The following is a 115,343-nucleotide window of genomic DNA, read 5'->3' on the forward strand; positions in this document are numbered from 1 at the left end:
TGGGTGCTGCCGCCGCCGGCGTTGGAGACGAGCGCGCGGACGATGCCCTTCACGTCCACGGCGCCGTGGCTGTAGAACCGGTCGTCCTCGATGGAGACGATCGCGTCCCGCATGACGGGGGCGATCTGGTCGTAGGAGATCACCGAGCGGTTCTGGTCGTAGACCTTGGCCATCGGCGTGCCGTCGGCGTAGGTGATCGTCGACGCCTCGGACAGCGTCTTGTCGCCCAGGTCCGCGGGGAGCTCGTTGAAGATGTCGACGCCCTCGCTCGTCAGGCTCCCCGTCGCGGCGACGGCGGGGACGACGAGCCCGGCGCTGAGCACGCCACCGGCCGCGCTGACCGCGGCGAACGCGGCGAGCAGGCGGAAGACCGGGCGCCGGGTGTGCTGGGTGGAGCGAGGGGCCATGCGGCCAGGGTAAGCGGAGTCCGCCGGGGCCCGGGAGCGTCCACACGTCCTCCGCGGCTTGCACGCAGGATCGTGACCGCGCCGCGACCCACGCTCGGCTCCGCCACCCGGAGGAGGGGGGACTAGCCCGAAGTGACTACGCCAGTTCCTCACAAGAGGCTCTAGGAGTGGCCGCGAGGCCGACCATACGCTGCGGGTGTGCCCACTCGTGGGCACTCACGGAGATTCACAGGGATCGTTCCGAACCGGGGGGAACCGGGGCCACCAGGCTCCAGGCCGGCGAGGACGCTGACGGGAGGGGCCGTCGATGGCTTGGACGTTGGAATGGGCGAGTCGTGGGGCGTGCAAGGCGACCACGGCGGACGACCTGTTCGTGCAGGGCTCGGCGCAGAACCGCGCGAAGCAGATCTGCGGCGGGTGCCCCGTGCGCACCGAGTGCCTCGCGGACGCGCTGGACAGCCGGATCGAGTTCGGCGTCTGGGGCGGCATGACCGAGCGCGAGCGGCGGGCGCTGCTCAAGCGCCGGCCGAACGTGCAGTCCTGGCGCCGCCTGCTGGAGACCGCCCGCGACGCCGCGCTCAGCGCCGCCGCCGGTGAGGTCACCGGCTCGGGCACGACGGCACCGGAGCAGGCCGAGGTCGCGGCCGTCGTCTGACGGCGCCCCTGGGTCGTGTCGTGGGCGGCCACTACGGTGGCCGCCATGACCACCTGGGAGTACGCCACCGTCCCGCTGATCGTCCACGCGACGAAGCAGATCCTCGACCAGTGGGGCAGTGACGGCTGGGAACTCGTCCAAGTCGTCACCGGCCCCGACGGCAACGGCCTCGTCGCCTACCTCAAGCGGCCCAAGCCGTGAGCGCCTCGCAGCGCCTCGCCGAGCTGGGGCTGACGCTGCCGGAGGTGGCCGCCCCGGTGGCCTCCTACGTCCCGGCGACGCGTGACGGCGACCTCGTCCTGACGTCCGGCCAGCTGCCGTTCGTCGACGGGAAGCTCGCCGTCACGGGCAAGGTCGGCGCCGACGTCGACCCGGAGACCGCGCAGCAGCTCGCCGCGACGTGCGCCCTCAACGCCATCGCGGCCGCCGCGAGCGTCGCGGGCGGGGTCGACGCCATCGAGCGCGTCGTCAAGGTCGTCGGCTTCGTCGCCAGCGACCCGTCCTTCACGGGCCAGCCCGCCGTCGTCAACGGCGCCTCCAACCTCCTGCGCGACGTCTTCGGCGACGCCGGCCAGCACGCGCGCAGCGCCGTCGGGGTGGCGGTCCTGCCGCTGGACTCCCCCGTCGAGGTCGAGATCACGGTGCGTGTCCGCTCCTGACCCCGTGCCGTCCCGGTGGACGGGTGGCCCGGTCACCGACCGGGCCACCTGCGTCCTGGAGGACAACGCCGGCCCGATGACCCTGGACGGCACGAACACCTGGGTGCTGTCCGCGCCCGGGTCGGACGAGGCCGTAGTCGTCGACCCCGGCGAGGACGACCCCGCGCACCGGGCCGCGATCGCTGCCGTCCTGGCGGGGCGCCGGGTGGTGCTGGTCGTCGGCACGCACCGGCACCACGACCACGTCGGCGGGCTCGACGCGTTCCTCGCCGAGCACCCCGGCCCCGTGGTCCGGTCGGCGGGCGAGCACGAGGTCGCCGGACTGCGCCTGGAGGTCCTGGCCACCCCCGGCCACACGTCGGACTCCGTCTGCGTGCTCCTGGACTCCGGGGAGCTCCTCACGGGTGACACGCTGCTCGGCCGGGGCAGCACCGTCATCGCCACGGGCCACCAGCAGGGCGTCGAGCAGGGCGGTTCCCTCGCCGACCACCTCCGGTCCCTGGACCTCCTGCTGTCCCTCGACGCTTCGGTGGTCCTGCCCGGGCACGGCCCGGTGCTGCGCGACCCGCGGACGGCCCTCACGGCGCAGCGCGCGCACCGGCTGGCGCGCCTCGAGCAGGTGCGGGCCGCCCTCGCGGCCGGGCACCGGGGCGTCGACGAAGTCGTCACCGCCGTCCACGGCGAGCTCGAGGGGAACCTGAAGTGGGCTGCGGCGCAGTCGATCAGGGCCCAGCTGGACTTCCTCGCCCAGCACCCCTGACGGCCGGCTCAACGGGCGCGCTTGGCCAGCCGCTCGACGTCGTGCAGGACGACGGCCCGCGCCTCCAGGCGCAACCAGCCGCGGGAGGCGAAGTCGGCCAGGGCCTTGTTCACCGTCTCGCGGGAGGCGCCGACCAGCTGGGCCAGCTCCTCCTGCGTGAGGTCGTGCGCGACGAGCAGGCCGTCGGCGATGGGGCGGCCGAACCGGCGCGACAGGTCGAGGAGGGCCTTGGCCACGCGACCGGGCACGTCGGTGAAGACGAGGTCGGCCAGGGCCACGTTCGTGCGCCGCAACCGCTGGGCCAGGGCCCGCAGCAGGTGGCGCGCGACCTCCGGGCGGCGGGCGAGCCAGCGCAGCATGTCGTCGTGGCCGAGGGCGATGAGCTCGGACTCGGAGACCGCGCGGGCCGAGCTGGTGCGCGGTCCGGGGTCGAAGAGGGACAGCTCGCCGAACATCTCCCCCGGCCCGAGGACCGCGAGGAGGTTCTCCCGCCCGTCCGGCCAACTGCGGACGAGCTTGATCTTGCCGGTGCGGACGACGTAGACGCGGTCTCCCGCCTCCCCCTCGCCGAAGAGCTGCTGACCCCGGTCGACGTGGACGGACTCCATCGACTCCAGCAGCTCACCGGCGGCCTCGTCGTCGAGGGCGGCGAACAACGGCGCGCGACGGACGACGTCCCCGAGGCGGTCACCGGAGCGGTCGGTGCCACGCTCGAGGGCACGGTCGACGTCCGTCCCGCGCTCGACCTCGTGCTCCACCGACGACCTCCCGTGACGCGTCCTGCAGTCCAGTGACGCGCGTCACTGGGGACACGCGCGGTGGACAGTCTGCCCCACGCGGCCCGGATGCGACCGTCGAGCCCGTCCCCCGTCAGGGGGCCGTGGGTCGGAACAGCGTGCGGCAGCGCTCGGCCAGCACGTCCGTGGCGACGGCCAGCTCGGCGAGGAGGGCGTTCTCGTACTCGGTCAACCTGATCTGGGCGTCGGCCAGCTCGTGCAGCTGCTCGGGCAGTCCCCCACCGCGGATCGGACGGTCGAGCAGCAGCAGGCCGCGCAGACCCTGGCCCGGGTCGAGGGCGTCCTCGACGGGGTCGAGGTGGTGCTCCAGCGGCCCGCCGTGGGTGGCCGCCTCGACGGGGACGTGCAGCTCCTCCGGTCCGCAGGCCGTCGCGACGAGCAGGTCCCGGCGCGCCCGCACGAGGCGGTACCAGTGCTGGACCCGCCGGACCTCCTCCTGCAGCAGCCCCCGTCGACGGCGCAACGCGGGCAGCGGGAGCTCGGCCAGCTCGACGCGGACCCCCTGCCGGCAGCTCAGCTCGTCCGCCGCCGCGAGCACACACGACAGGACGGGCTCCAGCCGGCTCTCGAGGACGGCCTCCAGGACGTCCCGGGACGGGACGGGAGGGAGCTCGGTGGGGTCGGAGTCGCGCGGTGCCATGACAGCCGTGTCGTCGCAGGTCCGGGACCGCTTGACGGACCTTCACCCTCCCGGTGGTGTGCCGTCACCCGTCGGGAGTCCCCGGTCACGGCGCAGCCCGCGGACCGCCCGTAGTCTCGCCACGGTGAGCACGCAGGTGGAGACGCAGCTGGCCCGCACCCGCCGGGCCCGGCGCGTCCACCGGCTCCTCGCCGACCGCTACCCCGACGCGCACTGCGAGCTCGACTTCACGACGCCCTTCGAGCTGCTCGTGGCGACCGTCCTGTCCGCCCAGTGCACCGACGCGCGCGTCAACCAGGTCACGCCCGCGCTCTTCGCGCGCTTCCCGACGGCGACCGCCCTGGCCGGCGCGGACCGCGACGAGCTCGAGCGGTTGATCCAGCCGACGGGGTTCTTCCGGGCCAAGGCCGACAACCTCCTCAAGCTCGCCGCGCAGCTCGTGGCCGAGCACGACGGGCTCGTCCCGCCGCGTCAGCGGGACCTCGTCCGGCTCGCCGGGGTGGGGCGCAAGACGGCCAACGTCGTGCTGGGGGACGCGTTCGGGGTGCCCGGGCTGACCGTCGACACCCACGTGGGACGGCTGTCGAGGCGGCTGCGGTTCACGACCCACGAGGACCCGGTGAAGGTCGAGGCGGACCTGGCCGAGCTCATCCAGCGCAAGGACTGGACGATGTTCAACCACCGGATGATCTTCCACGGCCGGCGCACGTGCCACAGCCGTCGCCCGGCCTGTGGGGCGTGCCCGGTGCTGCGGCTGTGCCCCTCGGCCGGCATCGGGGAGATGGACCCCGTCAAGGCCGCGGCCCTCGTCAAGCAGCCGGCGCTCGCGTGAGCGCACCGCTGCCGGACTGGCTGGTCCCCCTCGCCGCCCGCCTCCCGGACGTCACGACCGTGGAACTGCACTGGCGCGAGGACCGGGGGCTGGCCGGGAACTCCACCCCGGCGGCCGTCCTCGTGCTCCTCGGGGACGGCGCGGGTGGACCGGAGGTCCTGCTCACCGAACGCGCCGGCACGCTGCGCCAGCACTCCGGCCAGGTCGCCTTCCCCGGCGGCCGCGCCGACCCCGGGGACGCGGACGCGGCCGCCACTGCCCTGCGCGAGGCGGTCGAGGAGACCGGGCTCGACCCGGCCGGCGTCGACGTCCTCGGGGACCTGCCCCCGCTGGGCCTGGCCCACTCCGGGCACCGCGTCACGCCCGTCGTCGCGCACTGGCGGCAGCGCGGCCCCGTCGGCGTCGTCGACCCGTCGGAGGTGGCGCGGGTCGAGAGCATCCCGCTGGCCGAGCTGTTCGCCGCCGAACGACGCCTGCGCGGACCCGGCGGCTACACCGGCCCGGCCTTCGCCGTCCGCGGCCTGCTCGTGTGGGGGTTCACCGCGGAGGTGCTCGTGCGGGTCCTCGCCCTCGGCGGTCTGCGTCCCCCGTCACCGGTGGACCCCGCCACGATCACGCTCGACGAGGCGCTGCGGTGGGCGGGGGCGAGCGCGTGACCAGCTCGACCGTCCTCGACCTCGTCCTGCTCCTGCTGCTGCTCGCGCAGGTCGTCGCCGGCTACCGCGAGGGGTTCGTCGTCGGCGTCGCGAACCTCGTCGGACTCGTCGGGGGTGCCGCGATCGGCGTCGCCGTGCTGCCGCGCGTCGTCACCGGCTGGGACACCGGACTGCAGCGCACGCTCGCCGTGGTGCTGGGGACGGTCGCGCTCGCGGTCGTCGGGCGGGTCGTGCTGGGACTCGTCGCGTCACGCCTGCGTTCGGTCGTCCGCTGGAAGCCCGCGCGCCTGCTCGACGCGCTGCTCGGGGCGGTCGCGGCGGCCGTCGCGACCCTGCTCGTCGTCTGGGTCGTCGCCGGGGCCGCCCGGCAGGCCCCGATCCCCTCGGTGGTGCAGGCCGTGACGGGTTCGCGCGTCGTGGCCGCCGCCGACCGGGCCGTGCCGCCCGTGGCCGACGACCTGCTCACCCGGTTCTGGTCCGCGGCGCAGGCCAGCGGCTTCCCACGCGTCTTCACGGGGCTCGACCCCGAACCCATCGCGCCCGCCGAAGCGCCCGCCGGTCAGGCGCCGCAGGCCCTGCAGGAACCACTGCCGGCCGTCGTGAAGATCACCGGAGTCGCCGAGAGCTGCCAGCGCGGGCTGGAGGGCAGCGGGTTCGTCGCCGCCCGCCTCGGCGACGACGCCCGGGTCGTGACGAACGCGCACGTCGTCGCGGGGGTCACCGAACCGCTCGTGCAGCCGGGCGGGTCCTCCCGTCGGTACCGGGCCACCGTCGTCGCCTTCGACGCGGGCCGCGACCTCGCCGTCCTCGACGTGCCGGGCCTCGACGTCGCCCCCCTGCCGAGGACGGACGAGCTGGCCGCGGGGGACGCGGCCGTCGTCGCCGGGTACCCCCTCGACGGCCCGTACCGCGCCGAACCGGCCCGGATCCGGCAGGTCCTGCAGGCGCAGGGCCGCGACATCTTCGACACGACCGACGTGCTGCGCGAGGTCTACTCCCTCTACGCGACCGTGCAGCCCGGGAACTCCGGCGGGCCGCTGCTCACCGAGGACGGCCGCGTCGCCGGGGTCGTGTTCGCCAAGTCCCTCGACGACGCGCAGACCGGGTACGCGCTCACGCCGAAGGAGCTGGACGCCGTGCTGGCGCAGGCGGGGTCGCGCACCGCCGCCGTGGGGACCGGGGGCTGCGCGCGGGAGTGACCGCCCGCCATGGTGGGCTCGTTGACGCATCCGGCTCATTGGTCGAGCCGGGAGCGTCAGCGAGCTCACCTCGAGGTCGCCGACCCGACGGGGTCGTAGCGTCGACGGGCTCACCAGTTGAGCCGGATGCGTCAACGAGCCCACCGCCGGTGGCGCGGGCGTCACCAGCGGGCGAGCCACCCGGCGAGCAGGGTGGCCAGGCGCGCGGGGGCCTCCTCGGGCACGTAGTGGCCGACGCCGGGCACCTCCTCGATGCGGTGGGGGCCGCGGGCGAAGCGGGCGCCGGCCTCGAGCGTCGCGCGGGACACCGTGGGGTCGAGCCCACCGCGCACCTGCAGGACGGGCACGTCGACACCGTCGCGCAGGGCGGCGGCGAAGCGGCGGCCGTCGGCGCGCACGGACGAGCGGGCGATCCAGCGGTGGTACTCCAGCGCCGAGTGCGCGACGAACGGCACGCGGACGGCCTCGCGGTAGCGGGCGACGTCCTCCTCGCCCGGCCAGCCGGGGCCGGACCGCTCCCGCAGCACGCGGGCGACGCCGTCGCCGTGGACGAGGGAGCGTTCGGGCAGCGCGGGCAGCTGCCGGGCCAGGGCGGTGCGGGTGGTGGTCAGGCCGGTGCGCTCACCGAGGCGGTCGCGCAGCACGTGCCGGGTCAGGAGGGGGTGGCCGGCGCCGACGGCGACGACACCGCGGACCTGGTCGGGGTGCAGGGAGGGCAGCGCCCAGGCGGTGCGACCGCCGATCCCGAGGCCCACGACGACGGCGTCGCGTTCCCCGAGGGCCCGGACGACGGCGGCCACGTCGGCCGCCGACGTCGGGGTGTCGTACCCGCGCGGCGGCTTGTCGGAGGCCCCGTAGCCGCGCAGGTCCATCGCGACGGTGCGGTAGCCGGCCGCGGCGAGCGCGACCAGCTGGGCCCGCCAGGCCCACCAGAACTGCGGGAAGTCGTGCAGCAGCAGGACGAGCGGCCCGTCACCGAGTTCGGCGACGTGGAAGCGCGCCCCGTGGGCCGCCACGAGGCGGTGCCGCCACGGACCCTCGACCAGGACGGCCGAGACGTCGGTGGCGGCCGCTCGCGTGGCGGGCCGGTCGCTCAGTGCCCGATGCCGCGGGCGCTCGAGGAGCCGGTGATCGTCTTGGAGACGGGCTTGCCGGTCGCCGCGGCCTTGATGGCGGCGATGCTCTCCTTCGACGTGCGGATGGTGCGCTCGGGCGGGCCGACCTTCTTGATGCGGCCGAAGCCGATGCCCGCGGCGATGCCGGCGACGACGAGCATCGCGGCGGCCACGACGAGGAAGCTCAGCCACACGTCCCAGCCGGCGCCCTCGTGCAGCGCGAAGGCGACGGTGATGCCGAGGAAGACGAAGGCGACGAACCCGAAGAGGCCGGCGACGGCGAACAGGGCGCCACCGAAGGCGCCGTTCTTCACGTCGGTCGTGATCTCGGCCTTCGCGAGGGCGATCTCGTACCGGACGAGCTCGGTCATGTCCTTCGTCGCGTCGGCGACGAGCTGACCGATCGTGCGCTCGGGTGCGCCGACACCGCGGTCGTTCAGGGTGGTCATCGAGATCCTCCTAGGCCCGGTCGCGCTACCCGCGCGGGAGACGGGGCGCCGGGGAGAACCCTAGGAGCACCGGCCGTGCGGTGCACCGCCAGGGTGAGCGCGCCGCCGTCGGCGGGGGGACCGACGGCGGCGCAGGGGTCGCTCTCGTACAGGGGGACGAGCGACGACCAGGACGACCCTACGGCTCTCAACCTTGTGGTGGAGCGGTTCGCACGAGAACGACGCGACCGCAGCGCGGATTCGCCCGTTCGGCCCAACGGGGGCACCTCTCAGGCGACCGGTCGCCACCGGGAGAGGAGGGCGCGGTGGTCGCTGCCGGGGATCGGCTCGACCCGCGATCCCACCACCCGCCAACGGTTCCCGTCGGCCAGGGCGTGGTCGATCGTGGCCCCCAGCAACGCGGAGTGGCCCGCGGGCCACGTGCCCCGCGCGCCGGTGCCCGTCTCCTCGCCCGCGTCGACGCACGAGCCCCTCAGGTGCAGGCCGGGGTGGTCCAGGGTCGCGTTGAGGTCACCCGCGAGCAGGGCGCCGGGGGTGCGGGCGCACCAGTCGGCGACGGCCTGCACCTCGGTGGCCCACGGTCCGAGCAGCTCGGGGACCGGTGCCGCGGTGTGGGCGGCGGCGAGGACCGGCCCGGTGCCCGTGACGGGTTCGGCGGTGACGACGGCCTTGACCCCGTCGGTCAGCTCGCCCGTCCCGCGGTACTCCCCCAGGCGGTCGGAGACGAGCAGCGCCGTCCCGAAGCGGCCGTCGCGGTCGTCGCGGAAGAAGATCTGCACCCCGGTGCCCGTCGCGGCCTCGATGCGGGCGGCCACGTCGTCGGCGTACTCCCGGGTCGACTCCGGCAGCGACACGACGTCGGCCCGGCCGTCGACGGCGATCCGGGCCACGCCCTCCCGGTCGGCGCGGGCGAGGAAGACGTTGGCGGCCAGCACGGTGACGTCCCCGGCGCGAACGGCGGGCAGCTCCCCGGCCGACAGGCCCCGGGCGGCGGTCGTCCCCAGCGATCCGGCCGCGGCCAGCGCGAGCGCCGTCGCGGCGGGCAGGGCGCGTCGCCACCGCAGCCCGACCAGACCGGTCAGCACCGCGACCCCCGCGAGGGCGGACCCGACGGGCACCCGGAACGGGACGGTCCACACGAAGGGGCGCTGCCCGGCCAGGCCGAACCAGTCCGGGGCCGCCACGACGGCCGCTCCCACGGCCACGACCCCCGTCACCGCGACGGTCCCGGCGAGCGCGGCGGTGCTGCGGGGGCGGTGGTCGCGGGGCACCCCTCCACCCTGCCGCACCCCCTCGCCCGGCGCGTCGGCCGGAGGAGGGGGTGCGGTGGAGGTGTCGAACCGGTCCTGCGCGTCAGTCCGCAGGCGTGGCGGTCATCCCCGCCGAGATGGCGTCCATGACCGAGGAGTCCGTCAGCGTCGTGACGTCGCCGGGCTTGCGGTGCTCGGCCACGTCGCGCAGCAGGCGGCGCATGATCTTGCCGGACCGCGTCTTCGGAAGCTCCGCGACGACCATGATCGACTTCGGCTTGGCGATGGGCCCGATCTCCTTGGCCACGTGGTTGCGCAGGTCCGCGACGGTGTCCGGGCCCTGCTCGTGCCCGCCGCGGAGGATGACGAACGCGACGACGGCCTGCCCGGTCGTCTCATCGGTGGCCCCGACGACGGCGGCCTCCGCGACGTCGGGGTGGGAGACGAGCGCGGACTCGATCTCGGCGGTGGACAGCCGGTGCCCGGAGACGTTCATGACGTCGTCGACGCGGCCGAGCAGCCAGATGTCGCCGTCCTCGTCGCGCTTGGCGCCGTCACCGGCGAAGTAGCGGCCGGGGAAGCGTGCCCAGTAGGTGTCCTTGAAGCGCTGCTCGTCGCCCCAGATGCCGCGCAGCATCGCCGGCCACGGTTCGGTGAGGACGAGGTACCCGGTCTGGCCGGGCCCCACGGGCTCGCCCGCGTCGTCGACGACCTCGGCCACGATCCCGGGCAGCGGGACCTGCGCCGACCCGGCCTTGAGCGCGGTGACCCCCGGCAGCGGGGCGATCATCTGCGCGCCCGTCTCGGTCTGCCACCAGGTGTCGGCGATGGGTGTGCGGTCGGAACCGATGACCCGGCGGTACCAGTTCCACGCCTCGGGGTTGATGTTCTCCCCGACGCTGCCCAGGACGCGCAGCGAGGACAGGTCGTGGCGGGCGGGGTACTCCTCGCCCCACTTCATGCAGGTGCGGATCGCGGTGGGGGCGGTGTAGAGGACCGTCACGCCGTACTTCTCGACGATGGACCACCAGCGGTCCTTGTCGGGGGTGTCCGGGGTTCCCTCGTAGACGACCTGCGTGAGGCCGTTGGCGAGGGGGCCGTAGACGATGTAGCTGTGCCCGGTGACCCAGCCGATGTCGGCGGTGCACCAGTACACGTCGCGCTCGGGCTTCACGTCGAACACGTTCTTCGTCGTGTACGCGGTCTGGACGAGGTACCCGCCGGAGGTGTGCAGGATGCCCTTGGGCTTGCCCGTCGTCCCGGAGGTGTAGAGCACGAACAGCGGGTTCTCGGCGTCGAACGCCTCCGCCTCGTGCTGCGGCGCAGCGGCTTCCAGCGCCTCGTGCCACCAGACGTCCCGGCCCTCGACCCAGTCGACGGCCTCGCCGTTGCGGCGGACGACGAGCACGTTCGTGACGCTCGGCGCCCCCTTGGCCAGGGCGGCGTCGACGGCGGGCTTCAACGTCGTGGGCTTGCCGCGGCGGTAGGACCCGTCGCACGTGATGACGAGCTTGGCCTCGGCGTCGTTGATGCGGGAGTTCAGGGCGTCGGCGGAGAAACCCCCGAACACCACCGAGTGCGCCGCACCGAGCCGGGCGCAGGCGAGCATCGCGACGATCGACTCGACGAGCATCGGCAGGTAGATCGCGACGCGGTCGCCGGCCTGCACCCCGAGGCCCTGCAGCGCGTTCGCGGCGCGCTGGACCTGCTCGTGCAGTTCGGCGTAGGTGACGGTGGCGGTGTCACCGGGTTCGCCCTCGAAGTGCAGCGCGACGCGGTCGCCGTTCCCGGCCGCCACGTGCCGGTCGACGCAGTTCACGGCGACGTTGAGCTTGCCGCCCACGAACCACTTCGCGAACGGTGCCCCCGACCAGTCCAGGACGTCGGTGAAGTCGGTGTCCCACGTGACGTTCTCGCGGGCCTGCTCGCCCCAGAAACCCAGCCGGTCGGCCGCGGCCCGGTCGTAGAGGTCGGCCTGCGCCACGGCCTGCGCGGCGAACTCGGGGCTCGGCGGCACGGGCCGTTGCGCGGTGGGCTGGGTCGTCGACGGGTCCTGCTGCGTGGTCACGGTCGTCCTCCTCGACAGCCTGCTCTCGCGGTACGCGACGAGGTTAGCCGTCGGTGGTTGCGGGCGCGTTGCGGGTCGCCCGCCGCAGGATCCGCGCCACGGTGAACGTGGGAGCCGCGGGGCGCGTACACACCCCCGACCCGGCACCCGCCGGGCACCGGAACCCTGGAGGAACCCCGTGCGACCTCGTACCGCGATCACCGCCGCCGCCACCGCCGCCGTCGTCGGCCTCGTCGGCCTGGGCTCCGCCACCGCCGCGTCCGCCGGCTCGGGCGGGTCCGGCCACGGGCGCGGTGACGCGCCCCGCGCCGTGGGCCTCGTCGACGGCACCCGCCTCGTGACGTTCTCCACCGCCACCGCCGGGTCCGTGAAGACGACGGGCGCCCTCAAGGGCCTGGCCGGCGACACCAAGCTCGTCGGCATCGACGCCCGCGTCCAGGACGGTCAGGTCTACGGCGTCGGCGACCGCGGCGGCGTGTACCGCCTCGACGTCCACGCCGCGCAGGCCACGAAGGTCCTGCAGCTGACCGTCGCGTTGCAGGGCACCGCGTTCGGCGTCGACTTCAACCCCGTCGCCAACGCGCTGCGCATCGTCTCCGACAGCGGCCAGAACCTGCGGCAGTCCTTCGCCCGCACCGACGCCGGCTACCCCGCCACCGTCGCCGACACGGCGCTGACGACGCCGCCGGCAGCCGGCACCACGACCGGCGTCACGGCCGCGGCCTACACGAACAACGACACCGACCCGGCCACGGCGACGACGCTGTTCGTCGTCGGCACGAAGGACGACGTCGTCGCGGTGCAGTCCCCGGCGAACTCGGGCACGCTCGCCCCCACCGGCAAGCTCGGCGTCGACGTCTCCGGCAGCGTCGGCTTCGACATCACCGGCACCACCGGGTACCTCGCGGTCCCCGGCGCCAAGGGCTCGAAGCTGTACCGGGTCTCGCTCCTCACGGGGGCGGCGACGCCGATCGGGACGCTCGACGCCAAGGTCACCGACCTGGCGCTGCGCCTGTCCTGACCCGGAGGAACGCCGGGTCCGGCGGGCTGAGGGGGTCTGCCGGACCCGGCCCCGGGTGAGGTGGGCAGCAGGACGGACGGAGGAGCATGGGACGGCGCCAAGGACGGCGCGGAGGCTCGGCGGTACAGGACGCGACACCGCAGGCGACCCCGCGCGACGGGTTGCGGGACGAGGCCGACGTCGCGCGCGCCTACGCCGCGCACGGGGCGGAGCTCTACCGGTTCGCGCTGCGCGGGCTGGGTGACGCCACGGCCGCGCAGGACGTCGTGCAGGAGACGTTCCTGCGGGCCTGGCGGGCGGCCGACCGCTACGACCCGGCGCTCGCGAGCCTGCGGGTCTGGCTCTTCGCGATCGCCCGCAACACCCTGCTCGACCACGTGCGGGCGGCGGGGGCGCGACCCTGGCAGGGTGCCCTCGTGGCGGACGTCACCGACGTGACCCCGGGGGCCGTCGGCGGGGACCCCGGCGAGGAGGTCCTGCGCGGCTGGGTCGTCGAGGAGGCGTTGCGGCGGCTGTCCCCGGAGCACCGGACGGCGGTCGTCGAGACGTACTTGCGGGACCGCGCGCCGGCCGAGGTCGCCGCGGAGCTGGGGGTGCCGGTGGGGACGGTCCGCAGCCGGGTCTTCTACGGGCTCAAGGCGTTGCGGGTGGCGATGGACGAGATGGGGGTGGAACCGTGAGCGATCCCGACCGGGAGCACCGTGAGCTGCGGGAGCTCCTCGGCCTGCACGCCCTCGGGCTGACGTCCCCGGCCGACGCCGCGCGCGTCCAGGCCCACCTCGACGGCTGCCCCTCCTGCCGCGCCGAGCTCGCCGAGCTCGCCCCGCTGCGCGAGGACCTGCAGCTCGTCGACCTCGACCGGATGCCGGGGCGGAGCGCCCCGCCGCGCGACCTCGGCGAGCGCGTCGTGGCCGCCGTGCGCGAGGAGTCCGTGCTGCGCGACCGGCGCGAACGCCGTGCCGCCCGGTCCCGCCGGGTGCGCATCCTCCTCGTCCCGGCTGCGGCCGCCGTCGTCGCGGCCGCGGTGGCGACGGGCGTCACGTGGCAGGTCGCGGGCCGGGAGCCGGCTCCGGTGGTCGCCGTGGAGCGGCTGCCGGTGACGGTCGTCGCGGGTGGGGTGCGCGCGGACGCCCCCGCGGTCGTCGTCCCGCACACGTGGGGCGTCGAGGTGACCTTCGAGGCGTCCGGGTTCGCCGCGGGCCGGACCTACCGGGCCGTCGTCCTCACGGCCGACGGCGCGACCCGGCCCGCCGGGGAGTTCCTCGGGGTGGGCGCGAAGGCGCTGACGTGCGACATGCAGGCCGCCGTCCTGCGCTCGGACGCCACGGGGTTCGAGGTGCTCGACGAGGCCGGAGCGACCGTCCTGACCCTCCCGCTCCCCCGCGCCTGAACCGTCCCGCGCAGCCGCCCGGGGGACGAATCGTTGGCACCTCGCTTCCGGTGAACGGGAGCCAGGTGCCAACGATCCAAAACCCCGCGGCCGTTGGGACCGGCGAGCGGGGAGGAGTCAGGGCGTCACTTGCGCCCGGTCCGCCACTTCATGCCCCATCCGAAGGCCTCGTCGAGGGCCTGCTGGCCGCCCTGCACGTACCGCACCTCGCGCTGGACGGACACCTCGCGGCCGTCGGAGGTGATCTGGGCGATCGCGCACATGGGCGAGCGGTCGTCGTGCTCGTCGAGGCGCACCTCGATCTCCGGACCCGAGGCGGGGTGCAGCGTCACGAGGCCGTCGGCGGCGGCCCAGTTCGGCACGCCCTCGTAGATGAAGGCGAAGACGAGGATCCGCTTGATGCGGGCCGCCTGGCCGAGGTCGACGAAGAGGTTCTCCCCGCCGCCACCGGTCCGGTCGTCGCCGTCGAGCCACACGATCGGGTCGCCGGCGCCGCGGTCGCGGAAGGCGTTGCCGAGGGCCTGCACGACACCCTTGGACCCGTCGGTGAACTCGTACAGCGCGCCGATGTCGAGGTCGATCCCCGACTGCGGGGCCGCGGCGGCCTTGAGCTTGGAGAAGAACCCGCCACCCGAGGCGGGGGCGGCGGCGGCCGGACGCGCGTTCCAGGCCAGGTGCACGCGCAGCGTCCCGCCGGTCGCGCCGGACTTCGACAGCGACACCTTCGGTGCGGACTTGGTCAGCGTCACCTTCGAGAGCGAGACGCCCCCACCTCCACCGCCCGCGGGCGGTTCGGGGGTGTTCGCGTTCTTCGAGTAGTCGATGGCCACGGGTCCGACGCCTTTCGTCCGGGAGCAGTCTCTCGACCGCCCAACGAACGACCTGTGAGGAGAGTGCCGTCAGGTCCAGGGACCGGCGAGCAGCGCCCCCGTCAGCGGCGCGGACGGGTCCGCCCCGAGGTCCAGCCCGGACGCGGGCGCGCCCGCGCGGACGAGCAGGTCCCCGACGGCCGCGATCATCGCGCCGTTGTCCGTGCACAGCCGGATGGGCGGCACCCGCAGCTCGACACCGGCTGCGGCGCAGCGCTCCTCGGCCAGTGACCGGACGCGGGAGTTCGCGGCCACCCCGCCGACGAGCAGCAGCGTGCCCACCCGGTGCTCACGGCAGGCGGCGAGCGCCTTGCGGGTCAGGACGTCCGCGACGGCCTCCTGGAAGCTCGCGGCGACGTCGGCCACGGGCACCTCCCCACCGGCGTCGACGCGGGCCTCGACCCAGCGCGCGACGGCCGTCTTGACCCCCGAGAAGGAGAACCCGTAGGGGGGGTCGGAGGGCCGGGACAGCGCGCGGGGGAAGGCGATGGCGTGCGGGTCACCGTCACGCGCGACGCGGTCCACGATCGGGCCGCCCGGGTAGCCGAGCCCGAGGACGCGGGCGATCTTGTCGAAGGCCTCCCCGGCGGCGTCGTCGACCGTGTCGCCGAGGTGGACGATCGGGTCGCGGCCGAGGTCGCCGAGCAGCAGCAGCGACGTGTGGCCGCCGCTGACGACGAGGGCGACGCACCGCGACGGCAGCGGGCCGTGCTCCAGCACGTCGACGGCCGCGTGGCCGGCGAGGTGGTGCACGCCGTAGAGCGGCTTGTCGAGGGCGAACGCGAGCGCCTTGGCGGAGGCGAGGCCGACCTGCACGGCCGTCGACAGGCCCGGTCCGGCCGTGACGGCGACCGCGTCGACGTCGGACAGCTGCAACGACGCCTTCTCCAGCGCCTCGTGCAGGACGGGGACGATGGCCTCGAGGTGGGCGCGCGCCGCGACCTCGGGCACGACACCGCCGAAGCGGGCGTGGGCGTCCATGCTCGAGGCGAGCGCGTCGCCGAGCAGGACGCCCTCGCTGACGAGGCCGACCCCGGTCTCGTCGCAGCTGGACTCGACGCCGAGGACGATCACGCCGGCGCCCGCAGTCCCGCGGCCTCGAGGATCTCCGCGCGCTCCTCGGCCGGGAGGCGGTCGACGTAGACAACGCCGTCGAGGTGGTCGCTCTCGTGCTGCAGGCAGCGGGCCAGCAGCCCGGTGCCGACGATCCGGACGGGGTCGCCGTGGACGTCGACGCCGCGGACCTCGGCGGTGTCGGGGCGGGCCAGGTCGGCGTACTCCCCCGGCACCGACAGGCAGCCCTCGCCGTCGAGGTCGAGGCGGCGCTTGCGGCCCGTCGGCAGGTGCAGCACGGGGTTCACGACGTGGGCGACGACGTTCTCGCCCGTGCTCTCGGTCTCGGCGTCGGGGCAGTCGACGACGAAGACGCGGGCGTCGACGCCGATCTGGTTGGCGGCCAGCCCGACCCCGTCGGCGGCGTCCATCGAGGCGAACATGTCCGCCACGAGCTGGACGAGGTCGTCGTCGAACGTCGTCACCGGGGTGCACGGGCGGTGCAGCACCGGCGTGAAGTACCGGGTGATGGGGTGCACGACGCCCGTGCGGCCCTCGAAGACGACGGGTTCGCGGTCCGCCGGTTCGGCGGGGGTCGACGCGGGGTCTTCAGGGGAGCTCACGACACGTGATCGTAGGTCAGGGCTGCGCGTGGAAGCGGACCGCGAGCAGCGCGACGTCGTCGCCGCCCGCGTCGGCGCCCGTGGCGGACAGCTCGGCGAGCAGGCCGTCGAGGGCGGTGGGCAGGTCCGGTCCGGCCAGCCCGGAGGCCTTGCTGCGCAACCACTCGATGCCCGCGTCGAGGTCCTCGGCGCGGCGTTCGACGAGACCGTCGGTGTAGAGCAGGAGCGTGGCCCCGAGGGGGACGTCGACGACGTGGTCGGTGCGGTGGCCGCCCCCGACGCCGAGGAGGAGGTCGGGGTCGGCGTCCAGGACGCGGGCGGTGCCGTCGTCGAGCACGAGGACGGGGGGCGGGTGACCGGCGTTGGCCCACCGCACGGTCCGCACGCCGGCAGCGCGGGCGTCGGCGTCCTGCTCGACGCGGGCCACGAGGCAGCTGGCGAGGATCGCGTCGGTCCGGAAGGAGTCGACGACGGCCTCGAGCCGGTCCAGGAGCAGGGCCGGCGGGTCGTCGCGGTCGACCGCCAGGGCGCGCAGGGCGATCCGCAGTTGGCCCATCTCGGCGGCCGCGGTGATGTCGTGCCCGGCGACGTCGCCGATGACGAGCAGCGTCGTGCCGTCGGGCAGCAGCACGCCGTCGTACCAGTCGCCGCCGACCTGCTCCTCGGTGTGGGCCGGGACGTACCGGGCGACGAGTTCGAGACCGCCGGCCTGGGGCAGGTCCGTCGTCAGCATGGAGTTCTGCAGCGTCCGGGCGGTGGCGGTCCGCTCGGCCAGGAGCAGCGCGCGCTGCAGCGCCTGCGTCGTGTAGGAGGCGAGGGCGATGAGCATGGCGCGCTGGCTCTCGGGCAGGTCGACGTCCTCGCGCCAGACGACGGTGAGCAGCCCCACGGACCGGCCCCCCGCCAGCAGCGGCACGGTGGCGACGAAGCGCGCCTGCGAGACGTCCCACCGCTGGGCCAGTTCGGGGAACCGCGTCCGCAGGCTCGTCTCGTCGTCGAAGCGCGGCTGCCCGTCGCGCAGGGCGAGCAGCCCGGGCCCCACACCGTCCAGCGGGAGGTCCTGCCAGTACTCCTGCGCCCCCGGCGCGTAGCGGCCGGTGAAGGGGGTGCGCAGCAGGCGGCGCTCGTGGTCGACGATCGACAGGGCGGCGTAGGCGGCGGCGAACCCGTCCCGCGCGGCCTCGGCCACGACGGCGGCGACGTCGGAGACCGTGCGAGTCGTGGTGAGCGCCTCGGACAGCCGCAGCAGCCGGGTCGTGTGCTCCAGGGACCGTTGCAGCGACTGCAGGAGGGCGTCGCGTTCGATCCCCAGCGCCCGCTCGGCGGTGACGTCGCGGAAGGAGCACAGGACGGTGCGCCGGTCGTCCGTGCCGTCGACGCGCTGGGCCCGGACGGCGATCCAGCGGTCGGTGCCGGGGACGGGGCCGGTCCAGGTGACGAGCCCGCCCTCGGCCCGCGTCCGGCGCAGTTCGGCGTGGAAGTCGCTGCCGACCGCCGCGGGGAACACGTCGGACAGCAGCAGGCCGACCATCTCCGAGGGGGTCAGGCCGTAGATCGCGGCGCCGACGGCGTTGACGTGCTCGACGCGCCACTGCTGCGCGTCGAGCACGATGGTTCCCTCGGAGACCTCTTGCCACGCACGCAGGAGCAGCGGGTCCACCGCTCCCGCGGACGACATGCCTGCAGGTTAGGGACCAGCAGGCCTGTCCCGCAGGCGATCCGGCGGATCCGCCGGTTCGCCCGGGACACTTCCGCGGACCGGGGTCAGGCGGGGACGGCGGGCACCGAGAACTCGATCGTCCCCGCGTCCTGGACGGAGACGAACCCGAGGTTCGGCGCCTGGACCCCGTAGTCGGACCACGTCACCGGCAGCGAGCCCGTCACGGTGACGGCCTTCTGCGCGGTCCGTTCGACGGTGGCGGGGAGGGTGACGTCGCGCGTCGTGCCCTTGAGGGTCATGGTCCCCGTCAGCTGCACCGCGATGGTCGAGCCGACGTCGAGGCCGCCGAGCGGGACGGGGGACGTGAGGGCGAAGTCGGCGGTCGGGAAGCGGTCGACGTCCATGATGTCGCTGCCGCGGAACTGCCCGTCGCGGGCGCTGGAGTCCGTCTCGACGCTCGCGAGGTCGACGGCGACCGTCCCCGCGGTGAGCTGCCCACCGTCGACGGTGAGCGATCCGGTGACCTTGCTCGTGCGGCCGGTGACGGTGACGTCCTGCCCGTTGAGGACCTCCGCGACGCGGTAGCCCGCGGTGCCGCCGGTCGCGACCGCCCACGACCCGTCGAGCGTGGCGTCGGTGGAGGCCGCCGTGGCGGTCGCGCTCGGCGTCGCGCCCGCGCTGACGAGGGGCGCCGCGGCCTTGCCGCCCTCGACCTCCGCGTAGATCCGCGGTCCGACGACGGCGGCGAGGACGAGGAGGACGACGAGGACCGCCAGCCCGATCCACAGCCGGCGGCGGCGCGGACGCGAGCCGCTCGCGGGCGGCGGACGGTCGGTCGTGCGGGTGCTGCTCATCGGGGACCCCTCGGGCCGGGGACACCGCCGGTCGCGGCGTCCGTGTCACAGGACACACGGGGCGAGGGGACGCGGGGTTCACCAGGCCCTGCTCGGTTCACCCGGACGCCGACGACGGCCGCGTGACGGGCGGGTGGACTCCCGGTGGACGGGGAGTGTCGTGGTCCACCTCTCAACTACGACGATGCGTCGTTGCAATCGTTGCGGCGCAGACCGTGCGGACCCCCAGCACGTGGTGCTGAGCACCCTCTGGGAGGGCCTACCCTCGACGCGTGCCGTTCCAGCGACTTGAGCGATTGCGCCTCATGAGCGACTACCTGGCCCCGACGCCCGTGTGGGCGCCGGCCGATCTCGGGGGCTTCGTCCTCAGCCCCGCACACCTGGACCACCTGGGCCTGGACGAGCACCTGCGCACGGGTCTGCTGTCCTGGCAGGCCTACTTCGACGAGCACCACCCCGTCGACCTGTGCGGCTGGGACTCCCCCTCCTCCTGCACGCGGTACGCGAGCGAGGGGTTCCGGCTGCAGTCCGAGCTGAACGACGCGCTGCCCGGGGTGCACTTCGACCTCGACCTGTGGCCCGTGCGCGCCGTCGACCTGGACGTCCTGGCCCTCTGAGGGCCGCTCTGAGGGCCCCGCCCAGCACCGGTCAGGACCCCTTGGCCGCCTTCGCGGCCCGCTTGGCCTCCTGCTTCGTCGCGCGCACCTTCTGCAGCGACTCGGCGTCGACGATGTCCGCGACCGAGCGGTAGGACCCCTCCTCGCCGTAGTCGCCGGCGGCCCCGCGCCAGCCCTGCGGCTGCACCTCGTAGCGCTTGCCGAGCAGCGCGACGAAGATCTTGGCCTTCTGCGCACCGAACCCGGGCAGCGCGGACAGCCGTGTGAACAGCTCGCGACCGTCGGCGACGCCCGTCCACAGGTCCTCGGTGCGCCCGTCGTAGGTGTCGACGAGCGCCTGGGCGAGGGCCTGGGCCCGCTTGGCCATCGACCCCGGGTAGCGGTGCAGCGCCGGCGGTCCCTTGAACCACGCCTCGACGGTCCCGGGGTCGGCCGCGGCGAGGTCGTGCGCCGACAGCGTCGAGGCCCCCATCCGCTCGGCCAGCAGCTTCGGCGCCGAGAACGCCCACTCCATCGGCACCTGCTGGTCCAGCAGCATGCCGAGCAGCAGGGCCAGCGGGTCCCGCGAGAGCAGGTCGTCGGCGGCGTCGTCCTGGGTCAGGTGAACCGTGGGCACGGCACGATCGTGCCCTACGACGGGGGCTGCTGCGCCGGGGTCTGGACAGGAGCCGTGGGCGCGGGGGTGCTGGGCCGCACGGTCGCGGGGTCGGGTCCGCAGACGACCCGGTTCTCGGGGTTGTAGACCGTCGTCCACGTCTCGCGCTGCGGCGCACCGCCCCCGACGGGCGTCATGACCCGCGTGACGTCGACGGTGAAGCCCGTGGCCGTGGCGGAACTGGCCTTGCACCCGCTGGAGGTGTCGTAGATCGTCCGCGGCGGCCTGACGTTGCGCCGCGCGGACTTCTCGGCCGTGACGTCCATGAACTTCGTCCCGTACATCGAGACGACGACCTGGTTGCCGACGATCCCGGCCTGGACGTACACGCCGTGGCCGGAGTCGTTGCGGAAGCGGTTGTCGATGCTGCGCCAGTCGATCGTGGCCTCCCGACCCTCGGGGTAGCGGGAGATGTAGAACGAGTGCGGTTTGTGCTCGATCTCGTCCAGACCGGCGAAGAACACGGCGTTGAAGAGCGTCGTCGACAGCTGCGAGACCCCGCCGCCGTAGTCGTCGACGAGCCGTCCCCCCGAGATCACGGGGGCGCGGTTGAACCCGCGCTCGGGGGTGCGCTCGCCGACGGTGTCGTTGAGGGAGAACTCCTGGCCCGGCTGCAGCAGCGTGCCGTCGACGTGGGAGGCGGCGATGCGGATGTTCTCCGTCCGACCCTTGTTGGCCGTCAGGGTCGTGGCGAAGGTCGAGATCCGTTCGACGATCCCCAGCTGCTGCAACGCCTCCGTGGTCACCGCGGGCTGGGACTGGGTGAGCTCGACCTCGGCGCGCCGGGTCGGCTGGGCACCGGTGAGCGCCCCGGTCACGGCCTTCGCGAGGTCCTCGGGCGGAGCGGCCCGGCCGGCCACGGCGGGCACGACCTGGGGCCGGTCGCCGACGACCTCGATGCGGGCGTCCTGCGGGGCGGTCTCGAACTGCGGGTCCGCGGCCACGAGCGCCGCCTGCAGCCCGGCCCCGTCGGCGACGAGGACGGCCTTGCCGTCGACGGGCCGGACGGCGAGCGAGCGGGCGAAGGCGGCGGGCGGCAACGTCGCCTCGCGACCGCCACCGGCCACGACGAGGTCCCCGGCCACCGCCGGACGGGCGACGTCGTCGACGGCGGCCTGGATGCCGGCGGCGTCGACGGCGGGCTCGGCGGCGGCGGCCCGCAGCGTCACGGGGCCACCCCCGAGCCAACCGGCCGTGACCGCGCCGACGGCGGCGTCGAGGTCGAGGCTGCGGCCCGCCGCGGGGGCGGTGACGGCGGGTTCGACGGAGCCGTCGTCGCGCACGTCGAACGTCACGGCGCCCTCGACGGGCGCGACGCCCACCGAGTCCGCGAGCGGCTGCAGGGCGGAGCGCACCGCGCCGGTGTCGACGTCGACCTCGGGGGTCACGGCACGACCCCCGGTGAGGTGGTGCCACAGGTCGGCCGGCGCCCAGGCGGGGCCGGTGAGGCGCTGCGCGGTGCCGGCGACGTCGACGCGCAGACCCGCGTCCTGCGGGACGAGCTCCCCGGTCGCCGAGGCGCCGGCGCCGGTGACCTGCAGGCCCAGGGGTGTCGTCTGCCGCTGCTGGGCACGTTCGCCGAGGGTGCGTTCGACGCCCGCGCGGTCCTGGCCGCCGACGTCGGTCCCGAGCACGGTGGTCCCCCGCGGCGCCTGTCCGCCGAGGGCGAGGGCCGCGGCGCAGTAGCCGCCCGCGACGACGACGACGCCGACCCCGACCCACGTGGTCGGTCGCCGCGTCCAGGGCCGTCGTGGCCGGCCCGCGTTCGGCCGTCCGGTCTCCTGCTGGGCCGGTTGGTCGCTGTTCGGCACTGCGTCGTTCCCCCGCTCGATCCCCCGTGCGCGGATCACGGGACGTGTCCGCGCGCGCACAGCCTAGGAGTTCCGGGGCTCCGGTCGGGCCCGTCGCGGGACCTGGTCGGGCACGACTGGATCACGATGCAGTCCGCATTCGATACAGGGTGCACTTGATGCACTCCGTATCGACGTCCTACTCTGGTCGCGTGACCACCACGACCGACGCGCGCACCACGCGGCGCCGCGCCGAGACCAGGGCCCGCCTGCTGGCCGCCGCCCTCGAGGTCCTCGGCGAGCAGGGACTGGCCCGCAGCAGCGTCGAGAACGTCTGCGAGCGGGCCGGCTACACGCGCGGCGCCTTCTACTCCAACTTCGCGACGATGGACGACGTCGTCGCCGCCCTCTACACCGACCAGGCCGGCGCCCTCGTCGAGCGCGTCGAGGAACGGCTCGCGGGCGGCCTGCCCGGCACCGACCTCGACCAGCTCGTCGCGCACGTCCTGGAGGTCCTGCCGGTGGACCGGCAGTGGCACGCCGTCCGCACCGAGTTCACCGCCCAGGCCCTGCGCAACACCGAGGCCGCCGCGACGCTGACGCAGCAGCGGTCCGAACTGCGCGCCCGCCTCGCCCCCGTCCTCGTCGAGGCCCTGCAGCGCATCGGCCGCCGCCCGACCGTCCCGGCCGACGACCTCGTCCGCGCCCTCGTCACGGCGCACGAGGGCCTCGTCGCCGCCCACCTGCTGGGCGAACCCGCCGGGATCGGCCCGCGGCTGCTGGCCGTCGCGCTGCAGACGTTCACCGAGGAGGTGCCGGCGTGAGCGACCCCACCGGAACCCCCGTCGTGCAGGCGCAGGGCCTCACCCTCGAGGCCGGTGGCCGCACCGTGTTCTCGGGCGTCGACCTCGACGTCCCCGCCGGCACGACCCTCGTCGTCCGCGGCCAGGCCTCGGCCGGCAAGACGTCCCTGCTGCTGACGCTGGCCGGGCGCATGAGACCCACGAGCGGCTCCCTCACCGTCCTCGGCGAACCCCTGCCGGAGAAGGCGGCCAAGGTCCGCCGCCGCGTCGCGCTCGCCGAGGTCCGCGGCGTCAACGAGCTCGAGGACGCCCTCACCGTCGAGCAGCACATCGCCGAACGCCTCGTCCTGCACCGGCCCTGGCACCGGCCGTGGGTCTCCGGCGACCAGGTCGCCCAGCAGCTCGAACGGGTGCAGGACGTCCTGGACCGCACCGCCCGCCACGGGGTGCAGGCCCCGCCCCTGCGGCCGCGGGAGTTCGTCAGCGACCTGCAACCCCTCGAACGCATGACGCTCGGCGTCGTGCTCGCCCTCATCGGCCGCCCCGACGTGCTCGTCGTCGACGACGTGGACTCGTTGCGCCGCAGCGAGGACCGTCGGCGGGCCTGGTCCTCCCTGACCGCGCTGCAGGAGACGGGCCTCACCGTCCTCGCCAGCTGCTCCGACTCCTCCGACATCCCGTGGCACGCCGCCGACGGCCGCACCCTCCTCGACCTCCAGGACGAACAGTGAAACTGCCGCGTTTCTCCCTCCCCGGCCTGGAACTCGCGCGGTTCCGGCGGGCCACCATCACCAAGCTCGCGATCCTGGCCGTCGTCATCGTGCCGCTCATCTACGGCGGGCTGTACCTGTGGTCGAACACCGACCCGGTGAGCCGGCTCTCGAACCTGCAGGCCGTCGTCGTGAACTCCGACGTCCCCGCGACCGTCACGGGTGTCGACGGTTCCCCGCGGACGGTGGACGCCGGCAAGGAACTCGTCGCCGAGCTCACCGGCCCCGACGCCGCCGCCGGTTTCCACTGGCGCACCGCCACCGAGGCCCAGGCCGCGGACGGTCTGCGCGACGGCGACTACGCCGCCGTCCTGCGCATCCCGTCCGGGTTCTCCGCCGCCCTGGCCTCCACCGGCGGGGCGGACCCCCAGCAGGCCAAGCTGTCCGTGACGACCGACGACGCCGAGAACTACATCCTCGGCCAGGTGACGAACACCATCGCCACGACCATCCGCACCAAGGTCGCCACCGGAGCCACGACGAACTACCTCGAGAACGTCTACGTCGCGTTCTCCTCGATCCACGACTCCCTCGGCAAGGCCGCCGACGGCGCCGGGCAGCTCGCCGACGGCGCCCGCAAGGCCGACGAGGGCGCGGGATCGCTCGTCGTCGGCCTCGGCCAGCTCGACCAGGGCGCCGCCCAGCTCGTCGACGGCACCGGCCAGCTGCGGTCGGGGTCGGCCCAGCTCGCCACCGGCACCGCGAAGGTCGCGACCGGCGCCGACGGGGCCGCCAGCGGCGCCGGGCAGCTCGCCACGGGCCTGGACCAGCTGCGCACGGCGACGAAGGACCTGCCCGCCCAGACGGCGCAGCTCTCCGCCGGCGCCTCCCAGGTCGCGACCGGCGCCGGTCAGGTCGCCGACGGGGCCGATGCCGTCGCCGGTGCCGCCAACCGCGTCCTGCCCGCCCTGGAGCAGGCCGGGAAGCTGTCCCCCCTCGTCGACCAGCTGCTGGCCCAGGCCCGGCAGCTGTCCGCCGCCAACCCCGACGACGCGAACCTCGCCGCGACGGTCCGCAGCCTCGAACAGGCCCAGCAGGCGCTCGCGGACGGCTCCATGGCCGGGGTGGGCCAGCAGGTCCAGCAGCAGGTCGGCGCCCTCGCGACCGGAGCCCGCCAGCTGTCCACCGGCGCCTCCGCCGTCTCCACCGGGGCGGGCAAGCTCGCCGCCGCGGCGCCCGCGCTGCAGCAGGGCGTCGCGAAGGCCGCCGACGGGGCCGACGCCCTCGCCACCGGCACCCGCCAGCTCGCCACCGGCGCGCACAGCGCCGCTGACGGGGCCTCCGCGCTCTCGACCGGCGCCGCCCGCGTCGACGACGGCGCCACCGCGCTGCTCAACGGGACCGGCAAGGCCAAGGACGGGGCGAGCCAGCTCGCCGGCGGCACCCAGCAGCTCGCCGACGGCGCGGGCTCCCTGCAGAGCCAGCTCGCGCAGGGTCAGGGCAAGGTGCCCGTCTACACCGGCGACGCGGCCACCGACCGTGCGGGCGTCGTCGCGGCCCCCGTCACCGCCGACCGGGTCAAGGACCACGCGGTCTCCCGGTACAGCGACGGCCTCGCCCCGCTGTTCGTGCCGGTCGCGCTGTGGGTCGGCGGGATGGTGACCTACATGGTGCTGCGCGCCGTCTCCCCGCGGGCGCTCGCCTCGACGGCGTCGTCCTACCGGGCCGCCGTCGCCGGCTGGGTCCCCGGGGCCCTGCTCGGCGTCGCCCAGGCCGTCGTCCTGTGGCTCGTGCTGCTGCTCGCCGTCGGGATCGCTTCGCCGAACCCCGTCGCGACCGTGGCGTTCGCGGCGCTCATCGCGGTGGTGTTCACCGCGATCCACCAGTGCCTCAACGCCCTGCTCGGCGGGGTGGGCCGCCTCGTGGCCCTCGTCCTGCTCGTGCTGCAGCTGACGTCGGCCGGCGGGACCTACCCCGTGGGCACGTCGCCGTCGTTCTTCGAGACGCTGCACCCGCTCCTGCCGATGTCCTACGCGGCGGACGGCCTGCGCCACCTCATCACGGGCGCCGCCGCCGGCCCCGTCCTCCTCGACGCGGGTGTGCTCGCCGCCTTCGGGGTGCTGGCGATGGCCGTCACGGTGCTCGCCTGCCACCGCCGCCGCACCTGGACCGTCGGCAAGCTCCACCCCTCCCTCACCCTCTGACACCCGCCCCCACCCCACCCCGACCCCGCGCGGAAAACACTCTTTCCGCCCTCGAAGAGCACTTTCGAGGGCGGAGGGAGTGTTTTCCGCCCGGTCTCAGGAGGGGTCAGACGGTGAGGTGGTCGGTGGCCGCGAGCCGGACGAGGCGCCACACCCCGTCGACCAGCGCGAGCGCGGTCAGCGCCCCCGGCGGGACGCCGTCCGCGTCGAGGTGCACCGGGACCGCGCCGTCGCCGAACGTGGTGCGGAGGAAGTCGACCGTGACGCCCCCGTGGGTCACCGCGACCACGGGCGCCGTCGTCGCCAGCCGCCGAAGCGCCGCGTCGAGCCGGTCCCCCGCCGCGCGTGAGGAGTCGCCCGAGCGCGGGCGGTGGTCCCGGTCTGCGGTGGCGCGGCCCCAGTCGGCGAGGAACTCCTCGACGGTCTGCGTCCCCGGCACCCACTCCATCCGCTCGGCGAGATCGGCCTCCACGACCGTCGCCAGCCCCAGCGCCCGGGCCAGCGGCGCGGCGGTCTGCCGGGTGCGACGGCGGGGACTCGCGTGGACGGCCCGGACGCCGTGGTCCGCGAGCGCCGCGGCGACGTCGTGGGCCTGCCGCACCCCGCGCCGGGTGAGGCCGGGGTCGGCGCCCCGGCCCTTCTCGGCGTGCTGGACGACGACGACCGTCCCCGGAGGGTGCGGAGGGGTCACCGGTCCCTGCCCACGAACGCGTGCATCAGCCGCTGCAGCTCCGGCAGCAGGCGCACGACCTCGTACCTGACGGGCGGGACGGCCTGCACGCAGTCGACGACCCGGTACCAGGCGTCCTCCTCCGGGCCGAGCCACGCGCCGGCCCCGGTCACCAGCAGGTGGGGGTCGGCGACCCGAGCCACCCCGCCCTGCCACCACAACCGCACCTGACGGTGCGCCGCCCGGTAGACGGTCGGTGGCAGCCAGTCGACGAACGACAGGGCGGACAGCGTCAGGAGGTGGTGGACGGCGAGGACCTCGGGGGCACCGAGAGCGCGCGCGAGCTCCTCCAGCAGCTCGATCCGCAGGCCGACCACACGCCACGCCTCGGACGGGGGGACGCGCAGCGCGTCGAGCCTCCCCCGCACGGACGGCGTCGACTCGAGCGTCGCTGTCCGCTCCTCCGCCCTCGAGCCCCCGTCGTCCGCCAGGCACCGCGGCCAGGGGCAGGGGTCGTGCGGGGCGAGGCGGCGGACGAAGGGCGGACGCGTCAGGGCGGGGTCGGCTCCGGGGAAGGCGCGGTCGAGGAAGGCCCGCGTGAACGGCTCCCGTCCGGGGTCCAGGACGGTGGGAGCCGCCGGTGGCCAGTCCAGCAGGTCGGAGGTGTCGGCGACCCGGAGCAGCTCCTCCCACCGTCCCAAGTGCCGTTCGGCCACCGTCGGCCACAGCTCGGACAGCTGCTGCTCGAGCCGGAGCAGGTCGTCCCGGTCCTCGACGACCCAGCCGTGGTGGTGCGGCTGCGGGAGCAGCTCCCCCAGCGGCGCCTTCAGCGCGTACGGGCGGTTGTCCGCCTCGTCGACCGCGGGCGTACCCGGGCCGAGGAGTTCCGCGGACCGGACGGCGTCCTGGGTCCGGAACATCGCCACGGAGAGCCACACGCCCCGCCCCCACCGGCACGTCTCGCCCCTCGCGCTGACGTGCGTGGCGAACTCACCGTCCTCGCGGACGACGACGCCGCGTCCCCGGCGGAACCCGTGGGGCGCTAGAGCTCGGGCGGAGGCACGGCGGACGGCGTCGAGCGTCGGACGGGCCACGGAGCTCCTCCCTCGGGTGCGTTCCCGTCCATCGTGGCCCGGGCGGGTCGGGTCGCCACGCCTCCACTCGCGACGGAGACCGTCCGACGGGGGGCCGACACGGTCACCGGACACCCCACCTCCTCGACGGGTCGAGCACGCCGCCTGCTGCCACAGTGCGCTCGTGACCCACCGACGAGGCCTTCGGCTCGCCGTCCTGCGGGAGACCGCACGCACCCGGTTGTGGCCGGTCCCCGTCGCGGGTGTCGTCCTGGCGGTGCTGGCCGGGCTCGTGCTGCCCGAGCTCGACGCCCGTCTCGACGACCACCTGCCCGGTCCCCTGGCGGACGCCGTCTTCGGCGGTGGTGCAGGCGCCGCCCGGACGGTGCTGGACGCCGTCGCCAGCTCCCTCATCACGGTCACGTCCTTGACCTTCTCCCTCACCGTCGTGACGTTGCAGCTGGCCAGCAGCCAGTTCTCCCCGCGCCTGCTGCGCACCTTCACCCAGGACCGCTTCGTCCACACCACCCTGGCCGTCTTCCTCGCCACGTTCACGTACGCACTCACGGTCCTGCGCACGGTCCGCAGCCCGAGCGACGACGCCAGCGGCCTGGCCTCGGCCGCCGTCGTGCCGCGCGTCTCGGTCACGGTCGCGTTCCTGCTGGCCGTGGCCAGCGTCGTCTGCCTGGTCCTGTTCCTCGCCCACCTGGCGCGGGAGATCCGCGTCGAGACGATGCTCGCCCGGGTCCAGGCCGAGGCCTGCCGGACCGCCGACCTGCTCTACCCCAGCGATGGGACGGTCGAGGCCACGCCACCGGAGGTGGAAGTCGTCGTGCCCGCGGTGGCCGTGCCGTTGGCGGCTGCCCGGTCCGGCTTCCTGTGCTTCGTCGACGAGGAGGCGCTGCTCGAGGTGACCACCGCCACGGGGCTCACGGTGGTCGTCGACCGCCACCCGGGCACGTCCGTCGTCGCGGGCACCCCGGTGGCCTGGTGCTGGTCCGCGACCGGCGGGGAGCCCCCGCGCGAGGGACTGGACCGGGTGCGGGAGGTCGTCGCGGACGCCGTGGTCGTCGGACCGGAACCGACGCAGGCCCAGGTCCTGCGCCTGGTCGTGCGGCGGCCGGGCGTCCCCGCACTGCTGGACCTGGCCGTGGCGCAGCCCGCGCGCTACGGCGCGGCGGACCCGGTCCTGCTGACGCGGGTCGCCGCCCTGCTGGGGGAGGTCGCGTGGTGCACGGGGCGTCCCCCGGTGCTGCACGCGGTGGGGGCGTAGCTGGACCGCCTGGAAGCGCTCGTGGCCACCCAGTCCCACGACAGCCTCGAGCGGGCTCAGCTCCTCGCAGAGGTGGACCGGGCGAGGGCGGCGGTGACCCGCTCCGCCACGGCCCGCTGACCACCGGCTGACGGCCGAGAGCACACCGCGCGCCCCTGCAGCCGGTCCGGGAGGGCGGAAAGAGTGTTTTCCGCGCGGGGTCCGGGGCCGGGCGAGGGGGCCGGTCAGCGGACGGTCCGCACCCAGGCGCTGAAGGAGCGGAGGGACCCGGAGCCGGGACGGCGCAGCCACGGCCACGGGTGCAGGGCGGCGACGTCGAGACGCGCGGAGCGGCGCGCGAACCCGGGGACGGGGGCGAACGTGACGGCGAGGCGGCGGCCGGCGAGCTCGGTGACGGGGTCGCCGAGGTGGACGTCGCACCCGAGCTCGGCGAGGGTCTCGGCGAGGAACACCAACCGCTTCCCGGACAACCGCAACCGGCGCAGCAAGGGCTCGTCGAGGACGAAGACCGCGGGCAGGTCGGGGTGCGCGGCCAGGGCCGGGTCGGTGTCGCCGAGGGACTCCGCCGTGAGCCACACGGTGTCGGGCTCGCCCTGCACCTCGGGCCGCTGCGGGCCGGCGTCGGTCGGGCCGCCGGCCAGACCCTCGGGCGGGTCGACGCGCGGTCCGGCGTCGATCTCGGGCCAGTCCTGGACGGGGCAGGCGTTCCGCAGCGCGCACGTCCCGCAGAGCCCGGGGGCGCGCTTCTCGACCTGCCAGCGGCTGAACCCGTAGACCTTCCCGGTGCCGGTCCCGACGGCCCACTGCCAGCCGAGCCGGTTCGCGGCGGCGGACCCGTCGAGGAGGTGGCGGTACATCTCGTGCGCGCCCTCGCGCCAGTCCGCGCCCGCCCGCACCGACCACTGCGAGGCGAGCCACATCCGGGTCTGGTTCACGAGCCAGCCGTCCTCGTGCAGCTCCCCCGTCGTCGCGGCGACGCAGGCCATCTCGTTCGGCCACGGCTCCCGCGGCCACGGCTGCGCCGGGACGGGGGCGCCGAAGCGCAGGTCCTGACCGGTGGCGCGCCCGACGCGGGCGTAGAGGTGGCGGGCGTACTCCTGCCACAGCAGCTCGTCGCGGAACTTCGAGCGGTCGCGGGCGGGTGCGTCCCCCGCGGCGGCCCACACCGTCGGCAGCGGCAGCAGGCCGTGCCGGATGTACGGGGACAGCCGCGTCGCCCCGCGCCGGGACGCGGGCAGCACCTCGTTGCGCCGGGCGGCGTAGCCCGTGAGGTCGAGGGTGGCGAGCGCGGCGTCGGCCGCGGACTGGCCGCCGCGGACGGCCGAGCCGGTGATCTGGTCCGGGGACTCCTCGACGACGAGGTGCCCGAGGTGGGTCCGGACCCAGTCGAGGACCGCCGCGCGGTCCGTGGGCGGCGCAGGCAGGCGGGGCACGGCGTCATCCTGGCTCCCGCGTGCGCCACCCGCCCGTCCGGAGGCACCCTGGATCCGTGGAGGACACCGCTCGGGACGAGGCCGCAGGGCGCACGTCGACGCCCCGCTTCGTCCTGGCGGCGGTGGTCGTCGGCGTCGTGGTTGCGGCCTTCGCCGCCCTCGCATTCGGCGACAGCCCGGTGCGGGCCGCGCTGGAGGGTGTGGCCGTCGTGGTCGTGCTGCTGGCGTTCGGCGGGGCGGAGCGCTGGACGCGGGGACGCACGCGCCGCACGCCGCGCTGAGCCGTGCGTGACGGCACGGACTGGCGCGCACCCGGCAGCCGCCTAAGCTGCCCGAGCAGACGAGAGGAGCACCTGTGGACCTGCTCGGATCGATCCGGTCTCCCCGAGACCTCGACGACCTGACCCCCGCGCAACTGGTCGAGCTGGCGGCGGAGATCCGGCGCTTCCTCGTGGCGGCCGTGGCGAAGACGGGCGGTCACCTGGGGCCGAACCTCGGCGTGGTGGAGCTGACGCTGGCGCTGCACCGCGTCTTCGACTCCCCCAAGGACCCGATCATCTTCGACACGGGCCACCAGTCGTACGTCCACAAGCTCCTGACGGGACGGCAGGACTTCTCCCGCCTGCGCGAACGCGGCGGGCTCGCCGGCTACCCGCAGCGCAGCGAGTCCGAGCACGACATCGTCGAGTCCTCGCACGCGTCGGCGTCCCTGTCGTGGGCCGACGGCATCTCCCGCGCGTTCACCATGAGCGGCCAGACCGACCGCACGGTCGTCGCCGTCGTCGGCGACGGGGCCCTCACAGGCGGGATGACGTGGGAAGCCCTCAACAACATGTCGCACGACAACGACCGCCGGTTGGTGATCGTCGTCAACGACAACGGGCGGTCCTACGGCGCCACGATCGGCGGGATGGCGCGGTTCCTCAGCACCGTCCGGACCCGCAGCGAGTACCGCCGCCTGCACGAGAAGAGCCAGGCCGCGGCCGAGCGCTTCGGTTCTCCCGGACGCGCGTTCTACCGGGGGCTGCGCGGCGGGATGCGCGGTTTCCTCGCCCGGTTCACGGACAACGAGGCCCTGTACTCCAACCTCGACATCAAGTACGTCGGTCCGGTCGACGGCCACGACCAGGAGGCGCTCGAGCAGGCGCTGCGCCAGGCGCGCGACTACGGGACGCCCGTCATCGTCCACGCGATCACCGAGAAGGGGCACGGGTTCGAACCGGCCCTGCTCGACCAGGCCGACCAGTTCCACGCCGTCGGCAAGATCGACCCGACGACCGGGGAGTCGCTCGAGGTCGCGGGCGGGACGACGTGGACGTCGGTGTTCTCGAACGAACTCGCCGACCTCGCCGACGAGAACCCCCGGCTCGTGGGGATCACGGCGGCCATGCTGCGCCCCACCGGGTTGCACACGTTCGCCGAACGCCACCCCGGTCGCGTGGTCGACGTCGGCATCGCCGAGCAGCACGCCGTGACGACCGCCGCGGGCCTGGCCTACGGGGGTCTGCACCCCGTCGTCGCCCTCTACGCGACGTTCGTGAACCGCGCGTTCGACCAGGTCCTCATGGACGTGGCCCTGCACAAGGCGGGGGTGACGTTCGTGTTCGACCGCGCCGGTGTGACGGGTCCGGACGGGCCGAGCCACCACGGCATGTGGGACCTCGCTCTGCTGCAGGTGGTTCCGGGCATCCGGATCGCGGCACCCCGCGACGCGGCGACGCTGCGCGAGGAACTCGCCGAGGCGGTCGCCGTCGAGGACGCCCCCACCGTCCTGCGCTACCCCAAGGGTGCGGTCGGCCCGGACGTGCCGCGGTTGTTCCGCCTGCCCGACGGGGTCGACGTCCTCGCCGAGGCGCCCGACGGGTCCCGGGACGTCCTGCTCGTCGCCGTGGGGTCGATGGCGACGACGGCGCTGGAGACGGCGGCAATGCTCGCCGCCCAGGGCATCGGCACGACGGTCGTCGACCCGCGCTGGGTCGTGCCGGTCGCGGGTTCCCTCGTCGAGCTGTGCCGTGAGCACCGCCTCGTCGTGACGATCGAGGACGGCGTGCGCGTCGGCGGCATCGGAACGCGGTTGCGGCAGGACCTGCGGGAGGCCGACGTCGACACCGGCGTCACCGAACTCGGGCTGCCCGACCAGTTCCTCGACCACGCCTCGCGGAACCAGATCCTGCGCGACGCCGGCCTGGACGCGCAGTCGATCGCGCACCGGATCATCGACCAGGTCATCGGCACCCGGTTGCCGCAGGCCCGTCCGCTGCGCGAGCGCTCCTCCGTGGGTGAGCGCGGGGACCTGTCCGACTGAGGGCCCTCAGGGCAGGCGGGCGCGCAGGGCGGCGAGGAAGTCGTCCGCGCCCGCCATCTGCTCGGCCAGCTTGTCGCGCCGTTCCCGCACGTCGTCGATGGCGCGGCGCAGTTCGAGCTCCAGTTCCGGAGCCTGCGCCCCCTCCCGGTCGACGCGGTCCAGGACGGCCAGCACGTGCCGCATCTCGTCGAGGCTGAACCCGAGGGGTTTCATGCGGCGGATCGTCAGCATGCGCTGGATGTCGGACTCGCTGTAGAGCCGGTAGTTCCCCGCGCTGCGGGCGGCGCTCAGCAGGCCCTGGTCGTCGTAGTACCGCACGGTCCGGTGCGACAACCGGACGCGCTCGGCCACCTCCCCGACCTGGTAGACGGCCCCGTCGGCGGCGGCCGTCGCGTCGTCGTGCTCTTCCGTGCTCACCCGCGCCAGCTTAGGCGCGGCGCCCACGGCCCCCGGTGACCCAGGCCGCGTCCTTGTGCGACAGCGCCGGGGACTCGACGAAGCGCCACGACAGCGCGGCCACCGCGGCCGTGACGGCCAGGCTGACGACGACGAACGCGGCACCGACGGCACCCGCGAGGCCCGCGGTCGCCAGGACGAGCGCGATCGGCCAGTGCCACACGTAGACGCCGTAGGACAGGTCCCACCGCGGCCGCCAGCGCAGCGGCAGCCGGACGACGGCGTAGAGGAAGGCGTAGGCGAAGGCCGGGCCGGCCAGGGCGCGGTAGTCCGGCAGCAGCGCGAGACCGGCGGCGACGAGGGCGACGGCGGTGACCGCCAGGGGCAACGACAGGACGAGGCGGTCGGCGTACAGGTGCCCGGCGACCCCCAGCAGGAAGACGAAGGCGAACCGCAGCATGAGATCGGAGCCGACGGGGTTGAACCCCGCGGTCGCCGACACGGTCGTCGCCCACAGCAGGCCCAGCAGGACGAGGACGACCCAGCGGCGGCGGGCCAGGACACCGATGACACCGAGCGCGGCGACGACGCCGTAGCAGGCGGCCTCGTAGAACAGCGTCCACAGCGACCCGTTGACGACGGACCCGCTGCCGTCGTCGCCGAGGCCGGCGATCCCGAACTGCCGCATGAGGAGGGCGCCGTTGGACGTGACGTAGCCGACGGCGGAGTCCGGGCCGGAGAACACCGAGGTGGCGCCGCGTCCGGACAGCACCGCCAGCAGCGGGGCCACGACGAGGGCCGTCAGGACGAGGCTCACGTAGAAGGCCGGGAGGATCCGCAGCGCCCGGTGCCACAGGAACCGGCGCAGGGACCCCAGGCGCAGCCAACTGCGCGCCACGAGGAACCCGCTGAGGACGAAGAACCCGTCCACGGCGAGGCTCCCGACGTCGGTCGCCCCGACCTGCGGTTGGTGGCCGAACCCGAGGTACGTCGTGTGGACGACGGCCACGGTGAGGGCGAGCGCGAGGCGCAGCACGTCGAGGGCGTTGTGCCGGGGGTCGAAGGCCGCGGCCAGGGTCCGGCCCCGCGCGGCGGCGCCGTGACGAGCAGACCGGGCGGCCGGCCGGTCGACGGTCCGGTGGACCGACAGCGGGGTCGGCAGGGCGGTCGGGCTGGATGGCGTGGTCACGGGACCTCGTTCCGGAGTGGACCGCACGCGCCGGACGGCGGTGCGCAGGAGTGGGAGCGGTCGGGGCCGGGCAGGGCGCTCGGGGTGCGGCCGGCGGCGGGAGCGTGCCCCGCCGTCACGTCGCCGTCGCCACGTCCACGAACGCCTCCCCCCGAGGTCTGCTGACGTCCTGAACCCTACCGTGACGTGAAGGTAGATTCCCGGCGAGGGCTCCGCAAGAGCAGACCGGCCGCCGTCGGGCGCACGGGAGGGCGCGGAGTCCGGGACGCAGGGGCCGGGCTCCACCCCGGGGACCCCCACCCACCGCCACCCGGAGCCGACCCGGGCTCGTCGCGGGTCGACGGGACGGCACGGACTCACCCGGGACCGGCAGAAGCGTTGCCGTGCAACGTATCCCAGCGAGTCGGACAGCCTGCCGGAAGCCGCGGGGGCACCCGCGCGGGAGCCGGTCGACGGCCGGCGCCCGGGTCGTCGAGGTCGTGGACCTGCAGGTCCCGCACCACCGGGCCGCGGGGACCGCCGCGGAGGGGACCCCGGCCCGACCACGCACCACCCGGTCGACCCACTCCCCCGACACAGCGTCACGAGGCCGGACGCTGTGTCGATCACGGCCGACACCGAGCCGCAACCTTCTTCTCACGTCAAGGTAGTGTTCTCACCGACGGTGACTCCCGGACACCGCGCGCAGCGACCGGACGACCTCGCCGCCGACTCCCGGCCCCTCCCGAACGGATGCCCGTGACCAGCACCCTGCGCTCCCGCCTGAGCGCCTTCACCCCGACCGTCCTGCGGACCGAGGTCCTCGCCGGCCTCGTCGTCGCCCTCGCCCTCATCCCCGAGGCGATCTCGTTCTCGATCATCGCCGGGGTCGACCCCCGCGTCGGGCTCTTCGCCTCCTTCACGATGGCCGTCTCCATCTCGGTCCTCGGCGGCCGACCCGCGATGATCTCGGCCGCCACCGGCGCCGTCGCCCTGGTCATCGCCCCGGTGGTGCGCGAGCACGACCTGCCCTACCTCATCGCCACCGTGGTCCTCGCGGGCGTGCTCCAGGTCGTCCTGGGCCTGCTGCGGGTGCCGCGTCTCATGCGGTTCGTCCCCCGCTCCGTGATGGTCGGGTTCGTCAACGCGCTCGCCATCCTCATCTTCTGGGCGCAGGTGCCCCACCTCGTCGGCGTCCCGTGGCTCGTCTACCCGATGGTGGCGGCGGCCCTGGCGATCATGGTCTTCCTGCCGAAGCTCACGACGGCCGTCCCCGCACCGCTCGTGGCGATCGCCGTCCTGACCGTCCTCACGGTGGTCGCGCACCTCGCCGTCCCGAACGTCGGGGACGAGGGCGCCCTGCCGGACAGCCTCCCCGTCCTGGGCGTACCGGACGTGCCGTTCACCCTGGAGACGCTGCGGATCATCGCCCCCTACGCGCTCGGGATGGCGCTCGTCGGGCTCATGGAGTCGCTCATGACGGCCAAGCTCGTCGACGAGGTCACCGACACGCACTCCTCCACGACCCGCGAGGCGTGGGGCCAGGGTGCGGCCAACGTCATCACGGGGTTCTTCGGCGGGATGGGTGGCTGCGCGATGATCGGCCAGACGATGATCAACGTCCGCGCCGGTGCCCGCACCCGGCTGTCGACGTTCCTGGCCGGTGTCTTCCTGCTCGTCCTGGTCGTCGGTCTGGGGGACGTCGTGGCGATCATCCCGATGGCCGCCCTGGCCGCCGTCATGGTCATGGTCGCCGTCGGCACCTTCGACTGGCACTCGATCCGCCCCACCACCCTGCGACGGATGCCCCGCAGCGAGACGGCCGTGATGGTCGCGACCGTCGTGGTCGTGGTCGCCACCCACAACCTGGCCATCGGCGTCGTCGTCGGCGTCGTCGTCGCGGCCCTGCTGTTCACCCGGCGGGTGGCGCACCTCGTCGAGGTCGACGGCGTGCTCAGCCCCGACGGGGCGGTGAAGACGTACCACGTGCACGGGGCGCTGTTCTTCGCCTCCTCCAACGACCTCGTCGGGCAGTTCGACTACCCCGGCGACCCCGGTTCGGTGGTCATCGACCTCTCCGACTCCCACGTGTGGGACGCCTCCACCGTGGCGGCCCTCGACGCGGTCACCACCAAGTACGCCGCCCGCGGCACGACGGTGGACATCGTCGGGCTGAACCCCGCCAGCGCGGAGATGCACGAGCGGCTCGCCGGTCACCTCGCTCCGGCGCACTGACCGCGCGGCGGGAAACCCGGTGGCCCGCGCCCGTCCCACCTCCGTAGCGTGGCGCCCGGATCGAGGACAACTCGTCGGGCGGAACTCGTCGGGTGGAACTCGTCGGGCGGAACTCACGGGGGGTGGTGTCGTGGCGTCGGACGTTCGGGCCGAGTTCTCGACGGACCCCGCACCGGCTCGGCCGGTTCTCCTGCCGCCGGTGACGGTCGCCGTGCTGCGCACCCTCACCGGCCGCCGACGGGAACGACGGCGACGCGAAGCACGTCGGGCGAAGACGCTGCAGCGCAGCTGGTCGTGGCCCCTGTCGGTGTGGTGGGACGAGTCGCTCGGGAACTGCCGGGAGTGAGAACGGACCACGCGCCGGGCTTCCCGCGGGTCCACCGGTGGGACCGGGTGTGAGACCCAGCGCAGCACCACCCGTGGGTGTCCGGCGAGCTCACTCCGGCGGCGTCAGCTGCTTCGGCAGGCACACGTTACCGCGCTCGGCGGCGGGGGTGGTGGCGAACATGCTGGCGCACCACGTCCGCACGTCGTCGGCGCTCCCGAACGGGCCGGCGGCGAGCGTCACCCAGTAGGGGTTCCCGCGCTTGTCGACGAGGCCGTCACCGAAGTCGGCCGTCGTGAGCACGAACACGTCGCTCCCGGCCGCGCCGGAGGCGATCTCGCGGGTCTGGGCGAGGATGTCGGCTGCGTAGAACGTGCTGCTCCCGTTGGCCGCGGTCTGCACGGGGTCGGTGGTCCCGGCGCTCTTGGCGGCGAGCTGGGCGACCCACTGACCGCGCGGCGGGTGCGCGGCCAGGCCCTTGCGGCGCAGCTGCTCGAGCTCGGCGGTGGCGGCCGCGTCCGCGGCGGCGGTCCCCCCGGCGGGACCGCCCGTGGCGCTCGGTGCGGGCGCGCTCGTGGGTCCGGACGAGGTCCCCTCCTGCACGCCGGGAGGGGCAGAGGAGGCTCCGACCGTGCGGGCGGCCAGGACGCCGAGGAGGGCGACGAGGACGAGGGCGAGGACCCCGGCGACGACCTGCAGGACGCGTGGTGCGGGTCGCGGAGCGGGTCGTGCTGCCGGTCGTGGTGCCGGTCGTGGAGCCGGTCCTGGCGAAGGCTCGTGGGGCTGCAGCACCTCGGGGGCGGCCGGGGACAGCGTGTCCGTCCCGGGGGTCGCGGCGCGCACCGGGGTGCTGCCGCGCGAGGGGTCGGGATCGAACTGCTCCCACCAGGGTGCACCCGCCACGACGACCTCCCGGCGCTCGGGTACGACCGTCGCACCCACTCCCCGCGCCCCACGCCCGTCCCCTCCGACGCCGGCGGCGCCGGAGGGGTTCCGCGCGTCCCCAGCATGCCTCGCGAGAGGTGGCCGGGGCGCGTCGAGCCGGCTCAGGCCCAACCGGCTCAGGCCCAGCCGGCGAAGACCTGCGTCCAGTAGGTGCCGGAGGCACCTGTCCCGTACGAGCCGGCGGCACCGGGGGCCTCGGCGATGCCGACGGAGGCCAGCCGGCAGTCGAGGAGGTTGGCGCGGTGACCCGGGCTGGCCAGCCACGCGTCGACGACGCCGTCGGCGTCGTAGCCGTAGGCCACGTTCTCGGCGGTGCGCGTCGGGAAGGCCCCGACGGCCGCCAGGCGGGTCCGCGGCGAGCTGCCGTCGGCCCCGACGTGGGACATGGAGCCGGTCGCGGCCATCTCGTCGGTGTGCCGCTGCGCGGCCAGGTCGAGGGCCGGGTCGAGGACGAGCGGGCCGCAGCCGACGGCGGCGCGGGCCGCGTTGGTGCGGTCGAGGACGTGCACGGCGGCGGGGTCCACCGCGGGCGGGGTGTCCGCCGCGGCGGGGCCGGCGAGCGCGACGGCCGAGAGCGCGGCGACGGTGGTGCTCAGCGCGGCTGCTGCCAGCGCACGCCGGGGGGACCGCGGGGAGACCCGCGGGAGGGACGTCGTCATGGGCCGCACTCAACCAGTCCTGTGGACGTCCCAGGGTCACCCTGTGAGATGAACCACACGATCCGTGCCCACTCGATCACTGGCCGTCATCTCGGGGATGAGAGGTGGGACGCAGCACCGACGACCGCGGTTCCCTGCGCCCCGCGGTGCACGACGACCCGACCCTTGCCGGCCCGCTTGGCGGCGTACATGGCCTCGTCGGCGTCGCGCAGCAGCTCCTCCACGGGCACGGCCGCCGACCCCTCGCCGGCGCACCACCGCACCCCGATGCTCGCCCCGACGACCGCTTGGTGCCCCACCCCGGCGTGCCCCCGCACGGTCAGCGGTGCGCGCAGCGCGTCGAGCACCCGGGTGCCGATCGCGACGAGGTCCTCCTCGCCGCTCGTCCCGGAGCAGACGATGGCGAACTCGTCGCCGCCGAGCCGGGCCACGGTGTCCCCCGGCCGCACGCACGAGCCCAGCAGCCCCGCCACCTGCACGAGCAGGTCGTCGCCGGCGTCGTGCCCGGCCGTGTCGTTGACCGCCTTGAACCCGTCGAGGTCGACGTAGAGCAGCCCGACGGGCGCGGTCCCGCGCCGCGCCGCCACCACGGCGTGCTCGAGGCGGTCGAGGAACAGGAGGCGGTTGGGCAGCCCGGTGAGCGCGTCGTGCAGCGCCTGGTGGCGCAGCTGGGCCTGCACCGCGAGGCGTTCGGTGACGTCCTCGACGAGGCAGAGGAGCGTCACCTCCCCGCCGCGGCGCCGCACGAGGGTCGCGGAGACCTCCACCCGCAGCGGCTCCCGGCCGACCCGCGCGATCTGCAGGTCGAGCCGCGCCTCCGGGACGAACCCGCTCAGCACGTCGGCGAAGAGCTCGTCGCACGTCTCCCCGCCGAGGAAGACGTCCCCGACGTCCGTCCCGAGCAGCTCCTCCTCCGTGCGGCCCGTGAACCCGCACAGCGACCGGTTCACCCGCTGCAACCGCCCCGCCTGGGCCCCGCTGGCCCGCACGAGCGCGATCCCCACGGGAGCGGCCTGCAGCGCGCTGCGGAACAGCGCCTCGGAGTCCTCCAGCTCGGAGATGTCCGTGGCCATCCCGATGAAGCCCTGCACCGCACCGTCGGCGCCGACGAGCGCCGTCGTCGTCAGGCTCACGGGGAAGGTGCTCCCGTCGCGGTGGCGGAACGAGAAGCGCGCGGTCCGGGCGCCCTCGCGCGCCACGCGGAAGAAGAGCTGCCGGGGGTCGTCCAGCCCTTCGGCCGCCGCGGCGGCGCGCAGCTCCTCGGCGACGAAGAACTGCGCCGAGTCGGTGCCGACGACCTCGGCGGCCGTCCAGCCCAGCATGCGTTCGGCGCCCTCGTTGAAGACCGTGGTCGTCCCGGACGTGTCGACGGCGACGATCGCGTGCTCGGTGGCCGCGGCGAGCACCCCGGTCAGCAGCTCGTGCGCCTGCGCGACCCGCTCGGCCGCCGCCCGGACCTCGGTGACGTCGTGGAAGGCCGCGACGACGCCGCCGCTCCAGGGGACACCGGGCACGTGCGGCAGCGGACGCAGGCTGGCGTTGAGCAGGACGCCCTCGGGGTGCCGGACGGAGGAGTAGAGCAGGTCCTCGCCGTCGACGCTCTCCCCGCGCAGCGCCCGGGCGATCGGGACCTCGCCGTCGGCGTGCGGGGTGCCGTCGGGGTGGGCGAAGGCGATCCGCTGCCCCCAGTCCCCGCGCGTCGCCCGCGACCCGCCGAGCAGCCGCTCCGCCGCCGGGTTGCGCAGGATCGAGTCGCCCCGGGCGTCGAAGACGCAGACCGCGTCGGAGATGGAGGAGAAGACGGCCGAGAGCAGGTCGGCCTGCTCCGCCGCGTGCCGGGCGTTGTCGACGCTCTCGTCGCGGTGCAGGGCCAGGACGAGGGTGAGGAACCCCAGGACACCCGTGAAGGCCTCGGCGCAGACCGCCTGCACGTCCGGGGGGAGGTCGGCCCACGGTCCCCGCCCCGCCCACGTCGCCGCGACGACGACGGCGGCGGCGAGGAGCACGTGGACGGTCGCCGCGGTCGTCGTGCGCCGCAGCGCGACCCACACGGCCACGGGGATCACGAGGAACGCGACGGGAGCCCCGTCGAGCAGCCAGAAGGTCAGGCCGTAGGTGAGGACGGCGGCCGTGAGGATCGCCGCCCGCTCGGGCAGTCCGGCCGTCGAGCCCGGGGCGTCGGGACGCCGCTCGGCGGTGCGCAGGACGACGGCCAGGACGAGGAAGGTGGAGACGCCGGTCCGCAGCAGCCACTGGCCGGTGGCCAGCGGGACGGGCACCCCGGCGACGGCGAACGCCGCTGCCGCCACGGGCGAGGAGGCGAGCGCCCCCAGGCTGGCGGAGACGGCCAGGGAGCGCAGGTGCGCGGGGGTGCTGAGCCGGAAGCCGGCGGGTTCGAGGCGGCGGTGGCTGCGGGCCCCCGTGACGGCCTGCACCAGCGCGGCCAACCCCAGCAGGACCGACTCGGCCACCGGCATGCCGGTCAGGACGCGCAGTCCCACCGTGAGCAGGACCAGCAGGAACCCGTCGAGGAGGCGGTGCCGCCCGCCCGGGGAGCCGGCCAGCCACAGCAGGCCCACGGCCGCCGCCGGCCAGACGATGGCCAGGTGCGCCCCGTCCGCGGTGGCGCTGCGTCCCAGCAGCACCGTGGCCGAGAAGAGGACCACGAAGACGGCGCGCCGACGCCAGGGTCCGCGCAGCAGCGCGGGTTCACCGGGTGCCTCGACGAGGCGTCCGGAGTCCGACGGCACGGGTGCACCCTCCCTCAGCGCGAAGACCTGCGGTGCGCCGGAGCGGGACGCACCACAGGTCTCATCGGCCGAGCGGGTGGGGGCCTTGAACCGGGCCCGGGATCAGCCCTTGGAGCTGAAGGCCGCGTCGAACGCGGCGGCCGGGGGCTGGAACAGCTCACCGAGGCGGCGGACGAAGGCCAGGGCGTCCGGCGCCCCGCGGAGCCGGTCGACGCCCGCGTCCTCCCACTCCACGCTCGTGGGGCCCTCGTACGCGATGTTGTTGAGCTCGCGGAAGATCAGCTCCCACGGGACGTCGCCGTGGCCGACGGACGTGAAGTCCCAGCCGCGGCGGGAGTCCGCCCACGCCAGGTGCGAGCCGAGGCGGCCGGCGCGGCCGTCGAGCTGCTTGCGCGAGTCCTTGCAGTGCACGTGGTAGATCCGGTCGGCGAAGTCGCGCAGGAACCCGACCGGGTCCAGGTCCTGCCAGACGAAGTGCGACGGGTCGAAGTTCAGGCCGAACGCCTCGCGGTGGCCGATGGCCTCCAGCGCACGCTTCGTCGTCCAGTAGTCGTAGGCGATCTCGGACGGGTGCACCTCGTGGGCGAACTTCACCCCGACCTCGTCGAAGACGTCGAGGATCGGGTTCCACCGGTCCGCGAAGTCCTGGTAGCCGGCCTCGACCATGGAGTCGGGGGTGGGGGGGAACATCGCGACGGTGTGCCAGATCGAGGACCCGGTGAAGCCGGTGACGGTCTTCACGCCGAGGCGGGCCGCGGTGCGGGCGGTGTCCTTGACGTACTCCGCGGCACGCTGGCGAACACCCTCGGGGTCCCCGTCGCCCCAGACGTCGACCGAGACGATGTCCTGGTGGCGCTGGTCGATGAGGTCGCAGACGGCCTGGCCGGACAGGTGGGCCGAGATCGTCCAGACCTTCAGGCCGTACTTGTCGAGCGTCGCCTTCTTCTGCGCGATGTAGTCGTCGTCCTTCGCCCCGCGCGTGGAGTCGAGGTGGTCGCCCCAGGTGGCGATCTCGAGGCCGTCGAAACCCCACTCGGAGGCGAGGCGGCAGACCTCCTCGAAGGGCAGGTCGGCCCACTGGCCGGTGAACAGGGTGACGGGACGCGGGGTCTTCAGCGGTTCGGCCATCGTCGATCTCCTCAGATGCTCGTGTACTTCGAGTCGTTCTCGGCGCTGCGCTGCACCGCTTCCAGGACCTGCTGCACCTGCAGGCCGTCGGCGAAGCTCGGCGAGGGGTCGCGCTCGTCGGCGATCGCCCCGAGGAACTCCTGCAGCTCGTGCACGAAGGGGTGGTCGTAGCCGAGGCCGTGGCCCGCGGGCCACCAGTTCGACACGCCGGGGTGCTCGGGTTCGGTGGCCAGGATGCGGCGGAAGCCGTTCTCGGCGTCCGGCAGCGTCCCGTCGAAGAAGTGCAGCTCGTTCATCGACTCGAAGTCGAACGCGATCGACCCCTTCGAGCCGTTGACCTCGATGCGCATGCCGTTCTTGCGGCCCAGCGCCATGCGCGTCGCCTCGAACGTCATGAGCGCCCCGCCGTCACCGCGGCCGAAGAACACCGCGGCGTCGTCGACGGTGACGTCGCCGTACTCGGTCGACGCCTCGGCGCCCAGGCCGGTGTTGGTGCCGGTGCGGGTCGCCTCGAGCGGGCGCTTCTTCACGAACGTCTCGACGGTGCCGGAGACGCCCGTGAGGCGCTGGCCGGTGATGAACTGCGCGGCGTCGATGATGTGCGAGCCGATGTCGCCCAGCGCGCCGGCACCCGAGCGGTCCTTCTGCAGGCGCCAGGTGAGCGGGAACTCCGGGTCGACGATCCAGTCCTGCAGGTAGACGGCGCGCACCTGGCGCAGCTCGCCGAGGCGGCCCTGCTCGACGAGCTGGCGGGCCAGCCCGATGGCGGGGACCTTGCGGTAGTTGAACGCGACCATGCTGCGGACCCCGCGGGCGGAGGCGGCCTGCGCCGCCTCGGTCATGCGCTGCGCCTCCTCGACCGTCTTGGCCAGGGGCTTCTCGCAGATGACGTGCTTGCCGGCCTCGAGCGCCGCGATGGCGATCTCGGCGTGCGAGTCGCCCGGCGTGAGGATGTCGACGACCTGGACGTCGTCGCGCTGGACGAGCGTGCGCCAGTCGTCGACGCCCTCGTCCCAGCCGAACTGGGCGGCCGCGGCCTGCGCGCGGGACAGGTCCCGGCCCGCGAGCGCGACGCGCCTGGTGCGGAACCGGGGCGTGCCGACGTGGTCGACGCTGCGCCACGCGTGCGAGTGCACCGCACCCATGAAGGAGTGGCCGACGACGGCGACCCCGAGTTCCGGCAGAGCGTTCTGGTCAGCGGACATGCGGGCTGGTCCTCCCGGGACGTCGTCGTCGGATCGTGGGGTCGTGCCGTCGGTCGTGCTCGTGCGGATCGTACTAACCGGTTCAGGGTTGCGGAACGTGCGGGGTGGTCCCCGGCCGGACGGAGGAGCGGCGGCTCACGAAGGCCGGGACGCGCCGCACCTGCGCGGGTCCCGTGCCCTGCTCGAGGAGCTCGAACAACCACGTCATGGCCTGCCGGGAGACGTCGCGCGGGTGCGTCGAGACGGCGGTGAGCGGGACGGTGAAACCCGTCGCCTCGACGTCGGTGGCGAGGGCCACGAGGTCGAGGTCCGTACCCGGACGCAACCCCGCCTCCTGGACCGCGTGGACGACGCGGTTGAGGTGGGCCGTCACGAGCAGCGCCTGCGTCCCGCTCGCGAGGACGGCCCGGACCTGCTCCTCGATGCGGTCGCGCTCGAGCGGCACCCAGTCCAGGGCGACCCCGGCGGCCACCGCCGCCTCGTGGGCGGCGGTCCGGAAGCGCGGGACGTAGTTCAGGCCGCGGTCCACCGTCCCGGGGCCCCACGTGAGGGCCGTCACCCGCCCGGCCCCCGCGAGTTCGCCCACCAGGAGGCGGGCCCCCTCCTCGAAGTCGAAGTCGATGCAGTGCAGCCCGGCCGCGTCGTCGGGGAACCCGATGAACAGCGTCGGCACGCGCAGCTCGCGGGCGATCGCCGCCCGCGGGTCGTCGGTGGCGACCTCCATGAGGACGACGGCGTCGCACAGCGCGCGGCCGGCGACCCGGCGCAGCCCGTCGACGCCCTCCTCGGCGGTGACGAGCAGGACGTCATGGTCGCGGGCGCGGGCCGCGAGGGTGATCTCCTCGATGAACGCCATGAGCCCGGTCGCGCCGAGACCGGAGTCGAACGGCATGACGACGGCGATGATCTGGGTGCGCTGGCTCGCCAGGGCCCGGGCCCCGGCGTTCGGGTGGTACGTGAGCTGCGCGATGGCGTCCTCGACGATGCGACGGGTGCGCTCGGAGATCGGCCGCTTGCCGCTCATGACGTAGGAGACGGTGCTCTGGGACACGCCGGCCACGCGCGCGACGTCCTTGCTCGTCACGGTGCGACCCGTGGCGCTCCTGTTGGCGGCCACCTCGTCACCTCCCTCGGCTCGTCCCTCGCTCGTGCTCGTCGATGCGCATCGACCGCCCGCACCGTAGTGCAGCGCGGCCCCCGGGACAACGGTCCCGGGGGCCGCCCCGGTGCAGCGGGCGGGTCAGCGCCCGGCGCCGAGCGCAGCGCGCACCGACGACCAGCCCTTGAGCGCCGTCGCGACGTCCTCGCGCTGCTCGTCGGCGAGGGCGCGGGCGTAGGCCCGGTCGAGGACGTCGTCCAGCCGGACGCGCGCCCCCGTGGCCGCGGACTCCACGGCCGCCTCGACCATGGCCAGGCTGAGGACGTTGTCGTGCACCTCGCCGGAGAACTGCGCCCCCCGCGTGAGGAACGCGACGAACGCCGCGAGCGACCCCGCGATCTCCTGGCCGGGGTCGGTGAACTCCCCCGCCTCGCCCTCGGCGTCCAGCACGGGGCGGTCGTCGCCGTTCCAGACGGCCGACCCCTTCGCCCCGGACAACCGCCACGCGCCGTTCCAGGAGGTCTCGACGCCCGGGGCGCACCAGGAACCGGTGAACGTGTACCGGGCCCCGGTCGACATCTCGAAGACCGCGGCGGCCGAGGCGTCGCCGGAGTACCAGGACCACGGCGGGTTGAAGGACTCGCAGTAGACCGACACCGGTTCGGCGTCCAGCAGGTACCGGGCGAGGTCGAACTGGTGGATGGCCATGTCCACGAGCAGCGGCTGGGCCATCTCCTCGCGGAACCCGCCGAAGTGCGGGGCCTTGAAGAACTCCGTCGACAGCGAGCCCAGGTCGCCCAGGACGGCGGCCTGCGCGCGGAACTCCTCGACGTGCGGGTTGTACCGGCGCGACTGCGAGACGAGGAACGGCTGCCCGCTGACCTCCGAGGCCGCCACCAGCGACAGGGCCTGCGCGACCGTGGAGGCGACCGGCTTCTCGCCCAGGACGGGGAACCCGGCGAACAGCGCGGCCGTGGTGACGGGGTGGTGGGCCTGCGGGACGGTGACGTTGACGACGGCGTCGGCACCCACGCGCCGGGCGACCTCGACGACGTCGCGCCCGACGGGGACGTCGGCGGCCACCCCGCCCTCGACCTCGGCCAGCGCCGTGCGGGCGACGTCGAGGTCGAGGTCGACGACCCCGGCGAGTTCGGCGTCGGGGTTGCGCAGGACGGTCCCGAGCCAGGCCCGGCCCATCCCGCCCGCGCCGACGAGCACGAGGCGGGTCACTGCTGCTCCTGCTTCTCGGGGTCGAGCGCGCCCTCGTACCCGTGGCCGTTGTAGAAGTCCTCGGTGTCGTAGCGCAGCAGGACGGGGTCGGTGCGCTCGGGGCGGACCGTGACGGCCCACTCGACGGCGTTGGAGATGACCTTGCGCACGCCCTCGTGGAAGTACGTCGGGAAGTCCTGGTCACCGGGGCGGAAGTAGAAGATCTTGCCGAACCCGCGCTTGAAGGTGCAGCCGGAGCGGAACACCTCCCCGCCGGAGAAGCTGGAGATGAAGACGAGCTCGTCGGGGGTGGGGATGTCGAAGAACTCCCCGTACATCTCGTCCTCCTCGATCACCATCGGGTGCGGGACGCCCTGGGCGATCGGGTGGGTCGGGTCGACCGTCCACAGCAGTTCGCGGTCGTGCTCCGAGCGCCAGCGCAGCGTGCAGGACGTGCCCATGAGGCGGGTGAACACCTTCGACCAGTGCCCGGAGTGCAGGACGATCAGCCCCATGCCGGCCAGGACGTGGCGCTGGACGCGCTCGACGACCTCGTCGGAGACGTCCCCGTGGGCCGCGTGGCCCCACCAGGTGAGGACGTCGGTGCCGCGCAGGACCTCCTCGGTCAGGCCGTGCTCGGGGTCGTCGAGGGTGGCGGTGCGCACCGTCACGGCCTCCCCGAGGTTGGCCTCGATGCCCTCGGCGATCGCCCCGTGCATGCCGTTCGGGTAGCGCTTCGCGACGGCCGGTTCGACTTGTTCGTGGCGGTTCTCGCCCCACACGGTGACGTTGATCATTTCGGGAGACTCCTTGTCAGGACTTGACCGCGCCGCCCGTGACCCCGGCGGCGACGTACCGCTGGGCCAGGACGAGCAGGGCGATGGCGGGCAGCGACGACAGGACGGCGGTCGCCATGATGGGCGACCAGTCCGCGACGAAGCTGCCGACGTAGGTGTACAGCCCCAGGGTGATGGGGCGCAGGTCGGCGGTCGTGGTCAGGGTGAGGGCGAAGAGGAAGTCGCCCCAGGCGAAGAGGAACGTGAACAGCCCCGCGGTGATGAGCGCGTTGCGGCTCATGGGCAGCACGATCGAGAAGAACGCCCGGACGTGCCCGGCGCCGTCGACGTAGGCGGCCTCGACGATCGAGGTCGGGATGGAGCCCATGAAGGCCCGCATGAGGATGATCGAGAACGGGATGCCGGCCGCGGAGTCGGCCAGGATCAACCCGCCGAGGGTGTTGAGCAGGCCGAGGTCGCTGTAGGCGGAGTAGAGCGCGTTGGCCACGACGATGCCCGGGACCATCTGCGTGACGAGGATGCCGAAGAGCACCACCGTCGCCCAGCGGCCGAGCTTGAAGTGGGCCATGGCGTACGCCGCGGGGGTCGCGATGAGCAGGCTGAAGACGACGGCCCCGAGGCTGATGAGCAGCGAGGTGACGAGGTTGCGGCCCTGTTCGGAGATGGCCGTCGTGTAGCCGCGCAGGCTGAAGTCGAACGGGAACCACGGCGTCGCCACGGCGTTCCCGGCCGGCTGGAGGGAGACGTTCACCATCCAGTACAGCGGGAACAGCATGAACGCCAGGATGAGGATCCCGATGACCGTGTAGACGGGGCGCCGGGGCGCCTTGCCCGCGGGCCGGACCTCGACCCCGGGCTGGACGCGGGTGGGAACGACCGCGCTCATTCGTCGACCGCCTTCCGGTTGATCCGCAGGTAGACCACGGCGAACACGAGGGAGATGAGGATGAGGATGTTCCCGAGCGCGGCGCCCTGACCGAAGTCGAACTGCCGGAACGACATGTCGTACGAGAACGTCGAGATGGTCTGCGTCGAGTTCGCCGGCCCGCCGTTGGTCAGACCCAGGATCACGTCGAGCACCTTGAGCGTGTAGACGACCCCGAGCACGAGCACGACCGTGACGACCGGCCGCAGCATGGGCCACGTGATGTGCCGGAAGGCGCGCCAGCCGGTGGCGCCGTCGAGGGCGCCGGCCTCGTAGAGCTCCTCGGGGATCTCCTGCAGGCCGCCGTAGAGGATCGTCATGTTGAACGGGATCCCCAGCCAGATGTTGACCCCGATGACGGCGACGAGCGCGAGCTGCGGGGACGTCAGCCAGTTCGGGTGCAGGTCCAGCCCCGGGACCGCCGACAGGATGCGGTTGAGCGCCCCGTTGTCGGTGTCCAGGATCCAGCGCCAGACGGCCGTCCCGGCGATCATCGGGATGAGCCACGGCAGCAGGATCAGCGACCGCAGGACGCCCGACAGGGCGAACCGCTTGTGGAAGAACAGCGCGATCGCCAGACCGAGGGCGAACTGGCCCACGATGGACCCGGCCGTGAAGAACAGCGTGTTCCACAACGTCCGGTCGAAGATCGCGTTGCCGACGACGGCGGAGTAGTTGGCGAGCCCGACCCACGGGGCCTCGCCCGTGTAGAACGTCTTGGTCGTGTACGCCTGGAACCCCATGAGGACGTTCTTGACGACGGGGTAGCCGAAGAACAGGACGAGGTAGACGACGGCGGGGACGACGAACGCCACCTCGACGAGCCGGGTCCGCAGCTTGTGCCCGGACCCCCGCCCCGTCGGCGCGCCGGCCGACGGGGCGGTGCGGGAGGTGACCCCCACCGACGAGCTGACGGAGGCGTCAGCCATTCTGCGCCTGCTTGAGCGCGTCCTCCGGCGTCATCCCACCCACGAGGGCGTTCTGCACGGCGGTGTAGATCTTCGTCGCGGCCTTGGGCCAGTCGGCGCCGAGCTCACCGGTGCGGGCCCGCAGGTCGGGGACCTGGTCGGCGAACGCCTTGAGGTTCGGGTTCTGCGAGGTCACCTGGTCGGCCAGCGCCGGCTTGGTCGGGACGGTGCCCGTGCCGAGCGAGATCTTCACCTCGTTCTCGTCGCTGTTGAGGCACTGCACGAGTTCGGCGGCCTTCTTCTGCTTGTCCTTGTCGCCCGTCTGCGGGACGGTCCAGGCCTCGCCACCGAAGGGCGAGACGGTCTTGCCGCCGGCCTGCGGGACGGGGATCGGGACGATGCCGTACTCCAGGCCCGAGACCTTGTCGAGGGTCCCGAAGTTCCAGGGACCGTTGATCATCATGGCGGCCTTGCCGGCCGTGAACTGGTCGGCCACGTCGGCCTGCGTCCAGTTCACCGACGACTGCGACAGCGACTTGGAGTCCAGGAGGTCCTTGACCAGCTGCAGGGCCTGCGCGGTCTGCGGGGTGTCGATGTTCTTCTCGTCGCCCCCGTTGGACCACATGAAGGGCAGGAACTGCCAGGTGCCCTCGTAGGTGTTGACGTTCGACATCGCGAACCCGTACTGCTCGCCCTGGGTCAGCTTGGCCGAGGCGGTCTTCAGCTCGTCCCACGTGGTGGGCGGGGTGACCCCGGCGGCCTCGAGGACCTTCTTGTTGTAGAACAGCGCGATCGTGTTCGTCACGGGCTGCAGGCCGTAGAGCTTGCCCTCGTAGGTCGAGGCGCTCAGGACGCCCTCGGCGACACCGGAGGAGTCGACGCCGAGGTCGTCGAGCGGGGCCAGCGCGCCGGAGGCGGCGATCTGCTGGACGTCGGGGTTGTCGAGCATGAGGACGTCGGGGAGCGTCTTGGACGAGCTCTGCTGCAGGACCTTCTGGATGAGCGTCTCGCCCGGCACGGACTCGCGGGAGATCTTCATGCCGACGGTCTTGCCGCACGCCATGATGGCGTCGTTCCACAGCGTCTTGTTCGGGTCGGAGTTGTAGTAGTCGAGCACCCGCAGGGTGTCCGAGCTCCCCGAGCTCGTGCTGCCGCCCCCGCCACCGCAGGCCCCGAGGGCCAGCGGGAGCACCAGCAGGGCGGCGAGTCCGGCGCGGGTTCCGCGCCGAGCCGAGGACCGGGCCGTCTGTCGAGCCATCTGGTGTTTCCTCTCCTCAACCCACGGCGTCGTGGGCGGTCGTCCGTCGATGCGTATCGACGATGGGCGTGGAGCTCCCGGGTGGGGCACCACAGGGGGTTCAGCGCGCCGCGCGTCCTGACGGGCGGTGCGACCAGGTGGGGGATGGACCGGACGGCCGGACCGGGCTCACGAGCAGCGGGCGGAGGCGTCGGTCGTCCCCGCACACCTGCACGTCCTGGAACACCGCCACACCACCCTCCTCTCTGAGAGCTCCGGACCCCCGCGCCGACCCGGGAACCGGGTCGGCGGGCCGTCGATACGCATCGTCGATGCGAATCGAGAAACTAGCCTGACCAGGGGAACCGCACAAGGGGTTCGTCAAGTCCGTCGTCCGGAGGGCCGATGCCAGGTCGTCTCGACCGACCGCAGGGAGCAGCCGTGCCCGTACCCGCCCGTCCCCCCGCCCGGGCCCTCGCCCTCGCGGCCGCCGCGCTGTCCCTGACCTTGGCGGCCCCCGCCCAGGCGGCTGCCCCGGCCGCCTCCCCGGCGACCTCGCCGGCGACCTCGCCGGCCCGGACCCTGCACGTCGACGCCCTGCGCTGGGTCGGCGGCCGGCCCCAGGTCGAGACCCGCACCGCGACCGGTCAGGCGGCCGCCGCCCGGCTCGTGCGCACCCTCGACGCCGACCCCGCCGTCAGCGACGCCCAGGTGCGCACGACGTACCAGCTGACGCCGACGGGGTCGACGGGCCTGCCCACGCGGCGCCTCCTCGCCACCGACCCCTACCTGCGCTACGCGTACCACCTGACCGCCGTCGACGCGTACGCCGCGTGGTCCACGACGAGGGGCGCGGGGACGAAGGTCGCCGTCCTGGACTCCGGCGTGGACGGCACGCAGCCCGACCTCGTCGGTCGCGTGCAGCAGATCGGCAACTTCACGACCGAGTCCGACGCGATCGTCGTCGACCACGGCACCGAGGTCGCCACCGTCGTCGCCGGCGCCTACGGCAACGGCGTCGGTTCCGCGGGCGTCGCCCCGGACGTCACGATCCTGGCGGGCAAGGTCTGCGAGCAGAGCGGCTGCTCCAGCGACGCGATCGTCGCGGGCATCACGGCCGCGGTGAAGGCGGGCGCGAACGTCGTCAACCTGTCCCTCGGCGGACCGGACTACAACCGCACGATCGCCGCGGCCGTCGACTGGGCGACCGCGCAGGGGGTCGTCGTCGTCGCCTCCGCGGGCAACTCCGGCGACCAGGGCAACCCCGTCGAGTACCCGGCCGCCTACCCGGGCGTGGTGTCGGTGTCGGCGTCCACGACCGCCGGCGCGGCCGCGGCGTGGGCCCAGCACAACGCCTCCGTCGACCTCAGCGCCCCGGGGGAGGCGATCCCCGCGGGGGCGCCGGGCAAGAGCGGGTCCTACGCCTACCTCAGCGTCTCGGGCACCTCGTTCTCGGCGCCGCAGGTCTCCGCCGCGGCGGCCCTCCTCCACACGGTCGCACCCCGCGCGGACGTCGCGACGGTCACCGGCTGGCTCACGGGCACGGTCGCGAAGAAGGCGTGGCCCGACGGCTACGGCGCCGGGATGCTCGACGTCGCCGCCGCCGTGAAGGCGGCGCAGGCGGCCCAGACCGCTCCCCCGCCGTCCACCGGGACGTCGTCCGGCACGGCGACCGTCCCGCGCGTGCGCCGGCCGCTGCGTCCGGTCCCCGTCGTCACCACGTCCTGAGGCGTCCGCCCCTCACGCGGGGTGGGCGAGGTCCGTCCCGTCCAGCGTCGCGAGGAGTTCCGGCAGGGAGTCGACGACCACGCCCGCGCCGGCACCCGTGAGCTCCTCGACGGAGAACCCCCCGGTGCGGACCGCCACGCTGCGCATGCCGGCGTTCCCGGCGGCCTCGCAGTCCCAGACCGAGTCCCCCAGCAGGACCCCCGCCCGCCCCGAGACCCGCTGCAGCGCAACCTGGAGCAGGTCCGGGGCGGGTTTCGTGGCGTCGGCGTCGTCGGACGTCGTCCAGCCGGCGACGAGGTCCCGGGCCTGCAGCAGGTCGAGGTAGGCGTCGACGTGCGCACCCTTGCCCGAGGAGGCCAGCACGACCGTCCAGCCGCGGCGGCCGAGCTCGGTCAGCAGCTCGCGCGCCCCCTCGAACGGCTGGACCTCCGGCAGCAGCGGGTCGAACTCCTCGACCCACGCGTCGCGGACGGCGTCGCCGTGGGCGGCCTCGAACTCCTCGCCCGCGACGGCGGGCACCAACTGGTCCCCACCCATCCCGATCGCGCGGTGCAACCGCCAGACCGGCAGCGTCAGCTCGAAGCGCCGGAACGCGCGGAACCAGGCGAGGGCGTGGTGGTAGTTCGTGTCGACGAGGGTCCCGTCGACGTCGAGGACGGCGGTGTCGGGCAACGGTTCTCCCAGGGTCTCGGATGCGTCGTCAGACGGCGAGGTCGACGCGGAACAGGTGGCGGGGGTCCTGCAGCAGGGCGGGTGGTGAGACGTCGTCCCGTTCGGCCCGCCCGCCCCAGCGCACGGCCCGGCGGTGGCGCACGGACACGCCCTTCCCGGACGTGAACCCGTACTCCCCCACGACCTCGCCCAGCAACAGGGCCCCTTCCCGTTCCACGGGCACCGCAACCTCGTCCCCGGGGCTGAGTTCGTGGACGAACGTGTCGAGGACGCGGAGGTCCTTGCCCGGCCGCTTGCCGGGCGAGACCTCCTTGAGGAGTTCGCGCAACGTCGTCCCTTCTGCCGCACCGCGCACGTCGACGTCGATGCCGGACGCCGTCCCGAGCCCGACGACCCCGTCGGTGAGGAACTCCCCCAGCGCCTGCGGCGACTCCGGCCGCACCACCCACACGAGCCGCCCGTGCGTGCGGGCCGGGGATTCCAGCGACGGCGGGGCCGGCCACACGTACGGCAGGTCGTCCGGGTCGTCGTCGCCGAAGACCGGGCGGTAGAACGCCGGGTCCTGCGCAGCAACGCGGACCGGTGGCTGCGGTGCAGCTCCTCGTCCCCCAGCCACGGCGGCATCAGGTCGGCGAGTTCGGCCTGGGACCGGCCCACCACCTGCGGCGCGAACTCCCCGATGAGCCGCTCGGTGGAGTCCGCGCGTCCCGTGGTCGTCCACGCGGCCGTGCACACCAGGCCGTAGGCGACGAGCGCCGGCGTGCACCCGCGCCACATGCGGACCGCGGGGTGGTTCACCCAGCCGTAGTCCGGCAGTTCCAGGGCCCGCAGGACCTGCAGGGTCTCCACCCGTTGCTTGCCCAGCCGCGGCCCGTCGAGGACGGCCGCCGACCGCGCGAAGTCCGGGTACGGGAGGAACGTCTGCACGGACCCCACCGTCGCGCGCCCCTCCCACCCCCGCACCTCGAACCGGGGCTCGGTCCCGCCGCCCGCGGGGGGGGCTCGTCGTCCAGCGCTGCGCGCTGGCTCCAGCAACCGACTCACCCTCCGAGCGCGATGCGCCGACGACCCCACCCCGACCGCGACCGGCGGGGGTGGCTCGTTGACGCGACGGGCTCGACCTACGAGCCGGATGCGTCTACGAGCCCAACCCAACCGCGACCGCGAGTGGTGGCTCGCTGACGCAACCGGCTCAACCTGTGAGCCGGATGCGTCTACGAGCCCAACCCCGCGCGGACGACCCGGAGCGGAGGGGCGGGCGGGGGGACGGGAGGTGGGGCGGTCAGTACCCCGCGTCGAGGTCGACGAGGCCGAGGAGCTCCTCGCCCGCGCCGAACCGGCGCACGTTCTCGGTGATCCGCTCGGCGAGCAGCGGCACCCGCAGCGACGACGGGTTCGTCGAGTGCGGCGTGACGATCGCGCGGGGTTCGGTCCACAGCGGGTGGCCGTCGGGGAGGGGTTCGGGGTCGGTGACGTCGAGGGCGGCGCCGGCGATCGTCCCGTCCCGCAGGGCGGCGACCAGCGCGTCGGTGTCGACGAGCGAGCCGCGGGCGATGTTCACGAGCCAGCCCTGCGACCCCAGCGCCGCGAGCTCGTCGGTGCCGACGAGGGCGGCCGTGTCGGCGGTCGCGGGGGCGGCGAGCACGACGTGGTCGGCGACGGCGAAGACGTCGCGGACGCGGTCGGCCGACCACGTCTCGTAGGCGCCCTCGACGGGCAACCCGCGTCGGGTGACGGCCAGGACGCGCGCGCCGAGGCCGAGGAACGCCGGGATCATGGCCTTGCCGATGCCGCCGGCGCCGACGATCGCGACGGTGGCCCCGCGCAGCGAGCTCTGCACGCCGTCGAGGGCCCCGTTGTCCCAGGTGGTGGCCCGGGCGGCGCGGCCGATCCCGCGGATCCCCGCGAGCAGCAGCGCGACGGCCCCCTCGGCCACCGAGGTCGAGTAGGCGCCCGTCGCCGACGTCCACGTCCGGTCGCGGTCGATGGCGCCGGAGGCGACCCAGGCCTCGATCCCGGCCGACGGCAGCTGCACCCAGCGGATCCCGTCGTGCAGCTCCGGCAGGTCGCCGTGCCCGCCGACGACCACGAGCGCCTCGGCCTCGGCGAGCGGGACGACGCGACCGCCGCCGCGTTCCACCGCCTCCACGAGCTGCGGGTCGTCCTGCGGTCCGATGTGCACGGCGGGGCTGGGCACGGGGTCTCCCTAGAGCTCGTGGGACAGGTCACGCACGCTGTCGGCCCCCACCCTAGGTCCCCACCCGTCGGCCGCCTCCGCGCTGCGGGTGCGGTTGCGGCCGTCCCGCTTGGCCGCGTAGAGCGCCGCGTCGGCCGCGACGAGCGCCTGCTGCGCGCTGGTGCCGACGTCGAGCGTCGCGCAGCCGGCGGAGAACGTCGCCGCGCCGCCGCCCTCGGACCACGTCTGGCGCAGGCGTTCGACGACGTCCATCGCAGGCCCGGTCCCGCTGGCGTGCAGCAGGAGCACGAACTCCTCGCCCCCGAACCGGGCCGCGTAGTCGTCGCGGCGCAGGTGGGTGGCGAGCATGGCCCCGAACTCGCGCAGGACCTGGTCCCCGAAGGCGTGGCCGCGGGTGTCGTTGAGCTGCTTGAAGTGGTCGAGGTCGCAGACGACGACGGTGTCCCCCGGCACGAGCCGGAGCATGCGGTCCTCGAGGTCGCGGCGGTTGCCGATGGTGGTCAGCGGGTCGGTGCGGGCGTCGCGGACGAGGACGTCGGCCGCGGCGCGCTGACGGCGGGCGAGCTGGGCCAGGAGCTCGGCGACGAGCACCCACGTGCAGGCCACGACGACCGTGCGCACGACGACCTTCGCGTCGAGCTGCTCGGAGGCCAGCAGGTACAGCGGCACCGCCACGGGCAGCAGGCCGAACGCCGTGTGCGGCGGCAGGAAGACCCCGACGTAGACGAAGCAGAGGACGAAGAAGGGCACGTAGGCCCCGGCGACGCTGTCCGTCCCGACGCCGAGGACGGCGAGCGCCACCACGACCGTGAGGGGGAAGGCGAGCGGTGCGCGCGGGGACCAGCCGTGCCAGGGCAACGCGGTGCTGAGGACGAGCAGCCCCACGGCGGTCAGGCCCACCGCGGCCAGGACGACCTGGTCGGCGGGGCCGGGCGAGAGCACCCAGACGGTGAGCGCGACGAGGGCGCCGGTGACGAGGAGGAGGGCCCGGCCGGCGACGACGGCGGGACCGCCGGAGCGCCAGCGCTGCGGGAGGCGGCGCAGGAACGCGACGACCCACGACGGCACCCACGCGGGGTCGTCACGGCGGGGTCTCCCGGCGTGGGGACCTGAGCTCACCCGCCCCACCCTGCTCCCCGTTCTAGATGCTGTGAGTGACGATGCGTTGACAGATTGCCACGTTCGGGTGGTCCTCCGCAGGTGTCTTCCAGCGTTCCCCCGGCCCTGCCGATGCTCACGGGGTGAACGACGTCGCGACCGGGGTCCCGGACCCGGACCCGCCGCGGCACCCCTGGGGACGCTGGCTGCCCCGGGGCCACGCCCTCTCCCCCACCGACTGGCACCGTCGCCACCGCTGGGTGTGCACCGTCCTGCTCGTCCACGTCCTCGCCGTCCCCGTCTACGCGCTCGCGTGGCGGCTCCCGCTGCTGGAGGCCGCCGGGTTCGGCGCCGTCCTCGCCGTCTTCCTCTGCGCCGCCCAGTTCGACGAACTGCGCCGCTACCTCGCCGACGACCCCACGCTGCCGGCCTGGTCACCGGAGTGGATGCGGTCGTGCGCCGCCGCCCTCGGGCTCGTGGTCGCCTCGGGCGAGATCGTGCAGATCTCCCACGGGTGGACCGAGGCGCACTTCCACTTCTTCGTCATGGTCCCCGTCGTCGCCCTCTACGAGGCGTGGGCGCCGTTCACGGTCGCGGTCGCGTACGTGCTGTTCCAGCACGGCATCGTCGGGACGTTCTTCCCCCAGGTCGTCTTCCTCGACGGCTCAGCCCACCGGCACCCGTGGTGGTTCGCCACCGTCCACGCCGTGATGTTCGGTGCGGCCTGCGCGGGCTCCCTGACGATGTGGCGGCTGGCCGAGGCCTCCCGCATCCGGCAGGGCCAGCTCCTGGAGCAGATGCAGCACCGCACCCTGCACGACCTGCTCACGGGGCTGCCCAACCGCGCGGCCCTCCGCGCGAGCCTCGAGGCCGAGCTCGCGACCGACGGCGAGGGGGTCGACGTCGCCGTCCTCATGGTCGACCTCGACCGGTTCAAGGAGGTCAACGACACCCTCGGCCACGCCTGCGGCGACGACCTCCTGCAGCAGGTCGCCGCCCGCCTGGGCTCGGCCGTCCGCGACGGCGACGTGCTCGCCCGGCTCGGCGGCGACGAGTTCGCCGTCGTCCTGCCCGGCAGTTCCGCCCGCGACGCCCGCGTCGTCGCCGAGCGCATGCGGCAGTCCCTGGCCGGGAACCTCGTCGTCGCCGAGGTCGCGGTGGACGTCGACGCCAGCATCGGGATCACCAGCCGACGGCACGCGGCCGACCTGCGCCCCCCGCTCGACCCGGGCCCGCGCGACGTCGCCGGGGAGATCGAACTCCTGCTGCGGCAGGCCGACATCGCCATGTACTCGGCCAAGACCCGGCGCACCGGGATCTCGACCTACGACCCCGGCGAGGACGAGCACTCCTCCCAGCGCCTCAGCACGCTGGCGGAGCTGCGCGCGGCGCTCGGTGCGACGCAGGACGGCGCGGACGACCAGCTGCACCTGCACTACCTGCCCGTCGTGGAGCTGGCCGGCGGCGCCGTGCGCACCGTCGAGGCCCTCGTCCGCTGGCGGCACCCCGTCCGCGGGCTGCTCCCGCCGGCCGCCTTCGTGCCGGCCGCGGCCGAGACGGCCCTCGCCGACCCCCTCACGACGTTCGTCCTGCACCGCGCCCTGCGCCAGGTGGCCCGCTGGCGCGAGGAGGACCTGACGCTGCAGGTGTCCGTCAACGTGCCCACCCGCTGCCTGCGCCCGGCGTTCGTGACGACCGTCCTCGACGCGCTCGCCGCGGCGGGACTGGGGTCGCAGGCCCTGCGCCTGGAGGTCACCGAGGGGTCGGCGCTGCACGACGAGCGGACCGTCGCCGAGGTGCTCGTCCGGTTGCGGCAGGCCGGGGTGAGCATCTCCGTGGACGACTTCGGCACGGGACTGGCCTCCCTGTCCGCGTTGCGCACCCTGCCGGTCGACGAGCTGAAGCTGGACCCCGAACTCGTCCACGGCCTGGCCGGGGACGACCCCCTGGCCCGCAACGCCGACGCCGTCCTCGTCCGCTCGATCGTCGACATCGCCCACGGGTTGTCGCTGCGCGTGGTCGCCGAGGGCGTGGAGACCCCGGGGCTCGCGGCGGCCGTCGTGGCCGCCGGGTGCGACCTCGCCCAGGGGTTCCACCACTCGCACCCGCTGCCGGCCGAGGCCGTCCCCGCGTTCGTGCGGGCCGCCTCACCCGCCGTCCCCCGCTGACTCCCGCTCGCCCCGGCCGCGGGCGGTGCCTACGGTCGACCGTGCCCCCCACCGAAGCCACCCGACCTGCGGCCGTCGTCCTGGACGTCAACGAGACCCTCTCCGACCTCGGCGCGGTCGGGGACCGGCTGGCCGCCGTCGGCGCCGACCCGCAGGTCGCGGCGCGGTTCCTGCCCGCCGTCCTGCGCGACGGCTTCGCCCGCACCCTGCGCGCGGACCCGCTGCCGTTCGCCGACGTCGCCGCGGACGTGCTGCGCGCCGAGCTCGCCGGCGCCCGGCTCGACCGACCGCTCGAGGACGCGGTCGCGCACGTGCTCGGAGCCTTCGACGAGGTGGTGCTGCACCCCGACGTCGCCGGGGGCCTGCGGCGGTTCCGCGACCACGGCGTCGTCACGGCGGCCCTGACGAACGGGGGCCTCGCGACGTGCGAGGCGCTGCTGGAGCGGGCCGGCGTGCGCGAAGACGTCGTCCACGTGCTGTCGGTGGAGACGGTCGGACCGTGGAAACCCCACCCCGCCGCCTACGGCCACGCGCTCGACGTCTGCGCGGTCGCCCCGGCGGAGGTGCTGTTCGTCGCCGTCCACCCGTGGGACCTCGACGGGGCGGCCGCCGCCGGGATGCGGACCGCGTACCTCGACCGGGCCGGGACGGGGACCTACCCCCGGCACGCGAGCACGCCGTCCCTGACGGCCCGGGGGCTCGACGACCTCGCCCGGCAGGTCCTCGCGGACTGACCGGTCAGGGCTGCGCGCGCAACCCCCGCCCGGTCCGGGTCCTCGGCTGCGGCAACGCCGGCACGGAATCCGGGTCGAGCAGACCGGCGGCCTCGCGTTCGGTGTCGGCGAGCCGCTCGCGGGCCGCCGCGTCCGCCGAGACCGACACCGCGCTGGGGTCGAGGAACACCTGCGTGATCGAGGGCACCCGGCGTCGCATCTCCTCCTCCGCGCGCGTGCAGACCGCCTCGATCTCGCCCGCCGTGAGCTCCTCGGCGAACTGCACCCGGCCCGCGACGAGGACGTTGTGCGGCCCGAGCTGCATCGTCAGCACCTCCTGCACGCGGACGACGGCGGCCTCGGACGTCAGGACCCGCACCGCCTCGACCCGGACCGCGGGGTCGGCGGCCTCGCCGATGAGGAGCTCCTTGGTGTCCCGTCCCAGCAGCACCGCGACGACCCCGAGCAGGGCGCCGATGACGATCGAACTCAGGGCATCCCAGACGTTCGAGCCCGTCACCTGGTGCGCGATCGTGCCCGCGAGCGCCACCAGGACGCCCAGGACGGCGATGCTGTCCTCGCTGGCGACGGTCTTGACGGTCGGGTCGGGGCTGCGCACGACGTAGGTGAGGATCCGGCGCCGGGCCGAGGCCGCCTCGCGGACGACCTGGCGCAACGCCTTCAGCAGGGACCCGCCCTCGAGCAGGATCGAGACGCCGAGGATGGCGTAGATGACGACGAAGTGCTGCGTCGAGGTCTCCTCGGCCTCACTCGTCAGCGAGTGGACGCCCTCGGCGATCGAGAACAGGGCCCCCGAGACGAAGATCCCGACGGCCGCCAGCAGTGACCAGAAGAAGCGTTCCTTGCCGTAGCCGAAGGGGTGCGTCCGGTCGGCCGGGCGGTCCGCGCGGCTGAGGGACAGCAGGAGGAACGCCTCGTTGAGGGTGTCCGCGACCGAGTGGGCGGCCTCGGCGAGCAGGGCGCTGGACCCGGTGACGACACCCCCGACGCCCTTGGCGATGCCGACGCCGACGTTCGCCAGCAACGCCACGAGCACTGTTCCCCGGGTCTCGTCCGCCACCTCTCCGATGTATCCCAGGAAGGACGCCGGCGCGCGGCGGCGTCCCCCCATCTCACCGCGCGTCACTGGTGATCTACGCAGCGACGCCGCTACGGTGCGCAGAACCGACAAGAGGAGGGCGTCCGTGCGTCTGCCCCGCGGCCTGCGCCGTCGTGCACACCTGACGGCCGAGGCCCGCCGCGTCGTGGCCGACCTGCACCGCGACGGCATCGCCTGGACGGACCTCGCCACGCTGCTCGGCAGCGGCGGGGAACGGGACGAGCTGCTCGGGGAGGTCCTGTCCCGCACGGACGACCTCATCGCCGACCAGAGCGCGGACATCGTCCGGCGCCGCCGCCGCCTCTGCGGCGAACCCGAGCAGCGCCGCGCCACCCCGCGCGACGTCGACCTGCTCGGCAGCCGCCCGCCCGTGGACCCCGAGGACCCGTACGCACGGTTCCTGAGGCACCCGCAGATCAGCGGTGTCGCCTCCGCCCACTGCCGCCGCGAGGTGCGCATCTGGGACATGAACGGCGTGCTGACGCTCGCCGGCGCCCCCGTCCCCGAGCGCGGCTGGGCACGCGCGGCCGACGGCCCCGCGCTCGAGGTGCACCTGCACCTCACGGGCGTCGACGAGGGCGTCGGCCCCCTCAGCTACGTGCGGACCTCGCACCGGCGGCGCCGGCTGGCCCGCGTCGGCCGCGCCACCGACGAGGACGTCGAGCGTGCGTTCGGCCCCGGCTGCACGGCCACCGCGACCGGGCTGACGGGGACCGTCGTCTTCAGCGACTCCCGCGGTCTGCAACGCCGCGCCCGGCCGACCGCGCGCGACCGGCTCGTCCTGCAGGGACGGTTCTCCCCCCGGGGTGGCCGCGACCGCGCCGTGCTGCTCCCCGCCGAGGAGGTGCCGCGCAGCGCGCTCGCGGACTTCGCCCTGGCCTGAGGCCGTCAGCCGCGCCCGAGGAGCTTGTCGAGCAGGCGGGCGAAGAAGCCCTTGCGCTCGACGGGCTGCGGGGCCGGCGCCGGTTCGACCCGGGCCGGCGGGACGACCGCGCGGACGGGCTGGGGCTCGGGCCGGGGTGCGGGCTGGGCGACGGGTTCGGCGACCGGCTGGGGCGCGGGCTGGGCGACGGGCTGGGCGACGGGCGCGGCGGGCGCGGGGACCTCGGGCGTCTCGGTGCGGGCCCCGGCGTTCAGGGTCCCCTTGAGCTCCTGCTCCGGGGTGTAGCTGCCCTCGCCGAGGATCGAGGCGGCGAAGAGCAGGGCGGAGGCCTGGATCGGCGCCACGGTCTGGGCGCCGGTCGGGCGCTCGGCGACGGTGTCTGCTTCGTGGGACATCAGGCAACTCCCGGAGGATCGGCACGGTCGCCCCCTCGGCGCCGTCACCCGGACATCGGTGCCCGGGGCGACCTGCTGGAGCGCGCCGGGGCAGGACCACCCGGTCGGCGGCGACGGGACTTGACGGCGGGCTCCGGTCAGGTGGCGGGCACCCGCAGGACGCTGCTCAGCCGGACGACCCCCGGGCCGTACCGCTGGTCCAGGTGCCGCTGGTCGGACTCGCGCGCCAGCAGCACGGTCGCGGTGACCCGGCCGGCCATCGCGTCGAGCTGCACGTCGAGCGTCGGCGGCCCGGACTCCTGGACCTGCGACAGCGTCCGCGCGAGGTCGGCCTCCGACCGCTCGGCCGGGCTGACGCACAGGGCACCGCCCCACACCTCGCGGACGGCGCCCTCCATCGCGGCGAGCTCCCCGGCCGTCGAGACGTTCAGGACGCGGTGCCCCGGCGCCTGCTCGTCGATCCACAGCACGGCGTACCCGGGAACCCCGGGGGCGACGCCTGCGGCCAGGCCCAGCGCGTCGTCGCTCGCCCGGGCGGGGTCGGGCTCGGTCCAGCCGCCCGCGGGGGCGGGGCACGGGGTGGTGAAGTCCGCCGAGAAGTCCGCGACGAGGGGCGGATCGAGCGGTGCCGTCGCCGGTCGCGGCGGTGCGGTGAGCCGGAGCGCGTCCCGGTCCCCGACCCGCTCCACGACCCCCGTCAGCGTGAACAGTCCCCAGCGGCTCGTCAGAACGCCCTCGGAGGACCCGGCCGGCACGTCGTCGAAGGCGAACCCGAGGACGTCCGGACCGCCGCACTGCGGCGGGTACGACGTGGCGATCGCGCCGACGCACAGCTGCGGCCCGTGTCCGTCGTCCTGCAGGACCGTGCCGACGGTCACGAACGGGCCGGCGTGGGCGTCGGGCACGAGGTCGGGCCGGCTCGGTGCCGGGACGGTCCCGGAGGTGCCGGGTCCCTGCGGCGCGCACGCCGCCAGCAGCAGGACGACGAACAGGGCCGCAGCGGGGCGGGTCATGCCGCTGGGACGCGCCGTGGACGTCCTCCGTTCCGGCAGGCGTGCAGGAACGCTGCACACCTCAGGACGGCGGCACCCGCGCCGATGGGTCGCCGTGCGGGTACCGGACCTCGAGGCGCTGCGCCCCGGCGACTTCGTCAAGGTCCGCGGCAACGGGAACCCCGTGCACACGGGCGGGCGGGCCGTCCTGGTCGCCGTGCACCGCGAGGACGGGCCGCCGTGGCGCATCGTCGCGCTCGACCTGCGCTACTCCGCGCGCGGGGCCGCCGTGCGCGTGGACGTCGCCGGTGGTGGCGAGCTCGCCCGCTGGGACACCCCGTGGGCCCCGGAGCACCACGTCGAGGAGACCCCGCACCACGAGCTGCTGGCGCCCGGCGCCGCCCACGTCGAACCGCGCGGGTCCCGGCGCCGGCTCGTCGTGGCCGGACTCGTCGTCCTGGCCGTCGTGGGGGTGCTCGCGACCTGGGAGCACCAGCGCACGCCCCCGAACCCCGTCGTCGTGCAGCGCGCGCTGCAGGAGGGCGTGCGGGGCACCGGGTCCCCCGACAGCGAGCCGCCGTCGCAGGCCCCCACCCCCAGCCCGACGGCCACCCAGGTGCCGGCGGCCGCGACCGTCGTGGCGTGGTCGGCCGGTCCGCTGCCGGTCGTCGCCGGCCTGGACGGGACCACCGCGCCGCGGACGCTCGCGGGGGTCGTCCCCGCCGAGGGCTGTCGCGACGCGTACGTGCGGGACCTGTTCTCCTACCTGCCGATCGGGCAGCGGGTCGACGTCGCGGGGGCCGGCTGGTTCCGCACCGACGACGGCCTCGACGTCAACGAGGAACTCGTCCGGCAGGGCGTGGCCACGCCCGACGCGACGACCGCCGGTTCCACCCCCCTGGACATCGAGCACCTGCGCACGGTTCAGCGGCTGGCGGCGGACGCCCCCGCCTGCTGAGCCGTGCGCGCGGCCGCGACCTCCGCCAGGGCGGCCTCGACGCGGTCCCCGACCGCGGCCGGGGAGAAGCGCTCCTGCACGTGCGCGCGGGCGCGGGCGGCGAGCTCGGTGCGCAGGTCGAGCCCGCGCAGGACCGCGGCCGCGAGGTCGGCCGGCGAGGTCGAGGCGGCGACCGTGCGGGCGTCGAGGGACCCTGCCACCTCGGGGTTCGCGCCCACGGGGGTCGCCACGACGGGCAGCCCGCTGGCGAACGCCTCGAGCGTGACGATCCCGAACCCCTCCATCTCCAGCGTCGGCAGGACGAACAGGTCGGCCGAGCGGTAGAGCGCCGGCAGGTCCTCCTCCGCGACGAACCCCGGGAAGTCCACCGGGAGCCCCAGCCGGTCGGCGCGCGCGCGCAGCTCGGCGGCCAGGTACCCGGTGCCCCCGACCACGAGCCGCGCGCCCGGGTGCCGTTCCACGACGGCGCCGAACGCGTCGAGCAGGTTCTCCAGCCCCATCCGGCGCACCAGCCGCCGGACGGTGACGACGAGGGGGTCCCCGCTCAGGCCGAGCCGGTCCCGTTCGGCGGGGCCGGGGGAGAACCGGTCGAGGTCGACGGCGAGCGGGACGACGTCGACGCGGGCGGAGGCCGCGGGGTGGACCTGCTGGAGCAGGCGGCGGACGTACCAGCTCGTCGTCAGCGTCCGCGCCGTCCCGTCGACGGCCGCGAGCTCGGCCCGCCGGGTGAGGTCCGCGACGACGCGTCCCGCGAGCCCCCCGGCGGCGCGCACGAGCGGGTACTTCCCGCCCGCCGCGTCGAGCCCGACCTCCAGGGAGGCGGGGGCGTGGAACCGGAAGACCGTCCGGTCCCCCAGCCCCGCGCGGACGGCCGCGGCGGCGTGGAAGGTGGAGTGGACGTAGAGCGCGTCGAAGCCCTCGCGCGCCACGAGGGACCGCAGCCAGCCGGGGACGCGGGCGAGGGTCACGGCCGGGTGGGCGTAGTAGCCGCGGCTCCCGCGGGCCGGCGCCGGGTGCCGCAGGAGGCGGTAGTGCCCGCGGTCCTCGACGAGGGGGGCGGTGCGGTCGTGCCGACGGACGAGGACCGTCACCTCGTGCCCGCGCCGGGCCAGCTCGTCGACCTCGACGAGGACGGAACTGGCCACCCCGCCCCGGTGCTCGGGCGGGACTCCGTCGGTGATCACGAGCAGGCGCACGCCCCGAGCCTGCCAGACCCACCCACCCCGCGCGGAAAACACCTTTTCCGCCCTTCCGGGCCCCGTTCCCGGACGGAGAACACTCCTTCCGCCCTCCAGGGGAGCTCCGAAGGGCGGAAAGAGTGTTTTCCGCGCGGGGGTCGGGGCGGGGCGGGGGTCGGGGCGGGGGGTGAGGGGGTCAGGCGACGCGGCCGGTGGCGGCGGTCCAGGTGAGCGTCCCGCCCTGGAACTGCTGCCGCACGCCACCGGGGGCGGGGACCTCCTCGCCGACGGGGAAGCCGAGGCGCGAACCCTCCCAGCCGCGGCGGCCGTACTCGCCGAGCACCGCACCGCGCACGACCTGGGCGCCCGCGGCGGGGCTCCAGTAGACGTTCCCGCCCGAGAAGCGCTGGACGACGCCGCCGCGCACGGGGATCTCGTCGGACGTCGGGAACCCGAGCACCGAGCGCTCCCAGCCGGCCGCGGCGTAGCGGCCCTCGACGGCGCCGCGGACGGCGTGGGCGCCCGTGGTGGGCGAGGAGTAGACGAGCCCGCGCTGGAAGCGCTGCACGACACCGCCGGTCACGGGGATCTCGCCGCTGGTGGGGAACCCGAGCACGGAACCCTCCCAGCCCAGCGAGGCGTACTCACCGAGCACGGCGCCGGCGACGACCTGCGCGCCGGTGCCCGCGGTCCAGTAGACGAGACCGCCCTCGAACCGCTGCACGACCCCGCCGTCGCGGACGGGGAGGGCGTCGCTCGTGGGCCAGCCGAGCGCACCGCGCTGGGCGCCGCGGTCCAGGTAGGCCTGCAGGACCGGCCCGGACACGACGCGGTTCACGCCGTCGCGGTTGAAGGAGACCCCTTGCGGCGCAACGGTCGACGCGGAACCGGCGGGGGCCGGGGCCGGCGCGGGGGTGGGGCGCGGGGTGTCGCCGAACGTCACGGTGACGGTGGCCTTCGTGTCGCCCGCGGCGGTGACGGTGACGTGCAGCCGACCCGACGCGGTCGACAGGGTGGCGCCGGGGGCGAGGGCGAGGTCGACGTCCCCGCGGCGGCCGGTGGGGCTGGCGTCGAGGGCGAGGGTGGCGCCGTCCTCGCCGCGGTCGGCGGTCGTGACCCGCACGCCGCGGGTGGGGCGACTGGCGTCGGAGGCGACGAGGTCGTCGCCGGTGGAGCGGCCACGGAGTTCGACGAAGTACGCCGTCCCCGTGGCGGGGTCGACGGCGCGCAGACCGTGGACGGCCCCGTCGGCGGCGACGGGCAGGGCTGCGAACGTGTAGGACCCGGTGGCCGTGACGTCCTGGATCCCGTTGCGCAGCAGGCCGAGACGGTACTGACCGGCGACGCCGAGGTTGCCGTGGCCGATCGTGGCGCCGGAGAAGGACATGACGTCCCAGACGTCGCCGTAGGGCACCCGCGTCGCGCCCGGGTAGGAGCTGCCGTTCCAGGCGACGTCGCTCGCGGTCGCCGAGGACAGCAGGTTCGCGTGCCCCAGGCCGAGGTTGTGGCCGAGTTCGTGCGCCCACAGGGACGGTTCGGTGTCGGTGACGTAGGCGTACCCGGCGCTGTCCGGTCCCGCCCCGACGGAGCCCAGACCGTAGGCGGCGCAGGCACGGGAGGTGTAGGCGTTGCGCGGCAGCAGGACGACGAGGTGCTCGCGCGGTGCGCCGGTGAACCCGGCGGCGCGGGCGGCCTCGGTCCACAGCCCGCCGACGTCGGAGCAGGTGCGCGAGCTGGTGGTCCACCCCTGCACGCCGGCGAGCTGGAACCGCACCTGCCCGGCGGTCTGGGACGACCAGTAGTCCGAGGCCTGCTGGACGGCCGTCGCGACCTGCGCGGTCGTGGCGGGTGCGGCGTCCTGCGTGACGCCCGCGGGGACGACCATGGCGACGCGGACGGTCGAGGGACCGCCGGCGGCCGCGAGCGTGCGGACGGCGGCGCGCGCGGAGACGGCGGTGGCGGTCCCGTCGCGGACCTCGGCCCGGACGGACGTCCCCGTCGCGAGGTGCTCGACGGCCTCGCCGCCCACGTCCGTGAACGTGCCGTCGGCGCGGCGCAGGAGGGTGCGCGTCCCGTCGTGGTCGGTGCCGCCGGCGTGCACGGGGGTCTCGGTCGCGACCTGGACGACGGTGCCGGTCTCGACGACCGAGGAGGCGGCGGGTGCGGCGGTGGCGGGCGCGGCGGTGAGGCAGAGGGCCAGCGCGGCCAACGGCAGGGCGGCGAGGGAGCGGGGCAGGCGGACGGGCACGGCAAGGTGTTCGTGCCGATGATCTTCGACCTTCAACCAGTTCACCTGGCTGGGGGAAGTTGCCTGGTGAAAACTTTCTAGAGTTCCAGAAGTTCCCTTCTAGAGCCCCTCCCCCACCTGGCGGAATCCCTTCTAGAGCACGAAGTCCGGGGCGATGCCGGCCCTCTCGAAGCCCAGGAGGGCCGCCCCGATCCGGCCGGCCTCGGACCCCCAGCGCGCCGTCCGCAGCGGCGGCGGAGCCCGCCAGGCGAGCAGCGACCGCAGCTCCACCTCGAGGGGGTCCAGCAGCACCGGACCCGCACCGGACACGCCACCGCCGAGGACGATCTCGGCCGGGTCGAGGAGCATCGTCAGCCCCTGCAGGCCCAGCGCGAGGGCCCGCACGGCGTCCGCCCACACCGCGTCGGCGAGCGGGTCCGCGCCGACACGGGCCACGACCTCCGCCGTCGAGGCCGCCTCGCCACCCCGGGCGCGGTACCGGCGCAGCACCGCGGCGCCGGCCGCGTACGCCTCCACGCAGCCGCGCTGCCCGCACGGGCACGCCTCGCCGTCGGGGTGGACGACGACGTGGCCGAACTCCCCCGCCGCCCCCGCGACGCCGGACACGGCCCTGCCCTCCACGACGAGGGCGGCGGCGATCCCCGTGCCGATCGGGACGAAGACGAAGCTGCCGTGGGTCCCGGAGGCGAGCTGCTCGGCCCGCCCCGCCGCCCGCGCGTCGTGCCCCACCCCGACGGGCAGCCCCGTCGACTCCTCCAGCAGGGCCCGCAGCCCGAAGTCGCGCCAGCCGAGGTTGGAGGCGTAGACGACGGTGCCGGTCGCCTCGTCGACGATGCCCGGGGTGCCCACGCCCACCGCGACGGGGACGTCCGGCCCGGCCGCCGAGGACAGGTCGGCCAGCAGGGCCAGCAGGTTGTCGGCGGGGCCGCGGCCGTCGAGGGCCGTCGGGCGGTCGCGCCGCACGAGCGCCCGCCCGTGGACGTCGACGACGGCCCCCTTCAACCCGGTGCCTCCGACGTCGACCGCCAGCACGACGCTCACGAGACCACTCCTCCCCCACCCGATCGGCACGACGGACCGCCTCCACGCAGGCCGTCGGGGACGCGTGGTCGACGGGGTGGTCGACGGGGGCAGACTCGCGGCCCGACCCTACCCAGCCCTCCCCGCCGCGGTGGTCCGAACGGGTGAGGGGGCTCCACAGAACCGGTCCCGGTTGCCGAAGCACACAGGGTGACGAACGGCCCTACGATCCACGACGTGCTGCGTGAGCCGTCGATCCACAGCGTCTTCCAGCCGATCGTCGACCTCGACACGGGCGCGGTCGTCGCCTACGAGGCGCTCGCGCGCGGGCCGGTCGGCCCGCTGCACCGCCCGGACCAGCTGTTCGCCGCGGCCCGCGCCGAGGGCGTCCTGTCCGCGCTCGACCACGCCTGCCGCGCCGCCGCGCTGCGCGGCGCCCTGGAGCACGGTGTCGTCGCCCCGCTGACCCTCTTCGTCAACGTCGAACCCGAGATCCTCGACGCCGCACCGCTCACCGAGCTCATGGCCCTCGCCGACGGCGCCCCGACGGGTCTGCGCGTCGTGGTGGAGATGACCGAGCGCGCCCTCGCCGCCCGCCCCGCCGAACTGCTGCGCACCGTCACCCGCGTCCGCGAACTGGGCTGGGCCATCGCCCTCGACGACGTCGGGGCCGACGCGATGTCCCTGGCCTTCATGCCGTTGCTGCGCCCCGACGTCGTCAAGCTGGACCTGCGGCTCGTGCAGGACCGCCCCGGTCCCGCCGTCGCGCAGATCATGAACGCCGTCAACGCCTACGCCCAGGAGACCGGTGCGCTGGTGCTGGCCGAGGGCATCGAGGACGAGGGCCACCTGCTGACGGCCCGCGCACTGGGGGCCCAGCTGGGACAGGGCTGGCTGTTCGGCCGCCCCGCGGCGCCCCCGCCGCCGGCCGCCGCCGTGGCCGAGCTCGTGCTGCCCGCACCCGTGCCCGTCGCGGCCGCCGAGCCCCCGTCGCCCTTCAGCCTGCTGCCGGCCGGGACCCCGCTGCGCCGCGCCCCGAAGGCGCTGCTCATCGAACTCAGCAAGCAGCTCGAACGCGAGGCCCTGCGCCTCGGCGACACGTGCGTCGTCGCCTCGACCTTCCAGTACGCCCACCACTTCACGCCCGCGACCCGCAGCCGGTACCGCGACCTCGCCGACCGCGTCGGCTTCGTCTGCGCGCTCGGGGAAGGCCTGCCGGTGGACCCGATGCCGGGGGTCCGCGGCGCCACCCTCGAACCGCACGACCCCGTGCGCGGGGAGTGGGACGTCGTCGTGCTCGCCCCGCACTTCGCCGCGGGTCTGCTGGCCCGCGACCTCGGCGACACCGGCCCCGACCGCGAACGCCTCTTCGAGTACGCCCTGACCTACGAGCGGACCACCGTCACGGCCGCCGCCCAGTCGCTGCTGTCGCGGGTCGCACCGCGCACCGCGACCCCGCCGGCGGTGAGCGCCGAGGCCAGCGCGCCCCGCGACTGCGTGCCCCCGCGCACGTCCTCGCGACCCACCGGCGCCGTGGCGGCCGGGACCGCGGAGGCGTTGCTGCAGCGCGCCCTCGGGGCGACGACGAGCGGCATCACGATCGCCGACATGCTGCGGCCGGACCAGCCGCTCGTCTACGTGAACTCCGCGTTCGAGGAGTTGTCCGGCGTCCGTTCCGAGGACGTCCTGGGCCGCAACTGCCGGGTGCTGCAGGGCCCCGACACCGACCGCGGAACCCTCGACGAGATCCGCTCGGCCCTGACCGCCGGGCAGGAGTGGCGGGGCGTGGTGCTGAACTACCGCGGGCCGCAGCGCGAACCGTGGTGGAACGAGGTGTACCTCGCCCCCGTCACCGACGCGGACGGGCGCGTCGTGCAGTACATCGGCGTCCAGAACGACGTCACCGCGCGCGTCCGGGCGCAGCAGGAGCTCGAGGTCGAGCGGGAGCGTTCGCGCCAGCACCTGCGGCGCATCGAGCAGTTCGCCTTCACCGACTCCCTCACGGGGCTCGCCAACCGCCGGCGCACCGAACCCCTCGTCGAGGCGGCGCTGCGCCGCGACGACGCGCGGACGGCCCTGCTGTTCTGCGACCTCGACGGGTTCAAGGTCGTCAACGACGAACTCGGCCACGAGGCCGGTGACGACCTGCTCGTCGAGGTGGCCCGCCGGTTGCGCGAGACGGTGCCGGCGGACGCCGTCCTGGCCCGCCTCGGCGGCGACGAGTTCATCGTCGCCCTCACGGGGCTGCACCCCGACGAGGCCGAGGACGTCGCCGCCCGCACGGTCGCCGCCGTCGCCGCACGCGTCGCCGACCCCGTCGACCTCCGCGGCGCGCAGTGGTCGCTGGGGATCAGCACGGGTGTCGCGGTGTCCGGCACGGACGGGTCGACGTTCGAGGACCTCCTCCGGCACGCCGACCACGCGATGTACCGGGTCAAGCGGGGCCGGCTCGAAGGACACCGCGTCGGCGTCTGAGGACCGGCACCCCCCGGTGTCAGCCCTTGACCGCCGACCCCGCCACGCTCTGCACGAAGTAGCGCTGGAAGGCGAAGAAGACGACGAGGATCGGGGCCACGAGCAGGACGCCGAACGCGAACACGGAGCCCCAGTCGACCGGTTGCTGCCCGGAGAACACGCTGAGCTCCAGCGGCAGCGGGCGCACGGAGGGTTCGGACACCGTCAGCAGCGGCCAGAGGAACTGCCCCCACGAGGACATGAACGTGAGGATGGTGACGGTCGCGAACACCGGTCGGCTGTTCGGCACCACGATCCGCCGGAACGTGCCGAACGCTCCGAGCCCGTCGAGCCGGGCCGCCTCCTCGATGCTGCGGGACAGGCCGAGGAAGAACGTGTAGAAGAGGTAGATCGAGAACGCGTTCCCCACGAACGGGATCGCCTGCACCAGCAACGTGTTGCGCTGGCCCTGCAGGAGGTACAGCAGCGGGACGGCGACCGACTCGAACGGCACGATGATGAGCGCGACGACGAACGTCAGGACCACCCGGCTGCCGCGCCAGTCCAGCCGCGCCAGCGAGTAGGCGGCCATCGAGTTGACGACCAGCCCACCCACGACGACCACGGCGCTGATGACGAACGAGTTCAGGACGAACCGCAGGAAGTGCCCGGTGCTGTCCGAGGACAGGCTGGTGAAGACGCCCTCGTAGTTGGCGAGGGTGAGCCCGGTCGGCAGGAAGCCGCGCACCCCGTCGAGGACCTCGCCGGTCGGTTTGAGGCTGCCGACGACGAGGTAGTAGACGGGCGCCACGAAGAGCAGACCGGCCACGGCGAGCAGCAGGTAGGTGCGCACGGCGGCACCGAGGCGACCGGCGCGACGCGGGTCCCGGCCGCTGCGGACCGGGACGGTGACGTCCCGGACCGCGGAAGGGGTCGAGCCGGCCATCAGGCACCGTCCTCCGTCTGCCGGACGAGCCGGCGTTGCACGAGCGTGATGACCATGACGATGGCGAAGAACACCACGGTGATGGCGCACGCGCGCCCGAGGTTGTTCGTGTCGAAGATGCTCGACGTCGCCTGGTAGAGGACCGTCTGGGTGGCCTCCTCGTTGGCGCCGGCCGTCGAGATGAGGATGTACACCTGGTCGTACACCCGGAACGCGAAGATGGTGGTCAGCAGGGTCACGAAGACGAGGGTGTTCCGGATCCCGGGCACCGTGATGTGGACGAACTGCTGGAACGTGCTCGCCCGGTCAATCGAGGCGGCCTCGTAGCGTTCCTGCGGGATCTCCTGCAGCGCAGCCAGGATGATGACCATCTGGAAGCCCGCGCCCTGCCAGACCGACAGGACGATGATGCTCGCCATCGCGGTCGAGGAACTGCCCAGCCAGTCGTGCGCGCCGAAGGCGCCACCGCTGAGGACGTGCAGGACGGTGTTGAGCATGCCGTTGCCGCTGCGGTCGAGGATGAGCCGCCAGATGACGGCCACGAGGGCCATCGGAAAGACGACCGGCATGAAGAAGAGCGTCCGGAAGAACGCGACGCCGCGCAGCTTCGCGTTCACCAGGACGGCCAGCAGCAGCGCCAGCCCCGTCTGGACCGGGATGACGAACACGGCGAAGGTGAGGTTGTTGAGCAGGGCGCGGAAGAACGGCCCGGAGACGATCGGGTCGGTGAACAGCCGCTCGTACTGCAGCAGCCCGACGAACCGCGCGGGGCGCGGGGAGGCGATCTGCACGTTGTACAGGGACAGGACGATCGCGAGGACGAACGGCACCGCGACGAAGAAGGCGAGCGCGCCGACGCCGGGTGCGGCCATGAGGATCCCGGGCAGCGTGTCCTTGCGCCGGGCGGCGGAGGAGGTCGGCCGTGGTCGGCGCCGGGCCGGAAGCTCGGCGACCGCTGGGGTGGTGGTCATGCTGCGGCTCCTGGTCCGTGCCCGCCCCCGCCGGCGCCGCTCGCGCGGCGCCGGCAGGGGCGGGCGGTCGATCACTGGTAGTTGTTGTTGTCCGCGTAGGCCTGGTCGATGGTCTTGGCCGCCGTCGTCAGCTCGGTCTGGACGTCCGAACCGCCGTAGATCGCCGCGAGGGCCTTGCCGAAGGAACTCGTGACGACCGGGTACCCGGCCGTGACGGGACGGGCCGTCGCGACGCACCCCTCCTTCGGGTCGTCCCCGCAGGACTGCGCCAGCTGCTCCCCGAAGAGGGCCAGCGCCCCGCCGGACTGGTACAGCGTCTGGGCCTTGCCGGCGCTCGTGGTGGCCGCGGGGGCACCGTTCGCGTCGGTCATGGCCTTGACGTTCTCGTCGTTGAGCAGGAAGTCGAGGAACTTGCCGGCCGCGGCGGCGTTCCCGCTCCCCGCACTGATGCCCCACGTCCAGGACCCGGCGCCCGTCTTGGTGCCCTTGCCCATGTTCGGCAGCGGCATCGCCACGAGGTCCTGCCCCAGCGCCTTGCTGTAGTCGGGGTAGTTCCAGTGCCCGCCCCACCCGAGGGCCACCCGGCCGCCGGTGAAGGCCTTGGCGTCGGCGTTGGAGTCGACGAACTGCTTCCAGCTCGCCCAGGCGGTGACGGCACCGACGGCCTCCGGGCCGTCGAGCACGCCGGTGGCCTTGTCGTCCTCGATGAGGCGGCCACCGGCGGACCAGACGAGCGGGGCGAACGCGTACGTCCCCCACTCCCCGGACAGGCCGTTCTGCTCCTGGATGTCGAGGGCCTTGCCGCCGTTCGCGGCGGCCAGCGTCTTCAGGGCGGCGTCGAACTCCTGCGCCGTCCAGGCCTCGTCGAGGGCGGTGGGGTACTTCACGCCGGCGGCGTCGAGGAGCTTCTTGTTGCCGTACAGGCCGAGCGCGGAGTCGTACATGGCCGCGGCGTAGACCTTGCCGTCCACCGTGCCCTCACCCTTGGCCGAGGCGGTCTGGTTGGAGAGGGTGTCGGCCGAGACGTGGCCCTCCAGCGCGGAGATGCGCTGGTCGTAGACGTAGCTGGCGACGGTGGGGCCGTCCATCTCCAGGACGTCGGGCAGGCTGTCCACCGAGGTGTTCTGCACCGTGGTGGTGTAGGTGTCGCCGGGCTGCAGCGTGAGCTTGACCGTCACGTCCTTCTGCGAGGCGTTGAACGCCTTGACCGCGGCCTCGAGGGCCGCGTTCTCGCTGTCCTGGCCCTGGTGGGCCCAGACCGTGATGGACCCCTTGCCGCTGCCGGAGGACGCCTCGCCGCCGGACCCGCCACCGCAGGCGCTGAGGCCACCGGCGGCCAGGGCCGCGACGATCGCGCCCTGCCCGAGCGTGCGTCGGGACAGGCCCTGCGGGCGGAGGTGGCCGGGCTGGGAACGGGGGGCAGGGTTGGACATCGTCGTCTCCTTGTCGAGGGCGGTGCTGTCGTGGTCCGTGGGGTCGAGCTGTGCGGTGTTCCCCCGGGGTCCTCCCCGGGGGCGGTCAGACGGGTGCGGTGACGGGGCTCAGGGCCAGGAGGCCCTGCGCGTCGACGTGCAGGGGCAGGGGGTCCGACAGCGTCCCGACGAACCGGCCGTCGGCGTCGGTGTCGTGGAAGGCCAGCAGGACCGCGGAACCGTCGGGGTCGGTGACGACGCGGCCGCTGTAGAGCCCGTTCCCGCTGAGGGGGCGAGCACCGGACACGTCGAGCGGAACGCCCGGCTCGGTGAGCGGACGGTCCAGGGGCAGCGAGAAGATCCCGCCGCGCTCCCCCCGGTCCTGCCGTTCCTGCGACAGGGCGCCGGTGGCGCAGGAGAACACGAGGAACTCCCGGTCCTCGACGGTCGCGACCTGCACGACCTCGAGGTGGGCGAACCCGGAACCCGGCGCCGTCAGCGGCGGCCGGACCTCCCAGCGTTCGAGGTCGGGCGACCAGGCGTGGCCGACCACGCCGGCGTCGTCGGAGCGGATCCCGGTGCGCGGGCGGGCCCGGGCGGTGACGAACATGTCCCACCCGTCACCGTCGGCGGCGGGCTGAACCCACGGGTCGCGCCACGCCTCCTCCGGCCAGGTCCCGTCCTCGAGCAGTTCGTACCAGCGGCGGTCGGCGACCGTGACGGGTTCCGGCTGCGCCGTCCAGGTGGCGAGGTCGCCGGACAGGGCGACACCCACGGTCTCGACGTTCGTGTGCCGGGGTTCCGCGTGCAGGAACCGCGACCCCGTGTAGAACATCCGCCACCGGCCGTCGGGGCCGGCGACGACCGACCCGGTCCAGGTCGCGGTCGCGTCGAAACCCTTGCCGCGGGGGCCGAGGACCTCGCCGTGGTCGGTCCACGACCGCAGGTCCGGCGACGTCGCGTGGCCGATGCGGGCGTTGCGGTGCCGCCGGTCCGGGTCACCCAGCGAGGTGGGCGCGAACAGGTAGAAGAGGTGGTGTTCCCGGCCGTCGTGGGCGGTCCAGAAGTCCCACGTCCAGGCACCGTCGAGCGTCATCACGGGTGGGGGTCGCCGTTCGTTCGGGGAGGACGCGCTGCGTTGCTAACGCCCTTTAGCAGGGAACTGTGGAGCGGCGCGGTCGCCGTGTCAAGTGCCTGTGGCCCAGCACTCCCCGCCGTCCCGACGGCCGCGGAGAACGGGTCCGGAACCCGAAAACCCGGCGACGGCGGGAACACCGACCGGCGCGGGCGGAACCCGGTGCCCTACCCTCCTGGGACGGGTCGACCAGCACGACCACCGACGACGGAGACGAGGGACGCAGGTGACCCACCGCGTGACCCTCGCCGACGTCGCCCGCCGCGCCGGGTTGTCACCGACGGCGGCTTCGCTGATCCTCAACAACCGGCCCTCGACGCGGCTGTCCGAGGAGGCCGTCCAACGGGTCCGCCGCGCCGCCGAGGAACTCGGCTACCGCCCGAACGCCGCGGCGCGGACGCTGAGCACGCGGACCTCACGCACCCTGGGGTTCCTGTCCAGCGACGTCGCGACGACGCGCTTCGCCGGCGCGCTGATCCTCGGGGCCATGCGCCGTGCCCGGGAGCTCGACCACGTCCTGCTCATCGTCGAGACCCTGGACGTCGAGGAGGACGAGGGCGTCGCCACCCTGCTGGACCGGCAGGTGGACGGAGTCCTCATGGCGGCGACGAGGTCCCACACGGTGCGGGTCCCGACGGCTCTGGACCACACCCCCGTCGTCCTGCTGAACCTCACGGCGGGTCGCGGCACCACCCAGGTGCTGCCCGACGAGCGGCGGGCAGGCCACGAGGTCGCCCGCGCACTGCTCGCCGCGGGGCACCGGCAGGGCACCGCCCTCGTGGGCGCCCCCCTCGCCGCGCGGCGGTCCCGGTCCGTGAGCGTCGCGGTGCGGCGCCGGCTGGCGGGCATCGCCGACGCGTTCGGCGACGACGCACCCGTGGCCGAGGTGGGGTTCGAGCCGTGGGAACCGGAGGCCGGCTACGACGCCGTCACCCGGCTGCTGCGGGACGGGCCCGCGTTCACCGCCCTGCTGTGCCTCAACGACCGGCTGGCGATCGGCGCGTACCAGGCCCTGCAGGAGGCCGGGGTGCGGATCCCCGGCGACGTGTCGGTGGCGGCCTTCGACGACGACGAGGCCGCCCGGTTCCTGCGGCCCCGGCTCACGACGGCGGCCCTGCCCCACGAGGAGATGGGCCGCCTCGCGGTCGACCTCCTCCTGACCCCGCGCCCGGCCGCCGAGCACCTCGTGCCCCTGCCCTTCCGGGAGCGGGACTCGATCGGGCCGGTCCGCGGGTCCTGAGCCGGCGGCCCCACCTCATCCCCCGGCGCCCCCGGCCGGGGGCGCGACGACGCCGAGCACGGCGTCGAGCGTGGCCACCGCCTCGTCCGGGTCGATCCGGGCGAGCACGAAGGCACTGACGACGGCCGAGGTGCACAGCGTCGCGACCTGTTCCGGCGCAGCGGTTCCCGCGGCCTGCGCCCCGCGGCGGAAGGCGGCGTGCAGTTCGGCGCGGTACCCGTGGACGACCTGGGCGACGGCCTCGTCGCGCCCGACGGGGGCCGTGGCCGCGTTCAGCAGGAGGCAGCCGGCCTGCGCCGCCGCGGGCCGGCCGTCCGCGAGGGCGGCGCGCAGCCCGCGCAGGTAGCCGACGAGGGCGTCGGCCGCGACGTCGGGCCCCTGCAGGGGCCGCAGCCGCGGTCGGACGACGTCCTCGAGGTAGCTCTCGACGGCCGCGTCGAAGACGCCGCGCTTGCTGCCGAACGCGTGGTAGAGGCTCGAGCGGCGGATGCCGGTGGCCTCCTCGAGGTCGGGGACGGAGACGTCCTCGTACCCGCGCTCCCAGAAGAGCGTCCGCGCCGCCCGGACGACGGTCGCGGTGTCGAAGGTCTGCACCCTGCCCATGGACGTGAGTATAGTGGAACGGTCATCACACAACGGGCCGTCCAGCAGAGGGCCCCCGGTCGCAGGAGCTGAGTGCCCGTGCTCGTCGCCGCTTCGGTGCTGTCCCTCGTCGCCGCTCTCGTCCACCTGTACGTGTTCGTGCTCGAGTCCGTGCTGTGGACGCGTCCCCGCGCCCGCGCCGTGTTCGGGACCGACGAGGCCACCGCCCGCACCACCGCCCCGATGGCCTTCAACCAGGGGTTCTACAACCTCTTCCTGGCGGTCGAGATCATCGCGGGCGTCGTCGTGCTCGCCGCGGGCAACCACGCCGTCGGCGGCACCCTGGTGCTCGTCGGCACGCTGTCGATGGTCGGCGCGGGTGTCGTGCTGCTGGCCTCGGACCGCTCCAAGGCGCGGCCGGCCGCCGTCCAGATCCTGCCCGCGCTGCTCGGTGCCCTCCTGCTGGCGATCGCGCTGGCCCGCTGACACCCCCCTGAAGAACCCGAACGAGAACCACCCGAAGAACCGAGAGGACGTCCCGTGCCCACCAGCACCCAGATCCAGCTCGTCTCCCGCCCCCAGGGCTGGCCGACGCCGGAGAACTTCCGCACCGTGCAGGTCGAGCTGCCCGAGCTCGCCGACGGCGAGGTGCGCGTCCAGAACGAGTTCACCTCGGTCGACCCCTACATGCGCGGCCGCATGAACGACGCCAAGAGCTACGTCCCGCCGTACGCGCTCGGCGAGACGATGACCGGCGGGGCCGTGGGCCGCGTCGTGGCGTCCACGAGCGCCGACCTGCCCGAGGGGACCCTCGTCGTCCACGGCCTCGGCTGGCGCGACCTCGCCCAGGGCCCGGCGACGGAGTTCCGCGCGGTGCCCGAGGTTCCCGGCGCCCCGAGCTCGGTCCACCTCGGCATCCTCGGCATGACGGGCCTCACCGCCTACGCGGGTCTCGTCGACGTGGCGCAGATGAAGGAGGGCGACACCGTCTTCGTCTCCGGCGCAGCGGGTGCCGTGGGCTCCGCCGTCGGCCAGATCGCCCGCCTGCTCGGTGCAGGTCGCGTCGTCGGCTCGGCCGGCTCGGCCGAGAAGGTGGAACTGCTCACCTCCAAGTACGGCTACGACGCGGCCGTGAACTACAAGGACGCCCCGATCCGCGAGCAGCTCCCGACGGTCGTCCCGGACGGCATCGACGTCTTCTTCGACAACGTCGGCGGAGACCACCTGGCCGCGGCGATCGACACCTTCAACCCGCACGGCCGTGCCGCGCTCTGCGGCGCGATCTCGGTGTACAACAGCACCGAACGCGCCGCCGGCCCGGAGAACCTCTTCCAGCTCGTCGCCAAGAAGCTGACGCTGCGCGGGTTCATCGTCGGCGACCACGCCCACCTCGCCGGTGAGTTCGGCGAGCGCATGACCGGCTGGTTCGCCGAGGGCAGGGTCGTGTTCGACGAGACCGTCGTCGACGGCATCGAGAACTCCGTCGAGGCGTTCCTGTCGATGATGCGCGGCGCGAACACCGGCAAGATGGTCGTCCGCGTCTGAGGCACCCGCCACGACCGCAGGAACGGCGCCGCCCCGCACGGGTCGGCGCCGTTCCGCGTCCCGGCGCCGCGCGGGAGGCTCAGACGACGCGCAGCCACCGTGCAGATGTGGTGTGCTCTGTGGCGGACGTCGTCCAGCCCAGGACCGCGGTGACCCGCGCCACGGCCTGAGTACCGGTCAGGAGTGCTGATGGGCGGTGCGGAACCGGACTCCCTGCGGGACCGCGGGGCGCAGTCGGTCTGGGAGGACCTGGCGGACTTCGCCGTCCGCCTGAGCGCGGCCGCCACCCTCGAGGACGTGCTGCACGCACTCACCTCCCACGGCCTGCCGATCCTGCGCGCCGACGGCTGCGGCCTCGTGACCCGCGCCGCGGACGGCGGGTGGGAGCTGGCCCTGGCCACGAGCTTCGGCAGCGAGCTGCGGGCCCGCTTCGCCTACGAACCCCTCGACAGCCCCCTGCCGGCGTGCCGGGCCGCGCGCGAGGGCCGGACGTTCCTCGTGCCCGACCGGGAGGCGGCCCTGGCCGTGCACCCGCGGATGGCCGAGGTCGTCGACGTCAGCGGCCGCCCCCGGTGGGCCCTGCTGCCCCTGCAGGTGGCGGAGGAGACCTACGGGTCCCTGGCCGTCTCGTGGGCGGACCCGCGTCCCTTCGGGGAGGACGAGGTGGGACTGCTGGCGGTCTTCGCCGCGCACTGCGCCCCGTCCCTGCACCGGGTCGTCTCCCGCCACCGCGAGGACCAGGCCACGGCGCGCGTCGTCGGGCTCGCGCAGGCGCTGCAGCGCGGGGTCCTGTCGCAGCTGCCGGTCGTCGACGGGCTCGACCTCGGCGTCAGCTACCAACCCGTGCGGGCCGGAGCCTCCATCGGGGGCGACTGGTACGACGTCTTCCCGCGCGCCAGCGGCGACCTGCTCCTGGCCATCGGCGACGTCGCGGGCCACGACGCGCACGCCGCCGCCGCGATGACCCGGCTGCGGACGATGCTGCGGGGCCTGGCCTGGGACAGCGACGACGGTCCGGCCCGGCTGCTCGACCGGCTCGACGCGGTGGTCGCCGCGCTCGAACCGGGAACGCTGGCCACGGCCGTCCTGGCCACCGCGACGCTCGCGCCGACCGGTCGGCTGGACGTGCGGTGGGCCAACGCCGGCCACCCGCCCCCGCTCGCCCGGCACGCCGACGGCCGCCTCGAGGTGCTGCGCGACCACGGCGTCGACGACCTGCTGCTCGGTGTGGACGCCTCCCAGTCCCGCACCGAGCACCGCGTGGAGCTGGAACCCGGCAGCCTGCTCGCCCTCGTCACCGACGGCGTCGTGGACGAACGGGTGGCGGACCTCGAGCAGTCGCTCGTCGCCGTCGGCCGCACCCTGGAGGACCCGCGCCGCACGAGCGCCCAGGCCCAGTGCCGGCGGCTCGCGCAGGAGCTCGGGCCGGACCCCGACGACGACCGCACGATCCTGCTCGTGGGGGTCGGTGCCCCGGCCGCCGGCGAGCCCGACCGCCCCGAGCACCCCACGACGGGCGGGACGACCGCCAGCTCCCGCGTCGCCCTGCTCACCTGCGCCGCGGAGTCGGTGGCGGCCGCCCGCCACGCCGTCCGACAGCTGGCGAGCGCCGACGGGTGGGACGAGGACACCGTCGACACCGCCGAACTGCTCGTCAGCGAACTCGTGACGAACGCGGTCACGCACGGGCGCAGCGACATCCGGCTGCGGGCGAGCAGTTCGGCCCGTCGGCTCCTCGTGGAGGTCGCCGACGAGAACGACCGGGTCCCGGAGCTGCTGCCCGCCGATCCCGACGCCCTCTCCGGCCGCGGTCTGCAGCTCGTCGACCTCGCCGCCGACGCCTGGGGCTGCCGACTGCTCGCGTCCTCCGGCGGGCCGGACGAGGACGCGGACGGCGGTGAGGACGACGGCACGGACGACGGCGTGGACGGGTGGACGGTCGAGGACGGCGGGACGGGCAAGGTCGTGTGGTTCGCGCTGGACCGCCCCGCCCCGTCCTGACCGATCCGTGCTCAGGGTCAAGGGTTCGCGTCGTCGCGCCGATGGAGTGGGCGTGGCTGTGCTCTCGCGCGGAGTGCCCGAGGTGGCGACACCTCGGCTGATGGCGTACACCACGGGGGCCTTCTACGTCGCGGGCGGCCTGGCGGCGATCATGACCACCGCGGGCTCCTGGCAGGACCTCGACCCGCGCACCGTCGCCATCCTCCTGCTCGCCGCTCTCGCCGTGACCGTCGGAACCCTCCTCCTGCGGTGGGGGCGCGCCTTGCCGCGCACCGCCTTCCACGTCGTCGTCGGGCAGGCCACGCTCCTGCTGGCGGCCGCCGTCGTCCTGAGCCGCGACGACGTCACGGCCCTCGGCGTGGCCGGGGTCTTCGTGTTCTGCGCCGTCGACAACCTCTACTTCTTCACCCGCCGGGCCGCCCTGGTCCACACGGGGCTGCTGCTGACCGCCGTGGCCGGCAGCCTGCTGTGGCGGGAGGTCGACCCCGGGGTGGTGGGCGCGGTCATGACGGTCCAGGTGGCCGTCGTCGCGGTCATCGGACGGCTCGTGCAGCGGGCCGCGCACGGCACACGCGACAGCCTGACCGACCTCCTGAACCGCCGCGGCTTCGACGAGCACGTCGAGGAGAGCGTCGACTCCGCGCACCGCACCGGCGCCCCGTTGTCGGTCGCGCTCATCGACATCGACCACTTCAAGCAGGTCAACGACCACGGCGGCCACGCCGCGGGGGACGAACTGCTCACCGACCTCGCCGACCGGCTCTCCCGGCGGCTGCACGACCTCCTGCCCGGCGCCGTGCTGGCGCGGCACGGCGGCGACGAGTTCGCCGTCGTCCTGCCCGGGGCGGACCTCGCCGCGGCGGAGGCCGTCGGGCAGGCCCTGCGCGTCGAGGCCGCCCCGACCGGACTGTCCGTCGGCGTCGCCCAGCTGCGCGTCGAGGAGGACCCCGGCACCCTGCTGCGCCGCAGCGACACCGCGCTGTACGACGCCAAGGCCGCCGGCCGCGGCCGCGTCGCCGTGGCCGGGGGCGCCGACGACGGGCTCCTGGAGGACCTGCGCACTGCTCTGCGGGAGGAGGCCCTCGACGTCGTCCTGCAGCCCGTCGTCGTCCCCGGGGTGGGTCCCGACGCGACGCGCTGCGTGGGGGTGGAGGCCCTGGCCCGGTGGAACCACCCCGTGCACGGCCCGGTGTCCCCGGCCGTCTTCATCCCGCTGGCCGAGGCCAACGACCTCATCGACGACCTCGACCGCGCGGTCACGCGCCGGGCCTGCGCCGACGCCGTCGTCCTGCGGCGGGCCACCGGCCAGGACCTGTTCCTCACCGTCAACGCCTCCGGCCGGCACCTCGTGGACCCCGACTTCGTCCAGGACCTGCTCGCGACGGCCTCCGAGACCGGGTGGCCGCTGTCCTCCCTCGTCGTGGAGGTCACCGAGAGCAGCGTCGAGTCGGCCTCCGACGCCACCCGGTTCACGCTGGAGGAACTGCGCGCGATCGGGGTCCGGGTGGCGATCGACGACTTCGGGACGGGCTACTCGGCGCTGAGCCAGCTCGACACGATGCCGGCGGACTTCCTCAAGCTCGACGCGCACTTCACCGCCCAGCTGACCGTCAGCGACCGGCGACGCGCCCTCCTGGCGGGGCTGCTGCGGATGTCCGGCGACCTGGGCCTGGTCGTCATCGCCGAGGGGGTCGAGACCGGCGAGCAGGAGGACGCGCTCGTCGCGCTCGGTTGCCCGCTGGCGCAGGGGTACTGGTACCAGCGACCGCAGCCGGTCGCCGCGCTCGTCGCCGCCCTCACGAGCGGTCCCGCGCCCACCCCCGCACTGGACGGGACCTGATCCCTCACCTCGCGGCGCCCGGTGTCGATGAATCGTGCAAGCAGGGCGCCCGGGCCACGACCGGGTGCCCGTCGAGGTGAGCGGCCCCCGGGGGGCCGACGTCGGAGGGACAGCGCCGTGCCAGCTCGCGAGGGGGAACCCCGCAAGGTCCGCAGGTCCTGGTTGGCCGACCGCTCGGTCGGCACCAAGGTCGTCGCCGTCGCCGTGCTCGGCGCGGCCGTCGCCGGGACCGTGCTCGGGGTCGGCCTGAACGGCCTGGCCGGGGTGAGCGAGAAGGCCACCGCCACCTACACCGGGTCCACCGTCCCCAACGCCGAGCTCGCCACGCTGCGCGCCACGACCCTGCAGTCCCAGCGCGACCTCGCCAACCTCGCCCTGGCGTCGGACCCGATCGCGGCCAAGGACCTCACCGCCCGCATCGCCGACGACGACCAGCGGCTCGCGACGAGCCTGGGCGACTACGGCAAGCGTCCGCTGACCGCAGCCCAGCGCCACTCCCTGGAGCGCTTCGGCATCTGGTGGTCGGCCTACCAGAACACCCGCGACCGGTTCCTCGTGCCGCTCGCGGCGTCCGGTGACCGCGAGGGTTTCCAGCAGCTCTACCTCGGCAACCTCGCGGTCCTCGCGGACAACGCCTCGAACGAGCTGTCCACGCTCGAAGGCCTGGGTGCCAAGGCCGGTGCCGACTCGGCCGCCACCGCGCAGCAGACCTACCGCGACGCGCGGTCGGCCATGGTCCTGTCCCTGCTCGTCGGGGCGGTGCTGGCCGTCCTGCTCGCGCGGCTCATCGCCCGCCGCATCGTCGGGCCGCTGCGCACCGTCCGCGAGGTCCTGGACCGGGTCGCCGACGGCGACCTGACGGCGACCGTCGAGATCGCCCAGCGCGACGAGGTCGGGGCGATGGCCGCGGCCCTGACGACGGCGACGACGAGCATGCGCGGCACGATCCGCGAACTGGGCGCCGAGGCGACCGAACTCGCCGCGTCGGCGGAACGGCTCACCGCGACCAGCCGGGACATCGCCGACGGCGTGGGCGACGTCTCGCAGCGGGCGGCCACCGTGGCCGGCACCGCGGGGGCGGTCAGCGCCCACATCGCCGGCGCGGCCGCCGGCACCGAGGAGATGGGCGTGTCCATCAAGGAGATCTCCTCCAACGCCTCGGGCGCCTCCGCCGTCGCCGTGCGCGCCGTCGAGCTCGCCGACTCCACCCGCGTGACGATGGACGCCCTGGGGACGTCGTCCGCCGAGATCGGCACGGTCGTCAAGACGATCACCGCCATCGCCGAGCAGACGAACCTGCTGGCGCTCAACGCGACCATCGAGGCCGCCCGCGCCGGGGAGTCCGGCAAGGGTTTCGCCGTCGTCGCCGGTGAGGTGAAGGAACTCGCGCAGCAGACGGCCCGGGCGACGGAGGACATCTCCTCGCGCGTCGAGGCGATCCAGGCCGACGTGTCCTCGGCGATGGCCGCGATCGGCTCGATCAGCGGTGTCATCTCCGAGATCAGCGACTACCAGGCGACGATCGCGGCGGCCGTGGAGGAACAGGCCGCGACGACGCAGGAACTCGGGCGCAGCGTCGCCGACGCCGCCACCGGGGCCGAGCAGATCGCCGGGACCATCGAGTCCGTGGCCGGTGCCGCGACGACGGCCGGTCGTGGCGCGGACGCCTCGGACCGGTCGGTCCGGGACCTGGCCGAGATGGCCACCCGCATGTCCGTCGCCGTCGGCCGCTTCCGCGTCTGACCCGCCGCCTCCTCCCCCGTCCGCGCAGCCCTCTCCCCGCTGGAGTTCCCGTGTCCCCGTTCCGCACCCGCTCCACCCGCACCGCGGCGGCGCTGACGCTCGTGCTCGCCGGTGCCCTCGGCGCCTGTTCGCAGGGGTCCACGACCGCGTCCTCGACCGCGGCGACCGGCCCGCACATCGCGTTCCTCGCCGAGCAGACGTCGCTGCGCTACCCGTCCTCCGACGTGCCGAACTTCCAGATCAGCCTCGAGGACAGCTGCCCCGGGTGCACGGTCGACACGTTCCTCGCCGCGACCCAGGACGAGCAGAACTCCCAGGCCGCGCAGGCCCTGTCGGCGGGGGCCACGGTCCTCGTGGTGGCCCCCAAGGACTCCGCGGGCGCTGCGACGATCGCGCAGCAGGCGCGGGCCGCGGGCGCGAAGGTCATCTCCTACGACAGCCTCATCAAGGGTGCCCCCATCGACGGTTTCGTCACGTTCGACAGCGGCAAGGTGGGGGCCATCGGTGCCCAGACCGTCCTGGACTCCTCCCCCGCACCGGGGTCGGTCGTCGTCGAGCTCGACGGCGACGAGGCGAACTCCAACGCCGCCTGGGTCGCGTCGGGGGCCTCGTCGGTCCTGAAGGGGAAGATCGAGACCGGGTACCAGGCGTGGGTCCCGGACTGGTCGGCCGACAACGCCGAGGTCGCCATGCGGCAGGCCCTCGCGACGCTGGGCGGGCGGAAGATCGCCGGGGTCGTCGGCGCCAACGACGGCATCGCCAAGGGTGCCGCGAAGGCTCTGCGGGAGGCCGGCTACACCGGCGCCCTGCCGCCCATCAGCGGTCAGGACGCGGAGGTGTCGGCGTTGCAGCGCATCCTGACGGGCGACCAGGCCGTGACGGCGTACAAACCCATGCCGAAGCTCGCCGCGGCCGCCGCGCAGATGGCCCTGGCGCTGGCCCGCAGCCAGCCCGTGACGACCACGACGACGACCGACAACGGGGCGGGGGCCGTCCCCACGACCCTGCTCGACCCCACCGCCGTGACGAAGCAGAACATCGCCACGACGGTGATCGCCGACAAGTTCACGACGGTCGAGGCGCTGTGCGCCGGGGCCGCCAGCCAGGCCTGTGTGGACGCCGGACTGCGGTCCTGAGGTCGAGGACCTCGCGGGTCAGTCGCGACCGGGGGCGTGACCGGCCGGGACGACCTCGGCGGGCACCGGCGGGGGCGGCGGGGTGCCGTCGCCGAACGGCCGGCCGCCCAGGTCCTCCCGGCCGTGCGGTTCCAGCCAGCCGGACAGGTCCGGGCCCGCGGGGACGACACCGGTGGGGTTGATGTCGCGGTGCACGACGTAGTAGTGCGCCTTGATGTGCTCGACGTCGGTCGTGTCGCCGAACCCCGGGGTCTGGTAGAGGTCGCGGAAGTAGGCCGACAGCACCGGCATCTCGGACAGCTTCTGCCGGTTGCACTTGAAGTGCCCGTGGTACACCGGGTCGAACCGCGCGAGGGTCGTGAACAGGCGGACGTCGGCCTCGGTGATGCTGTCCCCCACCAGGTACCGCTGCGTGGAGAGCCGTTCGGACAGCGCGTCGAGGCGGGCGAACAGACGGTCGTACGCCTTCTCGTAGGCCTCCTGCGTCCCCGCGAAACCCGCCCGGTAGACGCCGTTGTTGACGTCCCGGAACACGTCGCGGTTGACGGCGTCGATCTCCTCGCGCAGGTGCTCCGGGTAGAGCTGCGGGGCCCCCTCGCGGTGGAACTCCTTCCACTCCAGCGACAGGTCGATCGTCATCTGCGGGAAGTCGTTGGTGACGACCTGCCCCGTGGGGACGTCGACGATCGCGGGCACCGTGATGCCGCGGTCGTAGCCGGGGATCCGGGCGAAGAACGCCTCCTGCAACCGTTCGATGCCGAGGACGGGGTCCCGGCCGCCGGGGTCGAGGTCGAACGTCCACGAGCGCTCGTCGTGGGTCGGGCCGCAGATCCCCATGGACAACGCGTCCTCGAGACCGAGGAGGCGGCGCACGATGATCGCCCGGTTCGCCCAGGGGCAGGCCCGGCTCACGACGAGGCGGTAGCGCCCCGCCTCGACGGGGTAGCCGTCCCGGCCGTCCGCGGTGATGCGCGTCTCGAGGTAGCGCTGGTCCCGACGGAAGTCCCCCGTCGGGTTGACGTACCCCGTGCTGCCCCCTGTGGCGGCCATCCCGTGCTCCCCCCGCGGCCGGACCGACGCCGACCTGCTTCAACACTCAAGCAGGTGTGTGCCCCGACCGCACCCCGTCCGCGGGGAACGGGAGTTCCTCGAGGTCGAGGTGCGGGTTGTCGTCCTGGGTGGCGACGAGTTCGCGCGCCTCCTCCTCGGACGCGACGCTGGGCATCGCCCCCGGCAGCGGCCGCCGCGCGGACTCGCGCATGAAGAACACGGCCACGACACCGACGAGCGAGGTCGCCATGAGGTAGCCGGCGGGGACGAGGTCGTTGCCCGTGGCCTGCACGAGCGCCTCGACGATGAGCGGCGTCGTCCCGCCGAAGACGGCGACGGCGACGTTGAACGAGATGCCCATGCCGCCGTACCGGCTCGAGGTGGGGAACAGGGCCGGCAGGGCCGAGGCCTGGCACGCGATCCAGCACGCCACGGGGACGGCGAGCATCACCAGACCGAGGAACGTGGTGACGACGTTCCCGCGGCCGATGAGCCAGAAGATCGGCAGGCCGAGCACCACCATCCAGCCACCGCCGAACCACATGACCGGCCGGCGGCCGACCCGGTCGGAGATCCGGCCGGCGACGGGCAGGAAGAACGCCAGCACGACGAGCACCGGGATCGTCAACAGCGTGCCGTGGAGGTCGTCGTAGCCGAGGGACTGGGTGAGGTAGGTGGGCATGTAGCTCGTCAGGGCGTAGCCGACGCTGTTCGCGGCGGCCACGAGGGCGACCGCGATGACCATGGGCCGCCAGTGCCGGCGCACGAGTTCGACGGAGTTCTTCGGCGGCCCCTCGGCGGTGGCCTGGGCGGCGGAGGACTCCTCGTGGGCGTCCTGCGTGGCCTGGAACGCGGGCGACTCCTCGATCTTCAGCCGGAAGTAGATCGCGACCGAGCCGATGACGCCCCCGAACAGGAAGGGGATGCGCCACGCACCGTCGAGCACCTGCTGCCCGTCGGCGAAGGTCTGCACGACCGTCACCACCGCGGCCCCGAGCGCGAAGCCCAGGTAGCTCCCGAAGTCGAGGAGGCTGCCGAAGAACCCGCGGCGCTTGTCGGGGGCGTACTCGCTGACGAACGTCGTCGCCCCCGCGTACTCACCGCCGGTCGAGAAGCCCTGCACGAGCTTGAGCACGACGAGGAGGACGGGGGCGAGCGCGCCCACGGCCCCGTAGTCGGGCAGCACCCCGATGAGGAACGTGGCGCTGGCCATGAGGATCAGCGTCGCGGCGAGGACCTTCTGCCGGCCGACGCGGTCACCGAGGCGCCCGAAGAAGACCCCGCCGACCGGTCGCGCCAGGTACGTCGAGGCGAAGACACCGAGGCTGAACAGGAGCTGCAGACCGGGGTCGGCGTTCGGCAGGAAGACGCGCCCCATGGTCGCGGCGAGGTAGCCGTAGACACCGACGTCGTACCACTCCATGGTGTTGCCGACGACGGTCCCGCCGACGGCGCGACGCAGCATGGAGTGGTCGACGACCGTGACGTCGTCGACCCGCAGGCGACGGCGGCCGGGTCGGGCGCCGCCCTTCACCGCGGGTCTCCGCCCGTCACCGCGGACAGTGTCCGCTGTCGGTCAAGGTCCGTTCGCGAAGGGTCCGGCATTCGGCCAAGGGTACCGAGGCAACCATCCACCGCTACTGGGCCCGTGTACCGGAACAACTGTCAGCATGCCGCTCATCGGGGCCGGTCCTACTCGACCGCGTCGTCCTCGAGGAGCTCGACGGCCGCGTGGGCGCGGTTGAAGAAGTCCACCGACACGATCACGGCGGCCTCCGAGCCGGCCCGCGTCACCACGAGGGGCTTGCGCAGCACCCCGTCGATGACGGCCGACAGGTCGACCTCGGCCTCGTCCGCGTGCGGGTAGATGGCCGACGCCGGGTCCTCCTGGGCGTCGCGGCGGAACTCGGCCACGCGTTCCCGGGCCTCGGCGTACTCGGCGGCGATGTCGTCGACGACGTGGTCGTCCACGGCGTGCTCGGTCGTGGGCCCGCTCACCGGTCGGCCCTCACGGTCAGGGCGGTCGACGGGACGGTGACCTCCGGGCCCGAGGGCTCGCAGGACAGGCGGCGTTCGGCGTCCATGAGCCAACGCTAGTCCAACGCCCCGGCCGGTGCACCACCGGCCGGGAGGGACCACCCGTCCGGTCCGCCCCCGCAGGGACGCCCCGTCGGACTCAGTCCTGGGCGATCGAGCGACCGAGCGAGGCGTAGGCCGCCGCCGGCACGGACGGCTCACCGCCGAAGACGACGCCCGTCGACAGCGGCTTGGCCGCGTTGAGCGCCGCGAGCGCCGAGAGGGTGGCCGGCGCCAGGTCCGGACCGGTCGTCAGCAGCAACGGCCCCCCGAGCAGACCCACCGCGGCCGACCCGACGAGCGCGTCGGGCCAGTTGTCGCCCGTCGCGACGCCGACGACCTTCGTGCTGCCCGCGCCACCGGCGGCCGCCGTGAACCGCTTGGCCACGAGCGCCGCCGTCTCGAAGCGGTCGGCACCGACGACGGCCCGCGCCGCGCTGCCACCGCTCGCGGGCAGGGACGCCGCGGCCGCCGCGGCGGCGCCACCGACGGGCACGACGCGCGTGGCGCCCGGGTCCTTCGCCGCCAGCGCGGCCTTCGTCGCCGCCGGCAGGGTCGCCCCGTCGGTGAGGAGGACCGTGCCGCCCGTGCGCGCGGCGAGGGCGGACACCGCGAGCCCGTCGGGGAAGTTCACCCCGTTCGCCAGGTAGATCGGGGCCTTGTCGGTGCCGGGCGCCTGCGCGGCCACCTCGTCGGCGATCCGGGCGGCCGTCTCGTAGCGGTCGTCCCCGGCGATGCGCTTGACGGTGTAGTTCGGGGAGAGCGCGACGAGGGCGTTCTCGACGGCCGCCGAGACGGTTCCACTGCCGCCGAGGACGTAGACGGTGCCGCCGGGGGCGAGCACGCGGGAGACCTCGGTGCCGGTCGACGCCGTGAGCTTGTCCGACTCCGTCAGCAGCAGCGGGGCCGCCGTGGCCGAGGCGAGCCGGGCGCCGGCGAGGGCGTCGGCGTACTTCGTCGACGCGGAGACGACGACGGCGCCGGCGGACGCGGCGGTCGGGAACAACGTCTTGGAGGAGTTCACGGACGTCTCGATGCGGTCCTTGCCGGACAGCCGGCTCTGCGGGACGTCGAGGGCGGGCGTGCGGACGGTCGCGTACGGCGTGACGGCCGCCGACGCCGTCGAGTCGGCGCCGGTGCCGAAGGAGTTCTTGGCCGCGACGGTGAACGTGTACTTCGACCCGTTCGCCAGGCCCGTGAGGACCTGGGTGGCGGCCTGCGTCGCCGCGAACGTGACGGGGGTTCCGGGGACACCGTCCTTGACGGGGGTGACGACGTACCCGGTGACGGGGTTCGCCCCGGCGACCGGGGTGGCCGCCTTCCAGGACACGACGGCCTTCCCGTCGCCGGCGACGGCGGTGGGGGCGGCCGGGGCGGTCGGCAGGGCGCCGACGGTGAGGGTGACGACCTGGTCGAAGTGCCCGCGGCTGTTGGTCGCGCGGACGGTGAACGTCGTCGTGCCCGCCGTCGTCGGAGTTCCCGACAGGACCCCGGTGCCGGCCCCGAGGGTGAGACCCGTGGGGGCGGTCACGTCGACGAAGGACCACTGCGGCGCAGGGGTTCCGGAGGCCGTGAACTGGAACGTGAAGGGTTTGCCGACGGCCGCGGTGGTCGGGGGTGCCGTCGTGATGCGCGGCGCGTCGGCGGGGGCGGTGGACTCGAACTGCCCGACCTGCGCGCCGTCGGAGAGCCAGAGGTTCCCGCCGAGCGTGGTCGCGACGGCGGCCGGGCGCGCCATGACGCCCGGGTCGATGGCGACGACGGACACCGAACCGCCGGTCATCTTCTTCAGGCCGCCCACGGTCGGGTCGGCGACGAACACGGTCCCGGACAGATCCACGGCGATGGACGTCGGCGACCCGGTGGCGCCCGTGCTGCCGACGACGGACAGCAGGCCGGACACGGGGTCGATCTTGTCGACGGTCCGGTTGCCCGCGTCGGCGACGAGGACGTTCCCGTTGGCGTCGACGGCGACGGCCGAAGGCGCCTTCAGAGGGGAGGACGTCGCGGTGCCCGGTACGGCAGCCCGGGGGCTCCCGTCGCCGGCGAAGACGCGCAGGTTTCCGGTCGTGTCGAGCCGCTCGACCTGGTTGTTGGCCGTGTCGGCGATGTAGAGGTTCCCCGCCGCGTCCGTCGCGAGGCCGGAGGGGTTGTTGAGGGACGACGCGGTCCCGGCCCCGTTGCTGGGGGCACCCGGCACGCCGACGACACCGGCCACGACGGTGAACGACGCCGGCGGTGTGGCGGCACTCGTGTCCACCTTGACGACGACGTCGGCGCCGGTGTCGGTGACGTAGAGGCTGCGTCCGTCGGGCGAGAGCGCGAGACCGACCGGAGAGGTGAACTTGCCGGCGGTGGGCAGCCCCGGAGTTCCGTCGGTCCCCGCGAAGACGGTGACGGTGCCGTTGAGGGCGACCTTCCGGACGACGTTGCGCCCGGTGTCGGCCACGTAGACGACGCCGTTGCCGTCGACGACGACGGAACTCGCACCCGTCAGGCCGGTCACCGGGGCGACCGCGGGGGGCGAGGCCGGCTGGTAGTCGTACGCCGGCGTGGTGGCCTGGGCGGCACCGGCCCCCGCGACCATGCCGACCGGCGCGGAGATCGCGAGCAACCAGGCGGCGGAGCGGCGGAACCGGGCGTGGGGGCGGCGCGGGGCGGAGGTCACGTCTGGTCCATCGGCGCGAGCGGCGCGGAGGTGAAGGTGGCGCCGCTGCGGGCGCGTTTGCGCGCGTACATCGCCGCGTCCGCGCGTCGCAGGAGCTCCTCGGGCGCCACGGGTCCGGCGCTGACGGCGCACCCCGCGCTCGCCCCGACGACGACCCGGACCCCGTGGGCGGTGATCTCGACCGGCGCGGTGAGGGCCGCGACGAGCGCGTCCGCGACGCGTTCGACGGAGGGCAGGTCCGTGGCCGTGACGGCGACGACGAACTCGTCCCCGCCCAGACGGGCGACGGCGTCCCCGTCGCGGACGGCGGCCCGGAACCGGCGGGCGACCTCGACGAGGAGGGCGTCGCCGGCCTCGTGGCCGTGGAGGTCGTTGACGGGTTTGAACCCGTCGAGGTCGAGGTAGACGACACCGCGCCCGGTCGTCCCGGCCAGGGCCGGCAGCAGCCCCCGCCGGTTGAGCAGGCCGGTGAGCGGGTCGTGCGTGGCGGCGTGCAGGAGTTCGGCGCCGTGCGCGGCCTGCTCCCGGGCCAGGGCGGCCGCCGTCGCGCGGTGCGCGCTGGCCAGCCGGACGGTGTCGGCCAGGCCGATGATCGAGAGCACCGCCAGGACGGCGGCGGTGAGGTCGCCGGCGGTCCCGACGAAGACCCGCTCGACGGCGCAGCCGTGGGCGACGGCCTGCACGCCGAACGTCCCGCCGAGGACGAGGACGGCGGCCACCACGAGCCCGCGCCGGTGCGGGTCGACCTGCAGGGTGCGCGAGAGCAGCAGGCCGAGCACCACGGGGTAGAGGAAGCCGACGCCGGTGGCCACGGTCGCCACCGCCACGGCCAGGGCGAGGACGCCCAGGCGCAGGACGGGCCGACCCGCGGGGTCACCGCCGCCCAGGACCCGCTGGGCCCAGGCGGTCGTCGCGGCCGCGGTGGGCAGCCACGTCAGGAGCTGGGCCGCCAGCCCGGCGTGCGCGGCGCCGGTGACGGCGCCGAGCGACCAGGCGGAGACGACGACGAGCACCGCGGCGAGGACGACCGCACTCGCGTGCACCGCCTCGCGACGGGACGCCGGGAGGACGACACGCACGGTTGTTCCTCGACCCACCGGACCCCGGGCACGATGAGCCGTCAGGGTTGCGCCGGTGTGACGTGCGTCCGCTCGAGCGGGGACCTCAGGGCAGGCGGCCGCCGTAGATGGTCCGCATCCACACCGTGAGCAGCACCTCGACGGCGTCGTCGGCCGCGAGGCCCGGCTGCTCGCCCGCGAACGCCGAGTGCAGGACCCGCTCGTTCATCCAGTTCAGCGCGATCGCGAGCTGGCGCGCGGGTGGGCCGTCGGGGGCGGCCCCGCGGGCGCGTTCGGCCTCGACCTGGGCGGCCGTCTCGTCGACGAAGCGCTCCATCACCCCGTTCCACACCTCGCGGACGGCCACGCTCGTCGCGCGGGCCTCCGCGGCGGCGAGCGTCACGGCGAGGTGGGAGCGGAAGGGTTGCGCGATGGCCCCGATGACCTGCCGCCACCGGCCCTCGACGTCGGGGGCCGGGTCGGCGACGGCCTCGTCGCGCCGCGCGCGGGCCTCGGCGACGACGCGGTCGAGGAGCGCGAGCAGGACGGCTTCCTTGGAGGGGAAGTAGAAGTAGAACGTCGGGCGGGACAGCCCCGCGCCGCGGGCCAGGTCGTCGACGGCGACGTCGGCGTAGGACCGCTCCCCCAGCAGGCGTTCGGCCGTGTCGAGGATGGCACGTTCCCGGTCGTCGCCCCGGTTGCGGGACGTGCGGCGGCCCCGGGCGACGGCGGTCGACTCGCTCACCGCACCGACTCTAGTCGGGAGGCCGTTTCTCGACACCCTGTTGACAGACTCGACACTGCGTTGAAAAGTAGTCCTCGTGGATGACGACGCAGCGGTCGAGCACCTGGACGTCCTCGTGGTGGGGGCCGGTCTGTCGGGGGTCGGGGCCGCGTGCCAGCTCGTGCGCCGGCGCCCGGGGACGACGTTCGCCGTCCTGGAGGCCCGCGGCGCGACGGGCGGCACGTGGGACCTCTTCCGCTACCCCGGGGTGCGCTCGGACTCGGACATGTACACGCTCGGGTACTCCTTCCGGCCCTGGCGCGGCGGCAAGGCCATCGCCGACGGCGAGTCCATCCGGCAGTACGTCCAGGACACCGCGCGGGAGTTCGGCGTCGACGAACGGATCCGGTTCCACCACCGCGTGGTGTCCGCGGAGTTCTCCTCCGCGACCGCGCGCTGGACGGTCGTCGTGGAACGCCCCGCCGCGGACGGCGGGACGCAGACCGCGACCCTCACGTGCGGGTTCCTCCTCAGCTGCACCGGGTACTACCGCTACGACCGCGGGTACACCCCGGAGTTCGCGGGCGTGGAGGAGTTCACGGCCGCCGGGGGTCGCGTCGTGCACCCGCAGCACTGGCCGGCCGACCTCGACGTCACGGGGAAGAGGGTCGTCGTCATCGGCAGCGGCGCGACCGCCGTCACCCTCGTCCCGAACCTCGCACGCGACGCCGCGCACGTGACGATGCTGCAGCGCTCCCCCAGCTGGGTGCTCGGCCTGTCCTCGCGCGACCACCTCGCCGACCGGTTGCGCGGCAAGGTCCCCGAGAAGATCGCCTACCCGCTCGTGCGGGCCAAGCACGTCGCGCTCGCCACGGCCACCTACCAGTTCAGCCGCCGTCGCCCACAGGCCGCCCGCGCCTGGTTGCGGGAGAAGGTGGCCGAGAAGCTCCCGGCCGACTTCGACGTCGACCGCCACTTCACCCCGCGCTACGACCCCTGGGACCAGCGCGTGTGCTTCGTCCCCGACGGTGACCTGTTCCGCGCGTTGAGGTCCGGAACGGCCTCCGTCGTCACCGACGGGATCGACAGCTTCTCCGCGACGGGGATCCGGTTGACGTCGGGCGAGACGCTGGAGGCCGACGTGGTCGTCACCGCGACGGGTCTGGACCTGCTGTTCCTCGGCGGGATGGACCTCGCCGTCGACGGTCAGCGCTTCGACCCGGCGCAGGCCGTCGTCTACCGCGGGATGATGCTGTCCGGGGCGCCGAACTTCGCGTTCGCGCTCGGGTACACCAACGCGTCGTGGACGCTCAAGGTCGACCTCGTCACCGCCCACGTGTGCCGGTTGCTCGACCTCATGGACCGCCGCGGCCACCGCGTCGTGCGCCCGGGAACCCCCACCGACGCGGGACGCAGACCCCTCATCGACCTGAACTCCGGGTACGTGCGGCGCGCCGCGGGACGCCTCCCGCAGCAGGGGGTCTCGAGCCCGTGGCGGTTGCGCCAGAACTACCCGGCCGACCGCTGGACGCTCAAGCACCGCCGGGTCGACGACCGCGCCCTGGAGTTCTCGTGACCCTCACCGCCCCGCGTGAGGTGCTGCTGGGCCCCGGGATCCGCGCCCGGTACCGCGTCCAGGGCGAGGGCGATCCGGTCCTGCTGCTGCACGGGATCGGCTGCAGCCTCGAGGACTTCGACGAGCAGGTGGAGCTCCTGTCCGGGCGGTACCGCTGCTGGGCGGTGGACCTCGCCGGATTCGGCGGCTCCGACCCGCTGCCCGTCGAGAACACCGTCGCGCGCCTGGCCGCCTTCGTCGCCGCGTTCGCCGGGGCCGTCGGGATCGTGGAGCCGGCGCACGTCGTGGGGAACTCCCTCGGCGGCGCCGTCGCCCTGCAGTTCGCCGTCGACCACCCGGACCGCGTGCGGTCGCTGGCCCTGGCCGACCCGGCGGGTTTCGGCCGCGAGGTGACCGTCGCACTGCGCCTGCTGACGGTCCCGTTCCTCGCCCGGCGCCTGCTGAAACCCAACGCCGAGGGGTCCCGGCGCACGCTGCGCGCGGTGTTCCACGACCGCGACCTCGTGACCGCGGACCGGGTCGCCCGCGCCGAACGGCTGAGCCGCCGGCCCCACGGCGCCCGGGTCATGCGCGGGACCGCACGGTCCCTCGGAACCCCCCTTGGCGTGTGCCGCCGGTGGCGACGGGAACTGCTGCGGGGAGCCGCCGCGGCCCCGGTCCCGACGCTCGTCGTCTGGGGAGCCGAGGACCGCATCCTCCCGGCGACCCACCTCGACGCCGCCCGGCGGGCGCTCCCGCACGCCCGGACGCACCTGTTCCCGGCGACGGGACACATGCCGCAGATCGAACGCGCCGAGCAGTTCGCGAGGATGCTCGAGGAGTTCTGGACCACCACCCCCGGAGGAACGCCGTGACCGATCTCCCCACCACCATGCGAGCGCAGCGGCTCCACGTCCCCACCCGGACGATGACGGTCGAGGACGTCCCCGTCCCGCAGCCCGGGCCCGGCCAGGTCCTCGTCGACGTCGCCTACTGCGGCATCTGCCACTCCGACCTCGGCCTGCTCGAGGGGACGTTCCGGGACCCCCGCGGCCCCGAGACCATCACCCAGGGGCACGAGGCGTCGGGGACCATCGCCGCCCTCGGCGAGGGCGTCACGGGGTGGGCCGTCGGCGACCGCGTCGTCCCGGCCGCGGGACGACCCTGCCGCCGGTGCGAGCGCTGCCGTCGCGGGGACCTCGTGAACTGCGACGACCTGCTGCTCATGGCGTTCGCCTACGACGGCGCGTGGGCCGAGTTCACGGTGGCCGAGGCCGGGGGCCTGACGCGCGTCCCCGACGGGGTCCCGCTGGACCAGGCCGCCCTCCTCGCCGACGCCGTCTCGACCCCGTTCGGGGCCGTCGTGCACACCGCGGCCGTGCGGCCCGGCGAGGCGGTCGGCGTCTGGGGCGTCGGGGGTGTCGGCACGCACATCGTGCAGCTCGCCCGCCTCGTCGGCGCCGTGCCCGTCGTCGCGGTCGACCTCGACCCTGCCGTGCGCGAACGCGCCCTGGCCGTCGGCGCCGACGTCGCCCTCGACCCGGCCGACCCCGACCTGCGCGAGCGGATCGCGGAGGCGACCGACGGCCACCTCCTCGACGTCGCGTTCGACGCCGTCGGCCTCAAGGCCACGTTCGAGCAGGGCCTGGCGATGCTCGCGCCGCGCGGCCGCGTCGTCGGCGTCGGGTTGTCCGGACAGGAGGTCTCCCTCGGGTCGACGTTGTCCTTCAGCCTGTCCCGCAAGCAGGCGCTGGGACACCTCGGCTACCGGAACTCCGACATCGGCACCCTCGCGAAGCTGCTCGCGGCGGGACGGCTGGACCTGTCGCGGTCGGTGAGCGCCGTCGTGCCGCTGGAGGACGTGCAGGAGGGGATCCGCCGCCTGCACGACCGCGACGGGAACCCCGTGCGGGTGCTCGTCCAGCCCTGAGCCGAACGGGCGGAACGGCGCGAGCGCCGCTCCAGAGCCGGGCCGGACCGTCCGACGCCTCGGAGGACGAGCGGAACCGGAACGACGAGCGGACGACGACCATGCCCGGCAGGCACCCCGACGCGCGCCTCCCGGGAGAGCTCGCCGACGAGGCCTGGCGTCGTCCCTGCGGCCGGCTGACGACGCGCCGGGTGTTCCTCGACCTCGCGATCGCGATGGCCGCGTTCGGCCTCCTCGTCGGGGCGCTCTTCCCGCTGGTCGTGGTCTGGCTGGGGGTGGCGCCGCCCGGGGCCGCGTTCCAGCCCCGGTTCGTGTGGTCCTGCCTGGGGGCGGGGTTGGTCGTCGGGGGCATGAACCACGCCCTCGCCCGCGCGGTGGTGGGCACGCGCCTGAAGCGGCAGAACCTGGCCCTGCGGGCGACGCGGGCGGTGGTGGCCCGCGCGGCCCGCACACCGGTGCGCCCCGGTGACCTCACGCGCGCCGGCGTACCGGTGGACTCCCTCGACGACTTCGGCACCATGAGCCGCACCTTCAACGAGGTGCTCGCCGACCTCGAGGACAGCTGGGTGACCCAGCGTTCCCTGCAGGACCTCGCCCGCGCGGCCGGGGAGGTGTGGCCGGCGGAGGCGAACGCCGCCACCGTCTGCCACCAGCTGCTGACCGTCCTCGTGGACGGCGACCCGCGCATCGCCGCCGCCCGCGTCACCGGACCCGACGGCGAGGTCCTCGCGGTGGTCGCCGCAGAGGTCGCCGGAACGGGCTCGGACGGCCCGACGCGGGACCGCGTCCGGCCCGTCCCCGGCCACGGCGTCCTGCACCTGGCGGTGCACGTGCCGGCGGACGCACCGGACGAGGGCCGGAGCGGGGCCGACCTCGCCCGCGGTGCCGCGGAGGTGCTGGCCCTGGCCCTGAGCCGCCTGGACCTCGTGGCCCGGGTGCAGCGGCAGGCGTGCGTCGACGAGCTCACGGGCCTGCTGAACCGGCGCGAAGGGGTGCACCGGATCCAGGAGGCGCTGGCGAGCGCCGGTCCCCGCGCGGGTCTCGGGGTGCTCATGGTGGACCTCGACCACTTCAAGCAGGTCAACGACGTGCACGGCCACCTGCGCGGCGACGAGGTGCTGCGCGGGTTCGGGCGGGTCTGCCGTGAGGTGCTGCGCGCCGGGGACGTCGCCTGCCGCTACGGCGGCGAGGAGGTGCTCGTCCTGGCCGTCGACGTCGACCTCGACGCGGTGCGCGAACTCGCCGAACGTCTGCGCCGGGCGGTGGCCGCGGCGGAGTCGCCGTCCTCCTCCCCGGCGGCGCTCCCGGCGTCGACTCCGGCACCCACCCCGTCGACGCGCCCCGCGACGGCGGGTCCCGTCCCGGAGAGCCCAGGCCCCGCCGCGGGAGCGTCGGTGCGCCGCAGCGCCGGACCGGGCGACACGGTCCGTGCCGTCGTCGACGTCGTCCTGGAGTCCACGGAGACGGTGGTCCGGCAGGTCGCGGTCGCCGTCGTCGCCCAGCGGCAGATCTCCGTCGGCGTGCTCGTCGTCGTCGCCGTCTTCCTGCTCGTGCAGGACCGCCTCGACCGCAACGACCCCAAGCTCGCGGCAGCCCCTCTCGTCCCGCTGCCGGACCTGCCCTACGAACCACCCACGAACGGCGAGGACCACCGATGACCAGGACACCCGGGAACAGACCGGCGTCCCTCGTGAGCTTCTCCGAACGCGTGGCCTGGGTGCTGCTCGTGCGCCTCGTCGTCGTCGCCCTCCCGGTCGCGGCGTTCTGGTTGTTGCCGTCCGAACGCACCGCCCCCTGGTCCCACGTCGTCGTGCCGGCCCTGGTGACGGGGGGCGTCGCCGCCGTCACGTCGTGGAGCCGCCTGCCGCGGCGAGCTGCGATCACCCTGCCGGGCGCCGGACTCCTCGTCGACGGCCTGTACCTCGGGTGGGTCCTGCACTGCCTGCACGGGTTGCTCGGTCCGGTGCCGCGCATCGCCGTCGTCTACGTCCTCGCGATCACGTTGCTCGCCTCGTTCCGCACGGGCGTCAAGGTGACCCTCTGGCACTCCCTCGTGCTGGTCCTGGTGTTCGAGTTCGAGAAGGTGGGGTTCCTGCCCGTCACGTCCGCCGCTGGGGTCGGCCACCTGCGCTGGCACCTGTTGTCCCTGTGGGTCCTCGTGGTCACCGTGGCGGGTTTCGCCGCGGCGAACGAGCGGGAACTGCGCCGGCGTCGCTACGATGCGGACCTGTTGCGGCGCTTCGGAGTGGAGGCCGAACGGTGCACGGCCGGCACCGAGGTCGCGGCGATGCTCGCGGTGCTCGGGCGGGACGAACTGCTCGCCCGCCGGTGCGCCGTCCTCCTCGTCGACGAGGAGGCACAGCAGGGTTCCACGACGGTCCGCGCGACGTGCCTGGTCGCCGACGAGGCGGGCGTCCGGGATTCCCGGTGGTCCGGCGAGGTCGACGCCGACAGCGCGCTGGGTCGCGTGCTCGCCGGCGAGGCCCCGCAGCTGCGCACCGCGGTCGACGACCCCGTCCTGGCGACGCTGCTCCCCCGCGCGGGTCGGGTCGTGCTCGTGGCCGCCGCCGTCCCCGGATCGGCCACCGTCGTGCTCGTGCTCGAGGATCCCGGCGCCCGACGCCGGTTGCGACCGCGCGGGGTTCCGCAGCGGCTCCTCACGACCGCAGAACGCGCTGCGGCGCAGACGTCCTCGACGGTGGCCCGGACTCGACTCGTCGAACGCCTGCGCACGGCGGCCTCGACCGACGGGCTCACCGGCGTCGCGAACCGCCGCGCGCTCGACGAGGCGCTCGCGGCTGCGGTCGAGGACGCGCGCCGCAGCGGCGGGAACCTGTCGGTCCTGCTGCTCGACCTCGACCACTTCAAGGCGCTCAACGACACCCACGGCCACGAGGCCGGCGACGACGCCCTGCGCGCGGTGGGGGCGCTGCTGCGGACCGAACTGCCCGTGGGCGCGTTCGCCGCCCGCTACGGCGGGGAGGAGTTCTGCGTCGTCCTGCCCGGGACCGTCGACGGCGGCGGCTCCGCCGACACCCTCCGGCAGCGGGTGCGGACGCTCGACGTCCCCGGACCCCTCACCGTCAGCGTGGGGGTCGCGACGCTGCCCGCGCACGGCGTGAGCGCACGGGACCTGTTGTCCGCCGCGGACTCCGCGCTGTACGAGGCGAAGCGGTCCGGGCGGGACCGGGTGGTCCTCGCCCGTCACCGGGACGGCTCGGAGTCCTTGGTCGCGAGGTGAGCAGTCTCGCGGGCGTCGCGGAACTGGAGGTCAGCCGACAGGCGATGCCGAGGCCGGAGACTTGATGGAGTTCAAGACCGCATCGGTGAGCGCCTCACTGTCTCCGAAGGCCAGGCCGATGGTCAGCGTGTCCTGGTGCGTCAAGACCCAACCCGTCGTCGCCGCACCCATGCTCGTCCGGCTCTCGCTCAGCAGCAGCGGGAGGCCCTGGCGCCCGAGGACCGGTCCCGCGACGAGGGCGTCCACGCGAGTGCCGTTCGCGAACCCCGCCCCCTTCGCTGTCAGCCCGGCCGCCGCGGCCAGGTTCGAGTCCGCCACGGCCACGGCGGTCGCCGTGCGGTCCGTCCCGGCGAGGCGTTGCGGCGCAGCGACCCCGGCCACCTGGCCCACCTGCTCGAGCACGGCGGACGAGACCGCGTGCTCGTCCCCCGCCACGACGACGGCGTCCGGCCGCAGGTTCCGCAGCGCGGTCGCGGTCGCCGCGGGCAGGTCGTCGGTGCCGGTGAGCAGGACGGGGACCCGCCCGGCGAAGGCCACGGGCGAGAGCGCCAGCGCGTCGGCGGCCACCTCGTCCACCGCGACGTCCCCGCGCGCGAGGAGGACGGTCGAGACGGGCGTGAGGCCCCGTCGCAGCTCGGTGGCGCGGGCGAACGCCGCGACGGCGGCGGCCGTCGCGTACCGGTCCGGGCCGTAGATCCGCTGCCCGGCGCGGCCCGCCGTCAGGGCGTCGTACGTCGCGGGCGCGACCGACGCCTCGGACCCGAGGACGAGGACCGTCTCGGGGTCGAGCGCGGCGAGAGCGCGGGCGGTCGTCGCCGGAACGTCGTCGCGACGGGTCAGCAGGACGGGGCCGTCGACGACACCCGCGAGGTAGGCGGCGCCCAGGGCGTCGATGCCGTTCGTCTCGCCGTTGGCCACGACCACGGTGCGGGCGCCGTGGACCCCCACCGCAGCCCGGGCCGCGGTGTCGTAGCGGTCGACCCCGGCGACCCGCGAAGCGCCGGGGTCGAACCCCGCGGCCGCCTGTGCCGGAACGACTCCGACCCCCAGCACGCTCGTCGCGACGAGCACCACCGCGCCGCACAGTCGTGCACCCGTCGCCCGCACCTGAACCCCCGTCGATCGTCGTCGGCGCCGCGGGTGCGACACCTCCGCGATCCTTCCAGCACCGAGTTCTGGAATGCGGAACGGGGTCAGGACGTCGGGGTGACCATGTCCTGCGGCGCCCGCCCCGCGACCGCCTCGACGAGCTGGGGCGTGAGGTGCTCGAGCAGGTACCGGCGACTGAGCGGGGTGTTGAAGTAGATCGCCCCGGAGAGCACCGAGTCGGTGTAGACGGCGCGCCCCTGCTCGACCGCCGGCAGGGAACGCAGGGTCCCGAAGTCCAGCAACCGGTCCACGGCGCCGTCCCCCTCCGTGGCGAACACGACGACGTCGGCCCCGAGGAGGTCGGTGCGTTCGGCGGAGATCTGCGCCTGCTGCCCCGGCTCGGCCGCCCAGCTCTCCAGGCCGGGGGTCATGCGGAAACCGAGGTCGGTGAGGAAGTCGGTGCTGAACCCGTCGGGGTAGACGTACAGGACCCCCGAGTACGGCGAGCCCTGCGAGAACGTCGCCTGCTTGCCCGCGAACTCCGGGTGCTCGGCGGCCGCCCGGGCGTAGGCGTCCTGGACCCCGGAGATCAGGGCCTCACCGGCGGCGGACCGGCCGACGGCACGGGCGATCTGACGGGTCTGGTCGACCCAGCTCGAGGAGTACCGCTCCGCCCCCGGGACGCTCGTGACGGTGGGCACGAGGGCGGAGAGCGTCTCGTACTGCTCGCGGGTCAGCCCCGCGTTCGTGCCCACGATGAGGTCCGGCGCGAGGGCCGCGATGCGTTCGAGCTGCAGGCCGTCGGCCTGGCTGAGGACCTCCGGCGCCGCTCCACCCAGGAGGTCTGTGGCCCAGGGCCAGACGGCGTGGGGTCGTTCCCCGTACCACTCCGTGGTGGCGACGGGCACGACCCCGAGCTCGAGCAGGACGTCCTGCTCCGTCAGGCCCACGACGACGACCCGTTGCGGCGCAGCGGGGACGACCGTCTCGCCGAACTGGTGCGCGACCGTCACGGGGAACGCGTCCGTCGGACCGGCCGAGGAGGAACCGCCCGGTGCGGTGGGCTCGGCGCCGGCCTCTGCGTCCTCCCGACCGCAGGCCGCGAGGGCGCTCGACGCCGCGGACAGGGCGGCGAGGGACACGACGGAACGACGGGACATGATCACGGACACGACTGCAGAGGTTAGCCTAACCTTGCTCCTTCGGCAGGCCCCGTCAGCTGGGCTGCGCAGCGCCCACGTAGATGCGGTCGGTCGGCTGACGACGGTCGAGTTCGGCCTGTGTTGCCGCCGGCATGGACGCCCTGTGTGTCAGCAGCAGCGGGCACCCGCCTCGGGCGCCCTGTCAGTGTCACCGGTCACTGTACTGTCAGTAGACCCTACGACAGCACTGAGAGTACAGTGACGACACTCACTGACACGGTCATGACAGTGACGCGCTAGTGACGTGCCAGTGATGCTGGGGAGGGGTCACGTGGACCAGGACCAGTTGGACGAGGCGGTCGCACGCCTCCGTCGACAGGGGACGGACGACGCCACCGCGGAGGCGAAGACTTGCGCCAAAGACCTCAGCAAGGACGTCTGGGACTCCGTGAGCGCCTTCGCCAACACCGCGGGCGGTCTGCTCGTCCTCGGCCTCGACGAACGCGCGGGGTTCACCGCCGTGCCCTCGTTCGCCCTCGACCGCGTCTTGGACCAGTTCGTCGACGGGATCGGGGACGGGAACCCGGCGGGTGCCCGACTGACCAATCCTCCGACCTACCGAGTCAGCCGGCTCGCCGTCGACGGCGACCCCGTCCTGGCCATCGAGGTCGCGGAGAACGGTCCCGGGAACAAGCCCTGCCACGTCACGGCGAAGGGGCTCGTCAACGGCTCCTTCCGGCGGGTGGACGACAAGGACCTGCCGTTGAGCGCCACCGAGATCTTCGAGTTCCAGCACGTCCTGGTCGACCACGCCGCCGACCGCCGCACCGTTGCGGAGACCACGATCGAGGACCTGGACCCGGCCGCGACGGACCGGCTCCTCACGCTCAAGGCCGACAGCAAGGCACTGCGAGGGGTGGACGACCGGGACGCACGGTTGCGACGCCTGAACGTCGTCGACGCCGAGGGTCGCCTACGCCTGGCGGCGCTCATCACCCTCTCCCCCTACCCACAGCAGTTCCTGCCTCGCCTGCTCGTCGACGTGATGGTGCACCCGACGAACGAGAAGTCCTCCCCCACGGAGAGGTTCCGCTACCTCGACCGCCAGGAGTGCGAGGGCCCCCTCGCCGAAGTCGTGAACGACGCAGTGAACGCCGTAGCGCGCAACCTGCGGACCCACTCCACGGTGACCGGGTCCGGTCGCGTCGACGAACTGGAGATCCCCCGCGACGTCCTGCGCGAGGCGGTCGCCAACGCCGTCCTGCACCGCGAGTACCACCCCCTCTTCCAGGGGCAACCAGTCACCGTGGACGTCTTCCCCGAACGGGTTGTGGTCACCAGCCCCGGCGGGTTGTGGGGTGGCAAGACGGTGGACAACCTCGCTGACGGACGATCGCGCTGCCGCAACCAGACACTGCTGCAGCTCCTGCAGGACGTTCCCCTGGCCACGGGCGAGACAGCAGCCGAGGGCGGTGGTGGCGGGATTCTCTTGATGATCCACCAGATGGAGGCGCACGCCCTCGAACGTCCGCGGTTCCGTGTCACCCCGGATTCGGTCACCGTCGAACTGCGCCGCCACGGGGTCGAGATCGCGGCGAACCAGGAGTGGCTACGAGGACGCACCACCGATGACCTGCCGAGGCAGGAGGCGGCCATCCTGCTGATGGCCCGTCGCGAGGGTTCGGTCGACGTGCAGTCCGTCCGGGAGGCGTTGCACATCGATTCCGACGACGCACGCGGCGCACTGGCCCACCTGGTGGGGGCGGACCTCCTCTCGCGCCGGGGACCGGAGAACTACACCCTCACCCCAGACAGCACGCCCCCCGGGACCGACGTGCTGAGCGTCCTGTCCACCACTGACCCCATGGACGTCCACGCCGTCGCGACGGCCACCGGCTGGACTGTGGCCACGGTGCGGCGTGCGTTGCGACGGTTGATCCAGGACGGACTCGTCACCGCCACGGCTGCGCCCACCAGCCGGAACCGGCGGTACCTGCGTCGGCCGTGAACCGGAGCACCGGACGGAACCGCCCCGGAGCCTGTGAACGCAACGCCGTGGACGCTGCCGAGCAGGCCCCGTCAGCTGGGCTGCGCAGCCCCCACGTAGATGCGGTCGGTCGGCTGCCGACGGTCCAGTTCGGCCTGCGTCGCCGCCGGCGTGGACGCCTTCTGCGTCAGCAGCAGCGGGGCACCCGTCTCGGCCGCGAACGGGCCCGCGGCGAGGGCGTCCGGGAAGTTGTCCCCCACGGCGAGCACGGCCTGGGTGCTCGTCGGGAAGAACCGGCGTCCCACGGCCACGGCGGTCGCGTAGCGGTCCGTACCCGCGAGGCGCTCGAACGTCGCCCCCTGGAACCCGAGGGCCTTGATCTGGTCGAGGACGGTGTTCGAGACGGCCTTCTCGTCGCCGAGGACGATGAAGCGACTCGGCTTCAGCGGGAGGAAGTCGGCGGTGAGGGCGTCGCGGATGGGGTCGGGAAGCCCGTTGGGACGCACCAGCAGGACCGGCGCCCCGATGCTCCCCGCGGCCGCGGCGCCCGACAGGGCGTCGGGGTAGTTCTCCCCCGTGGCCAGGAAGACGGTGTCCGGCTTGTCGAAGAGGATCTGGGCGACGACGGCCGACGTGTCGTAGCGGTCCTCACCGTCGAGTCGCAGGACGGAGTAGCCGAGCCGCTGCAACGACGTCTCGACCTCCGCGCTGACGGACGCGGTGCCGCCGACGATGTAGACGGACGTGGCCTTGCGCGCGGCCAGCTCCTCGAGCGTCGACGGCGGGAGCGCGTACCGCCCCGTGAGCAGGACCCGGCTCTGGTCCGCACCGGCGGCCGCGGCGGCGGCGAGCGCGTCGGGGAAGTTCTCCCCTGTCGCCAGGAAGACGGGGGCGTACTGAGAACCCTCGAACGCCTTCGAGACGGCGACGGCCGTCTCGTAGCGGTCGTTGCCGGCCAGCCGCACGTCCGCCGCCTGGGCTGCGGGTGCGGCGGCGAGCGCCAGGACGGTGGAGGCGGCGAGCGCGGTGAACAGACGACGACGGTGCGGCACGTGTTCTCCTCGGGTGGGACGGCGGGTGCAGCCTGGCACGACCGCACGGGTCCCGGTGCGGAATCTCGAGATCCGTCCGGCGGCGCTCGACGCCCCGATCGCGTCGTCGACCGGGAACGCGGACGAGGTCCTCGGTCCAGTGAGACCGTGATCGGCACCCGGTAGGGGTGAGCGGCACGAGGCACCGCAGCGAACCGACCGGGGTGATCGACGACGACCCTGTCAGTGTCACTGGTCACCGGTCACTGGTCACTCGTCACTGCACTGTCAGTACCTCCACGGGAGCACTGAGGGTGTAGTGACGACGCTCACTGACACGGCCACGACAGCATTCCCGGGCGCGTGGCGCGCCGGAACGACGTGGCGGCTTCCCGCAGGTCCCGTTCAGCTGGGCTGCGCAGCCCCCACGTAGATGCGGTCGGTCGGCTGCCGACGGTCCAGTTCGGCCTGCGTCGCCGACGGCGTGGACGCCTTCTGCGTCAGCAGCAGCGGGGCACCCGTCTCGGCCGCGAACGGACCCGCGGCGAGGGCATCCGGGAAGTTGTCCCCCACGGCGAGCACGGCCTGGGTGCTCGTCGGGAAGAACCGACGCCCCACAGCCACGGCGGTCGCGTAGCGGTCGGCACCCGCGAGGCGCTCGAACGTCGCCCCCTGGAATCCGAGGGCCTTGACCTGGTCGATGACGGCGTTCGAGACGGCCTTCTCGTCACCGAGCACGAAGAACCGGCTGGGCTTGAAGCGTGCGTACGCCTCATCGGAGAACGAGTCGGCGACCACCTCCGGCAGGGCGTCGGGACGCACCAGGAGGACGGGTGCGCCGATGCGACCCGCGGCCGCGGCCCCCGCGAGGGCGTCGGGGTAGTTCTCGCCCGTGGCGAGGAAGACGGTGTCGGGATCGCTGAAGAGGCTCGTCGCGACGTAGGCCGCCGTCTCGTAGCGGTCGGCGCCGTCGAGGCGGACCGTCGAGTAGTCGAGCCGTGTCAACGCGGTCTCGACCTCGGTGCTGACGGACGCGGTGCTGCCGACGACGTAGATCTCGGAGGCGTGGAGGGTCTTCAGCTCCGCGAGCGTGGCCGCGGGCACCGTGTAGCGACCGGTCAGCAGCACGCGGCTACGGGTGGCGCCGGCCGCGGCGGCGGCGGCGAGCGCGTCGGGGAAGTTCTCGCCCGTCGCCAGGAACACCGGGGCGATCGGTGAACCGGTGAACTGCTGGGAGACGGCGGCCGCCGTCTCGTAGCGGTCCGCACCGGCCAGGCGCTTGTCGGCGGCCTGGGCGGCGGGCGTGGCGGCCAGGGCCAGGACGGTGGACGCGGCGAGCGCGGTGAACAGACGACGGCGGGCGCGCAACTTCTTCTCCTCGTGGCAGGCGGTCCTCGCAGCCTGGCACGGGCGGGGAAAGCGCTGTGCGGGAACGGGGAGAGGGCCCCGATCGGCGCAGCCCCGCGTCAGGAACGCAACGGGACCTCACCCACCGCGGTCGCCTCCGCGTGGTCGGGCAGGGCGTGACGGAACCGTCGGCACGCGACGACGCCGGCCAGCAGCAGGACCCCGACCGCCGCGGGCAGGCTGCGGTACACGAAGAACGCGTGGATCTGGGAGTGGTTGCTCAGCACGCAGTACCAGGCCGGGACGACGAGCGCGGGCAGCGCGACGGCCGCGAACGTCGCCAGCCCCCGCACCCCGTGCCGCGCAAGCGTCAGCGCCACGAGCACCGCGAGCAGCACCGTCGAGGCCACGACGACGGGGACCGCCGTCACCGAGTGCTGCGTCCAGTAGGTCCAGTTCGCGACGACACCCGCCCCGAAGGCGTGCGAGACGTCACCGCCGTCGAGGCGGAACTGACTCACCTCCTGGACGCGGGAGAACACCGACAACCCCTGCCCGAGCGCCCCGATGAACCAGCGGAACACCCACGTGAACCCGAACGCGATCGGCCACGCGGCACCGACGGCGAGGACGGTCCGCCAGGTCTCCCGCGGGTTCCGCGTGCGGGCGTGCGTCACCGCGGCCGCGACCGCCGCGCACAACGCCCACGCCATCGGCGGGACGGTCAGCAGGTCCGTGTAGCAGAACAGCGCCGCCGAGAACCCCGCCCCGAGCACCGCCGCGCGCCATCCGCGGGAGGCCGCGACCGCCGTCACCGCGACACCGGCTGCCACCGTCGCGAGCGCGATGCCGTGGGTGAAGGCCCTGTCCGGCATGGCGAGGGCGTTCGTCGTGGCCGCGATCGGCAGGAACAGCGCGAACCCCGCGACGGCGCCGAGCCGACGGGTCACGGCGAGGAACGCCGCGAGAACTGCCGCCGCGAACACCCCCGTGACGACGAGCCGCAACCCGGGGACGTCGGTGAGCGCGAGGACGGGTCGGGTGAGGACCGAGTACCCGCTCCAGTAGCGGAAGTAGGTCGCGGGGGTCTGGAAGTCCTCCCCCGCCGCGAGGCGCTGGATCTCCCCCTTGCCGTCGTCGCACGAGGAGAGCCGGGGTCCACCGGTCGTGAGGTTCCACAAGCTACGCGGGTCGTCCGGCGTCGTGACGCCGTACCCGAGTTCCGCGCACTCGGTGAAGCGGTCGGCCGTTCCGCCGACTCCGTCGGGGCCGTAGGGGGCGCCGTAGTCGCCGGTCTGGATGGCCTGCGCGAGGTGCTTGATGATCGGGCCGTTCGGGACGGCCTGGGCGCCCATGAGGAGGACGAAGAACACGACCTGCAGAGCGACGAGCCCGACCAGCGCCTTGACGGCGAACCGCACGACGCCGCTCACCGGCGGGCCGCGCGGTCGTGGCGGACGTCGACGTCGGGGGCGGGTCGTACCCCGTCGAGCAGCGTCAGCGGGCTGGGGTACTCCAGGTAGACGAGGCGGGAGGCCTCGTCGGAGGCGTGCCGGACGGCCTCGAGGATGACGCCGACCGCCGTGACGACGACCGCGATCATCATGAGGGCCGAGGCGAGGATCGCCGTCGGGAAGCGCGGGACCAACCCCGTCTGCACGAACTCGACGACGACGGGGATGCCGAGGACGACGGCGACGAGGGCGATGAGCCCGCCGAGGAGGGAGTGGACGAGCGTCGGCCGCTCGTACCGGGCGAGCCGGACGATCCAGCGCAGGATCGCCCACCCGTCGCGGTAGGTGCGCAGCTTGCTCGCCGACCCCTCCGCGCGGTCCTTGAACCCGACCGGGACCTCCGCCTGCGGGACGCGCAGGTTGACCGCGTGCACGGTGAGCTCGGTCTCGACCTCGAAGCCGCGGGAGATGGCGGGGAAGGACTTCACGAAGCGGCGCGACATGACGCGGTAGCCGCTGAGCATGTCCGTGACCGGCTCCCCGAAGACCGTGGAGACGACCTGGTTGAGCATGCGGTTGCCGGCCGCGTGGCCGCGCCTGTAGGCGGTGACCGTGCTGGCCCGCCGTGCCCCGACGACGTGGTCGAGCCCCTCGGTGATCAGCTTCTGCACCAGCTCCCCCGCGACGGAGGCGTCGTAGGTGTCGTCCCCGTCCAGCAGGACGTAGACGTCCGCTTCGACGTCGGCGAAGGCGCGGCGGATGACGTTGCCCTTGCCCGGCCGCGGCTCGTACCGGACCAGCGCCCCGTGCGCCCGCGCCACCTCGGCGGTGTCGTCGGTGCTGCGGTTGTCGTAGACGTAGACCGTCGCCTCCGGCAGCGCCGCCAGCACGTCGTCGATGACGTGGCCGACCGCGGAGGCCTCGTTGAGGCACGGGAGGATTACCGCGACGTGGGGGACGGGCGTGGGCGGGTGGGGCATGGAACGAGAGTAGGGGGACGTAGGCGCCGCTTCTGGCACCGCGGGGTGGACGGCGCGATCACGTCGGGAAGTGGCGTACACGACAAAGGGCCCGTGGTTTTCCACGGGCCCTCCGTCAGTGTTCTGAACGTCAGTTGATCGTGACGTCCGAGCTACCAGCGAGGTCCCAGTTGACGCTCGCCGAGGTGGCGGTGCCCGACTGGTCGATGATCGTCGCAGGCAACTGCACGCCGGCGGTCGTGCCCCCGCTGATCGACTGTGCGGTCGTCGGCGCGGCCGTGATGGCGATGGTGAGGACCTGACCGGTGGCGTAGGAGGTCCCGTTGATCACCGTGGGGCCGGTCGGCAGAGTCCACGTGGAACCGGTTCCTGCGACGAGGTCGACGATCGTCCCGTCGGCATCCCGGACACGAATCGTGTCACCAGCGGTCACGGCGGCCACAGCCCGATCGAAGGCGATCGTGACAGTGTCACCCGCGTCCAGCGAACCGGTGAGCCCGCCGGACGTCGTGAGAGCCGCGTAGACCGACTTCGGGGCGGTCGTGTCGGCCGGCGCCGTGATCGTCTGGGTGGTCGAGGCCGTCCCGTTCACCACAGTGCCCGTCACCGGAAGCGTGGCGACCACACGGTAGGTGTACGCACCAGGCGTCACGTTGTTGTCCGTGAAGGTGATGGTCCCCGCAGCCGCGTCCGGGGTCACGGTCGCGTTGGTCACGGTGGTGTAGTCGGACGCCGACGTCAGCTTTCGCTGCAGCGTGTAGACCGTGCCAGCCGAGGCCAAGGGGGAGACGGGCAGGACGACGCGGACGTCGTTGCTGGCCGTACCAGCGTCGAAGTTACCGACGCTTGTGATGCCTGCGGCAGTAATGTCGCCGGAGGACGGAGCGATCTCAGCACCGAGGTTGAAAGTCGAGACACCCGAGGCCGCGGGGTTGTAGCTGATGGAGATGCCCTGGCCGAGGCTGATCGCCGACTCGAACTGCGCCTGCGTAATGGCGAGCCCCTGGTACTGGAACGTGTCGTTGCTGTCCCAGGCGAAACGGACATCGGACCCGCTGCCCGCGTCACCGGTCAGGTAGTCGTCGGTGAGCGAGATGGCCGAAATGGCACCCGGGGCCACCGTCGACGCCCCGAAAGTCGCAGCCGGCGGAAGGACGGTCGTGCGGCCACCGACACCGAAAGTTTCGGTCGGGCGGTTGTTCGCGTCGACCTCGAGGCGAGTGTCGGCACCGCCGTCCACGTAGACGACCGGCACGAAGCTCTCCGCAGTGGAGGTCGGCGTCGAGACTGTGAACGAAATCGAGCCGTTGGCGGCGGGAGCAATGCCACCCACAGACTGAGCGCCGGTGACGCTCACGCCGTTGACGACGTTGATCAGGCTGCCGACCGTACCGGGCGTCACGACCTTGGGCGTACCCGCCGCGACGAACGAGTACACGCCATTGGCGTCACGCGTCACGTTGGCGGTGTTGACGAGCGTCACCCGGTAGTTCGAGCCGGCCGCCAGTCCAGTCACCGAGTACTGACGCGTGGTGCTGAACCCGGTCAGGACCGCGTCCGTCGGCGTCACGTTCAGTGTGGCGTTGGTCGTAACGTCGCCGCCACCGGCGGTCTTGGCAGCCGCGGTCAACGACGTCGGAACGCTGTTCGTGTCACCGAAGGCAACACCGGTCACCAGCGTCGACGCGTTCGCCGTCAGGTAGTTCGTCGTACCGGTACCGAGCGCGTTGGTGCCCAGGGTCAGCAGGATCGGCGCGTTGTTCTTGGCAGCCCAGGGGCCGGCCGCGAGAGCATCGATCTTGTCACCGTTGGCGATGGTGGCGGTGGTGCGCTGGTACTTGCCCTGCTGGATGCCGTACTCGGCGATCTTCTGGGCGGTGAGGGAGCGGTCGTCACCGGCGATGGTGGTGACGGTCGCACCGAGGCCGGTGACGGCGGTCTTCACCGAGTCGGTGATGGCGTTTCCGAGGACGACAACGTTCTTGACGCCACCACTCGTGATGGCGCTCGCGGTCGCGGCCGGCAGCGAGCCCGCGTTGGTCAGCAGGACCGGGGTGCCGTCGAAGGACAGCGGCGAGGCCGCGAGGGCGTCGGGGGAGACCTGGCCGGCGAGGAGGTCCGCGCGGGCGAGGAAGACCGTCGAAGACTTGGTGCTGCCGAGGTTGTAGATCGCGGCGGCGGTGGCGAAGCGGTCGCTACCGGAGACGACCTGGACCTGCAGGCCCGCGGCGGTCATCTGCGCGATGGCGGTCGCGTCGACGGAGTTGGAGTCACCGAGGACGATCGCCTTGGTGGCCTTCAGCGTCTTGATCGCGTTGACCGTGTAGGCCGGGACGTTGCTCTTCTGCGTGAGCAGGATCGGCGCGTTGTTCAGGCCCGCGGCGTAAGCACCGGCCTGGGCGTCGATCGCGCGGTCGCCGTTGGCGACGACGACGGTCGAGGAGCCACCGGGGAACGCCTTGGTGGCGATCTGGGCGGCGGTGTCGAAGCGGTCAACACCGGAAACCTGGGTACCGGCAGGGTTGAAACCAGCTGCAGCCTGGGCCGGCATGGCGGCGAAGCCAAGGCCGGACAGACCAACAAGAGCCGCGACGCCGGCCCCGATACCACGCCGGCGCAACCGGGAGGTTGCTGCGGTCACGATTGCCTCCAAGGCATGTGAAAGTGATGTTCCCCCCCGTGAGGGGCCGGCCCGGTTTCGGGCCTGCGCCACCCCGCCCTCCCCGCTACTCAGCGGAGTGACTCGGTGACAGATCTGAACGTACACGAGAGTCACACCAGCAACACGGGGAGTAACGGAAGATCTCCTGCCCCATCGGCGTGTCGGGTGGCGCGAACACACTGTGACCTGCGGTTTTACGTCTCGCAGGGGTTGGTTACAGTTTTGTAACGGGCAGCCTCACCCGTCTCGACGGCCCCAAGTAACCCATCTGGAGTAGTCACACGGGGTGGGGTCACCATCCCCGCACGGACCATGACGCTCTGTGGCTCATGTGGGTGACTCAGATCGGACCATGGTCGACCTGGCTCCTACGGGTGGTCGTCGCTGTGTGTGACGGCGGCGATCACGGAACGGATCCCTCCCCCTGTAGCTCTTCGGGACCCGTTCTCACGCACTCGGCCCATCCAGCCGACCCCCCGCCGGACCGAACCCTTGGCCATGACGCTTCACCGGCACGCCTGGCGCTCGGCCCTCTCGGCCGCCGTGCTCGCCGTGTCCGCCCCCGTGGCGCTCCTCGCGCTGCCGCGGTGGGACGGAGCGCGCCCGGTGGAGCTCAGCGCGGGGTTGACCTGGCTGCTGCTCTGCGCGGCCGTCCCGTTCCTCTCGCTCAAGGGGTCACGAGCGGGCGTCGTCCGCTACACCGCCGCCGGCACCGTCTGGGGCGCGGGCACCGCCCTGGCGGGCGCCTTCCCGACCGCCACGCTCGGGCCGGTCCCCTTCCCGGTCCTCGTGCACGCGCTCTCCCTCACCGGCCTCGCGGTGGTCGCGGCTCAGCAGCTCCGCCACGCCCGCGTCGCCGGCGACGACCAGCCGCTCCTCGTCGAGGCCGCGCTCTTCGGCACGGTCATGGGTGCGCTCGCCTGGGACGGCTTCGCCCGCGCCGGGTACTCGGGCGACGCGTGGTGGAAGGCGAGCGTCTGCCTCGTCATCGCCCTCGCGGCCTTCGTCGCGGCCTCGGCGACCGTCCTCGGCATCGAGCACGCCCGGTTGCGCCCCGCCTGCCTCGGCCTGGGGCTCGGCGCGCTCGGCACCGAGGTCGTGGCCGTCACCTCGGCCACCTCCCACGGCACCGCCGACGTCGCCATGCTCCTGGCGGTGGCCGGCGCCGCGCTCATGGTCGCCTCCCAGCCCCGCGGGGGACCCGTCCGGCACGGCGGCGTCTCCGTCACCCAGGCCGCGCGCCGGCTGCGGGTGGCCGTCGCCCTCCCCGGGCTCGCGATGCTCGCCGACGTCGTCCTGAACATCACCGCACCGCGCGCGGACGGCGTGCTGTTCGTCTGGTTCGGGACCGTGATCGTCGCGGCCGCGGTCCGCCAGGCCGCCACGGCCCGCGCCATCGACCGCACCCGGTCGACGCTGTCCTTCCAGGCCCGGCACGACCAGCTCACGGGCCTGCAGAACCGCTCCGCCCTCGCCGACGCCCTCGTCGAACCCGACCGCACCCAGTCCCTCGTCATCCTGGAGGTCAGCGGCCACGACGACGTCACCGACGTCCTCGGTGTCCTCGTGGGCGAGGAGGTCCTGCGGGCCGCGGCGTCCAACCTCCGCGAACACGTCGACAGCCTCGGCGGGACGACCTACCGCGTCCGCCACGACGAGTTCGCGGTGCTGCTGCCCGGCAGCCCCGAGGAGACCGTCCGGCACCTGCCGCACGTCTTCCACGCCGTCAGCGCCGCCCCCGTCCAGGTCGACGGGGCCGGTCGCTTCCCCGTCGAGGCCGTCGCCGGCGTCGCGCGCGTCGACCCCGGAGCCCGCGCCGGCGGCGACGCCACGCTGCCCCTCGTCCACGCCGACCTCGCCCTGCGCGACGCCCGCGCCAACCCCGGCCTGCTCGGCTACTCGGTCTACTCCGGCGCCGTCGCCGCCCAGCACGCCCGCCGACTCCTCGTCCGCGAGCGCCTCGCCTCGGCCATCACCGGCGGCTGCATCGACGTGCACTTCCAGCCCATCGTCGACTTCTCCACCGGCCGGGTCGTGAAGTTCGAAGCCCTCGCCCGCTGGGACGACCGCGAGCTCGGCCGGGTCTCCCCCGTGGAGTTCGTCGCCGTCGCCGAGGAGTCCAACCTCGTCGTCGCGCTCGGGGAGCACGTCCTGCGCCGGGCCGTCAGCTCGGCCCACAGCGCGGGGGTCTTCGACTCCGGCGTACGGCTGGCCGTCAACGTCTCGGTGGTGCAGCTGCAGTCGCCCGGCTTCGCCGACGTCGTCCGCGAGATCCTCACCGACTACCGGATCCCGCCGCACCTGCTGACCCTCGAACTCACCGAGTCGGTCTTCCTCGACTCCGACTCCCCCGCCGAACGCGTCGTCACCGACCTCGCCCGGCTGGGCTGCCAGATCGCCATCGACGACTTCGGCACCGGCTACTCCGCCTTCGGCTACCTCGACCGGCTGCCCGTGCACGTCCTGAAGATCGACCGCTCCCTCACGCAGTCCCTCACGGGCGAGGGCAACGGCCGGTCCGTCGTCTCCGCCGTCGTCGACCTCGCGAACAACCTCGGGCTGACCGTCGTCGTCGAGGGCGTGGAGACGGACGAGGAAGCCGCGATCTGCCGCTCGATGCGCGCCGGCCTCGGCCAGGGGTGGCTGTACTCGGCGGCCGTCACGTCCGACCGGATCGTCGCCGAGCTCGAACGCGAGTACCCCGTCTCGCCCGAGCCCGTGCGCTGACCCTCACCGCGCGCCGGCGGCGGACGGCGCGATGGGAACGTTCCGACCCACCCGATCGACGTGAGCGGGTCGGGACGTACCGGTCAAGGGACGACGCGCCAGGACCGCGGGCCAACCCGTGCGAGTCCCCGCGTCCGGGCGTCGCGCAACCGCCACACCGTCCGCCGCACGTGGGCGGGGCGCACGTCGACGGAGGTGAAGCGGGCCACCACGAGGCCGTGGCGCTCGAGCCCCTCCTGCCGGACGTGGTCGACCGTGCTGACCTCGAGCGCGAGGTGGTCACCGCCGTCGAACTCACCGACGAGCCCGGCCTCCTCGTCGAGCAGGTCGGGGGTCCCCAGGTGGCGACCCGCGAGGTCGACGAGACGGTGGTTGACGAGCGGGATGGGCAGTCCGGCGTCGAAGACCCAGAGCATCCGGAGCTCCGTCTCCTTCGGAGAACGGACGCCCGGCACCGCCAGACCTGCCGCGGCCCGCGCGACCGGCGCTCCCCTCAGCCGGGGCCGCTCCTCGAGGTGGGCCAGGACCGCCGGTCCCGTCGTCGCACCCGCCGCCCACAGGGCGTCCACCGCGACGACACCGCGCCGGGGGACGTCCGACAGCCGAGCCAGGTCCAGTCCCGTGCGGACGGCGCTCGTCACGGGCACGCCGGCCACCTCGGTGACGTCGTCGTCCCGCAGCTCCGAGCGCAGCACGCGCACCCCCGGGCGGGGCCGCATCCGCCCCGCCGCCGGCAGGCAGACGAGGACGGGGAGTTCCTGACCGCCGCAACGGCCGTCGAACCAGCGCGCCCCGTGCAGCCAGGCCGCGGCCCAGCCGCCGACGACACCACCGGGCGGCAACAGCGGGACGACGTCCCCGATGCGCCGCAGCACCCCCGGCTCCACCCCGGCGTCGGCGTGCACACCCCGGAAGGGACGGCGCACGGCCCGGGACCGCAACCGGCTGTCCGTCACCCCACGGCGGAGGAGGTCACCACGGCGCAGGGCCGTCCCAGCCAGGACCTCGGGAACCTCGCTGCGCACCGGCGCAGGATGCCGGGCGGAGGCGCAGTCACGCTCCGTCCCTGTGGACAGCCGTGGACCGGTACGTCCCGACCCGTCGCGACGCTGCGAGCGGGTCGGAACGTTCCGGTCGAGCCGTCAGCGGCGGGTGTCCTCCACCACGAACCCGCGGTCCAGCCCGTAGTCGGACAGGAAGTCACGCACGGCGCGGACCTGGGTCGACCCGATCCCGTCGACGCTCAGCAGGATCTCGGTCACCTCGCGGCGGAACTCGCGCAGCGAGACGGGACGCTGCGCGGAGGAGGACGCCGCGGGGCGGCGCTGCTCCGGCGGCGGGCCGCTGCGGCGGGACTCCACCTTCACGTCGGACGCCTTCGGACCGCGCTCGCCCTCACCGAGGGTGAACTCGACGAGGGCACCTTCCATCGGCCCGTCGTCGGTGCCACCGACGACGTCCTTGAAGTGGAAGAAGACGTCGTCGGGCGCTTCGGGGCTCCGGATGAAGCCGAACCCGCGCTCCTCGTCGTACGAACGGACCTTGCCCTTGGCCACTGCACCCACCACTTCCAGCTGATCGAGACCGTGCGGGGCCCATCCTCCCGCACCGGGAGAGTGGTCAAGTCCACCCCGGGGGCAGCCGATGCCTCCTCCATGGCCTCCCCGCTCGCTCCGACGCGCCCCACCGCGGGTCGCGTCGGCGGCGGACTGGGGCTGCTGGCGCTCGCGGGCGGTCTCACGGCCCTCGCCGCGCAGCTGCCGGGCAGCGTGCGGGCCCCCTTCGCGGTGACGGGCGTCGCGGCCATCGCGGCCACGGCCGTGGCCCTCATCACCCTCTACAAGGGGCACAACTCCCACAAGTACCTCGGAGCCGCGACGTTGTGGGGCCTCGGGGCCCTCGCCGCGGGCCTCTTCCCCACGACGACCCTCGGCCCCTTCCCGATGTCACCGCTGGCCTTCGCGTTCGGCGAGCTCGGCCTCCTCTGCGTCCTGCTGCAGCTGCTCGTGCGGGCTCGGGCCGGCAGCGACGACCCACCGCTCGTCGTCGACGCCCTCATGCTCGGCAGCGCCCTGGCCACGGCCGGCTGGGACGCCTTCGCGCGCACGGGCCACCACGGACCGGCGGGCTGGTCCGCGGCGGTCGTCGTCGTCCTCGTCGTGGGCTCGCTCGTCGCCTGCTCGGCCATCGCGCTCGCCGTCGAGCAGCCGCGCCTGCGGATGGCCGCCGTCGGCCTCACGGTGAACGGCGTCGGCACGGCGCTCGCCGCCGTGTGCTTCCACCACGAGGCCGTCGTCGCGTACGCGGCGTGCGCGGTCGCCGCCGTCGGTGGTGGCGTCGGTCTGCTGTGCCTGCCGCGCGACGGCGTCGTGCGGCATGGGGGCCAGGCCGCCGAGCGGGCCGCTCGCCGCCTCGAGACCGCCTCCCTCGTGCCGGGTCCGATCCTGCTCGTCGACCTCGTGCTGCTCGTGATCGACCCGCGCGCCGACTCGGTCCTCTACGGGCTCTACATCACGGTCCTCGTGACGTTCACGATCCGGCACGCCGCGACCGCGCGCTCGATCGACCGGACCACCGCCCACCTGACGTTCCAGGCCCTGCACGACAGCCTCACGGGCCTCGGGAACCGCGCCCTGCTCGAGCGCGCGCTCACCGAACCCGACCGCGCCTCCTCCCTCGTCCTCGTCGAACTCGTGGGACTCGACGACGTCAACGACGTCCTCGGGGTCAGCGCGGGCGACGCCGTCATCGCCGCCGCCGCGCGCGAGGTC

The 115,343-nt window shown here is 74.1% G+C and carries 100 protein-coding genes and 1 pseudogene (2 of these 101 cut by a window edge); 40 read left to right on the plus strand and 61 right to left on the minus strand.

The genetic code is table 11. From position 1 onward, the window contains the following. On the minus strand, window positions 1-407 hold the 5' end (the start) of the coding sequence (locus AB0637_RS02830; protein WP_366169641.1) for a penicillin-binding protein. 2,056 nt of this gene lie to the left of the window's left edge; 407 of the gene's 2,463 nt are visible here — the first part of the coding sequence; its start codon is at window positions 405-407; its stop codon lies off the left edge, out of view. Between the two features lie 307 nt (window positions 408-714). Between AB0637_RS02830 and AB0637_RS02835 the strand changes: the two genes are divergently transcribed. The 4 genes from AB0637_RS02835 to AB0637_RS02850 are packed head-to-tail and all read left to right on the plus strand — an operon-like array spanning window position 715 to window position 2,481. Continuing rightward, window positions 715-1,062 carry a WhiB family transcriptional regulator gene (locus AB0637_RS02835; protein WP_366169642.1) on the plus strand — a complete coding sequence of 116 codons (348 nt, stop codon included), beginning with the start codon at window positions 715-717 and terminating at the stop codon, window positions 1,060-1,062. A 45-nt stretch (window positions 1,063-1,107) separates the two neighbouring features. Beyond that, window positions 1,108-1,263 carry a DUF4177 domain-containing protein gene (locus AB0637_RS02840; RefSeq protein ID WP_366169643.1) on the plus strand — a complete coding sequence of 52 codons (156 nt, stop codon included), beginning with the start codon at window positions 1,108-1,110 and terminating at the stop codon, window positions 1,261-1,263. Further along, complete coding sequence (locus AB0637_RS02845) at window positions 1,260-1,721, plus strand: RidA family protein (protein ID WP_366169644.1); 462 nt, start codon at window positions 1,260-1,262, stop codon at window positions 1,719-1,721. The genes AB0637_RS02840 and AB0637_RS02845 overlap by 4 nt, the downstream gene beginning before the upstream one ends. Beyond that, window positions 1,708-2,481, plus strand: coding sequence for an MBL fold metallo-hydrolase (locus AB0637_RS02850; protein WP_366169645.1), 774 nt, complete (start codon window positions 1,708-1,710; stop codon window positions 2,479-2,481). The genes AB0637_RS02845 and AB0637_RS02850 overlap by 14 nt, the downstream gene beginning before the upstream one ends. An 8-nt stretch (window positions 2,482-2,489) precedes the next feature. Here AB0637_RS02850 and AB0637_RS02855 read toward each other — a convergent pair whose 3' ends face one another. Continuing rightward, window positions 2,490-3,137, minus strand: a complete 648-nt coding sequence (locus AB0637_RS02855) for a Crp/Fnr family transcriptional regulator (protein WP_366169753.1) — start codon at window positions 3,135-3,137, stop codon at window positions 2,490-2,492. A gap of 214 nt (window positions 3,138-3,351) precedes the next feature. After that, a complete protein-coding gene (locus AB0637_RS02860; RefSeq protein ID WP_366169646.1) occupies window positions 3,352-3,918 on the minus strand; it encodes a hypothetical protein in 567 nt (188 codons plus the stop codon). A 124-nt stretch (window positions 3,919-4,042) separates the two neighbouring features. Here AB0637_RS02860 and nth point away from each other — a divergent pair, with 124 nt between their 5' ends. Genes nth through AB0637_RS02875 form a run of 3 tightly spaced genes read left to right on the plus strand, consistent with a single transcriptional unit; the run spans window position 4,043 to window position 6,605 of the window. Next, complete coding sequence (gene nth / locus AB0637_RS02865; protein WP_366169647.1) at window positions 4,043-4,750, plus strand: endonuclease III; 708 nt, start codon at window positions 4,043-4,045, stop codon at window positions 4,748-4,750. Further along, window positions 4,747-5,406 carry a CoA pyrophosphatase gene (locus tag AB0637_RS02870; RefSeq protein ID WP_366169648.1) on the plus strand — a complete coding sequence of 220 codons (660 nt, stop codon included), beginning with the start codon at window positions 4,747-4,749 and terminating at the stop codon, window positions 5,404-5,406. The genes nth and AB0637_RS02870 overlap by 4 nt, the downstream gene beginning before the upstream one ends. Beyond that, window positions 5,403-6,605: a MarP family serine protease gene (locus AB0637_RS02875; RefSeq protein ID WP_366169649.1), complete on the plus strand. Its 1,203-nt coding sequence runs from the start codon at window positions 5,403-5,405 to the stop codon at window positions 6,603-6,605. Before AB0637_RS02870 ends, AB0637_RS02875 begins: the two co-directional genes overlap by 4 nt. A 161-nt stretch (window positions 6,606-6,766) precedes the next feature. Here the strand turns inward: AB0637_RS02875 and AB0637_RS02880 are convergent, their stop codons facing one another. The 4 genes from AB0637_RS02880 to acs all read right to left on the minus strand — a co-directional run bounded on the left by AB0637_RS02880 (window position 6,767) and on the right by acs (window position 11,487). Next, window positions 6,767-7,621 (minus strand): alpha/beta hydrolase, encoded by an 855-nt coding sequence (locus AB0637_RS02880; protein ID WP_366169650.1) that lies wholly within the window; start codon window positions 7,619-7,621, stop codon window positions 6,767-6,769. A gap of 77 nt (window positions 7,622-7,698) precedes the next feature. After that, window positions 7,699-8,169 carry a phage holin family protein gene (locus tag AB0637_RS02885; RefSeq protein WP_366169651.1) on the minus strand — a complete coding sequence of 157 codons (471 nt, stop codon included), beginning with the start codon at window positions 8,167-8,169 and terminating at the stop codon, window positions 7,699-7,701. 269 nt (window positions 8,170-8,438) lie between these two features. Continuing rightward, window positions 8,439-9,440, minus strand: coding sequence for an endonuclease/exonuclease/phosphatase family protein (locus AB0637_RS02890; protein ID WP_366169652.1), 1,002 nt, complete (start codon window positions 9,438-9,440; stop codon window positions 8,439-8,441). Between the two features lie 82 nt (window positions 9,441-9,522). Then, window positions 9,523-11,487: an acetate--CoA ligase gene (gene acs, locus AB0637_RS02895; RefSeq protein ID WP_366169653.1), complete on the minus strand. Its 1,965-nt coding sequence runs from the start codon at window positions 11,485-11,487 to the stop codon at window positions 9,523-9,525. Between the two features lie 178 nt (window positions 11,488-11,665). Between acs and AB0637_RS02900 the strand changes: the two genes are divergently transcribed. From AB0637_RS02900 to AB0637_RS02910, 3 genes are all read left to right on the plus strand, one after another. Beyond that, window positions 11,666-12,508 (plus strand): DUF4394 domain-containing protein, encoded by an 843-nt coding sequence (locus AB0637_RS02900; protein WP_366169654.1) that lies wholly within the window; start codon window positions 11,666-11,668, stop codon window positions 12,506-12,508. A gap of 86 nt (window positions 12,509-12,594) precedes the next feature. Next, a complete protein-coding gene (locus tag AB0637_RS02905; protein WP_366169655.1) occupies window positions 12,595-13,188 on the plus strand; it encodes a sigma-70 family RNA polymerase sigma factor in 594 nt (197 codons plus the stop codon). Beyond that, the gene (locus AB0637_RS02910; protein ID WP_366169656.1) at window positions 13,185-13,898 is read left to right on the plus strand and encodes an anti-sigma factor; all 714 of its coding nucleotides are present in this window, start codon (window positions 13,185-13,187) and stop codon (window positions 13,896-13,898) included. The genes AB0637_RS02905 and AB0637_RS02910 overlap by 4 nt, the downstream gene beginning before the upstream one ends. Window positions 13,899-14,023: 125 nt before the next feature. Here the strand turns inward: AB0637_RS02910 and AB0637_RS02915 are convergent, their stop codons facing one another. The 5 genes from AB0637_RS02915 to AB0637_RS02935 form a co-directional block, all read right to left on the minus strand. After that, window positions 14,024-14,728 (minus strand): tellurium resistance protein, encoded by a 705-nt coding sequence (locus tag AB0637_RS02915; protein ID WP_366169657.1) that lies wholly within the window; start codon window positions 14,726-14,728, stop codon window positions 14,024-14,026. A 69-nt stretch (window positions 14,729-14,797) separates the two neighbouring features. Continuing rightward, window positions 14,798-15,841 carry a tRNA (adenosine(37)-N6)-threonylcarbamoyltransferase complex transferase subunit TsaD gene (gene tsaD, locus AB0637_RS02920; protein WP_366169658.1) on the minus strand — a complete coding sequence of 348 codons (1,044 nt, stop codon included), beginning with the start codon at window positions 15,839-15,841 and terminating at the stop codon, window positions 14,798-14,800. Further along, the gene (gene def / locus AB0637_RS02925) at window positions 15,838-16,359 is read right to left on the minus strand and encodes a peptide deformylase (RefSeq protein WP_366169754.1); all 522 of its coding nucleotides are present in this window, start codon (window positions 16,357-16,359) and stop codon (window positions 15,838-15,840) included. Before def ends, tsaD begins: the two co-directional genes overlap by 4 nt. A gap of 100 nt (window positions 16,360-16,459) precedes the next feature. Next, on the minus strand, window positions 16,460-18,121 hold the full coding sequence (locus tag AB0637_RS02930) for a SpoIIE family protein phosphatase (RefSeq protein ID WP_366169659.1): 1,662 nt from the start codon (window positions 18,119-18,121) through the stop codon (window positions 16,460-16,462). Between the two features lie 86 nt (window positions 18,122-18,207). Beyond that, window positions 18,208-18,957 carry a YceI family protein gene (locus AB0637_RS02935; protein WP_366169660.1) on the minus strand — a complete coding sequence of 250 codons (750 nt, stop codon included), beginning with the start codon at window positions 18,955-18,957 and terminating at the stop codon, window positions 18,208-18,210. A gap of 272 nt (window positions 18,958-19,229) precedes the next feature. Between AB0637_RS02935 and AB0637_RS02940 the strand changes: the two genes are divergently transcribed. Beyond that, window positions 19,230-19,574, plus strand: coding sequence for a hypothetical protein (locus tag AB0637_RS02940; protein ID WP_366169661.1), 345 nt, complete (start codon window positions 19,230-19,232; stop codon window positions 19,572-19,574). A gap of 31 nt (window positions 19,575-19,605) precedes the next feature. On the opposite strand, the gene AB0637_RS02945 is transcribed toward AB0637_RS02940, so the two are convergent. Beyond that, entirely contained in the window at window positions 19,606-20,190 is a 585-nt protein-coding gene (locus AB0637_RS02945; RefSeq protein WP_366169662.1) for an HhH-GPD-type base excision DNA repair protein, read from the minus strand. Window positions 20,191-20,204: 14 nt separating this feature from the next. Beyond that, window positions 20,205-22,040, minus strand: coding sequence for a VanW family protein (locus AB0637_RS02950; RefSeq protein ID WP_366169663.1), 1,836 nt, complete (start codon window positions 22,038-22,040; stop codon window positions 20,205-20,207). 191 nt (window positions 22,041-22,231) lie between these two features. Between AB0637_RS02950 and AB0637_RS02955 the strand changes: the two genes are divergently transcribed. The 3 genes from AB0637_RS02955 to AB0637_RS02965 are packed head-to-tail and all read left to right on the plus strand — an operon-like array spanning window position 22,232 to window position 25,736. Next, window positions 22,232-22,843 carry a TetR/AcrR family transcriptional regulator gene (locus AB0637_RS02955; RefSeq protein WP_366169664.1) on the plus strand — a complete coding sequence of 204 codons (612 nt, stop codon included), beginning with the start codon at window positions 22,232-22,234 and terminating at the stop codon, window positions 22,841-22,843. Then, window positions 22,840-23,553: an ATP-binding cassette domain-containing protein gene (locus tag AB0637_RS02960; RefSeq protein ID WP_366169665.1), complete on the plus strand. Its 714-nt coding sequence runs from the start codon at window positions 22,840-22,842 to the stop codon at window positions 23,551-23,553. The genes AB0637_RS02955 and AB0637_RS02960 overlap by 4 nt, the downstream gene beginning before the upstream one ends. Further along, a complete protein-coding gene (locus tag AB0637_RS02965; protein WP_366169666.1) occupies window positions 23,550-25,736 on the plus strand; it encodes a YhgE/Pip domain-containing protein in 2,187 nt (728 codons plus the stop codon). The genes AB0637_RS02960 and AB0637_RS02965 overlap by 4 nt, the downstream gene beginning before the upstream one ends. Window positions 25,737-25,842: 106 nt before the next feature. On the opposite strand, the gene AB0637_RS02970 is transcribed toward AB0637_RS02965, so the two are convergent. Beyond that, window positions 25,843-26,427, minus strand: a complete 585-nt coding sequence (locus tag AB0637_RS02970; protein WP_366169667.1) for a histidine phosphatase family protein — start codon at window positions 26,425-26,427, stop codon at window positions 25,843-25,845. Further along, window positions 26,424-27,500: a hypothetical protein gene (locus AB0637_RS02975; RefSeq protein WP_366169668.1), complete on the minus strand. Its 1,077-nt coding sequence runs from the start codon at window positions 27,498-27,500 to the stop codon at window positions 26,424-26,426. Before AB0637_RS02975 ends, AB0637_RS02970 begins: the two co-directional genes overlap by 4 nt. 163 nt (window positions 27,501-27,663) lie before the next feature. Here AB0637_RS02975 and AB0637_RS02980 point away from each other — a divergent pair, with 163 nt between their 5' ends. Then, complete coding sequence (locus AB0637_RS02980) at window positions 27,664-28,752, plus strand: DUF2254 domain-containing protein (RefSeq protein ID WP_366169669.1); 1,089 nt, start codon at window positions 27,664-27,666, stop codon at window positions 28,750-28,752. Between the two features lie 224 nt (window positions 28,753-28,976). On the opposite strand, the gene AB0637_RS02985 is transcribed toward AB0637_RS02980, so the two are convergent. Next, on the minus strand, window positions 28,977-30,185 hold the full coding sequence (locus AB0637_RS02985; RefSeq protein ID WP_366169670.1) for an FAD-binding domain-containing protein: 1,209 nt from the start codon (window positions 30,183-30,185) through the stop codon (window positions 28,977-28,979). A 56-nt stretch (window positions 30,186-30,241) separates the two neighbouring features. On the opposite strand from AB0637_RS02985, the gene AB0637_RS02990 reads away from it, so the two are divergent. Beyond that, complete coding sequence (locus AB0637_RS02990) at window positions 30,242-30,466, plus strand: hypothetical protein (protein WP_366169671.1); 225 nt, start codon at window positions 30,242-30,244, stop codon at window positions 30,464-30,466. A 74-nt stretch (window positions 30,467-30,540) separates the two neighbouring features. Next, window positions 30,541-32,490, plus strand: a complete 1,950-nt coding sequence (dxs, locus tag AB0637_RS02995) for a 1-deoxy-D-xylulose-5-phosphate synthase (protein WP_366169672.1) — start codon at window positions 30,541-30,543, stop codon at window positions 32,488-32,490. 6 nt (window positions 32,491-32,496) lie between these two features. Here dxs and AB0637_RS03000 read toward each other — a convergent pair whose 3' ends face one another. Beyond that, complete coding sequence (locus AB0637_RS03000; RefSeq protein WP_366169673.1) at window positions 32,497-32,907, minus strand: MerR family transcriptional regulator; 411 nt, start codon at window positions 32,905-32,907, stop codon at window positions 32,497-32,499. A 10-nt stretch (window positions 32,908-32,917) separates the two neighbouring features. Then, window positions 32,918-34,075, minus strand: a complete 1,158-nt coding sequence (locus AB0637_RS03005) for an acyltransferase (RefSeq protein WP_366169674.1) — start codon at window positions 34,073-34,075, stop codon at window positions 32,918-32,920. Between the two features lie 732 nt (window positions 34,076-34,807). Here AB0637_RS03005 and AB0637_RS03010 point away from each other — a divergent pair. Then, window positions 34,808-36,289 (plus strand): SulP family inorganic anion transporter, encoded by a 1,482-nt coding sequence (locus AB0637_RS03010; protein WP_366169675.1) that lies wholly within the window; start codon window positions 34,808-34,810, stop codon window positions 36,287-36,289. A 130-nt stretch (window positions 36,290-36,419) separates the two neighbouring features. Next, window positions 36,420-36,635: a hypothetical protein gene (locus AB0637_RS03015; protein ID WP_366169676.1), complete on the plus strand. Its 216-nt coding sequence runs from the start codon at window positions 36,420-36,422 to the stop codon at window positions 36,633-36,635. Between the two features lie 90 nt (window positions 36,636-36,725). On the opposite strand, the gene AB0637_RS03020 is transcribed toward AB0637_RS03015, so the two are convergent. From AB0637_RS03020 to AB0637_RS03070, 11 genes are all read right to left on the minus strand, one after another. Beyond that, a complete protein-coding gene (locus AB0637_RS03020) occupies window positions 36,726-37,517 on the minus strand; it encodes a hypothetical protein (protein ID WP_366169677.1) in 792 nt (263 codons plus the stop codon). 158 nt (window positions 37,518-37,675) lie between these two features. After that, on the minus strand, window positions 37,676-38,218 hold the full coding sequence (locus AB0637_RS03025) for a CAP domain-containing protein (protein ID WP_366169678.1): 543 nt from the start codon (window positions 38,216-38,218) through the stop codon (window positions 37,676-37,678). A gap of 86 nt (window positions 38,219-38,304) precedes the next feature. Further along, window positions 38,305-40,968: a diguanylate cyclase gene (locus AB0637_RS03030; protein ID WP_366169679.1), complete on the minus strand. Its 2,664-nt coding sequence runs from the start codon at window positions 40,966-40,968 to the stop codon at window positions 38,305-38,307. Between the two features lie 102 nt (window positions 40,969-41,070). Further along, on the minus strand, window positions 41,071-42,096 hold the full coding sequence (locus AB0637_RS03035; RefSeq protein WP_366169680.1) for a sugar phosphate isomerase/epimerase family protein: 1,026 nt from the start codon (window positions 42,094-42,096) through the stop codon (window positions 41,071-41,073). An 11-nt stretch (window positions 42,097-42,107) separates the two neighbouring features. After that, window positions 42,108-43,301, minus strand: coding sequence for a Gfo/Idh/MocA family oxidoreductase (locus AB0637_RS03040; RefSeq protein ID WP_366169681.1), 1,194 nt, complete (start codon window positions 43,299-43,301; stop codon window positions 42,108-42,110). Window positions 43,302-43,383: 82 nt separating this feature from the next. Then, window positions 43,384-44,418: a LacI family DNA-binding transcriptional regulator gene (locus AB0637_RS03045; RefSeq protein WP_366169682.1), complete on the minus strand. Its 1,035-nt coding sequence runs from the start codon at window positions 44,416-44,418 to the stop codon at window positions 43,384-43,386. Between the two features lie 123 nt (window positions 44,419-44,541). Next, on the minus strand, window positions 44,542-45,630 hold the full coding sequence (locus AB0637_RS03050) for a Gfo/Idh/MocA family oxidoreductase (RefSeq protein ID WP_366169683.1): 1,089 nt from the start codon (window positions 45,628-45,630) through the stop codon (window positions 44,542-44,544). Then, window positions 45,627-46,406, minus strand: a complete 780-nt coding sequence (locus AB0637_RS03055) for a ThuA domain-containing protein (RefSeq protein ID WP_366169684.1) — start codon at window positions 46,404-46,406, stop codon at window positions 45,627-45,629. The genes AB0637_RS03050 and AB0637_RS03055 overlap by 4 nt, the downstream gene beginning before the upstream one ends. Window positions 46,407-46,422: 16 nt before the next feature. Then, window positions 46,423-47,292, minus strand: coding sequence for a carbohydrate ABC transporter permease (locus AB0637_RS03060; protein ID WP_366169685.1), 870 nt, complete (start codon window positions 47,290-47,292; stop codon window positions 46,423-46,425). Further along, on the minus strand, window positions 47,289-48,260 hold the full coding sequence (locus AB0637_RS03065; protein ID WP_366169686.1) for a sugar ABC transporter permease: 972 nt from the start codon (window positions 48,258-48,260) through the stop codon (window positions 47,289-47,291). Before AB0637_RS03065 ends, AB0637_RS03060 begins: the two co-directional genes overlap by 4 nt. Further along, window positions 48,253-49,497 (minus strand): ABC transporter substrate-binding protein, encoded by a 1,245-nt coding sequence (locus tag AB0637_RS03070; RefSeq protein WP_366169687.1) that lies wholly within the window; start codon window positions 49,495-49,497, stop codon window positions 48,253-48,255. Before AB0637_RS03070 ends, AB0637_RS03065 begins: the two co-directional genes overlap by 8 nt. Before the next feature lie 420 nt (window positions 49,498-49,917). Between AB0637_RS03070 and AB0637_RS03075 the strand changes: the two genes are divergently transcribed. Next, complete coding sequence (locus tag AB0637_RS03075; protein WP_366169688.1) at window positions 49,918-51,204, plus strand: S8 family serine peptidase; 1,287 nt, start codon at window positions 49,918-49,920, stop codon at window positions 51,202-51,204. 12 nt (window positions 51,205-51,216) lie between these two features. On the opposite strand, the gene AB0637_RS03080 is transcribed toward AB0637_RS03075, so the two are convergent. The 5 genes and pseudogenes from AB0637_RS03080 to AB0637_RS03100 all read right to left on the minus strand — a co-directional run bounded on the left by AB0637_RS03080 (window position 51,217) and on the right by AB0637_RS03100 (window position 55,192). Further along, window positions 51,217-51,876 (minus strand): HAD family hydrolase, encoded by a 660-nt coding sequence (locus AB0637_RS03080; RefSeq protein ID WP_366169755.1) that lies wholly within the window; start codon window positions 51,874-51,876, stop codon window positions 51,217-51,219. 28 nt (window positions 51,877-51,904) lie between these two features. Next, the gene (locus AB0637_RS03085; protein ID WP_366169757.1) at window positions 51,905-52,492 is read right to left on the minus strand and encodes a hypothetical protein; all 588 of its coding nucleotides are present in this window, start codon (window positions 52,490-52,492) and stop codon (window positions 51,905-51,907) included. Beyond that, window positions 52,489-52,950: pseudogene (locus AB0637_RS03090) on the minus strand (MSMEG_6728 family protein); the annotation flags it as partial. The gene AB0637_RS03085 and the pseudogene AB0637_RS03090, both read right to left, overlap by 4 nt. A gap of 208 nt (window positions 52,951-53,158) precedes the next feature. Beyond that, window positions 53,159-54,073, minus strand: a complete 915-nt coding sequence (locus AB0637_RS03095) for a D-isomer specific 2-hydroxyacid dehydrogenase family protein (RefSeq protein ID WP_366169689.1) — start codon at window positions 54,071-54,073, stop codon at window positions 53,159-53,161. A 9-nt stretch (window positions 54,074-54,082) separates the two neighbouring features. Further along, a complete protein-coding gene (locus AB0637_RS03100; RefSeq protein ID WP_366169690.1) occupies window positions 54,083-55,192 on the minus strand; it encodes a GGDEF domain-containing protein in 1,110 nt (369 codons plus the stop codon). A gap of 122 nt (window positions 55,193-55,314) precedes the next feature. Here AB0637_RS03100 and AB0637_RS03105 point away from each other — a divergent pair, with 122 nt between their 5' ends. Then, entirely contained in the window at window positions 55,315-57,339 is a 2,025-nt protein-coding gene (locus AB0637_RS03105; protein WP_366169691.1) for an EAL domain-containing protein, read from the plus strand. Window positions 57,340-57,380: 41 nt separating this feature from the next. Further along, entirely contained in the window at window positions 57,381-58,073 is a 693-nt protein-coding gene (locus AB0637_RS03110; RefSeq protein WP_366169692.1) for a haloacid dehalogenase type II, read from the plus strand. 4 nt (window positions 58,074-58,077) lie between these two features. Here the strand turns inward: AB0637_RS03110 and AB0637_RS03115 are convergent, their stop codons facing one another. Then, the gene (locus AB0637_RS03115) at window positions 58,078-59,133 is read right to left on the minus strand and encodes a cation diffusion facilitator family transporter (protein ID WP_366169693.1); all 1,056 of its coding nucleotides are present in this window, start codon (window positions 59,131-59,133) and stop codon (window positions 58,078-58,080) included. A gap of 124 nt (window positions 59,134-59,257) precedes the next feature. Here AB0637_RS03115 and AB0637_RS03120 point away from each other — a divergent pair, with 124 nt between their 5' ends. Beyond that, on the plus strand, window positions 59,258-60,055 hold the full coding sequence (locus AB0637_RS03120) for a hypothetical protein (protein ID WP_366169694.1): 798 nt from the start codon (window positions 59,258-59,260) through the stop codon (window positions 60,053-60,055). A gap of 5 nt (window positions 60,056-60,060) precedes the next feature. Here AB0637_RS03120 and AB0637_RS03125 read toward each other — a convergent pair whose 3' ends face one another. Beyond that, window positions 60,061-60,450 carry a hypothetical protein gene (locus tag AB0637_RS03125; protein WP_366169695.1) on the minus strand — a complete coding sequence of 130 codons (390 nt, stop codon included), beginning with the start codon at window positions 60,448-60,450 and terminating at the stop codon, window positions 60,061-60,063. A 137-nt stretch (window positions 60,451-60,587) separates the two neighbouring features. After that, on the minus strand, window positions 60,588-61,463 hold the full coding sequence (locus AB0637_RS03130; protein WP_366169696.1) for a hypothetical protein: 876 nt from the start codon (window positions 61,461-61,463) through the stop codon (window positions 60,588-60,590). Window positions 61,464-61,557: 94 nt separating this feature from the next. On the opposite strand from AB0637_RS03130, the gene AB0637_RS03135 reads away from it, so the two are divergent. Then, entirely contained in the window at window positions 61,558-62,400 is an 843-nt protein-coding gene (locus tag AB0637_RS03135; protein ID WP_366169697.1) for a hypothetical protein, read from the plus strand. Here AB0637_RS03135 and AB0637_RS03140 read toward each other — a convergent pair. The 3 genes from AB0637_RS03140 to AB0637_RS03150 all read right to left on the minus strand — a co-directional run bounded on the left by AB0637_RS03140 (window position 62,367) and on the right by AB0637_RS03150 (window position 66,867). Continuing rightward, entirely contained in the window at window positions 62,367-63,596 is a 1,230-nt protein-coding gene (locus AB0637_RS03140) for a glycosyltransferase family 4 protein (protein ID WP_366169698.1), read from the minus strand. The two genes, AB0637_RS03135 and AB0637_RS03140, sit on opposite strands and share 34 nt — an antisense overlap. A gap of 178 nt (window positions 63,597-63,774) precedes the next feature. Beyond that, window positions 63,775-65,826, minus strand: a complete 2,052-nt coding sequence (locus AB0637_RS03145; protein ID WP_366169699.1) for a M12 family metallo-peptidase — start codon at window positions 65,824-65,826, stop codon at window positions 63,775-63,777. Window positions 65,827-65,958: 132 nt separating this feature from the next. Next, the gene (locus tag AB0637_RS03150) at window positions 65,959-66,867 is read right to left on the minus strand and encodes an ROK family protein (protein WP_366169700.1); all 909 of its coding nucleotides are present in this window, start codon (window positions 66,865-66,867) and stop codon (window positions 65,959-65,961) included. Window positions 66,868-67,056: 189 nt separating this feature from the next. On the opposite strand from AB0637_RS03150, the gene AB0637_RS03155 reads away from it, so the two are divergent. Continuing rightward, window positions 67,057-69,321, plus strand: coding sequence for a diguanylate cyclase (locus AB0637_RS03155; protein ID WP_366169701.1), 2,265 nt, complete (start codon window positions 67,057-67,059; stop codon window positions 69,319-69,321). A 19-nt stretch (window positions 69,322-69,340) separates the two neighbouring features. Here AB0637_RS03155 and AB0637_RS03160 read toward each other — a convergent pair whose 3' ends face one another. From AB0637_RS03160 to AB0637_RS03175, 4 genes are all read right to left on the minus strand, one after another. Next, window positions 69,341-70,246 (minus strand): carbohydrate ABC transporter permease, encoded by a 906-nt coding sequence (locus AB0637_RS03160; protein ID WP_366169702.1) that lies wholly within the window; start codon window positions 70,244-70,246, stop codon window positions 69,341-69,343. Further along, on the minus strand, window positions 70,246-71,217 hold the full coding sequence (locus tag AB0637_RS03165) for a sugar ABC transporter permease (protein WP_366169703.1): 972 nt from the start codon (window positions 71,215-71,217) through the stop codon (window positions 70,246-70,248). Before AB0637_RS03165 ends, AB0637_RS03160 begins: the two co-directional genes overlap by 1 nt. 71 nt (window positions 71,218-71,288) lie before the next feature. Next, window positions 71,289-72,650, minus strand: coding sequence for an extracellular solute-binding protein (locus AB0637_RS03170; RefSeq protein ID WP_366169704.1), 1,362 nt, complete (start codon window positions 72,648-72,650; stop codon window positions 71,289-71,291). Window positions 72,651-72,735: 85 nt separating this feature from the next. Further along, a complete protein-coding gene (locus AB0637_RS03175) occupies window positions 72,736-73,725 on the minus strand; it encodes a glycosyl hydrolase family 32 (RefSeq protein ID WP_366169705.1) in 990 nt (329 codons plus the stop codon). A 265-nt stretch (window positions 73,726-73,990) separates the two neighbouring features. Between AB0637_RS03175 and AB0637_RS03180 the strand changes: the two genes are divergently transcribed. Further along, window positions 73,991-75,004 (plus strand): LacI family DNA-binding transcriptional regulator, encoded by a 1,014-nt coding sequence (locus tag AB0637_RS03180; protein WP_366169706.1) that lies wholly within the window; start codon window positions 73,991-73,993, stop codon window positions 75,002-75,004. 15 nt (window positions 75,005-75,019) lie between these two features. On the opposite strand, the gene AB0637_RS03185 is transcribed toward AB0637_RS03180, so the two are convergent. After that, complete coding sequence (locus AB0637_RS03185) at window positions 75,020-75,607, minus strand: helix-turn-helix domain-containing protein (RefSeq protein WP_366169707.1); 588 nt, start codon at window positions 75,605-75,607, stop codon at window positions 75,020-75,022. Between the two features lie 72 nt (window positions 75,608-75,679). On the opposite strand from AB0637_RS03185, the gene AB0637_RS03190 reads away from it, so the two are divergent. From AB0637_RS03190 to AB0637_RS03215, 6 genes are all read left to right on the plus strand, one after another. After that, a complete protein-coding gene (locus AB0637_RS03190; RefSeq protein WP_366169708.1) occupies window positions 75,680-76,072 on the plus strand; it encodes a DUF1304 domain-containing protein in 393 nt (130 codons plus the stop codon). A 54-nt stretch (window positions 76,073-76,126) separates the two neighbouring features. After that, the gene (locus AB0637_RS03195; RefSeq protein WP_366169709.1) at window positions 76,127-77,131 is read left to right on the plus strand and encodes an NADP-dependent oxidoreductase; all 1,005 of its coding nucleotides are present in this window, start codon (window positions 76,127-76,129) and stop codon (window positions 77,129-77,131) included. Between the two features lie 189 nt (window positions 77,132-77,320). Beyond that, a complete protein-coding gene (locus AB0637_RS03200; protein WP_366169710.1) occupies window positions 77,321-79,132 on the plus strand; it encodes a SpoIIE family protein phosphatase in 1,812 nt (603 codons plus the stop codon). Window positions 79,133-79,184: 52 nt separating this feature from the next. After that, window positions 79,185-80,972: a bifunctional diguanylate cyclase/phosphodiesterase gene (locus tag AB0637_RS03205; RefSeq protein WP_366169711.1), complete on the plus strand. Its 1,788-nt coding sequence runs from the start codon at window positions 79,185-79,187 to the stop codon at window positions 80,970-80,972. A 117-nt stretch (window positions 80,973-81,089) separates the two neighbouring features. Continuing rightward, complete coding sequence (locus tag AB0637_RS03210) at window positions 81,090-82,715, plus strand: methyl-accepting chemotaxis protein (RefSeq protein WP_366169712.1); 1,626 nt, start codon at window positions 81,090-81,092, stop codon at window positions 82,713-82,715. Window positions 82,716-82,765: 50 nt separating this feature from the next. Next, window positions 82,766-83,851: a substrate-binding domain-containing protein gene (locus tag AB0637_RS03215; RefSeq protein ID WP_366169713.1), complete on the plus strand. Its 1,086-nt coding sequence runs from the start codon at window positions 82,766-82,768 to the stop codon at window positions 83,849-83,851. Window positions 83,852-83,869: 18 nt separating this feature from the next. Here AB0637_RS03215 and AB0637_RS03220 read toward each other — a convergent pair whose 3' ends face one another. The 6 genes from AB0637_RS03220 to AB0637_RS03245 all read right to left on the minus strand — a co-directional run bounded on the left by AB0637_RS03220 (window position 83,870) and on the right by AB0637_RS03245 (window position 91,448). Continuing rightward, window positions 83,870-84,901: a glutathione S-transferase C-terminal domain-containing protein gene (locus AB0637_RS03220; RefSeq protein ID WP_366169714.1), complete on the minus strand. Its 1,032-nt coding sequence runs from the start codon at window positions 84,899-84,901 to the stop codon at window positions 83,870-83,872. 46 nt (window positions 84,902-84,947) lie between these two features. Continuing rightward, the gene (locus AB0637_RS03225) at window positions 84,948-86,435 is read right to left on the minus strand and encodes an MFS transporter (RefSeq protein WP_366169715.1); all 1,488 of its coding nucleotides are present in this window, start codon (window positions 86,433-86,435) and stop codon (window positions 84,948-84,950) included. Between the two features lie 158 nt (window positions 86,436-86,593). Beyond that, entirely contained in the window at window positions 86,594-86,899 is a 306-nt protein-coding gene (locus AB0637_RS03230) for a hypothetical protein (protein ID WP_366169716.1), read from the minus strand. Between the two features lie 178 nt (window positions 86,900-87,077). Beyond that, the gene (locus tag AB0637_RS03235; RefSeq protein WP_366169717.1) at window positions 87,078-89,645 is read right to left on the minus strand and encodes a cell wall-binding repeat-containing protein; all 2,568 of its coding nucleotides are present in this window, start codon (window positions 89,643-89,645) and stop codon (window positions 87,078-87,080) included. Beyond that, entirely contained in the window at window positions 89,642-90,724 is a 1,083-nt protein-coding gene (locus AB0637_RS03240) for a GGDEF domain-containing protein (RefSeq protein ID WP_366169718.1), read from the minus strand. The genes AB0637_RS03235 and AB0637_RS03240 overlap by 4 nt, the downstream gene beginning before the upstream one ends. 85 nt (window positions 90,725-90,809) lie before the next feature. Beyond that, window positions 90,810-91,448 (minus strand): TetR/AcrR family transcriptional regulator, encoded by a 639-nt coding sequence (locus AB0637_RS03245; protein WP_366169719.1) that lies wholly within the window; start codon window positions 91,446-91,448, stop codon window positions 90,810-90,812. Window positions 91,449-91,524: 76 nt separating this feature from the next. Between AB0637_RS03245 and AB0637_RS03250 the strand changes: the two genes are divergently transcribed. From AB0637_RS03250 to AB0637_RS03270, 5 genes are all read left to right on the plus strand, one after another. Beyond that, complete coding sequence (locus AB0637_RS03250) at window positions 91,525-93,003, plus strand: NAD(P)/FAD-dependent oxidoreductase (protein WP_366169720.1); 1,479 nt, start codon at window positions 91,525-91,527, stop codon at window positions 93,001-93,003. Continuing rightward, window positions 93,000-93,857 (plus strand): alpha/beta fold hydrolase, encoded by an 858-nt coding sequence (locus AB0637_RS03255; RefSeq protein ID WP_366169721.1) that lies wholly within the window; start codon window positions 93,000-93,002, stop codon window positions 93,855-93,857. The genes AB0637_RS03250 and AB0637_RS03255 overlap by 4 nt, the downstream gene beginning before the upstream one ends. A 17-nt stretch (window positions 93,858-93,874) precedes the next feature. Next, the gene (locus AB0637_RS03260; RefSeq protein WP_366169756.1) at window positions 93,875-94,912 is read left to right on the plus strand and encodes a zinc-binding dehydrogenase; all 1,038 of its coding nucleotides are present in this window, start codon (window positions 93,875-93,877) and stop codon (window positions 94,910-94,912) included. 101 nt (window positions 94,913-95,013) lie between these two features. Further along, window positions 95,014-96,570, plus strand: a complete 1,557-nt coding sequence (locus AB0637_RS03265; protein WP_366169722.1) for a diguanylate cyclase — start codon at window positions 95,014-95,016, stop codon at window positions 96,568-96,570. After that, window positions 96,567-98,153, plus strand: coding sequence for a GGDEF domain-containing protein (locus AB0637_RS03270; RefSeq protein ID WP_366169723.1), 1,587 nt, complete (start codon window positions 96,567-96,569; stop codon window positions 98,151-98,153). Before AB0637_RS03265 ends, AB0637_RS03270 begins: the two co-directional genes overlap by 4 nt. Before the next feature lie 30 nt (window positions 98,154-98,183). On the opposite strand, the gene AB0637_RS03275 is transcribed toward AB0637_RS03270, so the two are convergent. Both AB0637_RS03275 and AB0637_RS03280 read right to left on the minus strand, forming a co-directional pair. Then, window positions 98,184-99,227, minus strand: coding sequence for a cell wall-binding repeat-containing protein (locus tag AB0637_RS03275; protein ID WP_366169724.1), 1,044 nt, complete (start codon window positions 99,225-99,227; stop codon window positions 98,184-98,186). A 119-nt stretch (window positions 99,228-99,346) separates the two neighbouring features. Beyond that, window positions 99,347-100,414 (minus strand): iron-siderophore ABC transporter substrate-binding protein, encoded by a 1,068-nt coding sequence (locus tag AB0637_RS03280; protein WP_366169725.1) that lies wholly within the window; start codon window positions 100,412-100,414, stop codon window positions 99,347-99,349. Between the two features lie 301 nt (window positions 100,415-100,715). Between AB0637_RS03280 and AB0637_RS03285 the strand changes: the two genes are divergently transcribed. Then, window positions 100,716-102,392: an ATP-binding protein gene (locus AB0637_RS03285; protein ID WP_366169726.1), complete on the plus strand. Its 1,677-nt coding sequence runs from the start codon at window positions 100,716-100,718 to the stop codon at window positions 102,390-102,392. 71 nt (window positions 102,393-102,463) lie between these two features. Here AB0637_RS03285 and AB0637_RS03290 read toward each other — a convergent pair whose 3' ends face one another. The 5 genes from AB0637_RS03290 to AB0637_RS03310 all read right to left on the minus strand — a co-directional run bounded on the left by AB0637_RS03290 (window position 102,464) and on the right by AB0637_RS03310 (window position 109,824). Beyond that, complete coding sequence (locus AB0637_RS03290) at window positions 102,464-103,423, minus strand: cell wall-binding repeat-containing protein (RefSeq protein ID WP_366169727.1); 960 nt, start codon at window positions 103,421-103,423, stop codon at window positions 102,464-102,466. Window positions 103,424-103,807: 384 nt separating this feature from the next. After that, window positions 103,808-104,770 carry a cell wall-binding repeat-containing protein gene (locus tag AB0637_RS03295; RefSeq protein WP_366169728.1) on the minus strand — a complete coding sequence of 321 codons (963 nt, stop codon included), beginning with the start codon at window positions 104,768-104,770 and terminating at the stop codon, window positions 103,808-103,810. Between the two features lie 98 nt (window positions 104,771-104,868). Next, window positions 104,869-106,182, minus strand: a complete 1,314-nt coding sequence (locus AB0637_RS03300) for a hypothetical protein (RefSeq protein ID WP_366169729.1) — start codon at window positions 106,180-106,182, stop codon at window positions 104,869-104,871. Further along, entirely contained in the window at window positions 106,179-107,183 is a 1,005-nt protein-coding gene (locus AB0637_RS03305; protein ID WP_366169730.1) for a glycosyltransferase, read from the minus strand. The genes AB0637_RS03300 and AB0637_RS03305 overlap by 4 nt, the downstream gene beginning before the upstream one ends. A 130-nt stretch (window positions 107,184-107,313) precedes the next feature. Continuing rightward, complete coding sequence (locus AB0637_RS03310) at window positions 107,314-109,824, minus strand: cell wall-binding repeat-containing protein (protein WP_366169731.1); 2,511 nt, start codon at window positions 109,822-109,824, stop codon at window positions 107,314-107,316. A 519-nt stretch (window positions 109,825-110,343) separates the two neighbouring features. Here AB0637_RS03310 and AB0637_RS03315 point away from each other — a divergent pair. Further along, a complete protein-coding gene (locus AB0637_RS03315; RefSeq protein WP_366169732.1) occupies window positions 110,344-112,572 on the plus strand; it encodes a bifunctional diguanylate cyclase/phosphodiesterase in 2,229 nt (742 codons plus the stop codon). Between the two features lie 83 nt (window positions 112,573-112,655). Here the strand turns inward: AB0637_RS03315 and AB0637_RS03320 are convergent, their stop codons facing one another. Further along, window positions 112,656-113,597 (minus strand): hypothetical protein, encoded by a 942-nt coding sequence (locus AB0637_RS03320; protein ID WP_366169733.1) that lies wholly within the window; start codon window positions 113,595-113,597, stop codon window positions 112,656-112,658. Window positions 113,598-113,714: 117 nt separating this feature from the next. After that, window positions 113,715-114,128, minus strand: coding sequence for a cold shock domain-containing protein (locus AB0637_RS03325; protein WP_366169734.1), 414 nt, complete (start codon window positions 114,126-114,128; stop codon window positions 113,715-113,717). A gap of 99 nt (window positions 114,129-114,227) precedes the next feature. Between AB0637_RS03325 and AB0637_RS03330 the strand changes: the two genes are divergently transcribed. Beyond that, a protein-coding gene (locus AB0637_RS03330) for a bifunctional diguanylate cyclase/phosphodiesterase (protein WP_366169735.1) crosses the window boundary here: on the plus strand, window positions 114,228-115,343 show its start. Its footprint extends 1,131 nt past the window's final position; only the first 1,116 of its 2,247 coding nucleotides appear in the window; its start codon is at window positions 114,228-114,230; its stop codon lies beyond the right edge, outside the window.

Origin of the sequence: Kineococcus sp. NPDC059986 (genome assembly GCF_040702905.1) — a bacterium.
Taxonomy (GTDB): domain Bacteria; phylum Actinomycetota; class Actinomycetes; order Actinomycetales; family Kineococcaceae; genus Kineococcus.

Excerpts from the sequence above, each read along its gene's own strand:
- AB0637_RS02835 (WP_366169642.1), top strand. The coding sequence starts at position 715 with ATGGCTTGGACGTTGGAATGGGCGAGTCGTGGGGCGTGCAAGGCGACC.
- AB0637_RS02840 (WP_366169643.1), top strand. The coding sequence starts at position 1,108 with ATGACCACCTGGGAGTACGCCACCGTCCCGCTGATCGTCCACGCGACG.
- AB0637_RS02860 (WP_366169646.1), bottom strand. The coding sequence starts at position 3,918 with ATGGCACCGCGCGACTCCGACCCCACCGAGCTCCCTCCCGTCCCGTCC.
- AB0637_RS02885 (WP_366169651.1), bottom strand. The coding sequence starts at position 8,169 with ATGACCACCCTGAACGACCGCGGTGTCGGCGCACCCGAGCGCACGATC.
- AB0637_RS02905 (WP_366169655.1), top strand. The coding sequence starts at position 12,595 with ATGGGACGGCGCCAAGGACGGCGCGGAGGCTCGGCGGTACAGGACGCG.
- AB0637_RS02930 (WP_366169659.1), bottom strand. The coding sequence starts at position 18,121 with ATGTCGTCCGCGGGAGCGGTGGACCCGCTGCTCCTGCGTGCGTGGCAA.
- AB0637_RS02935 (WP_366169660.1), bottom strand. The coding sequence starts at position 18,957 with ATGAGCAGCACCCGCACGACCGACCGTCCGCCGCCCGCGAGCGGCTCG.
- AB0637_RS03010 (WP_366169675.1), top strand. The coding sequence starts at position 34,808 with ATGCCCGTGACCAGCACCCTGCGCTCCCGCCTGAGCGCCTTCACCCCG.
- AB0637_RS03025 (WP_366169678.1), bottom strand. The coding sequence starts at position 38,218 with ATGACGACGTCCCTCCCGCGGGTCTCCCCGCGGTCCCCCCGGCGTGCG.
- AB0637_RS03035 (WP_366169680.1), bottom strand. The coding sequence starts at position 42,096 with ATGGCCGAACCGCTGAAGACCCCGCGTCCCGTCACCCTGTTCACCGGC.
- AB0637_RS03040 (WP_366169681.1), bottom strand. The coding sequence starts at position 43,301 with ATGTCCGCTGACCAGAACGCTCTGCCGGAACTCGGGGTCGCCGTCGTC.
- AB0637_RS03055 (WP_366169684.1), bottom strand. The coding sequence starts at position 46,406 with ATGATCAACGTCACCGTGTGGGGCGAGAACCGCCACGAACAAGTCGAA.
- AB0637_RS03060 (WP_366169685.1), bottom strand. The coding sequence starts at position 47,292 with ATGAGCGCGGTCGTTCCCACCCGCGTCCAGCCCGGGGTCGAGGTCCGG.
- AB0637_RS03065 (WP_366169686.1), bottom strand. The coding sequence starts at position 48,260 with ATGGCTGACGCCTCCGTCAGCTCGTCGGTGGGGGTCACCTCCCGCACC.
- AB0637_RS03070 (WP_366169687.1), bottom strand. The coding sequence starts at position 49,497 with ATGGCTCGACAGACGGCCCGGTCCTCGGCTCGGCGCGGAACCCGCGCC.
- AB0637_RS03125 (WP_366169695.1), bottom strand. The coding sequence starts at position 60,450 with ATGTCCCACGAAGCAGACACCGTCGCCGAGCGCCCGACCGGCGCCCAG.
- AB0637_RS03130 (WP_366169696.1), bottom strand. The coding sequence starts at position 61,463 with ATGACCCGCCCCGCTGCGGCCCTGTTCGTCGTCCTGCTGCTGGCGGCG.
- AB0637_RS03160 (WP_366169702.1), bottom strand. The coding sequence starts at position 70,246 with ATGGCCGGCTCGACCCCTTCCGCGGTCCGGGACGTCACCGTCCCGGTC.
- AB0637_RS03165 (WP_366169703.1), bottom strand. The coding sequence starts at position 71,217 with ATGACCACCACCCCAGCGGTCGCCGAGCTTCCGGCCCGGCGCCGACCA.
- AB0637_RS03170 (WP_366169704.1), bottom strand. The coding sequence starts at position 72,650 with ATGTCCAACCCTGCCCCCCGTTCCCAGCCCGGCCACCTCCGCCCGCAG.
- AB0637_RS03175 (WP_366169705.1), bottom strand. The coding sequence starts at position 73,725 with ATGACGCTCGACGGTGCCTGGACGTGGGACTTCTGGACCGCCCACGAC.
- AB0637_RS03185 (WP_366169707.1), bottom strand. The coding sequence starts at position 75,607 with ATGGGCAGGGTGCAGACCTTCGACACCGCGACCGTCGTCCGGGCGGCG.
- AB0637_RS03200 (WP_366169710.1), top strand. The coding sequence starts at position 77,321 with ATGGGCGGTGCGGAACCGGACTCCCTGCGGGACCGCGGGGCGCAGTCG.
- AB0637_RS03220 (WP_366169714.1), bottom strand. The coding sequence starts at position 84,901 with ATGGCCGCCACAGGGGGCAGCACGGGGTACGTCAACCCGACGGGGGAC.
- AB0637_RS03260 (WP_366169756.1), top strand. The coding sequence starts at position 93,875 with ATGCGAGCGCAGCGGCTCCACGTCCCCACCCGGACGATGACGGTCGAG.
- AB0637_RS03265 (WP_366169722.1), top strand. The coding sequence starts at position 95,014 with ATGCCCGGCAGGCACCCCGACGCGCGCCTCCCGGGAGAGCTCGCCGAC.
- AB0637_RS03270 (WP_366169723.1), top strand. The coding sequence starts at position 96,567 with ATGACCAGGACACCCGGGAACAGACCGGCGTCCCTCGTGAGCTTCTCC.
- AB0637_RS03305 (WP_366169730.1), bottom strand. The coding sequence starts at position 107,183 with ATGCCCCACCCGCCCACGCCCGTCCCCCACGTCGCGGTAATCCTCCCG.
- AB0637_RS03315 (WP_366169732.1), top strand. The coding sequence starts at position 110,344 with ATGACGCTTCACCGGCACGCCTGGCGCTCGGCCCTCTCGGCCGCCGTG.